Genomic DNA, 110,802 nt, shown 5'->3' with positions numbered 1-110,802 from the left:
GGTCATCATGCAGCAGACGGCCGCGTACTTCGGGCTGGGTGTGGACGACCTCTGCGGCTCCTCGCGCAGCCGGGTGCTGGTGACGGCCCGCCAGATCGCCATGTACCTGTGCCGGGAGCTGACCGACCTGTCGCTGCCGAAGATCGGCGCCCAGTTCGGCGGCCGCGACCACACCACCGTGATGCACGCCGACCGGAAGATCCGCTCGCTGATGGCCGAGCGGCGCTCGATCTACAACCAGGTCACCGAGCTGACCAATCGCATCAAGAGCTGAAGCGCCCCGCACGCGCGGGTCGAAGCGGGGTGAAGGGGAGTCAGGGCAGCCGCCCTGGGCTCCCCTTCGGCGTTCCTGGCGCCCTCCGAGCCTGTGGGGAGCCTGGGAGCCCCGGACGGGTGCGGGGAGGTGTGGTGGGCCGGAATCCAGGGCAGGAATCGATCCGTAGGCGTCGCGGGCCCGGCCGGCGGTGACGCCGCAGGTGACATCGCGACAGCTCCGAGGCTCCGCCGAACATCTGACCAGCAATTCGAACAGGTCAGGGCCGGATGGCGGTAATCCACAGGATCGGGTGGTTTTTCCCCGTCCACACCCCTGGGGGCTCCGAGTTATCCAGACTTCCTCCACAGGCACGTCGCGGCTACGCTCTTCCGCGCAGGTCAGGCCCCTGTGTACTTGTGCACAACCGTTATCCACAGGCTGTGGACAGTTGGCGGACCGTCAGACGGCCGAATGGGTTATCCACCGGTTGTCCCCAGGGAAGCGGCGGTTATCCCCAGGTTCTCCACAGCACGGTCCACAGTTCGACAACATTGGGGAAGTGTTCACCGCCCGGTGTGAAAGGCGTCACGTGACGTTGACAGCGGCCGGTGGATAACCGGGTCATGATCTGGGGACGGAGCTGGGGATAACCTGTGGATACCCTGAGTGCCCTGTGGGTAACTCAGAGTTCTCCACAGCGGCCCTAGTTTTTCCACACCCCGGGTCCACAGGCCCTGTGGACAGAAAACAGGGTCTGACCTGCGAAAACGGGGTTATCCACGGTATCCACAGGCCCTACTACTACCACTACACCTATAGACACCTGGACTCGGAAAACAGTGGGGTGGGCCGAAATCTGTGGACAACCGGGCCCCGACAACTGTTCGGGTTGCTTCCGCCCGTCTGCCCCGTCTGTCCGTGGAGTAGGTCAGACTGTCCTAGGCACCTGGAGACCTGAGGGCTCAGCCCGGTGGGTCGGGTGCCAGTAGACGATCAAGAGCGATGCGACAGCAGAACCCAGGAGGCGGTTACCGGTGAAGTTCCGGGTGGAGCGTGACGTCCTCGCGGAGGCGGTGGCCTGGGCTGCCCGCAGCCTCCCGGCGCGGCCGCCGGTGCCGGTGCTGGCCGGCCTGCTGCTGACGGCGCAGGAGGGCCGCCTGGCCCTCTCCGGCTTCGACTACGAGGTCTCGGCCCGGGTCGAGCTGGAGGCGGACGTCGAGGAGGCGGGCACGGTGCTGGTCTCCGGCCGCCTGCTGAACGACATCTCGCGGAACCTGCCCAACCGGCCGGTGGAGATCTCCACCGACGGCATGCGGGTCAGCGTGGTCTGCGGCAGCTCGCGATTCACACTCCCGACGCTTCCTGTGGACGAGTACCCGTCGCTGCCGCAGATGCCGACCGCGACGGGCACCGTCTCGGGCGACGTCTTCGCCTCCGCGGTCAGCCAGGCCGCCGTCGCCGCGGGCCGCGACGACACCCTGCCGGTGCTCACCGGTGTGCGGGTCGAGATCGAGGGCGACAAGATCACCCTGGCCGCGACCGACCGGTACCGCTTCGCCGTCCGCGAGCTGCTGTGGAAGCCCGAGCAGGCCGACATCTCGGCCGTCGCGCTCGTCCCGGCCAAGACCCTCCAGGACATCGCGAAGTCGCTCGGCAGCGGCGACAACGTGTCCATCGCGCTCGCCTCGGGCGGTGCGGGCGAGGGCCTGATCGGCTTCGAGGGCGCCGGCCGCCGGACCACCACCCGCCTGCTGGAGGGTGACTTCCCGAAGTTCCGGAATCTCTTCCCGACGGACTTCAACGCGACCGCCGCGATCCAGACGCAGCCCTTCCTGGAGGCGCTCAAGCGCGTCTCGCTGGTCGCCGAGCGCAACACCCCCGTCCGGCTGAGCTTCGAGCAGGGCGTGCTGACCCTGGAGGCCGGCTCGGGCGACGACGCACAGGCTGTGGAGCGGATCGAGGCCGACCTCGAGGGCGACGACATCTCGATCGCCTTCAACCCGGGCTACCTGGAGGAGGGCCTGAAGGCCATCGACGCCGCGTACGCGCAGCTCGCCTTCACCACCTCGACCAAGCCCGCACTGCTCAGCGGCAAGCCGGCCATCGACGCCGAGGCCGACGCGGCGTACCAGTACCTGATCATGCCGGTCCGCCTCTCCGGCTGACCCGGCGGCAGGTCGCCTGACGAGGTCGCCCGCGCCTCGGACGGTTGCCGCGCTGCCCCGGGCTAGGCTCGGGGCAGCGCGGCAACGGCGCCGCAGTCAGGCACGTCACCACAGTGAAGGACTTGTCATGGAGCTCGGCCTCATCGGTCTCGGCAAGATGGGCGGCAACATGCGCGAGCGCATCCGCCGCGCCGGCCACACCGTCATCGGCTACGACCGCAACCCGGAACTCGCCGACGTCGACAGCCTTGAGGAGCTCATCACCAAGCTCCAGACCCCCCGCGCGGTCTGGGTGATGGTCCCCGCCGGTGGCCCGACCCAGGACACCGTGGACCAGCTCGCCGAGCTGCTCTCCCCCGGTGACGTGGTGGTCGACGGCGGCAACTCCCGCTGGACGGACGACATCAAGCACGCCGAGACGCTGGCCGCCAAGGGCATCGGCTTCGTCGACTGCGGTGTCTCGGGTGGCGTCTGGGGCCTGGAGAACGGCTACGCGCTGATGTACGGCGGCGACGCCGAGCACGTCGCGGTCGTCCAGCCGGTCTTCGACGCGCTGAAGCCCGAGGGCGAGTTCGGCGCGGTGCACGCGGGCAAGGTCGGTGCGGGCCACTTCGCGAAGATGGTCCACAACGGCATCGAGTACGCCATGATGCAGGCGTTCGCCGAGGGCTGGGAGCTGCTGGAGGCGGCGCCCGAGGTCACCGACGTCCGCGAGGTCTTCCGCAGCTGGCAGGAGGGCACGGTCATCCGCTCCTGGCTGCTCGACCTGGCCGTCCGCGCGCTGGACGACGACGAGCACCTGGCCAAGCTCAAGGGCTGGGCCGCCGACTCCGGCGAGGGCCGCTGGACGGTCGAGGCCGCCATCGACCACGCCGTCCCGCTGCCCGCGATCACCGCCTCGCTGTTCGCCCGCTTCGCGTCCCGCCAGGACGACTCCCCGCAGATGAAGATGATCGCCGCGCTGCGCAACCAGTTCGGCGGCCACGCGGTCGAGTCGAAGTAACGCGGAGACATCCACAGAAGGCGAGCGCAGTCCACACCCATGCATGTCGCGCATCTGTCGCTCGCCGACTTCCGTTCGTACGTCCGGGCCGAGGTACCGCTCGACCCGGGCGTGACGGCCTTCGTGGGCCCGAACGGGCAGGGCAAGACCAACCTGGTCGAGGCGATCGGCTACATCGCCACCCTCGGCAGCCACCGGGTCGCCACCGACGCCCCGCTGATCCGGCTCGGCGCCGAGCGGGCGGTCGTCCGCACCAGCATCGTGCGTGAGGCTCGGACGACGCTGGTCGAGCTGGAGATCACCCCCGGCAAGGCGAACCGGGCCCGGATCAACCGCTCCGACAACGTCCGCCCGCGCGATGTCCTGGGCCTGCTGCGGACGGTGCTCTTCGCCCCCGAGGACCTCAGCCTGGTCAAGGGCGACCCGGGCGAGCGCCGTCGCTTCCTGGACGAGCTGCTCACCGCCCGCGCCCCCCGGCTGGCGGGCGTGCGGCAGGACTACGAGCGGGTGCTCAAGCAGCGCAACGCCCTGCTGAAGACCGCTGCGGCGGCCCGCCGCTCCGGCGGCGGCCGGGCCTCCGACCTCGCCACCCTGGAGGTCTGGGACGGTCATCTGGCACGCTCCGGCGCCGAGTTGACGGCCTTTCGGCTCCAGCTCGTGGCGGCGCTCCAGCCGCTGGTCGCCGAGGCGTACGCCCGGCTGGCCCCCGGCGGCGGGGAGACGGTGCTGGAGTACCGCAGCTCCTTCGAGGGCGAGCTGCCCGGCAGCCGCGAGGAGGCCGAGCAGCAGCTGCTCGCCGCCCTGGCCGACGTCCGCGCCCAGGAGCTGGCCAGGGGCCTCACCCTGGTCGGCCCGCACCGCGACGAACTGGGCCTGCGGCTCGGCCCGCTCCCGGCCAAGGGCTACGCGAGCCACGGCGAGTCCTGGTCGTACGCGCTGGCACTGCGGCTGGCCTCGTACGAGCTGCTGCGCTCCGACGGCGGGGAGCCCGTCCTGATCCTCGACGACGTCTTCGCCGAACTCGACGCCCGCCGGCGCGACCAGCTCGCGGAGCTGGTGGCGCCGGCGGAGCAGGTGCTCGTCACGGCCGCCGTCCCGGAGGACGTGCCGAAGGCTCTTGCCGGTGCCCGGTACGCCGTCGCCGGGGGCGAGGTGACCCGCGTAACCGGCTGACCTCAGGGGGCGCGGGGAACTGCGCGACCAGGGCTCTACGAAGGTGCACGGTTGATCGCGCAGTTCCCCGCGCCCCTTTGTGGTTGCCCTGAGTTGTCACAGTTCCGACCACTGCAAAATTCGGCCGTATCCTGGACTGTCCACAGCCTGGGGAAAGGAGATCGCGATGAGCGATCCAGAGCTGTCGGGTGTCGATCTGGCCCGGGTGGCGCTGCGGGCGGCCAAGGAGCAGGCCCGGCAGCGGGGCGATCAGGTGCGGGAGAAGCGCGAGGCGAAGCGGCACGGGCTGCGGAGCGGGGCGCGGGCGGACGGGCGTGACCCGGTGCCGTTGGGGGCGGCGCTGAACCGGTTGATCACCGAGCGGGGCTGGGAGGCCCCGGCCGCGGTGGGCGGGGTGATGGGGCGTTGGCCGCAGATCGTCGGGCCGGACATCTCCGCGCACTGCGTGCCGAAGCACTACTCGGAGGCCGAGGCGGTGCTGACGGTGCAGTGCGACTCGACCGCCTGGGCGACTCAACTACGGCTGCTGGCACGACAGTTGGTGGCCCGTCTGAACCACGAGCTGGGCCACGGCACGGTCCGGGTGATCAAGGTCCAGGGGCCGGACGCACCGGCCCGGGGGTACGGGCGGCTGCGGGCTCCGGGGAGCAAGGGGCCCGGCGACACCTGGGGGTAGCGGGGGCTCGGGGGTCGGCGCCCTCGGAACCAGAGAGTCCGGAACCGCTGACGGCCCTTTTGAGGCCGCTCAGCCCCCCTGGCGAGTATCGGGACATGTGTAGAGGGGATTCAGGGCGGCACATCTGCCCTCAGGGGCTGCCAAACGCCCATCTATGTCAGTCCTACCGGTAGACTAGAAGCCAAACGCTGTTGCTCGCAGCAACCGAGTCGAAACGCCGTGGTCGCAGCCCTCCCGGAAACCGGGCGGGGTTGCGGCCGCGAGCTGTGCCAGAGAGGGCGCTTCGTGGCCGATTCCGGCAACTCCAGCCAGAACCCAGACCCCACCGACCAGGTGACCAACACCTACGACGCCAGCGCCATCCAGGTGCTGGAAGGCCTCGACGCCGTCCGCAAGCGCCCCGGCATGTACATCGGCTCGACGGGTGAGCGCGGCCTGCACCACCTGGTCCAGGAGATCGTCGACAACTCCGTCGACGAGGCGATGGCGGGGTTCGCCGACACCATCGACGTCACCATCCTGGCCGACGGCGCCGTCCGGGTCGTCGACAACGGCCGAGGCATCCCGGTCGGCATCATGCCGGGCCAGGACAAGCCCGCCGTCGAGGTCGTGCTCACCGTGCTGCACGCGGGCGGCAAGTTCGGCGGCACGGGCTACGCCGTCTCCGGTGGCCTGCACGGCGTCGGCATCTCGGTGGTGAACGCGCTCTCCCACCGCCTCGCGGTGGAGATCCTCACCGAGGGCGCCCGCTGGACGCAGGAGTACAAGGTCGGCGCGCCCGTCGCGCCGCTGGCCAAGCACGAGGCGGTCGACCGCACCGGCACCACGGTGACCTTCTGGGCCGATCCGGAGATCTTCGAGACCACCGTCTACTCCTTCGAGACGCTGTCGCGACGCTTCCAGGAGATGGCCTTCCTCAACAAGGGCCTGAGCATCTCGCTCACCGACGAGCGCCCCGAGCACGCGGAGGAGGACGGCTCGCCGCTCTCCGTCACGTACAAGTACGACGGCGGCATCGCCGACTTCGTCACGCACCTGAACTCCCGCAAGGGCGAGCCGGTCCACCCCTCGGTGATCGACTTCGAGGCGGAGGACAAGGAGCGCAAGCTCTCCGTCGAGATCGCGATGCAGTGGAACGGCTCGTACACCGAGGGCGTCTACAGCTTCGCCAACACGATCCACACGCACGGCGGCGGCACCCACGAAGAGGGCTTCCGCGCGGCGCTGACCGGCCTGGTCAACCGCTACGCGCGGGACAAGAAGCTGCTCCGGGAGAAGGACGACAACCTCTCCGGCGAGGACATCCGCGAGGGCCTGACGGCGATCATCTCGATCAAGCTGGGCGAGCCGCAGTTCGAGGGCCAGACGAAGGACAAGCTCGGCAACACCGAGGCGAAGACCTTCGTGCAGAAGGTCGTCCACGAGCAGCTCAACGACTGGCTGGACCGCAACCCCACCGAGGCCTCGGACATCATCCGCAAGTCGATCCAGGCGGCCACCGCCCGGGTCGCGGCCCGCAAGGCGCGTGACCTCACCCGCCGCAAGGGCCTGCTGGAGTCGGCCTCGCTGCCGGGCAAGCTGAGCGACTGCCAGTCCAAGGACCCGGCCGAGTGCGAGATCTTCATCGTCGAGGGCGACTCCGCCGGCGGCTCGGCCAAGCAGGGCCGTGACCCGCGCATCCAGGCGATCCTCCCGATCCGCGGCAAGATCCTGAACGTCGAGAAGGCCCGGATCGACAAGGTCCTCCAGAACACCGAGGTCCAGGCGCTGATCTCGGCGTTCGGCTGCGGCATCCAGGAGGACTACGACGAGTCCAAGCTGCGCTATCACAAGATCGTCCTGATGGCGGACGCCGACGTCGACGGGCAGCACATCCGCACCCTGCTGCTGACGCTGCTGTTCCGCTTCATGCGGCCGCTGGTGGAGTCCGGGTACGTCTACCTCGCGATGCCGCCGCTGTACAAGATCAAGTGGGGCAAGGACGACTTCGAGTACGTCTACTCCGACCGCGAGAAGGACGCCGTGATCGCCGCCGGTGCGGCCGCCGGGCGCCGGCTGCCCAAGGACGACGCGATCCAGCGCTTCAAGGGTCTCGGCGAGATGAACGCCGAGGAGCTCCGGATCACCACGATGGACCAGGCGCACCGCCTGCTCCAGCAGATCACCCTGGAGGACGCGGCCCGTGCCGACGACCTCTTCTCCGTCCTGATGGGCGAGGACGTCGAGGCCCGGCGGTCCTTCATCCAGCGCAATGCCAAGGACGTCCGCTTCCTGGACGTGTGACGCACTCCCCCGCACACACCTCCAGTCCGCGTGAAAGGAAACTGACCACCAGTGGTCGACGAGAACCGTCCTGACGGCGAGCAGCCGGACAGCAGCACCGACACCTTCGTGTCCCGGGTCGAGCCCATCGAGCTCGAGACCGAGATGCAGCGCTCCTACCTCGACTACGCGATGAGCGTGATCGTCAGCCGCGCGCTGCCCGAGGTCCGCGACGGCCTCAAGCCGGTGCACCGCCGGGTGCTGTACGCGATGTACGACGGCGGGTACCGGCCCGAGAAGGGCTACTACAAGTGCGCCCGCGTCGTCGGCGACGTGATGGGCAACTACCACCCGCACGGCGACACCTCGATCTACGACACCGTGGTGCGGCTGGCCCAGCCGTGGTCGCTGCGGATGCCGCTGGTGGACGGCAACGGCAACTTCGGCTCGCCGGGCAACGACCCGGCGGCGGCCATGCGCTACACCGAGTGCAAGCTGATGCCGCTGGCCATGGAGATGATGCGGGACATCGACGAGGAGACCGTCGACTTCGCCGCGAACTACGACGGTCGCTCGCAGGAGCCGACCGTCCTCCCGGCCCGCATCCCCAACCTGCTGGTCAACGGTGCCACCGGCATCGCGGTCGGCATGGCGACCAACATCCCGCCGCACAACCTGCGTGAGGTCGCCTCCGGTGCGCTCTGGGCGCTGGAGCACCCCGAGGCCTCCAACGAGGAGCTGCTCGAGGCGCTGATCGAGCGGATCAAGGCGCCGGACTTCCCGACCGGTGCGCTGATCGTCGGCCGCCGCGGCATCGAGGACGCGTACCGGACGGGCCGTGGCTCGATCACGATGCGCGCGGTGGTGGAGGTCGAGGAGATCCAGGGCCGCCAGTGCCTGGTGATCACCGAGCTGCCGTACCAGGTCAACCCGGACAACCTCGCGCTGAAGATCGCCGACCTGGTCAAGGACGGCAAGGTCGCGGGCATCGCGGACGTCCGGGACGAGTCCTCGTCGCGGACGGGTCAGCGGCTGGTCGTCGTGCTCAAGCGCGACGCCGTCGCCAAGGTCGTGCTGAACAACCTCTACAAGCACACCGACCTGCAGACCAACTTCGGTGCCAACATGCTGGCGCTGGTCGACGGGGTGCCGCGCACGCTGTCGATCGACGCGTTCATCCGGCACTGGGTGAGCCACCAGGTCGAGGTCATCGTCCGCCGGACGACCTTCCGGCTGCGCAAGGCCGAGGAGCGGGCGCACATCCTGCGCGCGCTGCTCAAGGCGCTGGACCAGATCGACGCGGTGATCGCGCTGATCCGGGCCTCCGACAGCGCGGACGCGGCCCGTACCGGCCTGATGAGCCTGCTCCGGATCGACGAGATCCAGGCGAACGCGATCCTGGAGATGCAGCTGCGCAGGCTGGCCGCGCTGGAGAGCGCGCGCATCCAGAGCGAGCACGACGAGCTCCAGTCCAAGATCAACGAGTACAACGCGATCCTGGCCTCGCCGCCGCGCCAGCGCGAGATCATCTCCGAGGAGCTGACCGCGATCGTCGAGAAGTACGGCGACGAGCGGCGCTCCACGCTGATCCCGTTCGACGGCGACATGTCGGTCGAGGACCTCATCGCCGAAGAGGACATCGTCGTCACGATCACCCGTGGCGGCTACGTCAAGCGGACGCGGTCCGACCTCTACCGCTCGCAGAAGCGCGGCGGCAAGGGTGTGCGCGGTGCGCAGCTGAAGCAGGACGACCTGGTCGACCACTTCTTCGTGACGACCACGCACAACTGGATCCTGTTCTTCACCAACAAGGGCCGGGTTTACCGCGCCAAGGGCTACGAGCTGCCGGACGCGGGCCGGGACGCCCGTGGCCAGCACGTCGCCAACCTGCTGGCCTTCCAGCCGGAGGAGCACATCACCCAGGTGATGGCGGTGCGCACCTACGAGGACAAGCCGTACCTGGTGCTCGCCACCCGGGCCGGCCTGGTGAAGAAGTCCCACCTGAAGGACTACGACTCCCCGCGCTCCGGCGGCCTGATCGCGATCAACCTGCGACAGGACGAGGAGGGCAAGGACGACGAGCTGATCGGGGCAGAGCTGGTCTCCGCCGAGGACGACCTGCTGCTGGTGTCGCGCAAGGCGCAGTCGATCCGGTTCACCGCGACGGACGACGCGCTGCGGCCGATGAGCCGGGCGACGTCCGGGGTGAAGGGCATGGCCTTCCGCGAGGACGACGAGCTGCTGTCGATGAACGTCGTCCGGCCGGGCACCTTCGTCTTCACGGCGACGGACGGCGGGTATGCGAAGCGCACTCCGGTGGACGAGTACCGTGTTCAGGGACGCGGTGGTTTCGGCACCAAGGCGGCGAAGATCGTCGAGGGCCGGGGCTCGCTGGTCGGGGCGCTGGTGGTCGAGGAGACCGACGAGATCATGGCCATCACGCTCTCGGGCGGTGTGATCCGTACAAGGGTTTCCGGAGTTCGTGAAACCGGACGTGACACGATGGGCGTCCAACTGATCAACCTCGGAAAGAAGGACGCGGTGGTGGGCATGGCCCGCAACGCGGAGGCCGAGGACGAGGAGCTGGGCGAGGACGAGGGCACTGTGCCCGAGTTCCCGGCCGGTGAGACCGTCGGTGAGGCCGTCGTCGAGACGGCCCCCGAGGCGGTCGAGGAGACCACGGCGGACGGCACGGCCGAAGAGGCCTGACCGCGAGCCAGGTGGCCGGTGCGCGCCCTCAGGGGCGGGCACCGGCCACCGACCGGTCCCGGGCAAGCCGCCCGGTACCGGTCGACGAGCTGGAACACCAGGGCGGACGGCCGCTCTGGACGACTGCGGGAGGACCAGGGTGAGTGGAGCGACGGGTGCTGCGGGAGGTGCCGCGGGCGGCCTGCCGGGCGCACAGGGCGGAATGCCGTACGGCAACGTGCCGCAGCCGCCGGCCGAGCACCCTGCCTCGTCCACCTCGCTGATGCCGCCGGTGGCCTCGGCGAGCCAGGGCGGCGGGTACGGCGGGATGCCGCAGCCGCCGTCCCAGCCACCGGCCCAGCCGCCGGCGGCCGGGTTCTCGCAGCCGACGACGTACAACAAGGGCCAGCCGACGCCCGCGCGCGGCACCCGGGTGAACTCGGGCGCCCCGGGCGCCCCGGCGACCCGGCGGGCCGGCAACGCCCCGGCGGCTCCGGCCGGGGGCCAGGGCGGCGCGCTGGCCGGCCGGGTCCGCAAGGCGCGGCTGCGCGTCACCAAGGCCGACCCGTGGTCGGTCATGAAGGTGGCGTTCCTGCTCTCGCTGGCGGTCGGCGTGATCATCATCGTCGCGGCGGCGGTGCTGTGGATGACGCTCGACGGGCTGGGCGTCTTCGACTCGCTGAACAGCACGCTCAAGGAGGTCACCGGCTCCGACACCTCCGCGGGCGTCAACCTGATGGACTACATCGGGTTCGGCCAGGTCATGATCTTCACCACCCTGATCGCGGTGGTCGACGTCGTCCTGATGACCGCCCTGGCGACCCTCTCGGCGTTCATCTACAACACCGCCGCCGGCTTCACCGGCGGTATCGAGCTGACCCTCGCCGAAGAGGACTGACCGCCTCCGCTTCTCCCTCGCGGTGCCCGGACCTGACACAGCCTCCGGTGCACTGCCCCGTGTCGGAATCCCCGGGCCCCGAAGGCCGTTCCAGCCTTCGGGGCCCGCTGGCGTTCGGGTGACAGCAGCCGTGTCCCGGCGTGCCGACCGGCACCGCCGTGGACGCCGTCGGATTAGCTGTCCGCGATGTCGGTGTGGGGCCCGGTGACGGGTGGGAACTGTTGGTGGGAGGCACACCATGGCAAAGGTCGCAACGCAACTTGTCGGGGCACTGGAAGAGCTGCTGGGCGCGCGTATCCCGCTCCGGGTGCGCGCCTGGGACGGCAGCGAGGCAGGGGCCGCCGGGGCGCCCCTGGTGGTGCTCCGCAACCGCCGTGCCGTACGGCACCTGATCTGGCAGCCCGGCGAGCTCGGCCTCGCGCGGGCGTACGTGTCCGGCGACCTCGACCTCGCGCCGGAGGCGGACCTCTACGAGGTGCTGTCCGCCGTCGCCGAGTTCACCGAGCGGCGTGAGGAACTCGGGCAGAGCATCGGGCTGAAGGACGCGGTCGGGCCCGAGGGCCGCCGGCTGCTCGCCACCGCGCTGCGGACGGGCACGCTCGGCCTCCAGCCGACGCCCCCGCCGGAGGAGGCCCGGCAGCAGGGCCGCGTGCACAGCCGCAGCCGCGACCGCGCGGCGATCAGCCACCACTACGACGTCGGCAACGAGTTCTACCGGCTGGTGCTCGGCTCCTCGATGGTCTACTCCTGCGCGTACTGGGAGCCCTCCGCCAAGAGCCTGGAGGACGCCCAGGCGGCCAAGCTCGACCTGATCTGCCGCAAGCTCGGCCTGCGGCCCGGGATGCGGCTGCTGGACGTCGGCTGCGGCTGGGGCTCGCTCGTCCTGCACGCGGCCCGGCACTACGGCGTCCAGGCCGTCGGGGTCTCCATCTCGGCCGAGCAGGTCGCCCTCGCCCGCGAGCGGGTCGCCGAGGCCGGTCTCACCGACCGGATCGAGATCCGCCTCCAGGACTACCGCGAGATCCCCGACGGGCCCTTCGACGCGATCTCCAGCGTCGGCATGGCCGAGCACGTCGGCAGCGCCGAGTACCTCACGTACGCGGGCGGCCTGCACACCCTCCTCGCCCCCGGCGGGCGCCTGCTCAACCACCAGATCTCCCGCCGCCCCAGCCGGCCCGGCCAGCCGCACGTGCCCAGCCCCTTCATCGACCGGTACGTCTTCCCCGACGGCGAGCTCTCCCCCGTCGGCACCACCGTCTCCCTCCTGGAGGAGGCCGGCTTCGAGGTGCGGGACGTCGAGTCGCTGCGCGAGCACTACGCCCTGACCCTGCGCGAGTGGGTCGCCAACCTGGAGGCCAACTGGACCGACGCCGTCCGCCTCGTCGGCCGCGGCCGGGCCCGGGTCTGGCGCCTCTACATGGCCGCCAGCGCCCTCGCCTTCGAGGAGAACCGCATCGGCATCAACCAGGTCCTCGCCGTCCGCACCCCCACCACCGGCCGCAGCGGCCTCCCCGCCACCCGCTCCGAGTGGCTCGCCCCCCACCCCGACAACCCTGAGCTGGACGTCCACGACTCGGCCACCGGGACCGCCGCCTGAATGGATTTGGGAGATCAGCCCTCGGTCCGCTAATCTTTCAGTGCGGCAAGGGCCTATAGCTCAGACGGTTAGAGCGCTTCCCTGATAAGGAAGAGGCCACAGGTTCAAGTCCTGTTAGGCCCACGCGAAGAAGTACCAGGTAGAAGCCCTGTTCCTCCACTCGGAGGGGCAGGGCTTCTACTGCTTCTACGGTCGCCCATCCAAAATTCCTCCGAAACCCGTGGTGAGCCGTCTCGCCGTTGGCGTACAGGGCTTACGGGGTTGGCGTACTTGGGCCTGCCCGCCGATTGGGGGGCTGTGCGCCGTGTTCTACGGGTGGTAGAAACGGCAGAGCCCGCCGAGTTGGACGTGTCCACCCCGGCGGGCTACGGCGGGCCCTACGCCCTCCTCCAAGGTCGATGCGGCCCTCCTCCAAGGTTCTGCATCGCGAGGGGTCCGCCGAAGGCCGCTCCTCCCGTCGGTCGCGGGAGGAGCGGCCAGCTCCTGAGGACGAGAATCTCCGGGGGCCGGGCAGGCGGGAATCAGCCAAACTTCGAGCCCGGAGATCGGCGTCAGTTCCAGCCGGTGTCAGCGGCGGTCACCGTGGGGCTACTGGTCGGGGTGGGAGCCGGAGCGTTCCATCCCGTGTCGCCCTGCGCCGTCGGGGCCACGAAGTTCCATCCGGTGTCGGCCGAGGCCGAGGCTGACGGCGCCGCAGCGCCGAGAGCCAGCGCGGCGCCAGCAACTGCCAGTGCAGCTGCCGCTATGGCAGTGACCCGCCTCATGGTGCCTCCTCTGGCCCGGTGTTGTGCGACGGGGCCTGGTGGTGGGAATCACAGTGGCGCGATTGCCAGTGACGCGAACTAGTGTTCTTGTTCGACATGCCGCGATCAAGGGGCCTAGGGTGCGGGTTCCCGCAATGCGGAAATCTCGAAGGCGGTACTAGGTGATTTCGGGCAAACCGGTCCGAGTGTTCGATAGCGCGCACCTCAGCACGGAGGCGCGCGAGCTCTACCTCGCCATCCTCCACGGCGCCGAGGCGCCCCAGAGCGCCCCTCTCGGTGAGCTCCTTGAGTTCGGCCTCGTGGTCCCCTGCCCCAACGGGTCGGCGAACGCCTACATAGCCCTGAGCCCACGAGAAGCAGCCAACACCCGCCGCGAGAGAATCCTCCAGCAGACCGCCGGCGCGATGGCCGAGGCGGCCGCGATCCCGGAGCGTTTCCGCGACCTGGAGATCGCCTACCAGATCACCGGACCCGACCAGTCGGACGTCATCCGGGGCGCGGTGGAGTACATCGAGGGCGTCGAACCGATCAACGCCCGGATCTCCCAGATCGTGGCAGGGTGCACGCAGGAGGTGCTCACCGCGCAGCCCGACGGCCCCCGGCCAGCAGCGACGCTCGCGATGTCGAGGCACCGAGACATCCGGGCTCTACGGGACGGCTTGGCGTTCCGGACGCTCTATCACGCGTCGGTCCGATCTGACTCGCCCACGGCCGGTTGGACCGCCGAGATGACCAGTGAGGGCGCCCAGATCCGCACTCTCGACGAGCGGTTCATGCGGGCGCTCATCTTCGACCGCCGCAAGGCCGTGCTCCAGGACTACACCCCGTGGACGGGGCCCGGCGCAGAGCCGCGCCGGGCAATGATCATCCACGACGAGGGCCTGGTCCACTACGTCGCGGCGATGTTCGACCGTGACTGGTCCAGGGCGTCGGTCTGGACTGGGCTGGAGCTCCCCAGTGACAGCACGCTGACGGAGCTACAGGTCTCGATCATGCGTCACCTCGCCACCGGGGCTGGTCAGGCAACAGTCGCCAACGAACTCAGCATCTCGGAGCGGAGCGTTCAGGCTGAGCTCGGCAAGATGCGGCGGGCTCTCGGGGCCGTCTCCACGGTGCAGATGGCGTACGAGCTGGGCAGGCAGGCAGGGATTAGCCAGCAGTCGGCGGGGATGTAGGAGCGGCCTGGCCTCGCTCTCGGCAGGCTTTGCCGTGCCGGTAGATGCGTTCGGAGATCCGTGCCACGGTTGTGCGCGCTGCGGTGATCGCGTCCTGGCGTTCTGGTGATCCGTCGTCGTCCTTGATGAGCTGATCAAGTGCCCGGATCGAGACGAGCAGGTCGGCAGTCGCCATAGTCAGCTTGAAGGGGTGGGCGAGGCTCCGGCCGGGGTGTGGCGGGGTGGTGTTCAGGGCGTGCTCCGGATCTTGGCCCCCCGGCCCGTTGTGCGGTGGTGTGGGTGGATTGTACCGAACTTTGTTCGATTAAGTGGCGGCATTCACGTACAGACTGGTGATCATCAGTCGGTCAGCGTCGGAGGGTGTCCGCACCTCCGCCACCTACCCCCGACTGGCTCCTCGCCGAGCGCGCCGCCGTCGGCCGCCGGCTCCGCGCCGCGCGCGCCGCCCAGCACCTCTCCCAAGAGACCCTCGGTGAGCAGGCCGGACTGGACCGCCGCACCATCGGCCGCTTCGAGAACGCGTCGTCGGCGCCGGACCTAGACCAGTTGCTCAGGATCGCGCACGCGCTGGACATGCCGCTCTGGCGCATCCTCTGGGGCGACTGAGCTTCACCCGAGGCAGCTGTACCATGACGGTCCGCGCCACCGTCACACCTTGGTGGGGCGGAGAGTTAGAAACGAGGCTGCCCCGCTTCCACGCCACGAGGGCACAGAAACGGGGCAGCCACTGGCGTCGCTAGTGCTTCTGGTCGTACCGGCTGCCGAGTCGGGTGCCCCGTTCCGCGAAGATGTCGGTAACGGCTGCCCAGCAGACGGTGCACGTGTCCTTCTTGTTGGGGTCCTCGGACCACCGGTGTTCCCCGTCTTCGCACACGGGTACGGGCCTGCCCACGGTCGCACGGTGGCATGCCGTGCAGTACCACAGGGCGTCGCGTCGAGCCCATGCGTGCGGAGTGGAGCCCACCGGGTTGTGCAGAGCGGTGTGCGAGCACGGGGCCCAGGGCTTGCCGGTTACCGTGCGGCCATCCTCGGAGCTCCACTGGACGACCCCGTCGATCACGTGGCCGCCCCAACCGTCCCTACGCTCCATGCCCGTCTCCCTACTTACTCAGCAGCCAATCGGCCATTGCGCGGGTGATCGGTGCCCCCGTGCTGTCCTCTTGAAAGCCGAACTCGCCCATCGGGTTGCACTCCAGGAACCACGGTACGCCGTCAGCATCCTCGGCGAAGTCGAACGCCCCGTAGGCGAGCCCCATCTCCGCAAGGTACAGCGGAAGCACCTTCGCCACATCGGGGTCAAGCCGGATCGGGACGAACTCCGCACGGTCGGTGATGACTCTCCAGTCCAGCTCACCCGACAGGACACGGCAGGCGAATACCTCTTCGCCGACTACGGTCACCCTCAGATCAGCTGTCTTGGTGACCCGACGCTGAAAGGCGCACGGCTCCGGGCCCAGTCCGTCGAGAGAGTCACTGGCAGTGATCTCCCAGACTGGGCAGAAGTCCGTGTAGCGCTGGGTGAACGGCTTGACGACCGTGGGCCCCGCAGCGATGAACTGCGCAGCTTCCTCGGCGTCCGTGGTCACTAGCGTTTCAGGGATCAAGAGCCCCAGACCCCGTGCAACAGTGAGCTGGGGAATCTTGGGGCTCGCCCGAGCTGCCGCATGCGGGTCATTGAGCCAGCGGGTAGCTCCGCAAGCTCGGAGTGCACCGTGAACCATCTCGGTGGCTTCGTAGGCGGCCCATGCGGCATCCCCTTGCAGCTCCCGCCCGGGAGTGGGCTTGCGCCAGAAGACGGCCGTCTCCGGTCCCACGGGTTCGCCGATCAACCATGAGTCGTGGTTGGGGTCTTCGCCGACTGCCGCACGAATGTGCGTGCTGGCGCGCATGCGGCCAGGGTCGAGGCGGGTAAAGGTGGTGCGCCCCCTGTTGAGGTGACGCACTACCTTGTCCGCCGCATAGTCGTCGTCTGCTGCGACGATAACCACACGGGTGTCGGTCACTGCTCGTCGCGCCGGGCCGAGTCGCTGGTACCGGGGTAGCTGGTGGGGCTGAGCATGAGCGTTTTCACGCTGTCGACCAGCGCGGTTCCGGTGCTCGCCAGGACGTTGTACCCGAGATCCGGGTTGTAGACGTGGGTGGGCAGGGGCGGCGGGAAGATCAGGGTCACCCGCTCGCGATCACGAAGTGCGAAGCCTGACATATTGAACTCTCTTTCCAAACAGTGGAGTTGGTTGATCTCACTGCACCCGCATCGCTAGTGTCCGGCACGACACCGGAAGCGGGAGTCTTGGGGGCCTAGGCGCTGACGCGCTCGCCGTGCAGCAGGACGGGCAGCCTGTCGCCACGTCCGATCGCTGCCACGGCTTCGCGGACGCGCCGGGCCTGGTAGGGCAGCGCGTACTTGTCGAGATCCGCGACGGGCACCCATACGAGCGCCAGCAGCTCACCTTCGGCGCTCTCGGGCAGCGCGACGGCTGCCGTTTCTTCCTCGGTCAGCGTCCCGCCGTCGAGTACCACGTTGAGCCCTTCGGCGGAACCGGTCTCCGGGTCGGCGGGGACCTGGTCGAGCGTGACCAGGTGCGTCAACTCGCGGACAAGGCCGGTCTCCTCATGGAGTTCGCGGGCGGCAGCGTCGGCGATCGTCTCACCGTCGCGGGCGGCGCCCCCGGGGAGGATCAGACCGGGCCGGTACGCCGGGTCGACCATGAGTACGCGGCCCTTGGGGTCGCGAAGCACGATGACGCAGCCGAGGCGTCGGCGTGAATGGGCTGTGGGGTCAATCTCGCTATGTGCCATGAGGGGTGTCCTCTCATCGTGGGGATTCAGCGCTTCCCGGTGCCGCGTCGGCGGCCTGTGGCACTGGCAGGGATCATCTTGGATGCGACGTGCCAGTGAGGGCACTTGTCGCATCGGAATGCCCGGTTCGGCAGGAGCTGCTTCAGGGGGTCCTGTGGGCCGTCCTTGCCGACGTTCGTGAGGAAACGGCTGGCGTCGTCTTTGGTGGCGAACGACCGCTTCTCGTAGGCCGGGCAGCGCGGCAGATACTGACGGGTCACCGCGCTGCCGCCGCGCGTCCGGCGCGAGCACCGCGCAAGAACTCGGCTATACGGGCGGCCGGTTGAGGTTCTGGCATGAATCTCCTTAGGCGGCGTGCCGGACACGGAGCGCCGGGCGTTGTCCGATGGTGAACACCTGCTCCTCGCCGGGGTGTCTACGCACGTAGTCGTCCGGCAGCCAGATCCCGAAGGTGCGGCAGGCCGGGCAATCCCAACTCGCCATGACGTCGGGCTGGTCGTCGTCGGCCCACTCCGTCGGCGCCTCGCAGGTGGGGCAGTTGGGCGCGTCGATCATCTGTCGGCGCCCCGTTCGGTGAGTCGGGAGAGGACGGCGCCGGACGCGACGACGGTGATCATGGCGGCGACGGCAGCGACCAGGAGGGCCCAGAAGATCCGTTCGCGGCCTGGCCCGCCAAGCAGCAGGGCGACGGTTCCGCCAGCGCTGGCAGCGAGGGCGAAGACGGCGCCGGTGGCGGCCAGCACGTCACGGTCGGCTCGGGTCATCTCGGGTTCGCTCCCATCACGGCGGGGCCGGAGCAGGTGACTGCCCAGCGCCTCCTGTCGTTCTCGTAGAGGACGTACGTTCGGGTCATCACGTTGGTGACGGAGTCTCGGGCCTGACGGAACCGAATCGGTCGGCCCCACCGTCCGGCGGGGTCTTCGGCCGGTCGCCCTAGCTCCGGCATGCCGTCGGGGATGACTCACAGCTCAGGTCCCTGTGGGCAACAGCATTTGCTGTCAGGGGTGTTGCGGCCCACGCAGCTTGCCCGGCGCCGGTAGCACGTTCTCGGGCTTGCAGCGCATCTCGACGCCACCGCGCGCCGGCCGGAGGTATACCCGGCCGCACCACGTTTCCATGTAGACGCCAGTCGCGCCCGTCACCTTGTCCTTGATCAACTCGCCCGGCATGGGCGCGTATTGGGGGGTCCGCATCGGCCACCACCTTCCGTCGCGTTCTGCTACTTAGCATCGGCGGTGGGTAGTAACTTGGCGAGACTGACTGGGAGACAGCGAGTCCTGTCCTGAATGGAGTTGCGCTATGGCTGGTCGGCGCGCTATGGAGCGGCGACACTTAACCCCTGAGTCCTTCGCATGGCTACTGCGTGATCTACGCGAACGGGCCGGGTACGACACGGTCGCGTCGCTTGCCGTCGAGTTGAGCGTTACCGCCTCGCATGTGGTCAAGATCGAAGCATTGGAGCGTGTCCCGTCCCGGGATCTCGCCCGGGAAATCGACCAAGTCCTCAGGACTCACGGTCAGTTGGTCCGCGCATGGGATGACGTTGCCTGGCACGCCGAAGTCGAACACCCGGACTGGTTCAGGCGCTTCGCGGAGATCGAAGCCCAGGCCGATGCAATCCGCGACTACCAGGTATCGCGAGTCTCGGGCCTCTTGCAGACGCCGGATTATGCCCGCGCATTGTTCGCCCAGCACGCCGCTGGAGACGAAGACCTGATCCGCGAACGCGTAGCGGCACGTATGAGCCGACAGCGGCGGTTTCTTGAGCCTGACGGCCCCCTCTTGATCGTGGTGCTTGATGAGGCGGTGATCCGGCGGATAGTTGGCGGACGGCAGGTCATGTACGGCCAGCTTCGCCACCTGATCGAGGCGGGAAAGCTACCTAACGTCGTCGTGCAGGTCTCCCCGTTCGAGCTTGGCGAGCGATCAACAGCGGGCACGTCGCACGTGCTGGCGAGTCTTCCGGACGGACCGGAGTGGCTTTACTCGGAGAGCCTTGGGCGAGGCCACTTGGTCAACGACCCGGAGAGACTCAGAGAGCGCTCGCGCGCCTATGATCGTCTCCGAGCCGACGCACTGTCAGCGCCCGACTCTGCCCGCCTGATCCGCAGTGCCATGGAAGGACTAGTGAACGTGAAAACCTCCGGCAACTTGACTTGGCGCAAGTCGACGTACAGCGACGGCGATGGTGGCAACTGCGTCGAGATCAGTGAGGATCTGCTCTCCACTGGCATCGTGCCTGTTCGGGACAGCAAGAACCCCGAGGGCCCACAACTGCACTTCTCGAAGGAGGCTTGGGCAGCCTTCGCGAAGGCTGCCGCTTCCGGTGCCTTCGGCACAGTCTGAGTACTCCCAGTGGGCCACTGATCGGCCGGGTGAGCACGACGAAGCCGCCCCACCTCCCGTAGGAGGTGGGGCGGCTCGTCTACTTCTCGGCGGTCGGGCTGATGCCTGCCTCGATGCGGTTGACCGCGTCCCGCAGGCTCGCGCCGGAGTTGGGGTGGAGCTCGTGCTCGATCGCGCTGAGCCTGGCCATCACCCCCGGGTGGCCGGGGACGCCCGGCCGAGGTGGTGTTCCCTGCCAGTCGTCCCAGAACTGGTCGGCGCGGTGCAAGATTCGGCGCAGTCCTCGGGTGCCGCGCCAGAGCAGCCCGAGGCCACCGGCCAGGGCGACGAGGGCCCCGGCCCACACCACTGCGGCGTCCAGCCCGGCCAGGCCGGTAGACCCGTCAGGCACCAGCACCCCCGTCCAGGGAGGCCGGGGCCGGGACGTCGGCGGCCGGGGCCGGCGGGGTGAGTGGCGGCAGCTCGGCCTTCGCCGGAGCAGTCCGCAGCCAGCCCGGCAGCAGCTGGTCGACCAGCGGCAGCGCCATCAGCCGCGTCGCGGCCGCAGCGACGGCCAGGACGGTGCCGACACCCGGCAGGGTCTCAGGGAGCCCGGCGGTGTGGACGAGCAGGGGCAGGCCGGCGGCGAGCGCGAGGACGGTCGCCAGGACGGTGCGGGCGGTACGGCGGGAAGCATCGGACATGGTGGTCTCTCCGATCAGGCGGTGTGGGCAGGGGCGTTGACGTCGACCTGGACGTGAACGGTGCCGTCGCGCAGCGCTGCGGCGACGGCGTCCTTGAGCTGCTGGAGGGTGGAGGCGGGGAGCTGGGCGAGGGCGGCGTGGACCTGGGGGACGAGATTGGCCCAGGGCTGCTGTGCGGCGGCGGGCGGGACGGTGCCGGTGAGCATGTTGAGCAGCCAGTAGTGGACGGCGTAGGCGTTGGCGTCGCGGACGGTGACGCCGCTGGCCTCCTCGCGGATGAAGCGGCGGATGTCGGCCTCGGTGAATGCGGCCATGGGGTCCTCCTCGATGACGGGCGGTGCGGGGGTTGTGGGGGTGCCGACTTCGGCGGCGGGCGTACCGCCCAGAGCCGGGTCGGCGGAGATGGTGCCCTCGGGCCAGGCGGGAACGCCGTAGCCGTACGGGCTGCCGGGGCCACGGCGGGGTCGCTGGCGCAGATAGACGCCGTCGCCGTTCGCCGAGCCGTTGTTGTTCGTGTTGCCCTCGACGGTGTAGATCGTGTCCCCGTCGTAGGCGTAGACGGTCCCGGTGTGGGTGCCACCGCCGGGGCCGAGGTAGAACGGGCCGCCGAGTACCGGGTAGTGGCTCCAACGGCCGTGGCGCTGCCACCAGTCGACGGCGTCGCGGCACCCGGCGGTCATCGGCCAAAGGCTGTCGATGCCGCGCTGGTGGGCAGCCCATGCCTGGAACGTGGCACACCACGGCTCGCCGTCGGACCACTCCAGGCCCGGGGTCTGCTCGCTGAACTTCTGCACGTTGTTCCAGGTGCCGTCGTGGTCCTGGCCCTCGTGGTAGTCGACCTGCTCACGGAGCAGGGCGACGAACTCATCGCGCATCCGTCACCTCCTTCTGCGTATGGGAAAGCCCCGGGCCAGGCGGCGCCGGGGCAGTGTGTGATGGTCATGTGTCGGTTGTTGCGAGTACCGTCTGCGGGTACACCAACGAGCCGAGGGGGAACGGATGTTGAAGAGGCAGACGCTGGCGGTGATCGCCACAGTGGTGGTCATCGCGGGGGGAAGCACCGCCGTTGCGATAGCCAGCAGGTCAGGGGACAGTCCGAAGCCGGCCCAGCAGCAGGTGCTCCAGGTCGCCGATTTGGTCACCAGCTCGCCGACGCCTTCGCCATCGCCCTCGGCGAGCACCTCGCCCACGGCCGTCGTGCCAGCCCAGGCGGAAAGCACGAAGCCTGCCACCGCCACGGCGCGAAGCAGCAGTCCCCGCAGTCAGCAGAAGAGCGCCGCACCCGCGCAGGCCCCGACCCAAAAGGACGCACCCGTGACCACGCCCACCGACCCGCCCCCCGTGACGACGGCGCCGAGCCCGACGCCCCAGCAGACGACCATCTCGGTCGACCAGGGCCCGTACCCGACGCAGGGGCCGCCGGACACCAACGCGCCGACCGGTGACCCAGTCCACCGCTGAGGCACGGTCAGGACTGCACGCCGTACGTGGACAGTCCCTTGACACCGATGGTGCCGGTGCTGCCAGGCACCACCCTGGCCTGCCACCGCAGGTAGGTCTGCGACTCATGGGCCCCGGCGATCGGCCCGGTGATGCTGCCGTAGAAGAACGATCCGGCGCTGACCGGGATCACCGAGCTGATCGGCGTCCCGGCGTCGTCGGTGAGCTGGATCTCCCCGGAGGTCGTGCTGTCGGAGCACCGGACCAGGAAGAACGCCTGCACCTTGGGGTGCTGCTTGTACCAGGGGGACAGCGTCACCGTGGCAAACGAGGTGTTCGAGGTGACGAACGCGGGCTGCTCGACGGCGCCGAACCAACCGCTCGCCTCAAGGTACGGCCGGGCGAGGCCAGCGGCGGTGGTGTCGTCGGCGAGGAGGGTGTTTCCTGCGCGGTCGTATATGGCGAGAGCCTGCGGGTTGGCGTTGAAGCTGACGAGCGAGAGCGCGATCGAGCCGTCCTCCCGCCAGGCGACGACTCCGCGCTGGGGGCTGCCGTCCGGGTGAGCTGGGGAGATACCGCCGACATAGAACTGCGGACTGCCGTCGGCGTCGTTGACCTCGAACGTACCGCCCTCGCCCACGACCACGCTGCCGCTGAGGATCTGGTTCATGGCCGGCCTGATATTCACCCGGCCCGACAGCTGCCGGACCTGGTCCTCCAGGGCTCTGATCCGGTCGAGGAGGTCCAGGGGGATGGTCGCCATCAGGGTGCCTCCAGGTACAGCTCGGTCGTGCCGGGCCGGCCGCGCTCCGCAGGTTGCACCCGCAGGCCGACGATTCGGTACCGGGCGTTGAGCCCGTCGTAATACCAATCGTCGACGATCCGCAGCCGCGCGTGGGAGCCGAGCAGTGGCTGGTCGATGCTGCCGGTGAGGTAGGAGACGGACGGGATGACGGTCGGCCGGACCGCGCGGGTGAGGTCGGCGGCGGCGTGCTGGTCGAGGATGGTCTGGGTGTCCACAGAGGGGTAGTCACTGGTGCCGTCAAGCCGTGGCCATCCGGTGGCGTAGTCGGCGGGGGTGGTCCGGAGCGTGGACATGAGCGGGACCGACTGAGCGGCCTGGTTCTGGTTGGTCGAGGAGCCACGGGACTGCCAGGCGTTGGCCATCCCCGTCGCGTCCTCCGGCAGCGAGTACGCGCTGACCGGGCCGGGGCTGGACAGCATCAGGTCGGTCGTGCCGACGTTCAGCGTGGGGTAGCCCAGCCGCAGGGCCCGGTGCCGGGCGCCCGCGCTGTCCCGGTAGACCTGGATGCGCCACTCGAACCCGGACTGCGTCGCAGCGAGTTGGTCGAGCAACCCGCCGATCGACGGCAGGTCGTACCGCGAGTAGGTGCGGTCCCGCAGTACCCCGGACGCCTGCGAGTAGTCGATCTCCACCCCGAGGTTGCCGCCGGCCTGCGCGGCGGCGTAGGCGATGAGCTGGCGGGCGATGTCCAGCTGGTCGACTCCGGCGGCGGTGAGCGTGTCGAAGAGCAGCCGGTGCGAGCGGTAGTAGCCCTCCAGAGCTCCCGCCTGGATGGGGCAGGTGAGGTAGCCACGGGCGTCCCGGGTGGGGGTGCGGGTCCACAGGGCGCCGCTCCACACCAGCTGGGTGCCGTGCTCCAGGTGGAGCATGGTGCGGCCGGGGATCACGCTGTCGCGCACCCGGCGGGCCATCTGCCGGTCGGGGACCGGGATGGTGCCGGAGAAAGTGCCGGTCTTGCCGATGTAGTCGTCGTATGAGACGCCCTGGACGGGGAGGATGTCGAGGGTCTGGTCGGTGCGCAGGTCGCATACCCGCAGCTGGTAGCCCTGGCTGGCCGTCACTGGACCCGGGTGACGCGAATCCACGACCCGACGCGCATAGAGGTGGTCGTCGCGGACGGATTGTTCTGGGCCCACCTGAACTGGCATACGCCGCCGCTGCCGGAAGTGGCGACGCGGCCGGAGAACCTGGCCGTGACGATGGTCCCGGAGCCGAAGGTGCCGAGGACGCGCACCGTCGCGTGGTCGGTCTGGACGGTGTCGACCTGCGCGGTGGTGTTGGACGGGTACCCGCCACGCTGCCACGCGAAGTCCGCTCCGGACGGGATGGTCCAGTCTGCCCTCAGATCGGCAGGTCCAATTGCGAACGTCTCGCCGGAGTACGAGAGATGACCGTCGAAGATGTACTTCGCGTTCGGCTGGACGTTGAAGTACAGATCGACGTCGTTGACCATCGACGTGTTGGTCGTCTGGGTCTGGGTGGACCACTTGTAGATGTTCTGGACACCGCCGACACCGGCGACGGTGAGACCGCCCGCGAGAGTGAGGCTGCCGTCCGCGCTCAGCGAGAACCGGTCGGAGCCGCCGACGCGCAGGACGGCCAGGCGTGAGTTCTGCCCGGCTGGGGCGTCGCCCACGAGCACGTTCTGGTTGACGTCGCTGGTGGTGATCCACAGGACGGCGCCGAGGTTGAGCCGGTCGGGGATGGTCAGCGTGTTCGGGGCGGAGCGGTAGAGCTCGGTGTCGGCGCCGAGCAGTATCCGGTCTTCCCACGCGCTGCCCGACCAGCGTTGCAGGCCGGCGCCGGTGTCGCGGTACTGGCCCGGGTAGGCGCCGGGGGTGGTGTCGGAGCCGTAGCCGATGCCGCCGAGCGAGGTGGTGTAGGTCCGCCGGTCGGTCAGCGCGGAGGCCCAGTTGATCGGCGCTCCGGCGGATGCCCCGGCCGGCACGGCGATGTCCCAGAGCCTGAGGTAGGCGGTGGAGCCCGGGACGGTGGTGGGTGCGGTCGGTGAGCTGGCGGCGGTTCCCTGGACGTAGGCGATCGCGGCGGCGGTCTGGCCGGAGGTGTCGTACAGCTGGTCGTAGACCGTGAGGAACACGGAGTCGATCCGGGCCAGCGACGCATGGCCGTTGGCGACGGTGAACGGCTCGGGGGAGGTGACGGCCACCGGGTAGGCGCCCTGCCCGGTGCTGCCCTGGACGGTGGCTCGGCCGGTGCTGAGGGTGCCGGTCATGCCGGTGCCGGTCAGCAGCAGCGGGGCGCCGCCCGGGATGACGCCCGCCTTGGTGGTCATCGCGTCGGCGGGGGTCATGGTGCCGAGCGGCGCGGCGCGGGTGTCGGCGCGGGTCTGGCCGGGGTTGAGGAGCCAGGCGGGGCGCACGGTCATCTCGGGGGTCTCCTCACCAGTAGGCGGAGCGCCAGCGCACGGTGCAGCTGGCAGCGGGGTTGGGGACGGCGTCGGAGGAGCGGAACGACACCGTCGACGTCGCGAGTTTGGGGAGGCTGAAGGTGCCTTCGGGCTGGGATCTGTTGGTGGCGTACCCGAGGCGGGACTGGCCGCCGAGGAGCACCGTCCCGGCGAGGGTGTCGATCACGAGGACGTCGGACGCGGCGAGGGTGAGGTCGTACTCCAGCACCACCCCGGAGGCGGGCAGTGTCACCGACGGCGTGGTGGCCGGGCCCCGGATCTCGATCACCGGGAACGTCGCGGCGCTGCCCGCGTTGGTGCACGTCATGTCGCCTGTCGACCCGGGCGTCCCCCACGTGAGGCCGCTCTCCGTGGGCGAGCCCCATGGCAGACCGGGCCCCGGGTCGGGGATGTACAGGCGGGTCTGGCCGACTGGCACGGTGGCTGGGGACGGGACGGCGGTCCACATCATGATCGGCCGCGCGTATGCCGTCCCGGCCGGGGCGGTGCCGACGACCAGGCCGGGGGCGGTCTCGCCCGACTGGCTCAGGTAGGCGCCCGCGCCGGACACCCAGTGCACGGCCAGGGCCGCGCCCGGCGGGAGCGCGTCGGCGACGAACCGCACCGCCTGGCCGACGGTGACGGGCCAGCCGAGCGTCGCGGGTGCGGCGGTCCCGGACCATCCGACCATCGCCGGAGTGCCGGCCGAAGCCGCGGTGACCGTCACCGTGACGGCCGGCCCGGCCGAGCCGACGGTCAGGCCCTGCGCGGCCCACCATCCGGACGTCGGTGTCTGCCCGGCCTGCTGGGCGGGTATCAGGACCTGTCCGGTGGTGACGGACCAGTCGAGGCCCGACTCGGACCGGGGCAGCCCTGCGGAGGCGGTCTGCTCGGTGAGGTCGTACCGGCGTGGGTCGGTCGCCTCCCACTGCACGGCGCCGCCGCCGGAGTACCCGAGCGCCCACGAGCCGTCAGGCGCAAGGGCCCGGCGGGTCAGGCGGGCCCGGATCATCATCGGGCCCCGGTCGTCGAGCCAGACGACGAGCGGCTGCTCGTCCTGCTCGATGCCGGTAGCGGCCTCCAGGGCGCGGACGGCCGCGCCGATCTGCCCGGCCGGGGCCCGCACGGTGAGGCCCTCCAGGGTGACGGTTCGGGTCTGCGCGAGCAGGCGACCCGCGTAGGAGCCGTGCTGCTGGGCCCTGGGTGCGTTGCCGGAGTCCAGGCCGGGGGTCTCGGCCCAGCCGGAGAGTTTCTGCCACCGGTAGGGGGTGACGGTTGCTCCGGCCTGCCAGCGGCCGAGCAGCAGGGTGCCCCACTGGATGAGGCCGGGGCCGGTCACGAGCTCACCCGCCACAGGTCACCCCCTGCCCTTGTACAGCCAGTTGAGGTCCTCGGCGGTCGAGCGGGCGGACCCGGACTCGGACTCGTGGTAGTGCTCGATGTGCAGTCCGCTCGCGCCCGCTCCGGCGCCGGCCATCGCGAACGGGGAGCCCGCGAAGGCCGGTTGGCGGCCGAGGGGGCCGTGGGCGGTGCCCATCAGCTGGGCGGTCGCGTCCTGCACCCGGCCTTGGCCGGAGAGGATGCCCTCGGCGAGGGCGGTGGAGATCGCCCGGCCGGAGTGCAGCGACCACCCGGACCCACTGAATGGGCCCTTGCGGGCTGGGGAGAACGGGAGCAGGTCGCGGGCGTCCTTCAGCACGCCGCCGAGCGTGCTGGTGACGGAGCCCGCCTTGGAGCGGATGCCGTCGACGAGCGCCCCGATGATCCGGCCGCCCGCCTTGTACAGCTCGCCAGCCAGGTCGTCGAACACGCCGACGATCTGCGCGGGCATCAGGACGAACTCGCGGACGATCAGATCCTTGATCCCCCGGATCACCTCCCGCGCCGACTCGGCGGCCCCGGTGAAGTCGCCGCCCAGGACCTGCGAGAACATCCGCAGCGCCGGAACGACGATCCCGGTCAGCGCCTGCGCCAGGTTCCCGGCCAGGATCGCCGCGAACTTCCCCACCGCAGCGATGATCGGGATCAGCAGCGGCAGCAGCACCTGGAGCTGCTGCCCCAGGAGCACCGCGAGCTGCTGGAGCACCGGTGCCAGCGCCACCATGACCTGACCGAACGCCTGCGCGATCATGCCGAGCGATGGGGACAGGGCCACGACCAGCTGCGTCAGCACTGGCAGCAGAGCGCCCGTCAGAGCGGTCAGCAACGTCACCAACGGCCTTATGATCACCGGGAGTTGGGCGAACACCGGGGCCAGCGCGCCGCCGATGGCCTGCGCGAGAGCGGCGACCAGCGGAGCCAGCTGCGAGGCGATCTGTGCGACCCCGTCCAACAGCGGTGCCAGGACCGGGAGCAGCGCGCCGACCAGCGTGCCGATCAGCGTCAGCACCGGGGCGAACGCGACCGCCACGGCGGACACGGCCCGCCCCAGCGACGTCAGGACCGGACCGAGCGCCCGGACCACGACCGACAGAGCCGGGCCGAGCGCCTGGATCAACGCCTGGGCCCCGGGCGCGAGCGCGACCAGGATCGGCCCGAGCGCGCGAAGGGCCTGCCCCAGAAGGGGGCCGGCGGTCCGCGCGAGCAGACCCATCGTCTGGTACAGCGCCGTCAGCCCGGCCTGCACCTCCGGCGAGCGGAACGCCGCCGCCATCGCGCCCGTGATGACGACCAGCGTCTGGACGAACGAGCCGCCGCTCGCATTGGCCGCCCCGAACAGCGCGCCGACGATCGACCCGACGTTGCCCAGCACGGTGCCGAGCTGGCCGACCAGCGTGATCGCCAGGTCGATGCCGCGCTGCATCCCCCCGGAGGAGAACGCCGCAGCGATCCGGTCGGAGACCCGAGTGGCCATCCCGGAGGCGCCCGCCGTGACCCGTTCGAACGCGGGCCCGGCGGCGGTGCCGATCTTCACCAGGCCGGTGACGACCTGACCAGGAAGCCCGGCAAGGTTGCCGAGCCCCTTGTTGGCGAAGGCGAGCGCCCGGCCAAGGACCCCGGACTGGCCGAGTTCGGTCCCTGCCTCGATGGTGCCCTTCGCCATCGTGTTGAGGTGGACGGCGGTGTCGTCCAGGCTCGCGTGCAGGACGGGCAGGATCGTTTCTGCTGCCGTGCGGAACTCGCCGCTGAGGCCCTGGAACAGGCGCTGCTGGACGTCGAGTTTCAGATCGTGCAGCGCCGGCTTGAGGCGGATGATCTCCTCGACGAACGCGCGGGCGTTCGGGGAAAGCTTCGCGAGCGCGGCGGCCAGCGGATCAACGCCGCCGCCGGCCGCCGACTTCGCGGCCTGCTGAAGCGCCTGCTGAGCCTTTGTGACCTGTTCGGCGCCCTGGTACGCGGTCCGCGCCTGCGCGGCCTGGGCGTCCTGGACGTTGCGGACCTGATCGCCGACCTTGCGCAGTGCCGCCGCGACCTGCGCCTGCGCTTGTACCTGGGCATCGGTCAGCGCCTGGGTCTGGTCGCCGACCGTCCGCTGGGCGGAGGCGACCTTCGCCTGTGCGGAGACGACCAGCGCGCTGCCGTCGACCCCGGCCCGGCTGGCGTCCGCCTGCTTGGCCTTGAGCCGGTCGAGCGCGAGGCCCTGCTCCTGGAGCCGCTGGACGGCCTGATCGTAGGTGAGCTGTGCCTGCTCGCGAGCAGCCCGGTTGGCGCCCGGGTTGGCGAGTGTCGCGTCGAGCGCGAGCTTGGCCTGCTGGACGGCGAGGACGTCCCCACGCTGGGAGAGCGCCGCGTCCGCGACCTGGTTGGACAGGTCCTCCAGGTCCATCCGGGCCTGGTGCCGGGCGGCGTTGAGGTCGAGCTGGGCCTGCTGGGCGGCCTTCTGGGCGTCGGCGAGGGTCCGCTCGGCCATGGCGACCTGACGGGCCGCCTGCACCTGCGCGGCCGACGCCGCCTGGACGTCGTCCGCGAGGGTCCGTTGGGAGTCACCGACCTGCCGGGCGGCCAGGACGTTCGCGTCGGCGGTCTGCTGGACCGTGTCGCGCAGTGCCAGTTGGGCGCTCGCGATCTGCTGGGCCGTGTTGACCGCCCCGGACGAGCCGCCCGCCGGAGGAGCGAACGCAGCCTTGAGCGCCGCGCCGATCCCGCTGGTGCCGACCTTGATCGCGGCGACGGCCGAGCCGAGCATCAGGACCCCGGTCGCCGCGACCCCGGCCGCCGGTGCGATCGCCAGCAGCGCCGCCGACAGTCCGGCGGCCACCGGGAGGGCCGCGCCGAGCAACCCGAGGACCATCCCGATCCGGCCCGCCATGCCGCCGGCCGCACTGCCCGTCGAGGTCAGGGTGCCGGTCAGCCGGGAGAAGTCCCGGGCGGCCCGGTCGGCTTCGCCGGCCTCGTCGACGTGGACCTCGATGTGCGGGTCCAGGTCGCCGACACGGCGGGCCTCCTCCGCGATCGCGGCGAGCTCGGCCTCGGCCTGCTCGGCCGCGACGTGCACGACGACCGCATGGTCCTCCCGGGCCAGCTCGCCGAGCCGGAGGACCAGGTCGGAGACAGCGGCGTGCGCCAGGCCGGTCTGCACCCGGACGGCCGGCTCCGGGTGGGCTCCGCCGATGGCCTCCAGCTCTGCCCAGAGGCCGTCGAGGCGACGCTGGGCCTCCTCGGCGTCGATGGTGACGCCGACCCGCTCCCGGGCCAGATCCTGGAGTTGGTGCCGGACGGCCAGGAGCCGCTCGTCCAACGGGCCGCTGTCCGCCGTGATCTGGACGGTGGGCAGGCGCCGGAGGGCACCCTCCATGTCGCGGCGGATGCTCGCCGCCGTGGCATTGGTGTCCCGCGCCAGCCCGCGTAGAGCGAGCTCCTGGCGGGCGATGCCCTCCTCGGCGCCCGTGGCGTCGATGTCGTAGGTGGCCGTCAGCTCGCCGACGTTCACAGGCCACCCCCGTACCGCTATTCAGTTGTGCCGGGCTCACCCAGATAGGTGCCGAAAACGCCTGCGATGGCCTCGGGGGTGGCGGCCTCGACCGGTGTCTGCCGGAACACGGGCAGCCAGCGGGAGTTGTCGGACAGGCCACTGATGCAGACCAGGAACTCCCGGGTGGACAGCTGGGCGAGCTCGGCGGCGGTGATGCCGTACTCGCGCCGCAGGTCCGCCTCTACGAGCGTCCAGTGCGCGAGGACCGCCCGCCAGAAGCGGCGCGCCTCACCGCCCGGTTGGGCAGTGCTTTTCCCCGGGCCTCCTGCTCGGCGTACCGGCGAGCGCAGTCCGCCAGGCTCGCGGAGCCGGGCTTGTCCATGTTCTGCGCGGCCCACATCAGGATGATCGCGAGCTGTCGCGCGTCCATGCCCTGCTCGATCCAGTGGTCCAGGGCGTCGGCGCCGAACACCGGCGTCAGGACCGTACGGAAGGAGTCGAGGGTCTCGTCGGTGGCGTGCCGCTCCGCGAGCAGACTGAAGGACAGCGGGGTGCGGGTCGGCAGGACGTACTCGCGCTTGTAGAGCGTGAGGCCGGCCGGGCGGGAGCTGAGCACCTCGGCGGCGAAGAACGCGTCCGCGTCGGTGGTGTCGAGCGGCTCCGGGCCCTCGTCGTCCTCATAGAAGTCGTCCAGGCCGTCGTCGTCGAGGTCGTCCTCGAACTCATCGACCAGCGGGACGGGTTCGGGCACGGTCGGGCGCTGCACGGCGCGCGCGGGCTTGCGGCGGGTCACGGGGCGGCCGTCAGGGTCTCGGCGCCGGTGCGGGTCAGCTCGATGCCCCACTTGGACATGTCGTTCGTCGCGCCGCCCTGCTCGGACGCCTTAGCGGTGACGGGCCAGTTCCGCCACTGCGTCTCGGTGCGGAACCGGAAGCGGATCTGCCCGACCGAGCTGTCGGCGAGGCCCTGCGCGAGGATGTCGAGGGCGGCCTGGCCGGGGTCGGCGATGCCGGTCGCGGGGTCGAGGCGGCGCCGGGCTTCCAACTTGAGGGAGCCGCCGCGCTGGAGCACGATCTGCTCGAACTGGCCGCCGCTGTCGAAATCGGTCGTCTCGGTCTCCTGGACCTTGTCGCCGGGGTTCCACGAGAACGTGGTCAGCCCGGCGATCGGCGTCCAGGTGGGGGTGGCACCGACGGCGACCTGGAACAGCCACCCCCGGGCCTCGATCTTCTTCGTGGCCATCCGGCCACCTCCTTAGCTGCGGTGAGCGGTCGGATTGCTGATGTTCATGCGGTAGTTGGTGACGTGCTCGTGGCGGCCGACGTCGTCGATGCCGAGTGACGCCGGGGTCTGCACAGCAACGCTGAGGATCAGCCATGTGCCATCCGGCAGTGCGATCCCGGCGAGGCCGTGCAGGGCGGAGTAGATCCGGCCGGACAGCTGCCGGGAGACGCGGGGATCGGCGCCGCCGCGCACCCGCACCTGGAGGCCGACCTCGTCGTCGTCGTTCACCGGGTCGGGCTCGCCGAGCCCGTACGGGGTGAGGGCGACAGCCAGGTCGGGTACAGCAGGCATGAGTTCGGCGAAGGTGTCGCCGTTGGTGCCGTCCGGGTCGTAGGTGAGCAGGCCCAGACCGGTGAGGTACCGGGCGATGCCCTCGACGAGGTCAGCCAACGCGGCCGCCGAGGAAGGAGTCGCGGCGGATCGTCGCGGCAGTGATGGCCAGCACCTGCTCGCGGTTCTGGTTCATGGGCTGTTCGAGGTACTTCGCCTGGCGGCCGGGCAGATGCTTGTAGGAGAGGTCTTCGTGCTGCCGGACCGCGTACGGGGTGTCGAACGTGATCGTCCCGTTGAGGGTGGCCTGGTCGACGGTGACCTTGCCGGAGCGTTCCAGGGGGCCCTCGTCCAGCGGCACGATCTTCTTCGCCTCGGCGAGGACGTGCTCCAAGCCGAGCTCCACCCCGCGAGCGGCGGCCTGCCGGGTCCGGGCGAGCCACGCCCGACCTTCCCAACGGAACGACGACGACTGGGCCATAGGTCCTCCTACTCCAAGTTGATCTCCAGGTGATCCGGGGTGGGAAGGCCCGCGCCGTCGTGCCGGTGGGCGTTGATGACGCGCGTCTGACGGCCGTCAGCGAGCGTCACCCGCGACAGCGGCGGCATTGTCGGCCCGAGCTGGCAGTACACGGTCGCGCCGGAGACGACCTGCTGCCCGGTCGAGCTGCGGACCTCGCGGGTCTGCTCGTCGACGAACGCCCGGACCGTCACCGGCGGCCCGAACTTCGGGCCGTTGGCAGACTGGCCGAGGTACGGCTCCACCGTCACGAGGTGCCGCAGCAGCACTGCGGGCAGCCTCACCAGGGACCGCCCTGCCACAGCGGACCGGACCGGAAGTGCCCGACGAGATCCATCGACCCGAGGGCGTCCTGTACGGCCGGGGCGAGCTGACGGGCCGTCGACTGAGCGCCCGAGTTCGCCGGCCCCTGGAGATGCACAGAGCCGATCCGCAGGGTCTGCCACTGCCCGGCGACTCCGAGCGGATCACCGGTCTCCCCCCACCACTCCGCCTGGGCGCACACGGCGTCGCGGATCGCGGCCTGCACGGCCGGATGGGTGGGCAGGCTGGTCGTGGGGTCGACGTCGTACACGGCCAGCCGCAGCACCTGCGACTCGACGAAGGCGGATGCCTGGGCGAGGAGCCGGTCGATACCCGGCGGGGCGCCCTGCCGGGTGTAGGCGGTGTAGTCCGCCACGGTGGCGTAGACGCGGGCCATCGAGCACCACCTCCTACGCGCTGGAGCCGATCACGATGACGTCGTACTGCACGCTGGTGCCTGCGCCGCCGTTGGTGACCCGCAGCAGGTCCGCCGTGCCGCTCGTCACCGGGTACGCGGTCGCGTCCGGGGCGAACAGCGCGAACACGCCGCCCGGCCGGACGACCACCTTGTCCGTCGCTGAACCGGCCCAGGTGAAGAAGCCGTTCGCCGCGGCGGCCCCCACCACGACCGAGTTGGTGTTGGCGGCGGCCGCGACGACGATGATCCCCTTGACCCGGGCGAGGTTGATCACCGCCCCGAACGCGTCGACCAGGGTGCCGGCGAGGTCGAGGTCCTCGTTCGCCGACGGTGCCAGCGTCCGGGCGCCGGATGCCCAGAGCTTGTCGGCCTGTCCCGCGCCGGTACCGGAGCCGAGACCGAGCTGCTGCTGGTAGCTGACGGGCAGCTGCGGCGTCGCCCCAGCAATCGGCGGCGCGGCCGTCAGCAGCGTTGCGAGGCTGACGGCGATCTGGGTGTTCTGGAGAGCCATCGACTACCCCTCTCTCAGTTGACGACGACGAGCGGAACCTGGCGGCGCCAGGCCGGGGCGGCGATCGTCGCCGGGGCCACGCCGGCCAGGCCGGAGCCGGACGTCTGGGCGAGGTTGATCTCCCCGGTGAGGACCGGCCGGGCGGCCTGCGTGCCGACCAGGGTCGGCACGGTGGCGGCCGTGACGTTGATCCCGACCCAGTACATGCCGGGCTTGGTGGCCCGATACGGGGTAGCGAGGGCGAAGCTGACGGCGGTGTCTGCCGCCCACGCCGCGTTGGTCTTGTCGGCGGACTGGGCGAGCAACGCGCCCGCAGGCGAGTAGAGCGCCGTCCACTGGTTGGCGGGGGTCACCACTGCCGTGCTGCCGGAGATGAAGGTCAGGTTCGTGACCAGGTCGCCCTCGTAGAGGTAGACCGGTACCAGGGTCATCACGCCGGACGTGAGCGCGGGGACGTCGTCCAGCGGCAGCCTGGGGAGGTTCGCCCGGTAGAACGTCTGCGTGGGGTCGGGCCGCCCGGCCGAGTTGAGCCAGGACAGGTCGTCGCGGACGTTGCCACGGAAAGCTCCGAGAACAACCATCAGAGGCCCTCGCCTTCGGTCAGGGTGGTGAGGTCGGGATCGGCCTCGGGGGTGTCGGTGAAGGTGTGGACCGGATCGATCTCGGGGGTGAGCGCGGCCGCCGGGGCCTGCTCCGGCTCCTGGCCGTCCGGCTCGGCGTGCTCGATGGGGGTGAGGGCGTAGTCGGCCCGCTGGAAGTACGCGTACGCGGCCTGCCCGCCGTCCGCGTCGGTGTCAACGGTGCCGGTGCCGCCGGCGAAAGGGACGCCCACGACGTCGCCGGTGAAGCCCACGTGCGGGCTGGTGACGGTGTAGCGCATCGTCAGCCCACCTTCAGGTTGCGAAGGACGCCGGCCGACCGCGTGTTCCGGAGGACCACCGCAATCGGTCCCATTTCGACTTCGCCGGTCTTCACAGCGCCGGGGAGCTCGAAGTTCGGCATGTAGCTCGTGACGAGCGGCTGGCCTGCGGCCGAGGCGCCGTGTAGGGCGTCCAGGCCGAAGCTCACGGCGTACAGGTCGGTCAGGCCGCTGATGATGCCCCCGGCCCCCGCGCCGTCGGGGTCGCGGGACTGGATCGGCACGATCGGCCCGGCCCCGGTGCTCTTGTCGCCGAGGTCGACGAGGACCCACTGCCCGTACATCTCGATCTTCCGGCCGAGGTCGTCCTGGGTGGCGGTGTACATCGCGGCCCAGCGGGCGAGCGCCCGAACCCGGGTGATGCTCTGGGTGTTGCCGCAGATCGCCTTGACACCGGGTGGGAGAGCACCGGGGGCGCCTGCATCGCCACCGCCGGTGTGCGACGGGACGATGGTGGACAGCCACGAGTCGAGGATGTCCAGCTGGGCCATCGCCAGCGCCTGCGAGCTGATCGTTCCCGGGGTCCAGTCGAGGTAGCCGGTGGAGACGCCGTTGTTGATCGGCAGGTACTCGGTCGACTGCCCCGTCAGCATCTTGTCGAGGCCGTCACAGCCGTCGTCCACCGAGCTGTCACCGGAGATGACCTGCTCCTGGAAGCGGGTGCGGACCGAGGTGAGGAGCTGCTGGGTCTGAAAGGCGATCTCGTTGCTCGCGGCGGCGCCGAGGCGGGCCAGGCTCCTGTCGATGTTGAAGCTGCCACCGAGGGGCTTGAGGTCAACGGTGAACCGCTGGCGCTGGGCAGCGGCAGCCGGGTACTCCTCGTTGAACTTGCGGAACTGAGCTGGGCGGGCCTGGGTGAGGCGGGTGTAGCCGTAGGTGAGGGTGCCGCCGCCGACGCCCGGGGTGACCGAGTCGTCGAAGACCATCTGGTCGAGGAGCCAGCTGTATCGGCGCAGGTTGTCGATGACGGCGAAGTCGATGTCCGGCAGGGTGTTGACCGCTGCCTGGGCGAGGGTCTGGGGCACAAGGGCCTCCTTGTTCTACTGCTGGTAGGCCGCGCTGATCGCGGCTCCGAGGGATGTGGGTCGGGCCTTGCCGCGCTCGCCGGTCCCGCCGGTGAGATCGGGGCCGGAGCGGCCAGCCGGGGGCGCGACGCGGTACGCGGTGGGGTTGTCCGTGACGGCCTGCTTGATCGCTGCGTCGAGCTGGGCAGTGAAGTCCTTTGCGGCCGGGTCGAGTTCGCCGATCGCCTTGACGAAGGCCCGGGAGTCGAGCAGCGCGCCGACCTTCGCGCCGTGCTTCTCCGCCAGGGAGTGCACTGCGAGCTCGGTATCCCGCGCGCGGGCAGCAGCCTCCAGCTCACTGATCCGCGCCGTCTGGCTGGTGATCTGCTCGGCGAGCTTCGCCGGGTCCGGCGGAGTGTCGTCCTGGACCAGGCCGAGCGCCTTGCCGATCTGCTGCGCGAGCTCGGTCCGAGCCTCCGCTGCGGCGGATGCCTTCGCGCTGACCCGGGTGGACGCCGCTTCCTTGCGGGCGGCGGCGAGGTCCTTCTCCAGCCGGGCGACGGTGGCGGCGTGGTCGGCGGTGCCGTCCTTCGCGCCGTCGCCCTGGCCGTTGCCACCCTGGGCACCGCCCTGGGCGCCCGGCTGCCCGGTGTCCTGGCTGGCCTGCTGCTGGCCGGTGCCGCCGGTCTGGCCAGCGCCCTGCTGGCCGCTGTCACCGCCGTTGGCGCCGGTACCTTCGCCCTCGCCGTTGCCGCCCGCGATGGAGCGGATCGGGCGGCCGTCGGCCCGGTAGCCGAGGATCGCGTTCGGGGCGTGGCTGGCGAGGGGGTGGATGTGGGCATGCATGATCGGCCCTCCTGGGGACGGTCGTGGGAGATGCCCGCACCTGGCGGGCATGACAAAGGGCCCGAACTCCTCTACGGAGTCGGGCCCTTCAGATCAGATGCGCCGGAAGGCTAGTCCTCGGCCGGCGGCGGTGCGGCCTGCGCGTAGCCACGTACCCACGCTGTTCGGAGCAGGCTCCCGCGCGGGTGCGGGCAGGCAGTGACGGACTGGCCGACACGGGCGGCGCGCAGGCCGTCCTGGAGAGCACGGACGGCGTCCTCGCGGAACCCCATCGTCGCCTCCTCAGAACCTGTTGCCTGCATCGCCCTTGGCCTTCCGCGCAGTGTCAGCGGCGGCCGACCGGACCCCGGTCAACTGCTCACTGTACTCGGCGAATGTGAGCCTCGGGGTGACTTCCGCCCAGTACCGTTTCAGCTCCTCCGACGCTCTCGCGTACGCCACGTGGGACGGCCCGGAGAACAGCGCGCGCGGGTCGACACCGTCCCGCTCGGCCCGCTTGGTCAGCAGGTAGCCACGGCACCAGCCCTCGGCGTCCAGCCACTGGCCGTAGACGTGTTCGGCGTAGAGCTCGCGGACCTGCTCGCGGGTGAAGGCGCCACGGTTGGCGAGCTCGGCGGCCTCCCGGTCGGCGAGCCACCGCGCAGCGGCGTCCAAGTCCTCGTGCGGGTCCTCGGCGCCGAGGTGCGACCACTCGTCGACCGGAGCTAGGGGATGCAGCGCAGCGTCGAGGGCAGCCCGGTCGGCGAGCTGCCCGGCCACCGTGGCGGAGCCATGTGCGGCAGGCTCGGCGACCGGGTACCGGCGGTCGAGCTCGGCGGCGATCCGCTGGGCGTCGTCCGGGCCTGCGTAGCGGACGGCCCACCCGAGGGTGTCGTCGCTGACGCCCGTCAGATCGGTCGTCAGGCGCTCGTCAGGGAAGGTCTCGGCGAGGAGCTGACGTCGGTCCGCCTCGGCGGCGAGCGCGGTGAGCTCCTGGCCGTCGGAGTGGCGGGCGCGTTCGCCGAGCTGCTGGTCGGACAGACCGATCAGGTCGCGGCGGGCACCGGGCATGCCGGCGTCGACGTCGCGCCGGTCCAGCTCCGCAGCGACCCGCAGCGCCTGCTCGGGGGTGAGATGCGGCAGGGCCTGGCCGAGCTGGTCGTCGCTGAACCCGGTGAGGTTGGCCGCGAGCTGCCCGCCGGGCCGGACCTGCTCCAGGAGGTGGTCGACGTCGCGCCGGTCCGCCTCGGCCTGGACCGTGGCGAGGTCGGCGGCGTCGAGGTGCCCTGAGCTGATCGCGGCGCCGAGCTCCTCGTCGCTCATGCGGCGGATCGTCTCGTCGCCAACCCGGACGCGGGCGGCGTCCAGCGGCACGGCAGCCTTCACGCTGCCGGTGGTGATGCGCTCGCGCTCGGGCTTGCGCCGCAAGTCCTTCTCGGCGACCAGCTCGCGGGTCAGTTTCTGGTAGTCGCGAACACGGGAGTTCGCGCGGGTCTTCGCGTCGTCGTCGAGCGCGGCGGCGGCGCGCCGCTTCCATGCCCGGATCTGCCGCTCGTAGTACCGCTGACGCTGGGTGTCTTCGTAGGTGGCGCCGCCGGGGTGCGGCGGGCTGGTGGGCCGGGTGGTGACGCCCGGCAGGTAGAGCGAGAGGGAATGGCGGCAATTGCAGTGGAACAGCCCGGCGGCGCGAGCCTCGGGCAGGCTCCCGGCGACGTGCACGACGACGGCCTGACCGTCGATGGTGGCGTGCTGCAACCGGAGGGCATGGGAACCGGTCTGGCCGTTGATGGCGAGTACCTCGCCCTCCCACGGCGCGCACAGCGGGCACTCCAACGGAGCGTCGCTGACGATGACGAGCTGCTGGCCGATCTCCTCCAGCCGGTCGACATGCCCCTGCACGGCGGCACGGCCGGCGACCGAGCGGACGGCCATCTCGGCGTACGCGGCCATCTCCCAGCTCCGGCCCGCCTTGTCGACGAAGCCGGTGATCCCGGCCGAGGCGAACTGGTCGAGGGCCCGCTGAGTCGCGGCCCGGCGGGTCTGGCCGCCGAGAAGCACCGAGCCGGAGACGCGCTGCACGATGCTGCGGTACGCGTCCGGCACCGCGCGCAGGATGCGCCGGTAGATCGGGCGGGTGTTGTCGAGCGCCTCGTTGGCGAGCCGGTCGACGGCCCGTGCGTTCGGCAGTGACCGCTCAGCTGCGGCGCGGACGCCTTCGCCCAGCAGGCCGAGCTCGGCGACGGCGGCCTGGCCACCCCGGGCGTATGCCTCGTGGACCACCCGGCCGATCGCGCCGTCGGCGTCGTGCTGGAGCGCGGTGGTGAGTTCCTCGACGGCGGTCCTCAGGTTGCCGATCGAGCGGAGTTTCAGCTCGGCCCAGCGCGGTGACTCGATGCCCTCCGCCAGCGCGCGGGCGAGGGTCTCCAGCAGCGCGGCCTCGGCGTCCTGGTAGATCACCCCGACCGAACGGGCGAGATCCTCGGCATCAGCAGGGGACGCGGGCACCGGCACCTCCCCCTGCTGACGGGCGTCAGGCTGCTACCGGCGGCCCGTCAGGACCCGTCAGGCCAGCGCCTCCGGCGCCGAGCTCCGCCGGATCGGCGAGCGGGCCCCGGCCGGATTCGGCGTGGATCGCGTCGACCTCCATGCGGACCCGCCGGTCGTCCCAGTCCGGGTGGACCAGCCGCACGAGCGTCTCGGTCGACGCGGCCTCGGCAGTCCGCAGGGCGGCGGCGGTCTGCGCGAGATCGAGCGGCGACTCCGAGATGGAGTCCTGCCACTCGACCACTGGCCGCTCCACCGCCGTACCGGAGCGGAACAACGGCCCGGCCTCGACAGCGAGGAGAGCCTGAAGGATGTCCGCCAGGCCCGGCGTCCAGTACTCGACCTTGCGGCCCCGGGTGGACAAGGTGCGGGCCCGCCGGGCTCGCACCTCGGTCGCGGTCATCGCCCCACCATCGGGCTCGCCGAACGTCGCCGTGGAGTAGCCGGCCAGCCGGACGGCCTGCTCGATCAGGTCCTGCGCGGTCGCCTGGTGCTCGGCGTAGCGGATGGCGAACTGGTTGAGCACGATGCCCTGGTCAGCGGTCGGCGGGATGTTCAGGGCGGCGTAGACCTCGCGGTCGGCGATGAACTCCGCGCCCTGGCCGGGGCCGCCGGACTGGAGGTACTGCGCGCTCGCCAGGATGCGGCCCTTGCCGAGGCGGATGTCCCGCATCCACGACGAGTACGTCTCGTCGAGCGCGTCGAACACTCCCTCGACGCCCTGGAAGTCGCTCGCGCCCCAGTAGGCGGCCGAGGGGATGTCGAGCCAGGCCCTGGCCGGGCGCATGTTGGGGATGTAGGCGGCGGTGAGGCAGTCCGGAGCGCCGGTGACGATCGTACTCGCGGCGTCGACCTGGTCGGCGAAAGCGGCCGTGGCCGGATACTCCGCGAGGGGCACCGGCCGGCCGAGATTGTCGGTGGTGCCCTCGTAGACGCCATGCAGGATGGCGCCGCGCTCGTGGCGCTCCAGGTGCCGCACAACGCGCTGCCCGTCGGAGGTGATGACGGTCCAGAACGTGACGGCGACGAGAATGCCGTACCGGAACTCGGGTACGGCGGCGTCGGCGTGCACCGTGGTGATCCACGGCCGGGGCCGCAGCTCGGTGTCCCACACCACCCGCAGGTAGGTGCCGCCGAGCGCGGCGCCGACCTCGGCGCCCTCCAGCAGGGTGGCGCGGAGCCCTCCGCTGACGAGCTCGTCGAGCCGGGCCTGCACCGCACGGTCCGTCGCGATCAGCTTGGGCGGCTCGGAGAACAGCATGTCCGCCGAGGCGCGGGCGATGTCGGCGGCCAGCGGGATGTGCAGCTTGGTGCGGCGCTCGCCGAGCGGTGTCGGCTCGCCCCACCACCAGCGCGCGATCCGGCCCACGACGCCGTTCCGCAGCTGGCTCGGGTGCGCGGCAGGGGTACGGATACCCCGGGTGAGGTACTGGTACGAGAGTTTGTCCGGGTCGCCGGAGTACCACGCGGACCAGTCCGCGAGCGAAGTGCGGACGGCCGGGTCGAACGGCGGCCACGCGGTCCCGTCGGCGGGGAGCGGCATCGGGTACCTCCTCGCTGGTCGGGTAGGGGCTGACGGCCGTCAGCGGGCCGTCAGGCGGCCTCGGTGAGGTCGGCTCGCAGGAGGTGGCGCCACCCGTGGACGGTGGAGTGCAGCGCGTAGCGGAGGGCGTCCACGGAGTGGTCGTTGACCTTGATCGGCTTGTCCTCGCCCTTGGCGGCCGCGGCGTCGTCCCAGGCGTAGCCCGGGAGTTCGTCGAGCAGGCCGGAGCAGGAGCGGTGGACGAAGAGGAGCCCGGAGCCGATCGCCATGGAGACTGACCGGATGCCGTCGAGCACCGCGTTGTCGGCCTTGGCGACGTTGGTGAGGCCGTCTGCCCAGAGCTGGGTCATGAAGGACGCGGCCGAGGGGTCGATGAACAGCCACTCGGGCTGCTGGCCGGTCAGCCAGGATCGGACGGCCTTGGAGTACTGGGCGTCGGTCAGCTGCCGGTTGGCCGCGCGGGAGTCGTGCCGGTACTCGCTCGTCACGTACAGGCGGCCGTCGATGCCGAGGCCGAGCAGAAGCCCGGCGAACGGGTTGACGGTGCCGTAGTCGATGCCGCTGGACAGCAGGCGCTGCATCGGCGGGAGCTTGTCGACGACGTGCTCGTCCGGGTTCCACATGTCGTAGATGGAGCCCTCGGCCTGTACCCACTCGCCGAGGATGTTGCGGCGGTAGAAGAGGCCGGTGTACGTCGACTTGAGGGCGGCGGCGTACTCGGGGTCGAGGCTCGGATTGTCGTCGAGGGTGAAGTGCCAGGACCGGAGCCGTGTCGCGGCTGGCCGGAGCAGGTACTTCTTCCGGAACCAGTGCGCAGGGTTGTCCGGGTTGGTCGTCGCAAAGATCTTCGCGCCCGGCACGCTGCACCGCGCCACCAGCTGGTCGAAGAACTTCTCCGGCAGGGTGGTTACCTCATCGGCGTACGCGCCCGCGCACGTCATGCCGCGCACCTTGGGCTCGGCCTGGGCGTCGTTGGCGCCGAGAACGTGCACGGTCTGGCCCATGATCTGCGCGGTGGGCGCGCCGTTGGTGTAGTGCACCTGCCGGGCCAACGGGCCGAGGAGGTCAGGGTTCTGGAGAGGCCCGAAGATGTTCCGGTTGATCGAGTCACGGGTGCGGCCGACCATGACCAGCTCGCCGCCCCGGGGCGCGTCAGCTACGTAGCCGAGCCACCGCAGCAGCGACGCGACCGTCTTGCCCGAACGGACCGACCCTTCCCAGCAGTTGATCCGGTGCTGAGCCTCGACGATCGACGCGATCTGCTTGCGGGAGAGCGGGAGCTGGACATTACGGAGCATCACCCGCCCCCTCGGCATCGGCGGCCTCGGCCTGCTGCTGCCGGTACACCTCCCCGAGGCCGGTCATCAGCTGGCCGATCATCGAGCGAGCAGCGTCGGCGCCGGAGTCGTCCCGGACCGGCTCCAGCTTGAGGGACCGGTCGATGGCGATACCGACGGTCGACATGAGCGCTCGCTTGTCGGCGGCCGGGGGCTCCGGGAGTTCTTCGGACTCGAAGGTGTTGTCCTTCCCGCCGAAGGCGTAGACGACGGCCGGCTGCCAGAGCTGCTGGCGGAGTTGCTCGGCGTCAGCCTGGAGCTGCTCGGCGAGCAGCAGCCGGCGGGCTGCGAGGTCCTGACGCCGGATCTCGGTCGCCTCGGCGATCTGTCCGGCGCGGGCGAAGGACAGGCCCATCTCGGCGGCGAGCCTGCTGACGACGTTCGCCGAGCGGCCCGTCTCCCGCATGATCTCGTTGCGGCCCAGGCCCTGGGCGTGCAACTCCCGGATCTGGTCGTAGTCGTCCTGGGTGACCGGACGCGGCTTCTCGGGCACGGTCACCTCCGGATCAGTTGTAGTTGCGCAGGGCCTCGCCGATGGTCAGCACCTTTGCGCCGGAGGCGGCGACCTTGGCGGCGATGCTGGTGAAGTCGCTGACCTTGATCTGGCCGGTGCTCGTGAGCGTCGTGGCGTCGGGGACGACGTTGTGGAAGACGAGGATCAGCCAGGTCGCCTCGGCGACGGCCCGGTCGATGTCGCCGGTGCTGGCCGTAGTGAGCAGGGTGGGCGCGTAGCCGCCGGTGAACGTGGAGATGGCGGACACCGCGCGCAGCCGGTAGGGGTCGGCCGGCGGCCAGGTTTCTTTCGTCTTGCTGTGGGTGGTGCGCGCCCAGTCGTAGTAGTCATCGAAGACCGAGCCGGTGGGCTGGCCGTCGCTGGTGAGCCCGTACTGGCCGAGCGGGTAGGCGAAGCCGGACGCGCCCCGGAGACCGTTCGCGTGGCTCCATCCGACCATGGCCGTCAGGTCGGCGCGCAGCTGGGCGGCGGTCATGCCGGTGTCGGTGAGGGAGTGGTCGGCGTCCGTCCCGGCGTGCCCGCCGACGTCCCAGCCGAAAGCATCCTGGAGGGTGCGGAGCTGGGCCATCGTCATGTGCCCGGGGGTGCCGATCAGGTCTGCGATGGGGAACGCGGACGCGGGGAAGCCGTACTGGGCGAGCACCGCGTTGGCGGTGGTGGCCTGGTTGTCGATGCCGTCGTCGAAGCAGAACGAGACGAGCCCGTTGGGGAAGGTGGTGGCGCCGCCGGGGACGAGCTCGACGGACTGGACGTGCAGCTCGACTTTCGCGCTGCCGCCGATGTCGATGAGCTGGAACCGCAGGTCGGTCAGGGCGTTGCGGGCCGGCGTTCCGGTGGTGACGGCGTCGTGCCAGTTCAGCGTCAGCGTCTGCCAACTGGACTCACCCGTGAAGAAGTTGCTGCCGGCAACGGCTCCGGCGACGGACCACTTGTAGTTGTTCGCGAGCGCGCTGCTGCCGGCGTAGACGTTGAAGGTGCTGATGTTCGCCGGGTTGACGATCTTCAGCCGGATGCGGAGTACCTTGCCGGTGGCGTCGAACAGGGACAGCCCGGTGCGGGTGAGGTAGGTCGTCGCGCCGGTGCCCGAGCTGGTGACCTTCGCGGCCTGGGTGCCGAGGATGAAGTCGGAGGTGTCGTTGAGCACCGCGACGGCGCCTGAAGGGCCGCCCGCGTCCATCGTCCAGCCGTGCCCGGGTGCCATCGTCGCCAGGACTGACGTCGGGGGCCGCCACTGGGGCCAGCGGCGGCTCGGCCGGTAGGCGGTCGACGGGGTCGGGAGGTCCGCCATCGCCACCGCGCCGATTCCGGCGGGCGTGATCAGGTCGGTGCCGCCGGGCAGGTGCGAGGCAGCGTGCGGCAGCGGGGTGCGCGCGTTGACGGTGCTCGGGTCGTTGGAGACCAGCGCGACGGCGGCGCCTGCTCCGGCGGCGCCGAGCGGCGGTTGCGGACCCTGCGGGCCGGTCGCTCCGGTCAGTCCCTGCGGGCCCGTTGCGCCGGTCAGCCCGGTCAGCCCGGTCGTTCCCTGTGGTCCCGTTGCTCCGGTAGCGCCCGGGTCACCCTTCGGCCCGGCTGGGCCCACGGGGCCGGTGACGACGACGTAGGTGCCGGCGGCGGGCGCGGTCGGGGCGATCGCGGCGAGCTGCACGGTGGGCGCTGCGGCGGGGAGGGAGATCGGGTAGGGGCGGGTGCCGGAGGCGAGGTTCTCCAGGACTCGGTATGTCCAGCCGGTCGGCGTGACGCCGACGGCGTCGGTGGCGAGGACGGTGATGGTGAAGGTGCCGTCCGGGCGGAGGGTGGCGGTGGCGGTGCCGTCGATGATGGCGCCGGTGCTCGCGGAGGTCAGGTTGTCCGGCTCGGGTGTGAGCTGGATCGTGCCGGTGTCGGGGGTGCCGTCGGGGAGGTAGCGGCTGCCGGTCACGGTGACGGTCTGGAGGCCAGCGGGCAGGGGCATCGGGGCCTCCTCCGTGCTCGGGTCAGGTTCGGGGAGGCCAGGACCAGTGGCCCGGCTTGGGGGTGCTGGAGTACGGGAGCGGTTCGGTGAAGAACATGCCGGTGGGGTTGAGCACGGCAAGGCTGGCGATCCACATCGGCTGGTCGTTGTGGTCGAGCTTGCCGTTGGGGCAGCCGTCGTAGGGCTCGGCGGTGAGGTGGGCCGGTACGGCGGTGATGATCGCGGCGCGAGGATCGGGCAGGTACTCGCCGCCGGGGGTGCCGTAGGACTGGTAGTGGACGATCCGGCCGATGCTTGGTTGCATGGCGTGCTCCTGGACTGGGTGGCGGCGTGTGCTGAAGGTGCCCGGGAACGCCGAAGGCCCCGCAGCTGCTGCTCTGCTGCGGGGCCTTCGGGTGGATTTTGTGTCCGGGCACGCCGGACTTGGGTTCAGGATGGATCACGGGCTGGCGATCCGTCAAGCACTCTTTCTCAGGGGGCCGCGCGGAGCTGGGCGGCCTCGGCGGGGAGCATAGCCAGGCTCGGCTCGTGCTGCTCGACCTCGGCGCGGATGGTGCCTCGGATGGTGCCGTCGGAGAGCGGGCGGCCGTCGGGACCGAGGTAGCCGGCGCCGGTGAGGGCATCACGCATCGTGCGGGTACCCGGACGGATGCCGGTGTTGTAGAGCGGCCGGATCACGGAACAGCGCGGGTCGGCGTACGCGATGGGCAGCAGCACGGGGGGCTGCTGCGGCATCGGCGGGAGCACGGTGACGGGCGTCAGCTCGGCGTCAGTCCGCTTGATGACTGGGGTCCGCCGGGGAGTCGGCCCGGCGGGGAGCTCACGGGCGAGTGCCCGGTGTAGCTGGCGCATGAGCGCGGTGAACGCCAGCAGGGCGGCGACCGGTGGGACGGCGGCGACGATCTGGGTGACGAGGTCGACCCGGGCGCCGACGGAGACGACGTTGAGTGCGATCGACCCGAAGCTGCCTACTCCCGTGAGGGTCAGGGCGAACCAGTCGACGCGGCGCATCAACGAAGCGCGGAGGACGAGGAGTTCGCCGACGACGACGAAGGCGTCGAGGGTGGCCGGCCATGCCCAGGCTCGGGAGCCTGTGAGGTGGTGGCCGGTGGCGAGGTCGTGGAGTGCCTCGTACGAGAGCCAGAAGGCGACGCCGGTGAGGGCGATGGTGACGAGCGTGGCGCCGATGGCGAGGCCGAAGGCGGCTCGGGATCGATCGGGCGCGGTGGCCGTAGGGTGTGCGGTAGCCAAGGGAGTCGTGTCTCCTGCGGTCAGGGCCTGCCGGGAGAGTTCCAGTCTCACGGTGGGCCCGCTTTGTTGGTGGCGTCAGCCTACCGGTGACGGGCGTCAACGCGCCTTGCTGGCCGACACGTTGGTCAGCTGGCCAGCTCACCGTCAGGCGTCCGCCCGGCCCAGTTGCGGTACGAGGCGGCAGTGATGCGGATGGCATCGCGTAGCCCGGCTAGATGGCCCAGGAGAACGCCCATCTCAGCTGGGGTGGTGCTGCCGACGTTCAGTATGGCCCTAGTGAGCTTGGCCTGGACGGTCTCGTAGGTCTCGATGATCCGGCGCTTCGCCGCGACCTCGTCCAGAATGCGTTCGGGGTGGAATCGCCCGATGTGGTCGGCGTAGCCCAAAAACGGGACGGTGAATGAGGAGCCGCCAGCGCCGTCGTGGACCTCCTTGGGCGCGCCAGGCGGGCTCCACCAGGCGAAACCGCCAGCGGCATTCGCGATGCGCTCGTCTTCGTCGAGCCAGCTTCGGAGCTTCGGGATGATGAGTTCCAGGTCGTCGATCATTCGTTCATCCTCTCGCAGAACGCCCGCCCCGGGGAGTGTCCGGGGCGGGCGGGGTTGAGCGTTCAGGCGTCGGCGTAGCGTGCCCGGATGGTGTCGGCGGCGGGGCCGCGCACGATGGTGCGGGCCCTGCTCGGTGCGACGAGGTGCACGGTCTGCGCGGGGCCGGTGTTGCGGCAGAGGTCGCTGACGTGTCCGGCGATGTCGCGGACGGTTGTGCCGAGTTCGGTGGCGAGGTCGGCAATGCTGATGTCGGGAGCGGGCATGGTTGCCTCCGGGGGCGGGCCGGGCCGCGAGATGGTCGCGGCCCGGCGGCGGCGGTGGTCAGTCGGTCTTCGGGCTTCCGGTGGCGAGCAGCAGGTCGAGGGTGCGGAAGGCGTCGCTGAGGTCGTCGACGGCGTCGGCGTACGCGTCCTCGCTGGGGGCCCCGTCCATCCGGTCCAGGGCGGCGCGGCCCCGGTTGATGGTGCTGGCGAGCGGGTTGGTGCAGCGGTGCACCTTGGCGAGGTGGCGTGCCTCGGGCTGCCCGCCGCCGAGCAGGTTGATCGGGTCGGACTGCCAGCCGCACGTGCATGCGAGGCAGTGCAGGCGGGGCCTGTTCGGGGCGGGCTTGGTGGTGATGTTGTCCGGCCAGATGTTGGCGGCGGGCGGCTCGGCGGCGGTGCGGGCGAGACGGGCGGTGAGCTCCTTGTCGCCCCTGCTCTCGTACATGTGGCGGGCGACGAGGCGGCGCAGCGCGGCTAGTTCGCCGACAACGGCCTGGTGCTCGGTGTGGTCGATGCCCTTCTCGGCGAGGGTGGCGTGGATCTGCGCCTCGGCGAGGACCCGGTCGGCCTCGCAGTGGCCCTCGTCGTTGGGGCGCACGATATTGGCGGACACGGCGATCAGTCGCAGCGCTTCGGCGCGGTGGTCGGTGCTGGTCACGGTGGTCTCCAAGGTGGTGAGCGGGCGGGCAGCAGGTCAGGTGGTGGCAGGGTGGGCGCGGGTCGTGTGGCGATAGAGGTCCTCCTGGGCGGACCCGTCGACGGTCGACCAGTGCCTGCTCCAGCCGCAGCGGGGTATCGGGCAGACGACCGTGACCCCGGACTGGGCCCGCCGCGCCTCGCTACCGCCCCCTCCGGCCACGCCGAGCAGGTGGTTACGCATGGTGCAGTCGTCGGCTTCGCACTCGTGCGGGTCGGCGTCCGGCTCGTCGCAGCGGCAGACAGGAACAGGGGTCCGGCCTGCGCGGCGGGCTTTCATCCGCGCGAGGATCTGCGCGCTGGTCGGGCTGGCCCACTGGTGCCAGCTGACCGCATTGGTCCACTGCTGGTAGTGCTCGCGGCGCGGGATGCCGCAGTGCGCGCAGGCGGACGGCTCGGCGACGGCGCGGGGCACGGTCACGCGTCTGCCTTCGCGACGAACTCCAGGCCCCGGTTGGCCGCCCACGTACGGGCCGCTCGCTCGCGGGCCGCAGCCCAGTGCGCGTCGAAGTCGGTATAGCCGTAGGCGTGGTACGAGACCGGCCCGAACGTGATCTCCGCCGACAGGTTCCCCTCGGGGTCCGCGACGGTCTCCAGGTCGAACCGGTCGGCGAACTCCTGGACGGCGGGGTTGGTGCTCAGGGCGAGCAGGATGCGTTGCCCACTGGGGATCGGGTACTGGGTGTTGGCGTCGAGCCAGTCGGCGAACTGGCGCAGGCCGGTGGTGAACTCGGCGCGGTCGGTGTCGGTCATCGGGTCCTCCGAGGTGGGCGTGTGGTCGGCTGATTGCCTCGTGGGGTGCACGTGCGGGACGCGCACCCGGGCGGCCATCAGGCGGGCACGAGCCAGTGCTTGGTTGCGGTGCCGCCGAGGATCACCTCGGTGCCATCGGCCGCGACGCCGGACCAGCTCTGGCCGGAGGTGGTGACGGTGACCTCGTACGGGTCGCCGATGGGCCGCCGGGCGTCGTGGACGGGGCCGAGGACGGGCACGGAGCTCCACGAGACGGTGCGTGGGACGAGCCAGATGGTGATCGTGGTGCCGGACTTGATGCCCTTGAGGGTGCGGCGTACGGGTGCGGGGCGCGGGTGCGTGTCCGGGCGGAGGTTGCCTGTTGTGGCGTGCGCGATCGCGTGGGCGGCCTGGTCGAGGGTGTGGGTGCCCTCGGAGAGGTCGAGGTGATCCTCGACCGCTTCCTTCGGCGCCGACTGGTGCTCCGGGTCGGTGCATGCGCGGGCGGTGGGGCACGACCAGGTGGCGACGGTCCACAGCCCGCCCTCGAAGTCGGCGACGAGGGTGTGGTGCTGGCTGGTGTCGAGCCGGGTGACTCCGTCGTTGATGTGCTCAACGTGCGCGGAGCCGTCGATCAGGGGGGCTGCCAGGCGGGCCGCGTCGTCCATGCTGAAGCCCGTCAGGACAGCGGCCAGGGCCTGCTGTTCCTCGGTGGTGCACTCGGGGCAGCTCTTGGCGCGTTCGCCCTCGTGGTCGGGGCAGATGCGCTCCCAGACGGCCACCGGTTCGGCTTGGGGGGCGTTGGCGGCCTCGTTCTCCCGGGCGGCTTCGTTGGCTACCAGGACGGCGCAGTCGTCGGTGTAGAAGCAGCCGGAGCCGCTGAACGCGCCGAACTCGGTGGTGAGGTCCTTGGAGGTGCAGGCGGAGACGGGGGCACCGGTGGCGCCGGGGAGCGGGGTGTTGCCGTGGCGGCAAGGGTTCTGGGCGGCGAGGGCGCGCACGAGGTAGCTCATGTAGTTGACGGCGGGGGCGGCGGTTCGTGCGGCAGCGGCTTCGTCGGCGCGGAGCTGTGCGGCGGCCTGGTGCCTCTCGGCGGCGGCGAGGTGCTGAGTGCAGCTGCCGCAGAAGGTCACCTGGTAGGGGAGTTGGGCGATGTCGGCTTGGGTGCGGAGTGCGTAGTCGGGGTGGATGGGGCGGATGTCGTTCCGGCAGATGGCTCGGGTGTCGCGGAACGCGTGGTGGTTGGCGTGGTTGGTCCGGGTGGGGCCCCAGACCGGTGAGGTGGTCTCGGCTTGGAGCAGCCACAGCGTCCGGGCGGCGAACGGGCGGCGGAACGTGCCGTCGTGCCCGGCGCCGAGGGGCACGTACTGCTTGCGCGGGAGTTCGTCGATCGCCTGGACGGTGTACCAGTCGTTGTGCGGGAGGGTTCCGGCGCGGCTTTTGAGCTTGACGGTCATGCCGGGCTTGAGCTGGTCGGTGCGCAGTTCCTGCATGGGTGCGGTCTCCTCGTCGGTGGGGTGGGCCGGGGCCGGTGGTGGGTCAGGCGGCGAGCGCGAGCTTGGCGGCGACGGTCTTGTACTCGGCCTTGCGCGGCCGGTATGTGGCGGCGAGCTGGGCGACCTGCGCGGGGGTGTAGTGGCGGGCGTTGCGCATCTGGCGCCCGGCGTGGACGCGGACCGCAGATCCGGTGATCGCGAGCTTTGCTGCGGCCTTGCGGAGGCTCCCGGCGACGCTGCGGGCGTCGCGGGTGGTGAGTCCCTGGGCGACGGCGTGGGTGGTGAGGGTGCCAGTGCCACGGCGGGTGATGCGGGCGGCGGCGCGCTGGGTGCGGGTGCGGTCCCGGAGGATCTGGCGGGCGGTGCGGGCGCTGGCGTTCATGAGGTCCCCCGAGACATTGAGCGCTTCTTTTCAGCGCTTCTTTGTATCTCTAGCTTAGGGGAATGAGTCGCTGAGCGCCAGTATTTATCGCTAAAAATCTGCGATCCTTTCGAGCGCTCCCCGTCAGCGCTACCCTGTCCCCATGACCGAGCAGCCCACGCACCCACGCATCAAGGCCATCGAGGCGGCAACCAAGGAGTTCGACAAGGCGCGCAAAGCCGTCGAACAGGCCATCCGTGACGCCTACCTGGACGACAGCGTCAAGCGCGGCGAGATCGCCGACGCGTCCCCCTGGACCGCCGCCCACGTCCGCAAGCTCGTCCGAGACGCTGGCATCGGCCCCGATCCCGCCTATGCCCAGCGAACCGAGACCGCCCGCAAGCGCGCCGCCGAGCAGGTGCCGGCCGCCGAGTAGGCGCCGGCCGTCGCCCGTCAGGCGCCGTCTCGAATATGTGTTCGAGTAGAGTGGCGGCCGACCAACCGGGTGGCTCTGGATGCGCACGCGGAGTGCCGTGGCCACCGCCCGACCCTCGCGCAGTAGGGATTGACCATGAGCGACGACGACCTGCCTGACGAGCTGCTCGACCTGGAGCGCGGCCGCGTAGCAGCGCGGCGAGTTCTGGACGAGTTCGTGTGCGGGGTCGAGGTCGAGCGGCGCGCGGAGTTCCCCGCCGAGGAACAGATTCTCGAACGGCGTACCTGGACTCAGGACGCTGAGGACCGGCTCGCCGTGCTCCGGGCCGATACGCAGGCGCGGCGGCTGCGGTGCGGGCCCACCAGCTCATGGTCGAGGCGGACGCGGAGCGGCGCCTGTGGGTCCTGGAGCAGCGGTTGCGCAAGACGGTGCCGCAGGTGCTGGTCGTGGTCCGGCGCGGCAGTGACGGGGCTGAGCGGGTGGTGACGCTGCTCGGTGGCGTCGAGGCGGAGCCGCAGGCCGCGTAGCCGGAGCAGTGGCCCGTCAGCGAGTGGCTGACGGGCCGCTGACGGGCGTCACGCTGCGGTGATGCCACCGATGAGCGCGCTTCCGTCCCACGACGTTCCGCAGCCCGCGCACCGGATCACGAAGTCGCCGATGCCGGTCCGCACTTCGAGGTGGCCGCCGCACTCGCACACCTGCGACAGCACGACCGGGCTGTCGTCGTCGCCGGTCTCGCCGAGGGTGCGGTCGAGGCGCCGCCGGGCTACGGCCGCAGTCGAGGCGATGCGCTGCTGCTGGTCGTCGTTGAGCGCGCGGAACGGTCCGGCCGGGCCGTCGAGGCGCGCGGCGAGCCAGGCTGCGGCGATCGCGCCGTCCCGGTGCGCGAGGTTGAACCGCCACCGGGCCGGGTTCTGGGCGTCCTTCAGGCCGATCAGGGCGACGGAGCGGGCCACTTCGTCGAGCGGGGACGCGGCGCGGACGGTGAAGGCCGGCCGCTGCACCGAGCTGGCGATCTCGTCGGCGAGGGCGAGGAGTTCGTCCTCGATGGCGGTGATGGTGTCGAGCACTGCGACGCGCAGCGGTGCGGGGCGGACGCCGGGGGCGAGGGCGGTGCGCTCGGCTCGCTCGATGGCGGCCTGGGCGTCGAGCTCGGCCTGCTCGTCGTCGTCGAGGTGGTGGTGGAGGCCCATGGCGGGTGGCCACGTGCGGGGGGTGGTGGTCTGGAGCTGCTCGCGGAGGGTGGCCCAGTTGTCGGCGATGTGCTGGAGGTCGGCGCGGGCGGTGCTGGTCACGTTCGGTCTCCTGTGCGGGTGTGCGGGGTAGTGTGATCGGCACCGTGTGGGGCGTCCCGTGTGCTGGCTGGCCGGGGGCGCCCTTCGCTGTTGACGGGCGTCAGCTGGCGGCTGACGGGGCGTCGAGGGACCACTCGGGGTAGCTGGTGAGCGAGCCGCTGAGGGCTGCGTGGACCGCCTCCTGCCAGCCGGGCCGGTCGCCATGGAACGTGAGTACCTCGTGAGCGCGGTTGAGCCGGGGCTGAAGGTCGAGGAGGAGCTCGGCTGTGGCGAGCCGCTGCTCCGGTGTGGCCCGGTTCCACTGCCAGATCCACTGAGCGGCCGTGGGGATCAGGCGTTCGTCGTTGTATGGCTCCTCGCCCTCGTGGAAGGTGGCGAGCCGGGTCTCTGTGGCCCGGAGTTGAGCCCGGAGCTGGTGTGCCTGGTTCTGGAGTCCGCCGGCGGTACGGCGCTCCTGGGCGCGGTCGTTGTGGTCGTGTTCGAGCAGCCGGAGCAGTCGGTTGCCTTCGACGGGGTTGAGGGCGCGGGCGCCTCGGCGGGTGAGGTCGTCGAGGGCCTGGCGTTCGCTGCGGCTGAGCGGCGGCGGTGTGCGCTTCACGGCTGTTCTCCGGTGGGGGTGTTGGGTGGGTGGCGTTCGCGCCAGGCGCTGACGGCGGTTGTGGTGCCGAGGACGAGTAGCGGCAGTATGAGGAGCGCGAGCAGGACCCAGGGGTCGGGCCAGAGGCCAGGGGTCATCGGTGGTCTCGCTTCGGCGGGGTGGGCATCTGGCGGCCGGCGGCTCGGGCGAGACCGGTGACGAGCAGCAGCACGGGCAGGGTGATGGCGAGCAGCAGCCAGATCACGACGTGCCGTCTTCGAGGTTGTGCACGTCCTCGACGGCGTCGACGGCGGGCAGCCGGGTGTCGAGGTGGGTGGCGATGGTCTCGGCGGTGGTTTGGTCGGGCACGGGTTCTCCTGGGGTTCGGGCGGGTCGGGGCGGCTGCCGTAGGAGTGCGGTGGGCGGGTACGGTTTTGCGGATGCGGATCTTGATGAGTCGGGCGCTGAGCGCGGTAGTACGGGCGGTGTTCACGGACGACGCTGGTTGGCTGGTGACTGCCGGGGTGGGGATCGGGCTGCTCGTGGTCGTGCTGGCGGTCCGCTACCGACGGCACGTCAGGCGGCAGTGAGGAACGGCCGAGGCCGGCCGGTGCTGGCGGGCCGCTGGCTCCTTCGGGTCAGGTGGTCGACGTGGTGCGGTCGGCGAGTCCGCGTACCGTGCGGGCGGCCTCGCGGACCATGTCGGCGGAGCCGGGGCCGATCCCGGAGGTCGGCCCGTAGTACTCGGCGACCTTGGCCTCGGTCTCGTTCGCGATGCGTTCCAGCGTCTCGGCGGCTTCGGTGAGCACCTGCTCGCGGGGCTCGGCGAGTTCGGCGCGGGCCCGGTCCAACTCGGCCTGGAGACGGTCCAGCTTGGGCTGCACCACGGCGAGGACAGCGTCGGCCACGTCGTACTCGGTGCGGCCCATCCTGCCGATCGGCTGAGCGCCCGGGTACAGCACCAACCCAGGGATTCCCTTCCTGAGGTCGGTGCGGATCGCGTCGGCGAGGCGGTCGCGCAGCTGCTGCTGGTCGGTCAGCGGGGTGACGGGCTCGGTCACGGTGAGGACTCCTGGGCGCTCGGGGCGGGGTGGACGGTGTAGCGGCCTCGGGCGTCGCGGCGGATCAGCTGCCCGAAGCGCACCCACACCCGGGGGCCGTGCGGCCAGATGGTGAGGCCGTCGACCTCGACCGGGTCGCCGAAGCCGCCCCCGTAGTGGGGCTTGGACGTCGCGATCAGCTCGAACAGGTCCCACAGGGTGCCGGGGGTGAGCAGCCACTCCCCAGCGCCCTTCTGCGGCACCGCGTCGTGCCCGCCGGCCGGGAGCTCGGCGTGGGTCCAGCGGTCCAGGGCCGCCGGGAAGGTGATCTGCTGCTCGCAGCTGGCACAGAGGACGGGCGTCAGCTCGGCCGCCATCACGCCACCACCGCGACGGGCCGGGCCGTGATCGACCAGCCGCCGCCGAATGGCACGACGTCCGCCTCGGCGAGAACCGGCGCGCACGGCCAGCGGACCGCGCTGCCGGTCTCGCGGGTGCAGTCCCGGCAGAAGGTGCCGTCCCAGGCGCACTGTCCGGCCACGGGGCTGTGCGCGGCCATGAGCGCGCCGAGGTGCGGGAGTTCGGCCGGGGCCGGGGCCGGGCCGGTGCAGGCCGGGCAGAAGTCGCCGGCGTCCGTGCAGGACCAGCCGATGGTGCGGACGTACGCTCGCGCCAGATCCAGCCGTACCGGCGGGGCGATCAGGTCGGAGACGACGAAGTCGCCCCGGAAGGTGGCCGGGCAGCGGTCGCAGGTCATGCCGAGCTCGGCCGGGTACAGCTGCTCGGCTGCTCGGGGACGGTGGGGGTGTCGCTGGGCGGGGTGTCGAGGGTGAGGTGCTGCTCGGTCACGGGGGTCTCCAGGGCGGGGTGTTGGGGTCGGGCGCGCGGGGCCGAAGGGGTCCGGTCCCCCGGGCCCGTCAGGGTTCGTCTCGGGTGGGTTGGCAGAGGAGGTGGGTGTCGTAGCCGCGTGATGCCCAGTCGGGGTCGAGGGGGGTGTCGCAGAGGGTGCAGATGGGGGTGTTGGGTCGGGGCTGCCCGCCCACCTGACCCGACCTAAGGGTCGGGTTCAGTGGGTCAGGTCCGGAGGCTGCCTGACCCAACCTGACCTCGGGGGTGTTGGGTCGGGTCTGACCTGGGGTTTTGTCGTTTCCTGACCCAGGGGTTGGGTCAGGTTGCTGAAAAGTGCCTTGGGTCAGGTTTTGGGTCAGGTGGTTCGGATGGGTTTGTCCGGTTCGGGCTTTGCGGATCTGGGCGACCTTGGTGAGCACGTCGGTGCGTGCCGGGATGCCCCTCGTGGCGCACTCGGCGCGGAGCTTCTCCCGGCCGTGGGTGTTCGGCACGTTGGCCTTGTCGAGGGCGGCCATGACGAACTCGACGGTGCCGGGGACGGGCGGGAAGGCGGAGCTGTCGATGGGGAGGAGGACGACGGAGGTGAGCGGGGAGCCGTCGGGCTTCGCCTCTCCCGCGATGTCGACGATGCGCAGTCCGAAGTCGAGGTCGGCGCCCTGTTCGTCGTCCTTCTGCTTGCCGGTCTTGATGGTGACGATGGTGTTGCTGGCGCGGTCGCCCTTCTTGGAGACGTGGAGTTCGCTCTGGAGTGCGCCCTTGGCGGAGCTGGAGCCGCGGCCGTGGTCGCCGATGTGTCCGGTGTGGTGGATGACGAGGACGCAGGCGCCGGTGGCGGCCCGGAGTTGCTCCATGCGGTCGATGACGAGGCCCATCTCCTTCGCGGAGTTCTCCTCGATGCCGACGCTGACTCGGGCCTGGGTGTCGACGATGATGAAGACGGGGCCGAGGCGCTTGCACGCTTCGATGAGGGTGAGCCACTCGGGGTCCATGGCTTGGACGGGGCGGGGCAGGAAGAGGACGTTCTCCATGCGCAGGCCGTGGTGTTGCTCCCAAGCGCGGACGCGCTTGCGGATTCCTCGGGCGCCTTCTGCGACGAGGTAGACGACGGTGCCCTGGTGGACGTGGTTGCCGTGCCAGGGCTTGCCGGTGCCGACGTGACCGGCGAAGTCGATGGTGACGAAGGACTTCATGTGGCCGGACGGGCCGATGACTCGGGCGAGGGTGTCGAGGTGGAGGAGGTCGCCGACGAGGGGTTCGAGGGCGGGCATGTCGTCGAGGGCGTTGGTGTCGAGCATCTCGGCGAGGAGGGCGTCGACGGTGCTGGTGCGGCCCCCTCGGGCTCGCTGCTGTTCGTCTTCGAGGTGGTCCTGGAGGAGCTTGTCGAGGTGCCCGGGGGCGGTGCCGCGCTGGACTTCGACGTTGAGGCGGACGGCGAGCTCGGCCTTGCGCCGGAGGACGGCCTTCTCCTGGACGATGCCGGCGAAGTACTCGGCGCTGACGGATGGGGCTTGGCTGATGGTGTGGAGGTAGTCGCCACCGTTGACGGTCCGGAGCTGGCCGAGCTTGGTGATCTCGTTGTGGATGGCGATGGGGCCGGTGGGGTCGCCGTTGCGGTGCTGCTGCTGGAGGACGTCCCAGACGAGTTGGTGCGCGCCCTTGTAGAAGTCGCTGCGGTCGAGGAAGGAGACTCGTTCGACGTTGGCGGTGTCGTACATGCATGCGCTGAGCACCGCCTGTTCGGCGGCCAGGTCGGCGGGGACGGGGCGGTCGATGTATCCGCCGTCGTCCTCGTCGATGGCCGCTGGGAAGGGCCGGACGTTGCTCACGCTGAGGTGCTCCTGGGTCAGGGGTGCGGCTCGGGGTCGAGGTACCGGCCGTCGGGGGCCTGGAGGGTGGTGGCCCCGCACCCCGGGCAGTTCGCCGGCGGGGTGCGGGGCCCGCTCATCAGGCCCTCGCGGGGCTGCCGTTCATCACCGGCGTGGTGACGGCATCGGTGACCTCCTGGAGGACGTCGTCGAACGCTGTCTGCCGGACGTCCTCGGGGCGTTCCAGCTTGTAGCCGAGCTGGAGGGTGCCGCCGCCGAGGCGGTACCGGAACCGGGCGGTGAGGGTGAAGCCGTCCGAGCCCTCGAACGGCTTGAGGCCGACGGTGAACGTCTCGGGGATGGTGAGCTCGCCCCGGCTTCCGGCCTTGGCGGTGGTGTCCTCGGCGAACGCGAACTTCCGCTCGCCGGAGTGGAGTCGGGTGCTGGACTGGAACGTCGCGCTGGTCGTGGCCTGGATGGATTGGGCGATCTCCAGCATCGTCGCGGCGTCCGGGGCGACGAGCTCGGGGAGGTGGTCCTCCAGGAAGTTCGCGAACGCGTCCTGGTCCATGAGCCTGCCGCTGGAGGCGTTCCACTCCTCCCATGCCCTGGTGGTGCGGAGGGAGAGGACGGCCCGGTGGCGGCCGAAGCGCGGGCGGTCGGGGCCGTGGGCGTCGAGGACGGCGGTGATGGTGAGGGTCTCGGCGTCGGCGTAGACCTCGGTGTTTTCGTCGGCGTGCTTGCCGTAGTAGGCGAGGAAGCTGAAGGTGTCGCGGAGGGTGACGTTGCCGGTCTTGCGGGCGGGGGCGGCGCGGTGCTCGTCACCGCTGAGGTCGATCTGCTGGACGCGGCCGTCGGCGGTGAGCCAGCCGTAGATCTTGCCGGGCTCGAGCTCGGACGGGCTGACGGCGCGGGTGGCGGTGTTGATGACGGCCTGGAGGTTGTCGGTGGTGGTCATGGGTCAGACGCTCCGGAACTCGGTGGTGGCGGGGACGGTGCGGAAGTCGATGGCGATCTGGCGGGGGTCGTTGCGGGTGGCGTTGCCGTCAGCGTCGACGAAGTAGATGGACGGCGGGGCGGACGCCTTGGGGGCCTTGAGGGTGCTGTCGATGGCGATGGCGAGGGGCCCACCGTCGATGTGGCCCTGCGGTGGGGCGACGGTGACGACGATGGAGAGGGAGCCCTTCTTGCCGTGTTCGGTGACGGCGGCGATGAGCTGGTGGAGCTCGGCGCTGACCTCTTCGTGGGCCCGGCCGCCGAGGTGGTTCACGAGGAACGCGGCGAACTCGGCTGCTTGCTCGGGCTGGGCGATGGTCACGGAGCGGAACCTTTCTGCTGAGCTGATCGGCACGGGTGGTCAGGCTGCGATGGCGAGCCGGGAGGTTCCGTTGCGAGCACGCCGTTCGCGGTCCTTCTGGCGGACGTAGTCCGTGTTGGCCTGGCGGCACTCGTCGCAGTGCTCGCCACGCTTGAGGTGGCGCTTGTAGGTGGACGGGGTGCCGCACTCGCCGGGGCGTCGGCCGCCGCCGTAGTTGCTGCGTCGGGGCTGGTGCTGCTGACGCTGGTCCTCGTCTTCGCCGCCCCACATGCCGAGGGAGTAGGTTTCGCGGCCGAGTTGGCGGCACTCGGCCGCGATGGGGCAGCGTGCGCACAGGGCGCGGGCGGCCTCTGCTCGGGCTTGGACAGCCGGGCCGCGCTCTCCGTCGGCGGTGAAGAACAGCTCGGCGTGGCCGACGCAGGGCAGCGGCACGGTGGTGGAAAACTTCACTGGTCGGTCCTCTCGGGCCAGTTGACGCCTTGGAGGGCGCGGGTGTGGGTGTCGGGGAGGTCGGCCTGGGGGTGGCCGAGGTGGTGGAGTCCCATGGCCATGAGCACGTAGGCGTCGGCTTCGTCGTACCGCCACCGGCCTTCGCACTCCACGCCGTACTGGGTGGCGACGGCGGCCCGGACGAGGCCCTTGACCTGGACCGGGGTGAACTTCCGCTTCGTCTCCTGGTCACGCCATCGGGCCTTACCTGTGGCGTAGATGGTGCGGCTGTCCGGGTTGACGACGGCGTACGGGATGCCGGCCTTCCACAGGGCGCGGCGAACCATCCACCGCATCGCGGCGAGGGCGTCAGCGCCCTGGTTGTTCTTGGAGAACGCCGGGCCCTCCACGACGACGAAGTCGGCGTTCCGGATGTACGACTTGACCTCGGTGAGCTGGTGCTCCATCCGCTCGTGCAGGCTCGCCTGGTTGGCGTGGATATGTGCGGTCCAGCCGAGTCCGGCGACGCCGGTGGTGCCGATGGCGACGTCGAGGCCGATGACGACCGGCGCCGGGCCGGTGACGGTCGGGGTGGGGGCCTCCCCGGCCGGGACCGGGGAGGCGGGGAGGAGAGCAAGTTGGGTCACCGGTTGGCTCCGTGCTTGCGGGTGCGGCCGTTGATGCGGTCGCGCTGGTCGGCGGTGTTCGCTGCGGTGCAGAGCTCGCAGCGGCAACCGGCCCGGTAGCCGGAGGCGTTGTGCACCTCGTCGCGGGTCTTCGGGCTGGTGAGGGGGCCGAGGATGATGTCGTGGAGCAGGTCGGCGTCGGCCTGGTCGCGGGCGTTGTCCTGGATCAGCTGGGCGACGGTCGCGGTGTCCGTCTCGGGGGCGTCGCGAACCGGGCTATGGAGGGCGAGCCGGTCGTCGCCGTAGGGGTCGCTCACTTGGCCACCTGCTGACGAGGGATCAGCGGCCAGTCCGTTCGGACGCTCTCTGCGTCCGAGACGCGCCCGTCGCGCCGGAAGTACTCGGCCAGGCCCTCCGCCTGCCGTGCGGCCCACTTCTCCTGGCAGCCGTGCAGAGTCGCGAGTTCCAGCTTTCCGATCCGGGCGTGCTGCTGGCCGATCGCCACCGCGATGCGGGCCGCGCCGAGGGCGTCGGCCGCTGCCTCGTGGGCGCCGTCGAGCCGCACGCCGTAGTGCGTGCACAGGTCGCTGAGGGTGCGCGGGCCCTTGCGGTACCGGTCGACCTCCTTGTCCAGGACGCGGGGGTCGATGACGTGCAAGGCCCGGCGGGACTGCTTGGCCAGGGCTGGCGTTCCGTGCCGGATCAGCTCGCGGTCCAGCAGGGTGAGGTCGTACGGGGCGTTCATGACGACGATCGGCGTGCCGGCCCGGATGTGCTCAGCGAGGGCTGCCGCGATGCCCTTGACGACGGTGGCGGCCGGGCGCCCTTCGGCCTGGGCGCGAGCGGTGGTGATGCCGTGCAACGCGCTCGCCTCGGCGGGAATCTCCACTCCGGGGTCGGCGATCCAGCTGAGGCGGTCGATGGAGAGCCAGCGGCCGGGGTCGTCGGCCGGGTCGTCGCCGCGCTGGGCTCGGATGCCGAGGACGCTGGCGGTGACGATGCGGTCGGTTTCGACGTCGACGCCGGTTGTCTCCAGGTCGAACGCGGCGAGGGGGCCGAGGTGCCAGGTCACTGGACACCCCCGGCAGCGCGCTCCTTGCCGACCCGGTCGATGATCTTGCCGACCTCTTCGGTCTCGCCAGTTTCGTTCTGCACGCGCATCATCAGGCGCTGCTGTTGGCCGAGCTCGTAGCGGATCTGGCGGAGCCGCCCGGTGCTGCTGGCCGGATTGAAAATCTCGTCGAGGTACTCCCGGATCGACCGGGTCGGTGCCTCACCACGCTCGACGTTCTGTGAGTCCGGGTCCGCGTCGCCGGTCGGAACGAGGCCGCCGAGCAGCAACAGCGAACGGAGGCTGGTGGACAGGGCCTTCGCGGTGCCCTTGTCCGCCGAGTCCATCGACTCGCCGACGGACTGGACCTCGATGTGGTCTCCGGCGGGGCCGATGATGCGGTACGTCACGGTGACGGTGCACTCGCGGCTGTTCTTGCCGGTGCTGGTCTTGACATCCCGATATCCGGCTTCGGTGCGGACGGGCAGCACGAGGACGCCATGGAGGCGGCAGGCGGGGCCGAAAGCGTTGAGGGCGGCGTCGATGCCTCGGAAGCGGTAGCTCCCGGTGGCGCCGGGGTTTCCGTACTGGCCGCTCTTGGCGATGCCGGTGACGGTGCCCATGACGTTCGACCAGGCGATGTACACGGGGACGGTGGGGGGCCCGTCGGGGCCGGGCTCGGGGATGCCGAGGTCTGCCAGCGGCTCGGGCCGGTAGGTGGGTGCGGCGGCTTCCGGTTCGGCGCCCGGGGCGGTTGCGCGGGCCACCTTCGCGGCGGCGCGCTCGGCCAGCGTCGGGGTTGTCATCGGGCGTGCTCCTTGCGGACGTTGTCGGGGATGCTGAGCCGGTCGTGGGCCTTGTCGGTGACGCAGTCCTCGTACGCCTTGGGCCACCGCTCCCGGAGCCGCTTCAGGTCCGGTGTCTCCTTGTTGGACTGCTCGATGGAGTACGCGGGCTTGTCGCCCATCACGGCCATCTCGGCGTTGCCGAGGGCAGCGAGCATCTGGGCGTATGCGGCGGCCTTGCGCTTCTTGGCCGCGCTCTCGTCCCTGCCAGCGGCCAGGTAGTCGGAGAGGGCGTCCTGGGCGTCGCCGTCGCGGTCGATCCGGATGACACCGGACCGCTCCGGGTGCAGGCGCTTGTACAGGTCCAGCAGCGGACCCGGGTCCGCCTCGGGGCCCATCACCGGCGGGCGGCGCGTCTCGACGCGGGCCCACAGATCCCCGGCGGCGGCCCGCAGGTCCAGAACCAGCTGCGCGTGCTCGGCGACCCGCACGGTGAACTGCCGGTAGTCGTTGCCGCCGATGAGCACCGCGACGTGCATGTGGTCGAACCCGCACACGTCCGCCTGGTGGAGGGTCTGCGCGAGGACATCGTCCGGGCAGCCCTTGCGCCACATCGGCGCCTTCATCTGGTGACGGCACTTGATCTCAAGGGCGCACGAGTCGCCCTCGTTGATCGGGCACCGGAGGACGCGCCGGTCGAGGGTGCACATCTGCCACGGCCGGGCGTCGTTGGCGACCAGGCCGACGCGGCGGCCGAAGGTGCGGTTACGGCGGGCCCACTCGCGGGCGACGTTCTCCTCCAGCGAGCGGCCCCACAGGGCGGGCTCGGAGTCGTCGCTCTCCAGGGGCAGTTCGCCGGTCTTGTCGTAGTAGACCGACAACTCGTTGCCGTAGGAGCTGAGGCCGAGGATGGCGGCGAGGTCGGAGGAGCCGATGCCGTTGCGGCGGGCGGTGAGCCACTGCTCGCGGTCGGCGCTGGCGGGGAGGATGAGGCGGCCGGTGGGGGTGATGCGCCGCCCGGCGGCCGGGGACGCGGTGGTCCCCGGCAGCTCGGTGATCGTCATCTTCAGACCTGCGCCTTCGCCGCAGCGACGACCTCGGCCACGGCCTGCTCGGCCGTCTCCCGCACAACCAGGGTGACCGTCTCGGCGACAGCCCGCTGCACCTCCGTGCGGATCGCCTTGTCCAGGAGCGTGCCCGCGTCCGAGCGGTGCCTGTCGGCGGGCGCGCTCAGCCACTTCTGCGCGTCGGCGACGATCAGCTCCGACAGAGTGGTCTCGGGGCCGACCGGCTCACCGTACGAGTTGGTCTTGCGAAGCGGTCGGGTGAGGGCCGCATCGACCAGCGGGGTGACGCGCTCGCGGATCACCTCGGCGCGGATCTGCATGACCTGCTCCCGCAGGCTCGGCCAGCTGGAGTCCTTGACGAGGCGCTCGACGAGCTGCTCGGCGACCAGGTGGCCGACGGTCTTCTCGCCGGTCTCGTAGGCGTCGCCGTCCTCGTCGAAGGCGACGGTCTTCGCGACGAGGGTGTCCAGGGTGATTTCGTCGACGTGGATGGTGATGTTCACGGGTCAGTCCTTCAGCAGGAAGTCGAGGGAGAGGGGGCAGAGCAGCCAGCCGGGGCCGTCGCCGACGGCGAGCTCCAGGGCGGGCCACGGCCACTCACAACGGCGCAGGCGCAGGGCGAGCAGGTAGCGGAGATGGGCCATCAGAAGTCGCCCCTCTCCAGCACCTGGGCGGCGGCGCGCACGAGGTCGCGGGCGCTGTCGGCGAGCTGCTTCAAGGTGTCGAGCTGCTGGTTCGCGGCAGCGAGTTCCTCGGCCGTGGTGTCGAGCTGGTCCTGGAGGCTGTCGCGCTCGGCCTCCAACTGCTCGACCTGGGACTGCAAGGCGTCGAGGTCAGCCATCAGCTGGCCTGCCGCTTGGTGTGCTCCGGGAAGACGGGGCCGGCCAGCGCGGTGATCCGCTCTGCCAGCCGCTTCGCGGCGGTCGCGCCGAGCGCCTGAGTCGTCCCGCCGAGCGAGTCGAGGAGGGTCTCGATGAGCGCGTCGCGCTCCGGCCCGGATGCGGCCGTGATGGCCTCCGCCTCCGCGAGGACTCCGCTCGGGTCCTCGGCGAGGCTGGTGACGTACTGGATGAGGAGGGCGCTCATCAGCGAGTGGTGGTCGAGTTCGACGCCGAGGCCGGTACGCCGCAGACTGATCGGGTACGGGCCGCCGACGCGCTCGGTCGGCCGGGCGAGCATCCCCGCACGGTCGAGGGCCTCGACCACGGCGGCGGCGGTGTGCTCGCCGAGGTGGCTGGTGATGAGGATCGTCGCCCGGCGGGCGACGGGGTTGGACGTGCTCATCGGGTGATCTCCTTGCGTGCTCGGCGGATGTGGTGGGTGCGCCAGGCATCCGCGATCTCGTCGCGGGCGGCGAGGATGAAGAGGACGGCCCAGATGACGGCCATGTAGAGGACCCAGATCACGCGGCCACCGCCTGCGGCGCGGCCAGCTCGGGGTAGGCGCTCGCGTCCGACGTCGCGATGATCGTGACCCGGATGTCCTGCCAGACGGCGTGAACGGTCTCGCCCACCCGGGCGGCGCCCCTGAACGTGTAGCGGAGGAGCGGGTCGGCATCCCCGCCGAGGACGGCGGTGTACATGGCCAGCACGGGCCGGGAGTTGGAGCCGGTGATGTCGCCGCGCAGGGTGCCGTGGTCGGTGATGGACCAGGTGATGGGCGGCAGCTGGTGCTCGGTGAGAAGTGCGGTGAGCGCGAGCACGGGCCCGAGCTGGGGGTTGATCAAGCGGGTAGGCTGCATAGCGGCCTGCCTCCTTCATCTGTAGAGGGTGTTGCTCGGTGGGCCGGGGTCGTCCCTGGGGTCGCATCTAGGGGCGGCCCGACCCATGTCTGGGGTCGATCAGGCAGCGCGAACGGTGGCTGCTGCCTTGAGCTCGGAGAGCACCTGGAGCCGGTCGAACCGGCGGGACCGGCCGACGTAGATCGGCTCAATCCGGCGCTCCCGGATCTCGATGTCGAGCCAGTTCGCGCTCTTGCGCAGGTATCGGAGGAGCTCCTGAGCCGTCATGAGCGGCTCAGGTCCGGTGGTGGGCGGCGTAGCCTGCATCTCGTCTCTCGATGTAGATGTAGAGTCTGCGACCACGGAGAGACCACCGAGGAACAGCTCATCGATCGGTACGTCGAGGGCAAGCGAGATCAGCTCTGCCGTACGGTCGCTGCACTCGTTGCGCCCGCTCTTGCCGGTGCTGACCAGGAAGCCGATCAAACTCGGCGATATGCCGACGCCGAGCGGATCGGCGTTGCGCGTGGCCTCGGCCAGGCGAGGGATCGTCAGGCCGACTGCCCGCATGGCGGATCGGAGCTGTTCTCCGTTGTTCCGTCGTCGCATTGGGCGTCCTTCTGTGGCTGGTTCCGGCCCCCTGGGTGGGGTGCCTTCGTCATGTCTCTGTTCTACATGTAGATGTAGAGATGCGTCAAGAGTGCCTGTCGGTGCCGGAGGGGGTCGCACGGTGGGCGGCCTGCTTCCTTAACGGCACCTAAAGCTCTGTGGTGCTTGTCGGCCACGGTGCTGGGACCGGCTTGCACATGTATGCAGGGCCGGGCGATGCTTCTACACGTGACAGCAGACGTGACTGGCGACGACGCTCCCGGCGAGGATCTCGCAGCGCTGATCACGCGCGCCCTCGCAGATCTCGGTCGTAGCCAGACCTGGCTCGCGAAGGAGACGGGTATCCCGCTGCCGACCCTCAATGCATGGGTCCGACGGACACGGGGTGGCGACGGCCGTATCGACCCGGAGCGGCTTCGGGGTCTCGCCGCGGTGCTTCCGGTGACGGTGGCTGAGGTGTTCACGGCAGCGGGTCGGCGGGCGCCGGCGGAGCTTGACGAGGAGCGGGAGAAGAAGCTCCTCAAGCTCTACCGAGGGTTGCCAGTGTCGTCGCAGCGTGCGCTCATCCAGCAGGCCGAGGCTCTTGCGCGGGTCACTCGCGCATCATGAGGGTTGGCGGCCCAGGTGGTCGTGTCTCGAACTTGTGTTGATCATTCACCTTTCCACTAACGCACTGTGCATATGCCATGTCGCGCGGTACGGTCGTTGGCGAGTCGCAGTCCTCCTCCTCCAGCTGCGGCACACGAGAGATCCCTGTCGTTGTGCTGATCCTTGGGGGGAAGTCTGTGTGCATTCGTGTGGTGCAAGCCGACCTTGCGTTCGAACTGGTGTACTACGACGCGGACGGCGTCTCGATCATCGTTCGCAAGGACGCGGAGCCTGGCGTCGCGATGGCCGAAATCAGTGCGATCCTCTCTGACCTCGATGCCGAGCCCGTCTCCGACGGTGCACTCTGCTTCTGCGGGGACACCATCACCCTGCCGCCCGCACTGATTGCAGCCCAGCATGCCGGGCGACGCGACGACCACCGGCAGGTGCTCCGTGGGGCGTAAATCCACCAACAACCCGAGGCAACTCCCGAGCATGAAGTGCGGGTGCGCACGGTGCCGCGAGAAGTTCGGCACGAAGATTCGCGCCCGTAAGGACTGCATCGGCACCTGGCAGCTCCGCTACACCAGCCCTGGTGGCGAGCCCCTGTCTAAGACCTTCCAGACCGAAGATGAGGCCATCGCCGAGCTCGAGAAGATCCGCACCGAGATCCGTGAGCGCCGCTGGCTCGACCCTCGCCGCGGCGAGATCACCCTGGTGAAGTGGTTCGAGACCTGGTGGGGTCTCCAGAAGGGGGAGGACTCCACCAAGGACCGCGACGAGCGGATGTGGCGGAACTGGGTGAAGCCGAGGTTCGGCACCTGGAAGCTCTGCGATATCGGCTGGGTCGATATCCAGACCTGGGTCAACGAGATTGACGGGCCGCTCGCCCCAGCATCCGTGATCAAGGCGTTCCAGGTGCTCGACAAGATGATGGACATCGCCGTCCTCGACAAGCGGATCACCACCAACCCGGCGCACCAGGTGAAGCTGCCACGGATCAAGAAGGAACACCCGGAGGACCGCCGGCCTCCGTCCTACGAGCAACTGCGGAGGGTCCGTAGGCAGCTTCCGCGCTACCACGCCGCCATGCAGATCGTGGCGCAGGAAACCGGCCTCCGATGGGGCGAACTGGTTGGGCTGAGGGCATGCTGGGTCGACCTCGATGGTGCGCGCATCCAGGTGCGGGAGGTGCTCACTGAAGTTCGCGGGACGCTGCGGCGCAAGGTCTACCCGAAGAGCGACGCGGGCATGCGAACGGTGCCCCTCACACCCCTGGCAGTTCGGGTCCTGCGAGCGCACATGGCGGCCGAGCAGCCGTCGACCCGGCTGAGCGACCCGGAGGCAGATGGCATGTGCCCGGAGGAGCTCGTGTTCCACGGGCGGAACCGGAAGAACCGGAAGACCGGCGCGACGGGGTGGGCCCCGCTCCGTCGGTCCGCCTTCCGCCGGAACTGGATCGACGCAATCGAGCAGGCCGGCGTGATGCGGAAGACGGTGAGAAAGCTTCCCGACGGCAAGACCCGCACCGACTACTGGCCCGACTTCCATGACCAGCGGCACGCCTTTGCCTCGCGGTTGGCCGCGCTCGGCGTCCCTGAGGTGATCGTCCAGGAGGTGCTCGGCCACGAGCGGGCGGGGGCGGTCACATGGCTCTACACCCATGCTGCGGCTGATGTGGCCGGCCAGGTACTCGCGGCTCTGCGGGGAGATGTGGTGCATCGGCCCAGGCTGCGAGCGGTGGCGTAGCTCTGCCGCTCATCCAAAATCCATCCAAAATCAGCACCGTGATCGGTGATGGCGGGCGGGGTTGAGCGGGGTTGAGCGGGGTCGGCTGGGGTAGAAGCCTCTTGAGCTGGCGAGTTGGGGAGGCACTGTGACCTGCGTTTTTGCCCGTCCCTGATAAGGAAGAGGCCACAGGTTCAAGTCCTGTTAGGCCCACCTGCGGAAACGCCCCGGATGGAACTCCATCCGGGGCGTTTCGTTTTGCCCGGCGGCGGAGCTCCGTGCGTGAGCTGGATCACCCGGATGCGTAACCGTCGGCGGGGTTCGGTCGTTGGGGTTGGTGCGCAGAGGCATCTTGGGGTGGACGACTCGAAACTGCTGTGAATCTTGGGGATGGCCGGGCGACAGTACCGGTCATTGGATCTGTGGACGTAGCGCGACCTCTGCTCCTGCTGGCGGATGTTCCAGCCCCGCGCGCCCTGGGTGATCGGGCGGTCCACAGTCCACTCCGATCGCGGAGGCGTACCCCCATGTCGATGGAAGCTGTCATCTTCGAGTCCCCGACCTACCGTCAGCGGCTGATCGAGCGCACGGACGTGCTCGACAAGGTCAAGGTGCTGGCGATGCTGCCGGACCAGGTCTACGCCACCACGCGGATGGTGGCGGACTTCTTCGAGGTCCCGGCCGGCACGCTGTACGCCCTGGTGGTCGACCACCGGGCGGAGCTGGCCGGGAACGGGTACCGGGTGCTGACGGGCGAGCCACTGACTTGCTTCAAGCAAGTCAGTGGCATGCGCGGGCGGCACCGCTCGCTCGCGCTGTTCTCCCGGCGGGCGGTGCTCAACGTGGCGATGCTGCTGCAGACCAGTGAGGTGGCCCGGCAGGTGCGGCGGTACCTGCTCGATGTGGAGGGCTCCGGTGGGGCGTAGCTGGAGCTCGATGTCGAGCGGTTGGTGGCCGAGGTGGAGCGGCGGGTGCTCGCGGGGGAGGTCGGGCGGCGGCTTGGGCCGTGCGAGGGGATGTTGGTGGCCGACCGGATGCTGGTGGGGGCGATGAGCGTGCGGCTGTGCGAGTTGGGGGAGGACGTGCGGCGGGGCAGGCGGTGGCGTTGGCACCGTTGACGGGGGTGCCCGGGTTCGTAGGGTGGGGGCATGGCGTTGTTCTGGGCGATGAGCCTTCCGGGTCTGGTCTGTGCGCTGGTGGCGCTCGCCGTGGTCGATCAGCTCGTGTTGCGGGCCGGTCGGGCGCGGTGGGTGCCGTGGCGGGGGACGGGACGGGAGGGGCAGCTGTCGGCGACCGGGTTCGAGCAGTTGCAGGCGCAGTTCGCCCCGGGGAAGCAGCACGAGTTGGACGAGCGGCAGACGACGCTGATGCTGCGGGACGAGGAGGGGGACGGTGCCCCGCCGCGGACGGTGGTCGACCTGGCCGGTGGGAGGGCGACGGTGCGGCTGCCGCGCGGGTGAGGCAGGCGGCGTGGCGTCAATCCTGTGTGCCGATCGGGCGGTTGGTGGTGGCGGCGGCCGCCCGGTGAGCGGACACCGGTGTGTATCATCGGCCGCAAGGCGGTCTGCCACCCGGGCCGCTGGTTCGTGCTCGTACACCCGAGGACTCGCGAGGTGGTCTCTGCCTACCCGGCAAGAGCCCCGCTGAGTCCGCTCCACGCAAGCAAGAAGGACGAGGTCCCGCGGTGAAGAAGCTTCTCCTGGTCGCCCTGGTCGCCCTCGGCGGCTTCTTTGTCTACCGTCAGGTCCAGGCCGACCGTGCCGAGCAGGACCTGTGGACCGAGGCGACCGACCCGGTCCCCGCTGCCCGCTGAGGCATCGGACGATCTTTCGGGCGCCGTACGCGGCGGCCCGCCGGGTCTGCTCCGGCCAGTCGGCCGGGGCAGGCCCTTCCGCAGACGCGTAATGCGGCGCTGCGGAGCTGCGGAGCGAAACCTGCTCACGGAATGTGCGTGGGAGCAGGTACGCTTGTGCGCAGCAAACCGCACGGGGCTTTAGCTCAGTTGGTAGAGCGCTGCCTTTGCAAGGCAGATGTCAGGAGTTCGAGTCTCCTAAGCTCCACGTGCACGAACGCCCCGGGCCGATCACGGCCCGGGGCGTTCGTCGTGTTGTTGATGGTGTCGTCAGTGCGGCTTGCGGGGGTCGTGCGGCTTGGGGCGCTCGGGCTTCGGGTCCGGCTGCGGGGTGGTGGCGGTGGTCGGTGCGACCGAGCCGTTCATGGTGGCCTCCGGGGTGCTGTGGCCTGCGGTGGAGCCGACGGTGGCCGGGGGTTCGACCAGCCACTCGGGGCTGCTCTGGTGGCGCCACCACTGCCAGGCGAGCAGCCCGGCGCCGATGGCCATGGTGCCGGCCACGGCGAGGCCGGTGACGACGCCGCTGCGGTGGTCCTTGCGGGCGTTCTTCGCGGCCAGCTCGCTGATCTCGGCGGCGCTGACGTTGCCGTGCAGGGCGGTGATCGCGGCGCTGCCGCGCTGGTGCGCCTGCTGGGCCACGGGGGTGATCGCGGCGCGGGCCCCGCTGACGGCCTCGGTGACCTTGGGGACGACGGTGACCTTGGCCTGGTCGGCGGCCCGGCCGGCCGAGATCTTGGCGGCGAGCGCGGCCTCCTGGGCCCGGTGGACGGCCTTGAGGGTGTTCTGCTGGGTGTGCGGCGGGAGGCTGGCGAAGGCGTGCTCCAGCTGCGGGGCCAGGTGCTTGGTGTACTGGAGGCGGGCGGTCTGGGCGGCCCCGGCGGCGCCGCTGCGGGCCTTCGGGCCGAGAGCCTCGACGGCCGGGGTCAGCCGCTGCCGGGCCTCGTGCGCGAGTTGCGCGGCGGTGTCCTTGGCGCTGGCGGCGTAGGGGGCGAGGGTCTCCCTCGTCCGGTCGGCCGTCTCACGAGCTGAGTCCAAACGGGTCACGAGCTTCTCCTCCTCGGTGGCGCCCTGTCTGCACGGCATCCTTTATGCACCTTTCCACCTGTTTGGAGATCATGCATGCCTATCTGTTCGTCGGCGCGTCGGGTTGGGCCGTACGCGGGTGGTGCGGCTGGTGGTGCGGCTGGGGTACGGGGGCGCCGGGCGGATCATGGGATGATCGACGGCGTCCGTGACACCGGTAGCAAGGAATGACGGGAAGGCACACCGTGGCCCAGAAGCTGTACGCCACCCTGAAGACCAATCGCGGCGACATCGTCGTCGAGCTCTTCCCGAACCACGCGCCGAAGACGGTCCGGAACTTCGTCGAGCTGGCGGAGGGGGCCCGTGAGTGGGTCGACCCGAACACCGGGGAGAAGAGCAGCGGGCGCCTGTACGACGGCACCGTGTTCCACCGGGTGATCAAGGACTTCATGATCCAGGGCGGTGACCCGCTGGGCAACGGCACCGGTGGCCCGGGGTACGAGTTCGCGGACGAGTTCCACCCCGACCTGGCGTTCAACCGGCCGTACCTGCTGGCGATGGCCAACTCCGGGCCCGGCACCAACGGGTCGCAGTTCTTCGTGACGGTCGCGGCGACGCCCTGGCTGACCCGCAAGCACACCATCTTCGGCGAGGTCAGCGGTCTGGCGAGCCAGCAGGTCGTGGCGGACATCGTGGGCAGCGAGACGGACGGCCGGGACCGGCCGACGGCCGCGGTCGTGATCGAGTCGGTGGAGATCTCCCGCAGCTGACCGCACGGGAGTGACTCGGCGGTAGCCTTGGCGGTCCCGGCCGTGCCCCGGAGACGGTGGCGCCGCCGGGACGAGTCATGAGGCGGGACGAGTTCATGAGGAGGGACCCTCGGATGCTTCCGGACGAGCCGACCGCCCCGAAGGCCGAGGGGGCGCCCGCGCTGCCCGGCTGCTACCGGCACCCGGAGCGGGAGACGGGAATCGGCTGTGCCCGCTGCGGGCGGCCGATCTGCCCGGACTGCATGGTCAGCGCCTCGGTGGGCTTCCAGTGCCCGGAGTGCGTGCAGGGCGGTCACCAGCAGAGCCGGCCGGCCCTGACGCGGTTCGGCGGGCAGCCCACGGGTGACCCGGCGCTGGCCACCAAGATCCTGATCGGGATCAACCTGGTGGTCTTCGTGCTGACCCAGTACGTCCGGCCGGAGTGGCAGCAACTGCTGGGGATGTACAGCATCCCGGGGCGGTTCGGCTTCCCGGCGCAGGGCGTCGCGGCCGGGCCGCAGGAGTGGTACCGGCTGGTGTCGGCGGTCTTCGTGCACGGCGGCCTGCTGCACGTGGGGATGAACATGGTGTCGCTGTGGGTGCTGGGCCCGCAGCTGGAGCGGGTGCTCGGTCGATTGCGGTACCTGGCGCTGTACGTCGTCTCCGGGGTGGCGGGCAACGCGCTCGCCTATCTCGTCACCGGCGGCTTCCTGTACTCGGTCGGCGCCTCGGGGGCGATCTTCGGGCTGCTGGGGGCGACGGCGGTGCTGTTCCGGGTGACCCGGACGCCGCTCGGGCCGGTGATCGCGCTGCTGGTCTTCAACATGGTGATCACCTTCTCGGTGCCGCTGATCGACTGGCGTGCGCACCTGGGCGGGCTGGTGGCGGGCACTGTCACCGCGGTGGGGCTGATGTACGCCCCTCGGGCGCGCCGGAACCTCGTACAGGGGTTGACGGTGGCCGCGGTGCTGGGCGTCGCGGTGCTGTTGATGGTGACGGAGACCGCCCGGCTCGGCTAGTTGCGCCCGGGGGTGCCCGGGGGTGCCCGGGGGTTGTCCACAGTGTGCACAGGGGTGTGCGCGGGCCGGTTCGCGACCCCCTGGGGAGAAGTTGCGCTACGCGCGTCCAGCTCGGGTTTTCTGCTGTCCGAGGGCTTCGGCACCGCCGTTCGGCGGAAAAGTTATCCACAGGCTCGGGGGACTTTTCCCCACTGTGGATAACCGTGTGGATAAACACATGAGACGCGCGGCACCGCAGGCGAGCCCGGACAGGCCGAAGCACCGCCCCTCGCTACCGGGGGGCGGTGCCGGGGTACGTCAGGAGGCGCTTACTTCCACTGGGTGGAGACGCCGAAGCCCGCCGCGATGAAGCCGAAGCCGGCCAGGATGTTCCAGTTGCCCCAGCTCTGGATGGGCCAGGTGCCGCTGGTCACGTAATAGGTGACGATCCACACCAGGCCGACCAGGAACAGCGCCAGCATCAGCGGGGCGACCCAGCTGCGGCCGGAGCTGATCTTCACCGCGGTCGTCGTCGAGGCGGTGGGCGGTGTGTAGTCGGACTTCTTGCGGAGTCGAGACTTCGGCACGAGGGGTTCTCCTGTCGATGCGCTGTGACCGCGCAGGGTGCAGCGGGCCGGGCGGCTGTGGGGGCCGGTTCAGAGTCGGGGGCGACCGACCCGAGGACCCAGGCGGACCTGGGGACTTCGAGCAGGGCGCTCCGCACATGCCACCGGCGTCCGTTAGCGTAGTGGCTCGCCGGGTCTGAAGGAGATAAGGGTACGGTGCCTAATTTCATGATTCCTCCGAACCCCGGCCCCGGGCGCCGCTTCGGCACCCGAATTGTCGGACGTGCCCTGACCTGCACCGTCTTCGCGCTCGCCGGTCTGCTCTTCTACATCAGCGCGCAGACCGCCAAGGGCACCGATCTGCGCACCGACAACACCCTGCTTCACCTCAGTGACGTGATACGCCAGCGCAGCGCCCAGAACCAGCAGGACCAGGCGCAGCTGGCCGATCTGCAGGACCGCGCGGACAGCCTCGCCAAACAGCAGGGCCAGAGCCCCGCCGACACCGCCCAGCTCGGCGCCCTCCAGCAGGCCGCCGGGTTGCAGGCGCTCCAGGGCCCCGGGCTGACCGTCACGCTCGACGACGCCCCCACCGGTGCCACCGCCCGCATCCCGGGGGTGCCCGAGCCGGGCGTCAACGACCTGGTCATCCACCAGCAGGACATCCAGGCCGTGGTCAACGCGCTCTGGCGTGGCGGGGCCGAGGGCATCCAGGTGATGGACCAGCGGCTGATCTCCACCAGCGCCGTGCGCTGCGTCGGCAACACGCTGCTGCTCCAGGGCCGGGTCTACTCACCGCCGTACGTCATCAAGGCGGTCGGGAAGACGGTGGGGCTGCGCTCGGCCGTCGACAACGACCCGACGATCCGCAACTACCTGCAGTACGTCGCGGCGTACGGGCTCGGCTGGAAGGTGCAGGAGAGCACCGACCTGACCGTACCGGGCTACTCGGGCACCACGGACCTGCACGCGGCAACCGGTGGTTGATAGCGGCGATACCCGCCTGCCGGGAGGGGGCGGCGGTCTAGTCTTGACCCCGACCTGAACCCCTAGGAGCACCATGTACGGCTGGATCTGGCGGCACCTGCCGGGGAACACCCTCGTCCGGTCGATCCTCGCGCTGGTGCTCGCTGCCGGGGCGGTCTACGTCCTGTTCACGTACGTCTTCCCGTGGGCGGAGCCGCTGCTGCCCTTCGGTGACGTCACGGTGGACCAGGGCGGCGCCGGATGACCGGGCCCCGTACTCCAGGAAGTAGCACGCGAATGACCTCCGTCGACAGCTCGCCCCGCATCCTCGTGGTCGACAACTACGACAGCTTCGTCTTCAACCTCGTCCAGTACCTCTACCAGCTGGGCGCCACCTGCGAGGTGGTGCGCAACGACGAGGTGACGGTCGAGCACGCCGTGCGGCGGACGGCCGAGGGCGGCTTCGACGGGGTGCTGCTCTCGCCCGGCCCCGGGGCGCCCGAGGAGGCCGGGGTCTGCATCGAGATGGTGCACCACTGCGCGGCGCTCGGCCTGCCGGTGTTCGGCGTCTGCCTGGGGCTGCAGTCGATCGCGGTGGCGTACGGCGCGGTGGTCGGCCGCGCGCCCGAGCTGTTGCACGGCAAGACCTCCGAGGTCACGCACGAGGACGGCGGGGTCTTCGAGGGCCTGCCCTCGCCGCTGATCGCCACCCGCTACCACTCGCTGGCCGTCGACCCGGCCACCGTGCCCGCCGAGCTGGTGGTGACGGCCCGGACGGAGAGCGGGGTCGTGATGGGGCTGCGGCACCGCGAGCTGCCCGTCGAGGGCGTCCAGTTCCACCCCGAGTCGGTGCTCACCGAGGGCGGGCACCGGATGCTCGCCAACTGGCTGGCGGAGTGCGGCCACCCGGGGGCCGTCGCCCGGTCGGCCGGGCTCGCACCGGTGATCGGCCGGGGCTGAGCAGGTGACGGCGGTACGCCCGGAGGGGGGCGCGCAGGCCGAGCCGGGCGCTTGGGGGGTGTACGAGCAGGCCCCCGCAGCTCCCGAGGCCGCTGAGCAGACGATGCAGCTGCGGGTCGTACCGCCCGTCGTGGCCGCTGCCTCCGGCGGGCGGCGTCGGCAGCAGCGGGGCCGGGTCGCGCTGCGGCCCGGCAGCGGGCGGCGCCGGGCGGCAGGCCGGGCGGGTGGGCGCGGGTCGAGGCCGCGCGCCAAGGAGGCGCCGCGGGTGGTGGCGGCCCGGCTCGCCGGGGAGCTGCTGATCACGCTCGGCGTGGTGATGCTGCTCTTCGTCTCGTACCAGCTCTGGTGGACCAACGTGCAGGCGGACGCCTCCGCCGACGGCACCCGCAGCAGGCTGGAGCAGCAGTGGAGCCTGCCCGCGCCGGTGGGGCCCTCGACCGCGCCCAGTACGGCCCCGAAGCCTGCGGCCTTCGAGCCCGGCCAGGGCTTCGCCATCCTGCACATCCCCAAGCTGGGGCTGACCTACCCGATCGCCGAGGGCACCCAGAAGCAGCAGGTGCTCGACAAGGGCCTGGTCGGCCACTACACCGGCACGGCGATGCCCGCGGATGCGGCGGGCAACTTCGCGATCGCGGCGCACCGCACGACGCACGGTCAGCCTTTCCGCAAGATCGGGCAGTTGGTGCCGGGGGACCGGATCGTGGTGGAGACGGCGACCGCGTACTACACGTACGAGGTCGCGGGCGGCATCCCGGAGACGCCTCCCTCGAACGTGTCGGTGATCCTCGCGGTGCCCAAGGGGTCGCCGTTCAGCGGGCCCGGCCGGTACATCACGCTCACGACATGCACGCCGGAGTTCAGTGCCCGGGGCAGACTGATCGTCTTCGGCAAGATGGTCGAGGAGCGGCCGAGGAGCCAGGGGCAGCCGGCCGCGCTGACCCAGTAGCGAGCGGGGGCGGATGGTGGAGGTCGTGCGGAGCACTCCCCCGGTTGGGCGCGGTCGGTCGGCGGTGCTGCTCGGGGTGGTCGGCGAGCTGCTGATCACGGCCGGGCTGGTGCTGGCCCTCTTCGTGGCGTACTCGCTCTGGTGGACGGACGTGCTCGCGGACAGCCGCTCGGGCCGGGCCGGGGAGACGCTGCGGCACAGCTGGGCGGCGCCGGCGGCGTCGGCCGCCCCCGGTGGGCCCGGGGCGGCCCGCCCGGCGCCCGGCCCGCCGGTGTACGCGGCCGGGGACGGTCTCGGCTTCCTGCACGTGCCCGCGCTCGGGCGGGGCAACCAGACGCTGATCCGGCTGGGCACCGGCCCGGACGTGCTGAACGAGGGCGTGGCCGGTGTCTACCAGGACCCGTACCCGGCGGCGATGCCCTGGGACGGGAGCGGCAACTTCACCCTCGCCGCGCACCGGGACGGGCACGGCGCGAAGTTCCACGACCTGGACCGGGTCGCCAAGGGCGACGCGATCGTGGTCGAGACCCGGGACAGCTGGTACGTCTACCGGGTCGACGCGACGCTGCCGCAGACCTCCAAGTACGACACCGGCATCATCGCGCCCGTCCCCGCCGGCTCCGGGTACCGGGAGCCGGGCCGGTACATCACCCTGACGACCTGTACGCCGGTGTACACCTCGCGCTACCGGATGGCGGTGTGGGGCAGCCTGGTCCGGGTCGACCCGGTGGACGCGGCCCGGACACCCCCGCCCGAGCTGCGCTAGGCCCGTGCGCGGTAGGTGCGGCGGTAGGCGGAGGGGGAGACGCCGAGGGCCGTGGTGACGTGCTGGCGGAGGGTGGAGCCGCTACCGAAGCCGGCCCGGTCGGCGACGGTGTCGATCGGGAGGTCGGTGGACTCCAGGAGGCCGCGGGCCAGCTCGACGCGCTGGGAGGTGAGCCACTGGCCGGGGGTGCGGCCGGTCTCGGCGAGGAAGCGGCGGCTGAAGGTGCGGATGCTCATGCCCGCGTGGGTCGCGAGCTCGGCGAGCGGCAGCGGGCGGTGCAGCTGGTCGAGGGCCCACGCGCGGGTGGCAGCGGTGTCCGGCCCGGCGGCGGCGGGCACCGGGCGGTCGACGTACTGGGCCTGGCCGCCTTCGCGCCAGGGCGGCACCACGCAGCGGCGGGCCACGCCGTTGGCCGTCTCGCTGCCGTGGTCGCGGCGGACGAGGTGCAGGCAGAGGTCGATCCCGGCGGCGGCTCCGGCGGAGGTGAGGATGTCGCCGTCGTCGACGAAGAGCACGTCGGAGTCGAGCCGGACGTCGGGGAAGAGCCGGGCGAACCGCGGTGAGTGGTACCAGTGCGTGGTCGCGGTGCGGCCGTGCAGCAGCCCGGCGGCGGCCAGCGCGAAGGACGCGGTGCAGATCGACACCAGGCGGCTGCCCGGACGGCGGGTGGCCAGTGCCTCGGCCAGCTCGGCGGGGATGCGGCCGGAGGTGAGCACCGGGTCGTCGTAGCCGGTCGGCGGGACGACCAGGGTGTCGGCGGTGGCGATCGCGCGGGAGTCCTGCTCGACGGCGACGGTGAAGTCGGCCTGGGTGCGGACGGGCCGGCCGTCGAGACTGCAGGTGGTGATCTCGTACAGCGGGCGCCCGGTGGGGCTGTAGGCGCTGCCGAAGATCCGGGCCGGGATGCCGAGTTCGAAGGGTATGACGCCCGGGAGGGCGAGGACCACGACGCGGTGGGGCGGGTCCGTGGGGGCCTCGGAGTGCATGACCGGATCCTCTCATCCGTTGGCCGTCGGGCCCCTCGTCCGGGCCCTTCGGGGCGGCGAGGCTGGTGGGGCAGGCACGGAACGAGGAGAGTGACGATGACAGGTGGCGGGGCGACGATGCGCGCGATCGGCCAGGACGAGTTCGGCGGGCCAGAGGTGCTCCGGCCGGTGGAGTTGGCCCGGCCGGTGCCGGGCCCGACCGAGATCCTGGTCCGGGTGCACGCGGCCGGGGTCAACCCGGTGGACTGGAAGACCCGGTTGTGGGGCGGGTTGGGCAGCACGCCGCCGTTCGTGCTCGGGTACGACGTCTCGGGGGTGGTCGAGGCGGTCGGCATGGGTGTCCGGCTCTTCGCCCCGGGGGACGAGGTCTACGGCATGCCCGGCTTCCCGCGGCTGCCGGGCGGTTATGCGGAGTACGTCGCCGCGCCCGCACGGCAGTTCGCGCCCAAGCCGGCCGGGCTCGACCACGCCGAGGCGGCGGCCCTGCCGCTGGCCGCACTGACGGCCTGGCAGGCGCTGGTCGACCTGGCGGGGCTGCGCCCCGGGCAGCGGGTGCTGGTGCACGCGGCGGCGGGCGGGGTCGGGCACCTGGCGGTGCAGATCGCCAAGGCGCTCGGAGCGTACGTGATCGGGACGGCGAGCGCGGGCAAGCACGACTTCGTCCGGGGTCTCGGGGCGGACGAGGTGGTCGACTACACGGCGGTGGACTTCGAGACGGTCGTCGCCGAGGTGGACGTGGTGCTCGACCCGGTCGGTGGGGGCTACGGCGAGCGCTCGCTCAAAGTCCTGCGGGACGGCGGCACCCTGGTCAGCCTGACCCATCCGGACGAGGACGCGCTCGCGGCGGTGGCCGCCGGACGCGGCATCCGGGCCGGGTTCATGCTGGTCGAGCCGGACCGCCGGGCGCTGCTCGCCGTCACCGAGCTGGTCGAGACCGGCCGGCTGCGCCCGACGCTGGCCGCCGTCCTCCCGCTGGAGGACGCGGCGAAGGCCCACGAGCTGGGTGAAACCGGGCGCACGGTGGGGAAGTTGGTGCTCCGGGTGGCCGACTGAGACTGGTTGAGGCCGGGCCTGTGGATAACTCCGGGTGGGGGTGGGCCGGGCCGGGGGTAGATCCGCTGGTCGGAGCCGTGGCCGGGCGCGTTTGCCCGGAGTTGACGGGCTGGGGACAAGCCTGTGCACAACCGTGCTGGAGGCGAACGCCGGAGGGGGCCGCCCCCGCACAGGTGTGCGGTGGCGGCCCCCTCCGGGGTGTCAGGTCTCAGTTCCCCGCAGGTGGGGACGCGGGCCCGGACGGGGTGTTCCCGCCCCCTTTGTTGCTGGGGGCCTGGGTGATCAGGGTGACGCTGCTGCCCGGCGGCACCTGGGAGCCGGGGCCGGGGGTGCTGTACATGATCGTCGCGTTCGGGTCCTGCGAGCCGAGCGGGGCGACCGTGTAGTGCAGGCCGAGGCCCTCCAGCTGCTTGGCGGCCTCCTTGAGGGTCACGCCCTGGAGCGGCGGGACGGTCACGTTCTGGGCCATCTTGCCGACGGTCAGGGTGACGTTGCCGCCCTTCTTGACCGAGCCGTTCTTCGGCGTCTGGTCGACGACCACGCCGTCCTTGCTCTGGTCGGTGACGCTGACGGTCTTGATCACCGGGTTGAGGCCGAGGTCGGTGATCGCCTGGGACGCGGCGTCCTGCGGCTGGCCGATCAGGCTGGTCACGGTGACCTTGCCCTGGCCGGACGAGAGCACCAGGTTGACCTGTGAGTTCGGCGCGGCGTTGCCGCTCGGGTCCTGCGAGATGACCGAGTCCTGCGCCACGTTGTCGCTGGCCTGGTAGGTGGTCGTCCCGAGGACGAACCCGGCCTTGGTGAGGGCTGCGGTCGCCTCGTCCTTGGTCTTGTTCGTCACGTCCGGGACGGCCGTGGTGACCGGGCCGGTGGAGAGGTGCACGGTGATGGTGGCGTCACCGGCGATCTGCACGTTCGCCTTCGGTTCCTGGGTGCAGACCTGGTCCTTCTTGATGGCCGCGTCCGCGCACTGGGCCGGGTCGCCCTGGACGACCTTGAGCTTGGCGCTCTGGTTGGTCGCGGTGGTCTGCGCATCGGCGAGGGTCCGGCCGACCAGCGAGGGCGCGGACACCTTGCCGCCACCGCCGCCACCGGGCTTGGTGATCGCCTGGACGACGAAGTACGCGCCGACCAGCACCAGCACCGCCGCGACGGCCAGGATGATCCAGGAGGTGTTGTTCTTCTTCGGCGGCTCCTGGCGGCGCCCGCCGCGGTCGTAGCCGTCGTCGTAGCCGCCGCCGTTGTCGCCGTAGCCGGGCTCCTGGTAGCCGTAGCCGGGCTGCTGGCCGCCGACGGTCGGGAGCATCGTGGTCGGCCCGGCCATGCCCTGTTGCGGGAGCAGGTTGGTCTGGCCGTACGGGTCGTGCTGGGCGGGGTAGCCCTGCTGGTCGTAGCCGTAGCCCTGGGCGCCCATGCCGTACGCGGCCGCCTGCTGGGCGGCGGCGACGGGCAGGCCGTCGAGGAAGCGCTCGATGTCGTCGCGCATCTCGTCGGCGCTCTGGTACCGGTAGTCGCGGTCCTTGGTGAGCGCCTTGAGCACGATCGCGTCGATCTCGGGCCGCAGCTCGGGGTCGTAGGTGGACGGCGGCAGGGCGTCCTCGCGGACGTGCTGGTACGCCACCGCGACCGGGGAGTCGCCGACGAACGGCGGCCGGACGGCCAGCAGCTCGTACAGCAGGCAGCCGGTGGAGTAGATGTCGGAGCGCGCGTCGACCTGCTCGCCCTTGGCCTGCTCGGGGGAGAGGTACTGGGCGGTGCCGATGACGGCGGAGGTCTGCGTCATCGTCATGCCGGCGTCGCCCATCGCGCGGGCGATGCCGAAGTCCATGACCTTGACGTTGCCCTGGCGGGTGAGCATCACGTTCGCGGGCTTGATGTCGCGGTGCACGATGCCGGCCCGGTGCGAGTACTCCAGGGCCTGGAGGATGCCGATGGTCATCTCGAGCGCGCGCTCGGGCAGCAGGCGCCGCCCGGAGTGCAGCAGCTCGCGCAGCGTCGAGCCCTCGACGTACTCCATCACGATGTACGGGATGGAGATGTTGTCGATGTAGTCCTCGCCGGTGTCGTACACGGCGACGATCGCGGGGTGGTTCAGGGACGCCGCCGACTGTGCCTCACGGCGGAAGCGGGCCTGGAACGACGGGTCACGGGCCATGTCGGCCCGTAGCGTCTTCACTGCGACGGAACGGCCGAGCCGGGTGTCATGGGCGAGGTAGACCTCGGCCATGCCGCCGCGTCCGAGGACGCCGCCGAGCTCGTACCTGCCGCCGAGGCGACGAGGCTCTTCCATAGTTCCGACCCTCTCCCCCACCGTCAGGTGAGGATGTGACGTAGGTGTCCCCGCACGCTCTGTTGGACGCTGCCGGCGCCACGCTGGTTCGTGTGACGTCGGCCCCACGGCCGGGGCCGTGGGCAGCGGCGGGCACACCCGCTGCTTGCGGATACGCTACCGGTCCAACCTGGGCCGACCGGGCCGGGCCGCCAGCTGAGACCAGACCGGTATCGACCGCGAAGCTCCCATTGTGACAAGAGAGCGCGGCGAACCGGGCCCGCGGGAGCACTTTCTACTTGAGCACGGACTCCATCACGGCCTTGGCGATCGGCGCGGCGATGCCACCGCCGCTGATCTCGTTGCTCTCCGCCGCGCCGTCCTCGACCACCACGGCGACGGCCACCGAGCGGTTGTCCGGGCCCTTGGCGTAGGAGGTGAACCAGGCGAACGGGAGCCCGCTGTTGTCCTGGCCGTGCTGGGCGGTGCCGGTCTTGCCGCCGACCGTCAGCCCGTCGATCTGGGCCTTCGTGCCGGTGCCGCTCTGCACCACGCTCTCCATCAGCTGCTGGAGCTTCTGCGCGGTGGCGGGGCTGACGGCCTGGCTGAGCTGGTGGGCGGAGTGCTTGGAGATGGTGGTGAGATTCGCCGCACGCTCTTCGTCGACCAGGTACGGCTGCATCAGGCTGCCGTTGTTGGCGATCGCCGCGGCGACCATGGCCATCTGGAGCGGGGTGGCCCGGGTGTCGTGCTGGCCGATGGCGTCCATCGCGGTGCCGTCGGGGGCGGAGTTCGGCGGGAAGTAGCTCGGGGTGGCCCGGATCGGCACGTCCAGCTGCTGGTTGTTGAAGCCGAACTTCTCGGCCTGGGCCCGCAGCTTGTCCTTCCCGAGGTCGGCGCCGATCTTGCCGAAGACGGTGTTGCAGGAGTAGTCCATGCCGGTCTTCAGGGTGGCGCCCGCGCAGGGCTCGTCCTTGCTGGAGTTCCTCAGCTCGGTGCTGGTGCCCGGCAGGGTGTAGTGCTCCGGGGTGTCGGTGGCGTCGTCGATGCTCTGGAACCGGCCGTTCTCGAACGCCGCCGCCGCCGTGACCAGCTTGAACGTCGAGCCGGGCGGGTACGTCTCGCGCAGCGCGCGGTTGAGCATCGGCTTGTTCGGGTCGGCGTCCAGCGCCGCCTTGGCCTTGGCGTCGTCGGCCGAGCCGCCTGCGAAGGTGGACGGGTCGTACGACGGGGTGGAGACCAGCGCCAGGATCGCGCCCGTCGCCGGGTCGATCGCGACGGCCGCGCCCTTCTTGTCACCCAGACCCTCGAAGGCCGCCTTCTGCGCCTTGGGGTTGATCGTGGTGACGACGTCGCCGCCCTGCTTCTGCTTGCCGGTCAGCATGTCCAGGGTGTTGCGGAAGAACAACCGGGAGTCGGTGCCGGCCAGGATGCCGTCCTCCAGCTTCTCCAGCTGACTGGTGTCGTACGCCTGCGAGGAGAAGCCCGTCACCGGGGCGTACATCGGGCCGTCGATCCAGGCGCGCTTGTACTTGTAGCGCAGGCCGTTGACGAAGTCGGACCGGGTGACGGGGTTGCCCGCCACGATGATGTTGCCGCGCGGGTAGGCGTAGCGGTCGTACTTGTTCCGGTCGTTGTGGCTGTTGCTCGCCCAGGCGTCGGCCTGCACGCCCTGGACCCAGTTGGTGCGGACCATCAGGGCCAGGATGAGGACCAGGCAGAAGATCGAGACCCGGCGGATCGGCTTGTTCACGAGTCTGGTCCCCCGGAGGTGGTGGCGAGCGTGGGCGCGGGCGCGGGGTCGGCGGCCGGGCGGCGGGCGCTGTCGCTGATCTTCAGCAGGATGGCGATCAGCGCCCAGTTGGCGACCACCGAGGAGCCGCCCTGGGCCAGGAAGGGCATCGTCATGCCGGTCAGCGGGATGAGACCGGTGACGCCGCCCGCGACCACGAAGACCTGGAGCGCGAAGGCGGAGGAGAGGCCGACGGCGAGCAGCTTGCCGAACGGGTCGCGGGCCGCGACGGCGGTGCGCAGGCCGCGCTGCACGATCAGGCCGTAGAGCAGGCAGAGCGCCATCATGCCGGTCAGGCCGAGCTCCTCGCCGAAGGAGCCGAGGATGAAGTCGCTCTTCGCGGCGAACTGGATCAGCCAGGAGCGGCCCTGGCCGAGGCCGGAGCCGGTGACCCCGCCGGAGCCGAAGGCCATCAGGGTCTGGCCGATCTGCTCGGTGGAGCCGGCCGGCGGGTGCGGGGCGAAGGCGGCCATCGGGTCGAGCCAGGCGTCGATCCGGGTCTTCACGTGCGCCTCGGAGGTGGCGACCACGGCGGCGCCGCCGACCGACATCAGCAGGCCGAAGACGATCCAGCTGGTGCGCTCGGTGGCGACGTAGAGCATCACCACGAAGAGCCCGAAGAAGAGGAAGGAGCTGCCGAGGTCGGTCTCGAAGACGAGGATCAGGATGGAGAGCAGCCAGACCACGATGATCGGCCCGAGGTCGCGGCCGCGCGGCAGGTAGAGGCCCAGCACCCGGCGGCTGGCGAGGGCGAGGGCGTCCCGCTTGACCATCAGGTAGCCGGCGAAGAAGACCGTCAGGATGATCTTGGCGAACTCACCGGGCTGGAACGAGAAGCTGCCCAGGTGGATCCAGATCTTCGCCCCGTAGTCCTCCTTGCGGGACGGGAAGAACGCGGGCGCGGCCAGCAGCACGAGGGCGACGGCCATCGAGATGTACGTGTACCGCTGGAGGATGCGGTGGTCCTTCAGCAGCACGATCACGCCGATGAACAGCGCGATCCCGATGCCGGACCACATCAGCTGGTTGGCGGCGGCGGGGAAGTTGCTCCGCAGCAGTGCCCCGGCTTTGTCGAGCCGCCAGATCATCACCAGCCCGAGCCCGTTGAGCAGGGTGGCGAGCGGCAGCAGCAGCGGGTCGGCGTACGGCGCGAAGCGGCGCATAACCAGATGCGCGACGAGCGCGAGCGCCCCCATGCCGAGGCCGTACTCCAGCATCCCGGCGGGCAGCTTCTTGTCCATCGCGAGCCCGACGTTCGCGTACGCGAGAACGGGCAGCACGACGGCGAAGGCGAGCAGCGCGAGCTCGGTGTTGCGGCGGTTCGGCGCGCTCTGCGGCGTGATCGTGGTGGTCTCGCGCCGGCGGCGCGAGGCGCCGCCGGTCGCATCGAAAGTACTCAAAAGGCTGCGTCGCTCACTTGGCCGGGCAGTTCGCGGCCAGTGCCTGCTCCTGCGTGCTCAGCGGCGGTGCGCTGGCGGGGCCGGGGCTCTGGGCCGGAACGGACGGGCTCGGGCTCGGTTCGGGGCTCGGCGCGGTGGCGGGCGTGCCCCCGGCGAGCTTCTTGCAGACGGCGGCCTGGGCGCCCAGGTGCGTCACCTGGTCACGGGCGTCGTCCAGGCTCTTGGCCTGGATGGTGTTGCTGACCTGCGTGCGCTGGTAGGCGGGCAGGTACTTGAGCTCGACGTCGCCGTACTGCTGGTAGACCGAGGAGAGGCTCAGCCCGGCCAGGTTCTGGTTGACGCCCCGGTAGACGGCGACGACGTCGCCGTCCGCGCCGACGTAGTACTGGTCCTGCGTCCAGCGCCAGCCGAAGTACCCGGCCCCGCCGACCAGGCCGAGCGTGACGGCGACCGCCAGCGAGACCTTGAGCCAGCGGCGGCCCTTGCGGTGCGAACGCGCCGGCTGGTGGTCGTCCTCGTACGCCTGCGGGCCGTCCTGGCCGTCGCCGTACGCGTCCTGGCCGTAGGAGTCCGGACCGTGGCCGTCCTGGCCGTACGCCTCCTGCTGGTAGCCCTCGGCCGGGCCGAAGCCGGGCGTCGCGCCGTCGTAGCCGCTGGCCGGGCCGAAGGCGCCCTGCGGGGCCTGCGGGCGGCGGCCGAGGCCGGCCGCGCGGCCGGCCGGGGTGTTCGGCACCAGGTGGTCCTGCGCGCCCGCCGGAGGGGTGTCCGCGACGGCGCCGACCACCACCGGGGTGTCGGTCAGGCGGCCGCTCAGGGTGTCGGTGGCGCCGACGTCGATGACGTCCGCGACGATGCAGGTGATGTTGTCGGGGCCGCCGCCGCGCAGGGCGAGCTGGATCAGCTCCTGGCAGGTCTGCTCGGGGGAGTAGAAGCTCCCGAGCGTCTCCTCCAGGGTCTGGTGGCTGACCGGGCCGGAGAGCCCGTCGGAGCAGATCAGGTAGCGGTCGCCGGCCCGGACCTCGCGGATCGACAGGTCGGGCTCGACCTGGCCGCGGCCGTCCAGGGCGCGCATCAGCAGCGAGCGCTGCGGGTGGGTCTCGGCCTCCTCGGGCGTGATCCGGCCCTCGTCGACCAGCCGCTGCACCCAGGTGTGGTCCTGGGTGATCTGGTCGAGCCGGCCGTCGCGCAGCAGGTAGGCCCGGGAGTCGCCGATGTGCACCAGGCCCATCCGCTGGCCCGTCCAGAGCAGCGCGGTGAGGGTGCAGCCCATGCCTTCGAGCTGTGGGTCGTCCTCGACCATCTGCCGCAGGCGCTCGTTGGCGCCCTGCACGGAGTCGTGCAGCAGGGTGAGCAGGTCGGCGCCGGGCACGTCCTCGTCCAGCCGGACGATCGAGCCGAGCACCTCGGAGGAGGCGACCTCACCGGCCGCCGCCCCGCCCATGCCGTCGGCGACGGCGAGCAGCCGGGGCCCGGCGTAGCCGGAGTCCTCGTTCCCCTCCCGGATCAGACCCTTGTGGGAACCGGCGGCGAAGCGCAGCACGAGACTCATACGGACCGGGTCTCCCTCTGGTTCCCACCCTGGGCAGGAGTGCGCACGGAAGCGGCCCCGGGGTGGCGGCTGTACAGATACGGGGTGCTTGCCCTCATGCGCTACTACTTCCGCAGTTCGATGACGGTCCTGCCGATACGGATCGGCATGCCCGGCTGGAGCGGGGTCGGCGCCGTGAGGCGCTGCCGGTCCAGATAGGTGCCGTTGGTGGAGCCTAGATCCTCGACCGTCCACTGCCCAGTCTGATCCGGGTAGATCCTGGCATGCCGGGAGGAGGCGTAGTCGTCGTCGAGCACGATGGTGGAGTCGTGGGCCCGGCCGAGCGTGATCGTCTGGCCCTGGAGCGCGACGGTGGTGCCGGCCAGCGAGCCCTGCACGACGACCAGCTGCGACGGGGCTCCCCGGCGCTGCCTGGGCTGGGCCTGGGTGGCGGCGGTCTGCTGCTGCGGCGGCTGCTGCGCGGGCCGCCCCTGGGCCGGGGCGGGCGCGGTGGCGGCGGCCCGGCGGGAGCTGCGCGGGTTCACCTTGGTGCCGAACAGGTCACTGCGGATCACCTGCACCGCGACGATGACGAACAGCCACAGCACGGCCAGGAAGCCGAGCCGCATGACCGTCAGGGTCAGTTCTGACATAGGTGCGCGCTCTACCCTTCGACCTGTCGGTAGACGATGGTGGTGCTCCCCAGGACGATCCTGGAGCCGTCGCGGAGCGTAGCGCGCTGGGTGTGCTGTCCGTCCACCACGATGCCATTGGTCGAGCCGAGGTCGAGCACCATCGCGGGTGTGCCGGGGCGGATCTCGGCGTGCTTGCGGGAGACGCCGGGGTCGTCGATCCGGACGTCCGCCTCGGTCGAGCGGCCCAGTACGCAGGCGTTGCCGGTGATCTGGTGGCGGGCGCCGTTGACCTCGATCCAGCGCCGGGTGGCCGCCGCGGTGTGGCCCGCGCCGGGGAACGGGCGGACGTTGCCGCCGCTCGGCACCTGCTGGGCGGGCGGCGTGGCCGGGGGCATCGACGGGGGTGCGACGGGGGGCGGCGGCGCGCCGTACGGGGCCGCGCCCTGCTGCTGCCACGGTGCGCCGGGGGCGGGCGGCGTCGGCGGGCGCCCGTAGCCGGGCTGGGCCTGCGGCGGTGCGGCGGGCGGCGGCTCCTCGGCGGCCAGGGTGCGGCTGCGCACCCGGTACAGGCCGGTGTCGAGGTCGTCGGCGCGCTCCAGGCTGACCTGGAGCGGGCCCATGAAGCTGTAGCGCTGCGCCTCGGCGTACTCGCGGACCATGCCGGCCAGCTCGGTGCCGAGCTGCCCGGAGTACGGGCTGAGCCGCTCGTGGTCGTGGGCGCTGAGCTCGACGATGAAGTCGTTGGGGACGACGGTGCGGTCCCGGTTCCAGATGGTGGCGTTGTTGTCGCACTCGCGCTGCAGCGCTCCGGCGATCTCCACGGGCTGGACCTCGGACTTGAAGACCTTCGCGAAGGTGCCGTTGACGAGACCCTCAAGTCGCTGCTCGAACTTCTTCAGGACTCCCATGGGGCACCCCCTTCCAAGGGCTTCGGTCGGGCTCTCGTGCGGGCCCTACTAGCGGTACTTCCGTACTGATCGTATCCACGCCCGAGCCATCCGTACGGTTCCCCGCGCGGGCGGTACCCGGGGGTGAGCCCCGGCACACGCCTCCGTGCGGGGCATGCCAGGGCTACCCGGGGAGGGGCCCGCTCACCCCTCGGTCACCCGTTCGCCTGCACCCGGTTGCCCCTGGCGTGGGAAGGGATTCGTAGGTGACCCGGCGAGCGTGCTAATGTTTTCCATGTCGGAAGGGGCGCCCGCAAGGGAGCCGGACGGAAGACCAGCCGAGAACCGCAGGGTTCGGAGCGGGTCGGAGGTCAGGGTAGTATCCAGAACGACATCACTCATGCGCGAGTGGCGGAATGGCAGACGCGCTGGATTCAGGTTCCAGTGCCCGAAAGGGCGTGGGGGTTCAACTCCCCCCTCGCGCACAGCGAAACCCCGCAGATCTTCGGATCTGCGGGGTTTTTTGTCTGCCCGGCCACCTGCCGTCCACCCAGGTCTCCGATTGGCAAAGCCTGGTGCCCTGGTGGCTGAGCTGTCCGTCCAGGCTGATAAAAAGCTCATCAGGAATTCCGCTGGCAGGTCCAGAGAGAGATGTCCGGATTTAGCGCTAATAGCGTCAATTCGCCTCTCTCCCCCAGTGGTTGATTCGTGGGGGCTGAGCAACGTTCTTCAGTCGTACATGGGGTCGAGCTGTCCCGGAATTCCGCCTGTTCCCGCCACAGCCATCCCAAGGAGAACGCGGATGACCGATCCGTCGGGTCCTCACCGGACGCCACGCATACGAGGCTCACTGGGCCGCGCGACCACCCTCGCCGTCGTGACGGCCGCCCTCGTCACCGGGGCCGGTCTGCCGACCGCCATGGCCGCCCCGGCCGACGCGCTCGCCCCGCAGCGGGTCGGCGGGCAGCCAGCCCAGCTGCCCAGTGGCGCGGTCAAGATCGCCGACCCGGCGGGCGACACCGCCCTCGACGTCTCGGTCAGTCTCGCGATGCGTGACGAGGCCGGCGCGAAGGCGCTCGCCACGGCGGTCACCGATCCCAACGCGGCCGAGTACCACCACTACCTGGCCACCGGTGAGTTCGGGAAGCGCTTCGGCGCCGACCCGGCGACCGTCGCCAAGGTCACCCAGTCGCTCAAGGACCAGGGTCTCAACCCCGGCCCCGTGGGGTCCGACGGGCTGACCATCCCGGTGCACACCACGGTCGAGGCCGCCAAGAAGGCGTTCAACGTCGACATGGCGGGCTACAAGCTCTCCGACGGCACGACCGGCTACCGCAACACCGTCGCCCCGCAGATGCGCGGCGATGTGGCGGGTGCCGTCAAGGCCGTCGTCGGCCTGGACAACGTCGCCGTGCCGACGGCCCACAACCGTGGTACCCAGCGCGTCAAGACATCGGCATCGGCGGCCACGGGCGGTCTGAACGCCGCTGCGGTGTCCTCGTACCCGCAGCTCTGCCAGTCGGTCAAGACCGGCCTGGGCAACGGCAACAAGTACGACGGCCAGAACTACTACAGCCCTGCCTCGCTCGCCCAGGTCTACGGCCTGGACAGCCTGAATGACGGCGGCGCCGGCTCGACCGTGGCGATCTTCTCGCTGGAGTCGTACTCGGCCGAGGGCTTCCAGAACTTCCAGAACTGCTACGGCACCAACACGTCGATCGAGACCGTCTCGGTCGGCGGCGGCACCCGCCTGCCGGCGGACGACACCTCGGTAGGCTTCGAGGCGGCCCTCGACATCGACACCGTCGTCGGTCTGGCGCCCAAGGCCAACGTGCTCTTCTACCAGGGCCCGGACCACGCGCGTCTCCCCGATGCGGTCGCCACCTACCGGCAGATCGTCGCCGACAACCGCGCCGACGTCATCTCCTCCAGCTGGGGCATCTGCGACTACGTGGTGTCGGACTCCATCCGGAGCGCCGAGAACGACGCCTTCCTGCAGGCCGCGCTGCAGGGTCAGACCGTGGTCATCGCTTCCGGTGACAACGGGTCGAGCTCCTGCGCGAACCTCAACACCACCGACCAGAGCGTCCTGTACCACCAGAGCGCGGACGACCCGTCCGGGCAGCCGTACGTCACCGGCGTCGGCGGCACCACGCTGTCCGGCAGCCTGAGCAGCCCCTCCGAGGTGGTCTGGAACCACGACGGTGGCGCCTCCGGCGGTGGCATCACCTACAACGCGATGTCGAGCGCCACCAACTTCCAGGCGGGCTTCACCGGCCCCGGCTTCAACAACAGCTTCTGCGAGGGCCCGAGCGGGACGACCTGCCGACAGTCCCCCGACGTGGCCGCGCTCGCCGACCCGGCTGCCGGGTACCTGCTCTCCAACGGCGGCTACTGGTACACGATCGGTGGCACCAGTGGCGCAGCCCCGCTGTGGGCAGCGGTCGCCGCGCACGTTAACGCCTCGCACAAGTGCTCCGGCCGGGTCGGTCTGCTGAACCAGCCGCTGTACCAGGCGGCCCGCTTCGGCAAGAGCCCGCTGAGGGACGTCACCTCCGGCAACAACGACATCGGTGCCCAGGGCGGGCGCTTCGCCGCCGCTGCGGGCTACGACATGGCGACCGGCCTCGGCACTCCGAAGGCCGCTCAGCTGATCGACACCGTCTGCGCCCCGGCCGCCACCTACGTGCCGGTCGCGCCGACCCGTCTGCTGGACACCCGTAACGGCTCGGGCCACGGCACCGTCGCCGCCCAGGGCGTCTACGAGCTGGAGGTCGGCGGTCGCGGTGGCGTCCCGGCGACCGGCGTCTCCGCCGTCGTCATCAACACCACGGTGGCCGACACCGCGGGCGGCGGCTTCCTCACCGCCTTCCCGACCGGCACCCCGCGTCCGCTCTCGTCCAACCTGAACTGGACCGCCGGTCAGACCGTGCCGAACCTGGTGACCGTCCCGGTCAGCGCCGACGGCAAGGTCAGCCTCTTCAACGGCAGCTGGGGTGCGTCGGACTTCGTCGCCGACATCGCCGGCTACTACACCACCTCGGGCTCGGGCGCCCAGCTGAAGCCGATCGCCCCGACCCGTCTGATGGACACCCGCAACGGCTCGGGCCACGGCACCGTCGGCGGCAAGTCCGAGATCCAGCTCCAGGTCGGCGGCAAGGCCGGCGTCCCGGCCGACGCCACCGCTGCGGTGCTGAACGTGACCGTCACGGACACCGCCTACGGCGGCTACCTGACGGCCTACCCGAACGGCGGCACCCGTCCGCTGGCCTCGAACCTGAACTGGACCGGCGGCCAGACCGTCCCGAACGCCGTGATCGTGCCGATCGGCGCCGACGGCAAGGTCACCCTGTTCAACGGCAGCCCGCTCGCCACCGACATCGTGGTGGACATCGCGGGGGCCTTCTCCCCCACGGCGACCGGCGGCAAGTTCCACGCCGTCAACCCGACCCGCGTCGAGGACACCCGGTACTCCACCGGCCCCCTCAGCAACGGCCAGGTGCACCCGATCCAGCTGACCGACTCCAACAAGCGCGTGCCGTGGGAGGCGACCTCGGTCGTCCTCAACGTCACCGTCACCGGCACCACCGGTCCGGGCTACCTGACCGCGTGGGCGGACGGCTCCACCCGTCCGCTGGCGTCCAACCTGAACTGGTCGCAGGGCAACACGATCGCCAACCTGGTGACCGTCCCCGCGTACCACGGCAAGGTCGACGTCGCGGCCTTCGGCTGGGGCACCACCCAGGTCGTCGCCGACATCTTCGGCTACTACAGCAACTGATCGATCACTGAGCAGTAGCTGACCTTCAGCTGACGCGGTGCCCTTCCCTCCGGGGGAGGGCACCGTTCTGTTTGGCCGGCCGCCTACTCGCCGACTGCCTACTCGCCGCCCGCCGGGAGCTCGGCCCGGACCACGAAGCCGCCGTCCGGGGTCGGCACGGCGGTGAACGTGCCGCCGAGCAGCTGGGCCCGCTCGCGCAGGCCGACCAGGCCGTGGCCGCCGCCGGGGAGCTCGGGTGCGGGCGCCGGGCCCGCCGGGCGCGGCGGCGGCCCGTTGCGGACCTCGACCAGCAGGCGGCTGCCCCGGGCGGCGATCCGGACGTCGACGGCGGAGCCGCGGGCGTGCTTGCCGATGTTGGTGAGCGCCTCCTGCACCGTCCGGTACGCGGCCCGCTCCACGCTCTCCGGCCAGGGGCGGTCACCGGGGGAGAGCTCGGCGCGGACGGTCAGGCCGCTGTCCTCGACCAGCCGTGGCAGATCGGCCAGGCGCGGCTGCGGCGCCAGCGGCACGCCGGGCCGCAGGCCCGCCGCGCGCAGCACCCCGACCATCTGCCGCAGCTCCTCCAGGGTGCGAACGGAGAGCTCGCGGATCGTCCGGGCGGTGTCCTTGGCCGTCGGGTCCGGGGTGCTGACCTGGAGCGCACCGGCCTGCACGCTGATCAGGCTGACCTGGTGCGAGACGACGTCGTGCATCTCGCGGGCCAGCCGGGCCCGCTCGGTGGCGAGCACCTGCTCGGTGAGCAGCCGGTTCTCGCGCTGCCGGCCCCGGGTCAGCTCGTCCAGCCGGGAGGCGAGCTCGTGCCGGGTGCGGGAGAGCAGCCCGAGGGCGGCCGGCCCGGCGCCGAGCATCACGGACTGGATCGCGTCGAGCGCGGTGTCCCGGTCGAGGGCGAGCGGGTGGTCGGAGAGCGGCCAGTGCAGGAACTCGGCCAGCGCGAAGGCGGTGGCGCAGAGCACCGTGACGCGGGACTGCGCCCGGTGGGCGGCCACCGAGTAGACCGCGACGATCGGGGCGATCCAGATGTACGTGAAGAAGGTGCCGGGCAGCACCAGCAGCAGGACCAGCACGGGTCTGCGGCGGCGCAGCGGCAGCGCGAGCGCGGCGAGGGCGGAGAGCGCGAGCTGCCACCAGGCGGCGCCCTTGGCGACCAGCGCCGCGTCGACGGCGGAGAGCAGGACGGGCAGGGCCAGCATCAGCCAGGGCGTGGTCGTCCAGGCCGGGCGGCGCGACGGCCCGGCGTCGCTCATGCCTCGGGCTGCTGGGGGTTGCGGACCAGCCCGGCGCGGTTGGCGACGACGGCGGCCTGCACCCGGTTGGCGGCGCCGAGCTTGCCCAGGATGGCGCTGATGTGGTCCTTGACGGTGCCGGTGCCGAGGAACAGCCGGTCGGCTATCTCGGCGTTGGAGAGGCCCTCGCCGAGCAGCGCGAGCACGTCGAGCTCGCGGCCGGTCAGGCTGCGGGTGAGCGCCGTCGCGTCGGTGTCCGGGCCGCCGCCCTCGACGTAGCCGCCGATGACGGTGCGGGTGACGGTGGGGGAGAGCATGCTGCCGCCCGCGGCGAGCACCCGGACGGCGTGCACCAGCTGCTCGGGGGCGGTGTCCTTGAGCAGGAACCCGGCGGCGCCGGAGCGCAGCGCGGTGCCGATGTACTCGTCGGTGTCGAAGGTGGTGAGCATCGCGACGGCGGGCGGATCCGGCAGCGCGCGCAGGCGGCGGAGGGCGGAGATGCCGTCCAGGTCGGGCATCCGGATGTCGAGCAGCACGACGTGCGGGCGCAGTTCCGCGGCCTTCGCCTCGGCCTGGCCGCCGGAGCAGTCGCCGACCACCTCCAGGTCGGGGGCGGAGCCGACGATGAGTCCGAGTCCGGAACGGACCAGGACCTCGTCGTCCACGATGAGGACGCGGATCGGGGTCATGGTTCTCTCCTGGGGGTACGGGCTGCTCGGATGTACTGAGCCTAAGACCTGCCGGGTGCGGGGGTACCGACCCCGCCGATCGGCGGGGGTTGAATCCGCAGTCGGGTTCACACAATTCTCATCGGTGGTGAGCAACCATGGAAACTGCACCCCAGTGCGGATGCGCTCCCCCAACTGATCGTTTGGAATTGACCTGTGTCCTCCACCGTGAAGCCGGAGCCGTCCGCCGTTCCCGACCCGAGCCCCGGCGCCGCCGCGCGGGCACTGGCCCGCTGGCGCCCGCGGGCCGCCGCAATGACGGTCTGGTACCTGCGCCTGCTGGCGCTGCTGAACCTGGTCGCGGTGCTCGCGGTGCCCTTCCGCACCCAGGTGCGGCACCACAACGAGGGTGAGTTCTTCCTCCCGTACCTGCTGACCGCCGGTCTGACCTCGGTGGTGCTGTCGCTCTTCCTCGCGGTGGCGATGCGGCGGCGCAAGCGGGCAGCGTGGATCTTCAACGTGGCGCTGTCCGGGTTGTTCTTCCTGCTCTACCTGGTGGCGATGATCTGGCCGGAGGAGGGGCTGAAGTTCAGCACGCACCCGCTGAACTACGTCTCGACCGTGCTGACCGGCCTGTTCTTCCTGGCCTGCCTGGTCGGCCGGGCGGAGTTCACCTCCAAGGGGGACCGCTCGAACCCGAAGATCGGGGTGGCGACCTTCTTCGGCGGGCTGGTGTTCGGCGGCGGGCTGGGCGCGCTGCTGGTCGGGGCGACCAACACTCTCTCGGGCTCGACCTTCGGTGACCGCTTCGGGTACTCGGTGGCCCGGATGATCACCCTTCAGCCGTCCGAGCACTCGATCGACGTGATCAACGCCCCGACCTGGGTGAACGCCTTCATCAACGCGATGGGCGCGGTGCTCTTCCTGCTGGTGCTGTACGTGGTGTTCCGCAGCCCGCGTGGGCAGGAGCTGCTGACGCCGGAGGACGAGGCCCGGCTGCGGGAGCTGCTGGACCGGCAGGGCGGGCGGGATTCGCTCGGGTACTTCGCGCTGCGCCGGGACAAGGCGGTGGTCTTCTCGCCGAGCGGCAAGGCGGCGGTCACCTACCGGGTGGTCGGCGGGGTCTCACTGGCCTCGGGCGACCCGATCGGTGACCCGGAGGCCTGGCCCGGGGCGATCGAGTGCTGGCTCGCGGAGGCCCGCGAGCACGCCTGGGCGCCCGCCGTGATGGGGGCCTCCGAGGAGGCCGGGGTGATCTACGCCCGGCACGGGCTGGACGCGCTGGAGCTGGGTGACGAGGCGATCGTCGAGCTGGACGAGTTCTCGCTGGAGGGCCGCGCGATGCGGGTCGTCCGGCAGGCGTACAACCGGGTGAAGCGGGCCGGGTACACGGTGCGGGTCCGGCGGCACGAGGACATCCCCGAGGCGGAGATGGCCGAGCTGGTGGAGAAGGCGGACCACTGGCGGGACGGCGCCACCGAGCGCGGCTTCTCGATGGCGCTGGGACGCCTCGGCGACCCGGACGACGGCCGCTGCGTGATGCTCGAATGCCACGACGGCGCAGGTGAGCTGCAGGCTCTGCTGAGTTTCGTGCCCTGGGGCGACAAGGGCCTCTCGCTCGATCTGATGCGCCGTGCGAGGGACACCGAGAACGGCCTGATGGAATTCATGGTGATCGAACTCCTCCAGGGATCCAAGGACGTCGAACTGGAACGCGTATCGCTCAACTTCGCGATGTTCCGCTCCGTCTTCGAGCGCGGATCGAAGCTCGGGGCCGGCCCGGTGCTCCGGCTCTGGCGCTCCGTGCTGGGCTTCTTCTCCCGCTGGTGGCAGATCGAGTCGCTCTACCGGGCGAATGCGAAGTACCGGCCGATCTGGGAACCGCGCTATCTGCTGTTCGAGAAGAGCAGCGAGATCCCCCGGATCGGCATCGCCAGCGCCCGTGCGGAGGGCTTCATCACCGTACCGAGCCTCCCCGCCCTGTTCCGTCGTCGACATGTCCGGGCGGCCGCTTCGGCGGACTCCGCCGGGCTGCCGGTGGCGGAGCGCGGTGGGAAGGGGTAGTCCCTCCGCCGGGGGGCGGAGGGCGGCCGACAGGTGCACCGGAATTACCGGCTGACCTGCTCGGACACCCCGCACATACCTGGAGGACGACATCTCAGGTCGTACCCCGTCAGGGTCGGCACCTGCCGACGGGGGGTTGTCCTCAGGGTTTTCTCACTCTTCAGGATGAGCCGCGATTCCCCTTTCAAGCTGAGGCATTCCGTATAGCGGGTCCTTAGTGTGGATGTAGTGGTCTGCGGCAGCATCCGGGGTGGATGGTTCCGCGCACGAAACGTGTTGGACCGAGAGGGATCGAACGGGAGCAGCAGCTGTGAACCAGAACACCCACGCGGGGGGCGTGCGAAAGGGGCCGCTGGCGTATGCCAGACGGGCCGCTGTCGCCGAGTGGGGGGCGCTCTTCGCCGCCGTCCGGGAGCAGCTGGTGCGCAAGCGCTTCGCCGCGATCCCGCTGGCGACGGCGGCGACGCTCCTGATCCTGCTGTTCAGCATCGTCCAGCACCTGCCCGGCGGGGAGCGGCTGGTCACCCAGCTCGGCGTGGTCAAGGCCTCGCTGCCGCTCGACGTCTCGCTGCTGCGCACCCCTCTCTCGCTGTACGTGCCCGCGCTGGACCTGCCGGTCTGGGGTGCGCTGGCCCAGGTGCTGGTGGTCTTCGGCGTCGCCGAGATCGTGCTCGGCCGGCGGATGACGCTGGTCGTGGCGTACCTCTGCACCCTCGCCGGGACGCTGTTCGCCCGGGTGGGCGTCGACCTCGGCCCGGATCACCTCTTCGGCTTCCCCAAGTGGGTCGGCTACGTCCGGGACACCGGCCCGTCGGCCGCCGTGGTGGCGCTCGCGGTGTGCATCGCCTTCCGCTGCCGCGCCTGGTGGACGGGCGGCACGGTGATCGCCGTGATGGTCAGCGAGGCCGTGGTGCTGCCGAACCTGGCCGGTCTGGAGCACGTCGTCGCGCTGATCGCCGCCGTCCTGATCGCCGTCTCCGTCGAGGTCTTCGGGGACTTCTGGCCGCGCGTCCTGGCCGGCGTCGGCGCGGCGACGTTCATCGCCACGGAGGCCCGGCGGCGGCGGGCCGTGACCGCCGCGCGCTGAGCCCCCGGGGGGCCGGCCGGTCGGGATCAGCCCCGGGGGAGGGCCATCTCGAACCAGACGACCTTTCCGACGGCCTTGCGGGCGGTGCCCCAGCGTTCGGCGAGTTTGCTGACCAGGTTGAGGCCGCGGCCGTCCTCGTCGAGCTCTTCGGAGGGCTCCAGCGAGGGCAGGTTGTGGTTGTCGTCGCTGACCTCGACCAGCAGTTTGTCGACCCGGATCAGCTGGAGCTGGACGTGGTCGCGGGCGACCCGGACGGCGTTCGTGACCAACTCGCTGACCAGCAGTTCGACGGTGTCGGTGAGGGCGCTGAGGTGCCAGGCGGCGAGCTGCTCGCGGACCAGGGCGCGGGCGTGGCGGACCTCCTCGGTGTTCACCGCCAGCTCCCACGTCGCCACCTCGGTCGGGGCGACGCCGTCGAAGCGAGCCACCAGCAGGGCGATGTCGTCCTGCCGATCCTCCGAGTGCAGCCGCTCCAGCACGACGTCGCAGGCCTCCTCGGGGCTCTGCTTCGGGTCGATCAGGTTGCCGCAGAGCGCGGCCAGCCCGGCTCCTATGTCACCGCCCCGGACCTCGACCAGGCCGTCGGTGCACATCACCAGCATCGAGCCGTCCACCACGTCGATCTTCTTCGCGACGAACGGCACCCCGCCGACCCCGATCGGCGCGCCCGCCGGGATCTCCAGCAGCTCGCCGCTGCCGTCGGGGTGCACCAGCACCGGCGGGACGTGCCCGGCGCTGGCCAGCTCGCAGGTGCGGTTGATCGGGTCGTAGACCGCGTACAGGCAGGTCGCCAGGTGGTCGTCGCCCAGCTTGTGGGCGAGGTTGTCCAGGTGGCGCAGCAGCTGGCCCGGCGGCAGGTCGAGCGCGGCCAGGGTCTGCATCGCGGTGCGGAAGCGGCCCATCGCGGCGGCCGAGTGCAGGCCGTGGCCCATCACGTCGCCGACCACCAGGGCGACCCGGCTGCCGGGCAGCTGGATCGCGTCGAACCAGTCGCCGCCGACCTCCGCGCGGCGGTCGCCCGGCATGTAGCGGTGGGCGATCTGCACGCCCGGGATCTTCGGCGGCCGGGTCGGGATCATGCTCCGCTGGAGCGTGGTGGCGACCTTGGACTCGGCCCGGTGCAGCCGGGCGTTGTCCAACGAGAGGGCGGCGCGGGCGGCCAGCTCGCGCAGCGTCGCAGCGTCGCTCTTGTCGAACGGCGCGCGGTCGGGCAGCCGGAGCAGTTTGAGGATGCCCAGCACGGTGCCCCGGGCGGAGAGCGGCAGCACCAGCATCGAGCGGCCGACCACTATCGGGGCGAGGTTCTGGCTGCCGAGCGAGACGGCGTACTCGACGGCGACGTCCGCGCTGATCACCGGCACCAGCACCGGCTGGTTCTCCTGGAGGGCCAGGCCCGGCGGGGTGGAGCGCGGCATGGCCAGCAGCGCGCCCTCCTCCAGTACGTGCTCCCAGTGGCCGGAGGCGGCGTTGAAGGAGCGGGCCACCCGGCGCAGCGAGGTCGCGTCGTCCGGGCGGCCGAGCGGCAGCTCGGAGTCGGAGATCAGGTCGTCCAGCAGGTCGACGCAGGCGAAGTCGGCGACCCGGGGGACGAGCACGTCGCACAGCTCGCGGGCGGTGGTGTCCAGATCGAGGGTGGTGCCGACGCTGGCGCCGACCTCGCTCAGCAGGGCCAGCTGCTCCCCCGCCTGATGGGTGGTCAGCACCTCCACTGTCGGGGAGGGCTGGGCGGGCAGCTGCGCGGCGCGGGCCGGGGCGTGGCCGTTGACGGAAGGTTCGATGGTGGGGCCTCCCGGAGTCGGGACGGTGGACGAGCCGTTGGCCCGTCCGGCGGGGGCGAGCACCGGGCGGCGAGCCTGGCCGGGGACACCGCTATCGGCGGTCGGCAGCACCTGGAGGCCGATCGCGGCCTGGCCGGGGCCGGGCCGGGCGGGCTCCGGCGGGCGCCGGGCGGCCCGGGGCAGCACGGCACGCTGCTGGGCGGTCGGGTAGCGGCGGCCCAGCCCGGCCGCCACCCGGGCCACCCCGGCACCGGCCGGTTCGTACGGCAGCACCGGCAGCCGGGTCGCCGAGTCGACCAGGAGGGCCGGGGCGTCCGCCGTCAGCAGACCGAGCAGCCGCCTCCGGCGCTCCCCCGGACCGCGCGGCAGTAAGCCCTCGACGGCGGCGGCACCGCCCGCCCCGGCGGAGGTGAAGGCGGCGGTGACCCGGTGGAACCCGCCGAGCGAGCCCGGCGCCGCCGCGTACGGCAGCAGTCGTTCGCCGAGCGCGATCCGTGGGCCGGCGGAGCGCAGCGGGCGGGCGTCGGCGGCCAGCACCAGCAGGCTGCGCCCGGCCGGGTCGGCCAGCGGGTAGGCCCACCAGAGCATGTCGCGCAGCCGCTCCTCGCGGTCGAACGCGGCCATCGCCCCAGCCCAGGGGGTGTCGTCGGGCCGGGTCAGCGCGTCCAGGGTGTCGAAGGCGTCGCAGCGGCGCCCGGTGCCGGCCGGGCCGGGGCCCGCCGCCCCCGGCCGGGGTTCGAGGGCGGGCAGCAAGCCGGAGGCCATCCGCCCGCGTGTGACCTCGGCACGGTGGCCGAAGAGCTCCTCGGCGGCGCGGTTCCACCCGTCGATCCTGCCCTCCGGATCGACCAGCACCGAGGCGACCCGGAGCAGGGCGACCACCCCGGCAGGGCGGCCGCTGCCCGGGGGCGCGCCCGACGGCCCGCCCGGGGCGCCGTTCGGCATGCTCGGTGTGGAATTGGGCTCGTCCGCCATGGATCCGGTCTGCTCCCGCCTGGCCGCTGCGCCTTCCTCGGTGTACCTGTGCGGCGCGGTCTCCGTCGCAGTGTGCCCACTGGCACCCTGCCTGCCCGCGCGTGCGCCTTCCAGCGAAGCACGGAGAGGCCCGGGACTGATAGCTAATCGGGGAGATTCGTAAGTATCAGTTGCGTGTCACCCTCCGTACGCCCTGTTTCACATCGGGTTCATCCGATCGGAGCAGCCCACCGGCCGGTGGGCGCCCGGGTAGGGTGGCAGCCCGTACCGCAGGTACCTGAGCTGAAGGCGAGCAGGTGAGCGCTGAGATCCCCGTCCAGTGGACCGACCCCGAGCGGCAGCAGCTGGAGGAGCGGGTCGCCGCGACCGAGCTGGCCTGGCTGACGCTGGAGGTCGACGTCGAGACCCTCAGGGTCGAGATCGACAACTTCGCGCTGATCCACCACGAGCTGCTCGGCCCGCTCTACGCCCGGCTCGACGAGCTGGACGCGCTCGTCGCCGAGGCCGTCGCCGCGCGGACGGGTGACCCGGAGGACCTCCGGCGGGCCGCCGAGGCGCGCCGCCGGGTCGACGAGCTGCCCGATCTGGACGCGCTGCTCGACAGCATGCCGGAGCCCGGCCCCCGGGAGGCGGAGCAGCCCGAGCCGCCCAGGCGGGTGCGCCCCGACAAGGAGGCGCAGCGGGTCTACCGGGAGCTGGCCCGCCGGGCCCACCCCGACCTGACCACCGACCCGGCCGAGCAGCAGCGCCGCTCGGTCTTCATCACCCGGGTCAACGAGGCGTACGCGCTCGGCGACAGCAGGGCGCTGGGCGAGCTGGCCGAGGAGTGGCGGACGGCCCCCGAGGCGGCGCCCGCGCCCGACGCCCCGGACCGGCTCGGCTGGCTGAACGAGCGGCTGGAGTGGCTCACCGGCAAGATCGGCAAGCTGGCCACCGAGCAGGTGCGGCTGGAGCAGACGCCGATGGGCGAGCTGCTGCGGCTGGCCCCGCAGGACCCGGTCCGGCTGCTGGAGGAGCTCGCCGAGCAGCTGCTCGGCCGGGCCGCCGGGCGGCAGGACGAGCTGACCCGGCTGCTCTCGGAGCTGGAGGCCGCCGCCGCCGGCCACGGTGCGGGCCACAATGACAGTGCGGGCCACAATGGTGGACACCACCACGGAACTCAGGAGAACCCGACGATGTTCAGCCAGCTGCCCAGCACCGACGCCGCCTCGGTGCCCGCCGACGCCCAGCTGCTCGACGTCCGCGAGCAGGACGAGTGGGACGCCGGGCACGTGGACGGCGCCCTGCACGTCCCGATCGGCGAGGTCATCGCCCGGCTCGACGAGCTGCCGGAGGGCAAGCTGTACGTGATGTGCCGGGTCGGCGGCCGCTCCGCCCAGGTCGTCCAGTACCTGGTCGGTCTCGGCCGCGAGGCGGTCAACGTCGACGGCGGCATGTTCGCCTGGGAGGCCGCGGGCCGCCCGATGGTGAGCGGGCAGGGCCAGGCGGCCTTCGTCCTCTGATCGTCCGATCGTCCGGGGCTCGTCCAGGGTCTGGGCCCGTGCGGGGGCAGGCCCTACGATGACGGGCGTGCCCCGCACCTGGTCCGCCCCCGCGAAGGTGGTGCTCGGTGTCGCCGGGGCCGGGATGGTCGGCGCGACGGCGGTCTTCCTGGCCGCGCTGGTGCTGCACGTCGCCCCCGCCAACGCCCTGTCAGAGCGCTACCAGGGCCAGGTCGACCGCGTCGTCTACCCCGAGTTCGAGCAGAACTGGCGGCTCTTCGCGCCCAACCCGCTGCAGCAGAACCTCGGCCTCGACGCCCGGGTGCAGACCATCTCCGCCGAGCAGCGGATACGCACCGGTGACTGGGTCGACCTGACGGGCCGGGATCTCGCGGCGATCCGGCACAGCCCCGTCCCCGGTCACCTCGCGCAGAACCAGCTGCGCCGGGCCTGGGAGTTCTACGACTCCACCCACCCCGCCGACGGCACCGGCCAGGCCGACGAGCGGGGCCGGCTCGCCGAGGAGTACCTCAAGCGGGTCGCCCTCCAGCGGATCGGGCCGGCGCCCGGGGGCGAGCGGGTGCTCCAGGTCCAGGTCCGGCTGCGGACCGCCCCGATAGCCCCGCCGCAGTGGAGCAGCGCCGCGCCGGAGCCGGACGTGCCCGACCGGGTGCTGCCGTGGTGGCCGGTGGACGAGACCGACCGTCAGGGGCTCGGGTGAACCCCCGGCACGCGGTGGCGCAGTTCACCGGACGGGCCGTCGGGCCGTACCAGGCGGCCGTGGTGCGGATCGGCTTCGGGCTGGCCTGGGCGGCGTACCTGCTGCGGGAGTGGCCCGAGCGGCGGGTGCTGTACGGCGACCGGGCGCCCTGGTCCGACGAGCTGGCCGCCCGGCTGCTGGCCGGGACGCACGCGTTCACCGTGCTCGGCTGGCAGCACGGCAGGCTCTGGTCCGAGCTGGTCTACCACCTGGCGATCGCCGCCGCCGTGCTGTTCGCACTGGGTTGGCACACCCGGGCGAGCGGGGTGCTGTTCGCCGTGACGGTGCTGTCGCTGCAGAACCGCGACGTGCTGGTCGGCGACGGCGGCGACAACGTCGTGCACCTGATGGCCCTCTACCTGGTGCTCGTTCGCTCGGCGCAGGTCTGGTCGCTGGACGCCCGGCGGCGGCCGGCCGGCCGTGGCGGCTGGGCTAGCTGGGGCGGGGTGGTGCTGTGGGTGGTGCTGGGTGCCGCGCTGGCCGCGACCGCCCCCGGCTGGACGCCCTGGCTGTGGGGGCTGTGGGCGGTCGCCGGGGTCTGGTGGGGCGTCGACCGGTGGCGGCCCGGGGGCGAGCTGCGGGCGGTGCTCGACGCGCTGGCCACCATGCTGCACAACTGCGGGATGCTGGTGATCGCCGTGCAGACCGCACTGATCTACTCCACCGCCGGGTGGTACAAGGTGCAGGGCTCGCGCTGGCAGGACGGCACTGCCCTCTACTACCCGCTGCACCTGGGCCTGTTCACGCCTTGGCCCGGCCTCTCGGCGCTGCTCGGCTCCAGCCTGCTGCTGGTCTTCCTGCTGAGCTACGGCACGGTCGTGCTTCAGGTCGGCTTCCCCTTCCTGGTGTTCAACCGGCGGCTGAAGAACGTGCTGCTGGTGGTGATGATGCTGGAGCACGCGGGGATCGCGGTGCTGCTGGGCCTGCCGTTCTTCTCGCTGGCGATGCTGGCGGCCGACGCGGTGTTCCTGCCGACGGCCTGGCTGCGGCGGGGCCCCACCTCTGAGGGCCTGTCGGCTGCGTGAGGTTCTAGACTGCCCCGTATGTCCTGGTCTGCGGCTCTGCGTGACACCGTGCGGGCCGGGCTGCGGCTGGACCGGACGTTGAGCAGCCCCCGGCGGGCGGTGCGGGGGGCGCTGGCGGTCGCGTTGGTGGTCTTCCCGACGCTCGCGCTGGCCGGGCCCGCGTTGGCGACCTCGGCCGCGATGGGGGCGTTCATCTCGGGCACCGCCACCTTCCAGCGCAGCTTCCGGCCCAGGGTCTCGCTCGCCGTCGCGGCCGGGATCGGACTGGGCGTCAGCACCTTCTTCGGCTACCTCGCGGTGGGGGTGCCCGGGGCCTTCCCGGTGCTGCTCGCGATGTGGGCGTTCGGGGCCGGGCTGGCCTGGTCGATCGGGCCGAGCGGCGGGGTTGTCGCCTCGACCACGCTCTCCGTGATGCTGGTCGTCGTCCAACTGCCCGTCAGCGTGCCGACCGCGCTCGGGCACGGCCTGCTCTGCGCGCTCGGCGGCGCCGTCCAGGGCCTGGTCGTGACGGTCTGGCCGATCGACAGCTGGCGCGCCCAGCGCGACGCCCTCGCCGACACGTACGCCTCGCTGGCCGACTACGCCCGCCGACTGCGGCAGGACCCGACCGCGCACGTCGACCCCGCGCCGTTCATCGTCGCCCGGCAGGCCGCCACCCTGACGCCCTGGCAGGCCCGGCACCGGCCGCCCGAGCTGAGCGGCCTGCGCGGCATCGCCGAACGCATCCGCCCGGCGCTCGCCGCCCTCGCCGACCCCAAGGTGGGCGCCCCCGCCGAGGGCCCGCAGCGCGACCGGGCCCGGGAGATCCTGGCCGCCGCCGCCGAGGCGATGGACGCCCTGGCCCGCGCCGTCCGGGCCGGCGAACCGCTGCGGGCCGTCCGCTCGGCACCGGTCCTCAGTCTGGTGCCCGCCGCCGACACCGACCCGGCCCGGCTCACCGGCCCCGCCCGGCGCTCCGCCCGCCGCCTGATCACCCTGCTGGGCCGGGCCGCCGACACCCTCGACGGACAGGACCAGGACACCGTCAGCAGCCCCGCGCTCGGCCCTGGCCTGCACCGCCCCTCGCTGTTCCGGCTGCTGCCCGTCGCCTGGCAGGCCGTCCACCGCCAGCTCCAGCCGCGCTCGGCGGTCTTCCAGCACGCCGTCCGGCTGGCGGGCGTCGTCACCGTCTCCTACCTGGCCGCCAAGCTGCTCGGCCTGCACCACGGCTACTGGGCGCCGATGACCGCCGTCATGGTGATGCGCCCCGACTTCGCCCAGACCTACAGCCGGGGCGTCGCCCGGCTCGCCGGGACGGTCGTCGGAGTCGCCGTCAGCACCGCCGTCGTGCAGACCCTGCACCCCGGGCAGTGGCTGGCCGCCGCGCTCGCCGTGGTCTGCATCGGCGGCGCCTACCTGACCCTGAAGACCGGCTACGCGCTGATGACGGCCTGCGTCTCCTCGTACGTGGTCTTCCTGCTCGGGCTCCAGCCCGGCGACCCGGTGCAGACCGCCCTGGAGCGGGTCGGCCTGACACTGCTCGGCGGCACCGTCGCGCTGCTCGCGTACGCGCTCTTCCCCACCTGGCAGACGGCCCGGCTCGCCGAACGGCTGGCGGAGTGGCTGGCCGCCGCCGGGCGGTACGCGGGCACGGTGGTCGGCGTTTTCGGGGAGCCCGCCAAGCGCGGCACGGGCGAGGTGCGCAAGGCCCTGCTGGACTCCCGGGAGGCCCGATCGGAGCTGCTCCAGGCGCTGGAGCGGGCCGACGCGGAGCCCGTCCGGCACTCCTCGCACCTGCCCGAGCTCTCCCGCAAGCAGCTCGACCGGGCGCGGGCGGCGATCGGGCTGCTCGGGCGCAGCGCGGTGCTGCTGGAGGCGCACCTGCCGGAGCGCGGCGCCGAGCCGGTGCCCGGGGCCGCCGCCTTCGGCGAGGAGCTGCGCTACGCCACGGCGATCGGCGGGGCCGCGCTGCTGGTCGGTCAGCTGCCGGACTTCGCCGACCTGCGGGCCGCGCACGAGAAGTGGGACGCGGAGCTGGCGGAGCTGCCCCGGGACGACGGGGTGGAGGTGGCGCGGGCCGGGACGAGGCTGGTGATGCAGGCGCTGGCCGACCTCGACAAGGCCGTCCGTCCACGGCGCCCCGTACCCTCGGGGGCGTGAGCAGCAACGGTGTGCCCCAGCTGGGCGAGCAGTACGACGAGGGTTTCGCGGCGGCGGAGGGCGATCGGGAGATCGGGGTCGGGCCGCACCCCGAGCCCTGGCCGGTGGGCCCGCAGTACGACCCGTCGCTGCTGGCCGCCGGGGACCGGCGGAACGTCGTGGACGCGTACCGGTACTGGCGGCACGAGGCGATCGTCGCCGACCTGGACACCCGGCGGCACGGCTTCCACGTCGCGGTGGAGAACTGGCAGCACGACTTCAACATCGGGTCGGTGGTGCGGACGGCGAACGCCTTCCTCGCCGAGGAGGTGCACATCGTCGGGCGCCGCCGGTGGAACCGGCGCGGCGCGATGGTGACGGACCGGTACCAGCACGTGCGGCACCACGAGAGCGTCGCCTCGCTGGCCGCGTACGCGGCGGAGGCCGGGCTGCCGGTGATCGGCATCGACAACCTGCCCGGGGCGGTGCCGATCGAGACCTTCGAGCTGCCGGAGCGGTGCGTGCTGCTCTTCGGCCAGGAGGGGCCGGGGCTGACGGAGGCCGCCTGGGAGCACTCGACGGCGGTGTGCTCGATCGCGCAGTACGGGTCGACGCGGTCGATCAACGCGGGGGCGGCGGCGGCGATCGCGATGCATGCGTGGGTGCGGGCACACGGGGTGTGAGCCTTACCGAGGTCGCGTGACTTGCACTACCCAGGGGCGCGAGGAACTGCGCGATGCGGAGGCACTGGACCGTTGCTTCCGATTTCGCGCAGTTCCCCGCGCCCCTATGGGTTGGCCATCAGTTATCTGAAGAGCTGGGCCCAGGTGTCGGGGCCGGGGTAGCCGTCGGCCTCGGGGCCGCGCCAGCCTTGGGACTGTTGGAAGTCGGCGACGTTGAGGCGGTCGGTCTCGGACCAGGTGGGGCCGGGGCCCTCGGTGTAGTGGCGGCCGTAGCCTTTGCGGACGAGCTGTTCGCCGAGGAGGCGGACGGAGTCGTTGCTGCGGCCGGGGCCGAAGGCGTCGGTGCCGGGGAAGGGCGGGGGTGTGGTGGCCGGCGGGGGCGGCGGGGAGGGGACGGCGGGGGTGGCGGGGATGTCCTTGCCCTTGGTGTTGACCAGGTAGTCCCAGGTGTCCTTGCCGGGCAGGCCGTCGGCTTCGCCGCCCTGCCAGCCCTGGGCGAGCTGGAAGGCCTCCGTCGCCCGCCGGTCGGCCTCGCCCCAGGAGGGGTCGGGCCCTTCGGCGTAGAAGCGGCCGCCGCCGCGCCGGACCAGCATGTCGCCGAGCCGCGTCACGTAGTCGTTGCGGGCGCCGGGCCCGAAGGCGTCGTTGCCGGGGAAGGCGTCGGCGGTGCCGGCCGACAGGCCCCGGTAGCGGTAGGGGACGTACGCGTCGGCGTGGCTCCAGTACGCGTACGGGGTGGCCCGCTTGCGGGTGTTCGGGCGGGTCTGCTCGTAGGCGAGGTACTGGGTGTGGGCTGCGTCCTGCCAGCCGCCGAAGAGCACGGTGTGCGATCCGCCCTGGGGGCTGTCCGGGTTGTTGTAGACGAGGATGTCGCCCGGTTGGAGCTCGCTGCGGGCTATTCGGTCGGCGTAGTCGGGCAGCGTCCAGGTCGTCTGGCTGCTGCCGAGGCCCCAGGCCATCGAGATGAAGCCGGAGCAGTCCTGGCGGTAGCCGTCCGACCAGTAGCTGCTCATGCTGTACGGCACCTGCTGGTCGACCCAGCGCTGGGCGCGGGCCAGGATCTCGGCGCGGGTGGTCGCGGCGGCGCCGGTGCGCAGGTGCGGGGTGACGGACTGTCGGCCGTGCAGGCTGCTGACCTCCCCCTGCGGGGTGTCGTCGGCGGTGCTGGTGTCGCCCGCGCGGGCTGCGGCGGCGGAGGCCGTGACGGTGGCGGCGCTGCCGAGCACCGTGCCGGCGGCCGCCATCAGGACGGCCGCGCGGCGGGCCCGCCGGGGGGCGGTGGCTGCTCGCCGGTGCACTCTGCGCAGGTCTGCGCAGTTGGCGCAGGCACAGGTGTCGTCCGGCTCTATCTCGGTGAACTCCATCAGCACGGCTCGGCCTCTCCTCGGTTTCAGGGGAGATGTGTTCCACGGCCGGGTGATGGCAAATCAGGACAAAGGTCACATCCTGGCCAAGTTTTGGTCAGCGGACCTTCTCGGTCTCAGTAGTAGCCCTGCATCAGGTCGTCGGCCCAGGCGGGCTGCCGGGTCTCGCCGATCGGGCCGAACTCGCGCAGGTAGGGCTTGATGTCGACGACCGGCGTGCCCTCGACCGCGTCCAGGCCGAGGACGTGGATCTCCAGGCCGTCGGTCTTCACCAGGCGGCAGCGGGAGACGCCGATCCGGTTGGGCCGGTTCTTGCCGCGCTGGGCGAAGATGCCGGTCAGCGGGAGCGCCGGGTTGTTGCGGGGGTGGCGGTGGCCGGTCTCGATCTTCTCGACCGGGACCTGGTCGAAGTGGAAGACCACCTCCAGGTGCGAGAAGGCCTCCAGGCCGGAGATCGCGTCCGGGGTGAACTGCGCGCCGTCCAGCCGGATGACCGCCGCGACCTCACCCCACTCGAAGCGGTCGTCGACCTCGGTGCGGTCGCTGGTGCTGACGTGCCCGATCGGGCGCAGGACGATGTCGTTCACGTTCGGTGACCCCCGTGCTGGTTGGTGACCCCTCGGTTCCGGACTCAGTATCGGACGAGCGGGGGGTTCGCGGGGGAGAATTCCGGCTCCGTCCAGGTGAGGGCGGTGGCGTGGGCGATCTCGACCACCCGTTCGACGCTGAACTCGACGGCGCGGCCGCCCTCCGGCGAGGCCCAGTCGACCTCGGCGCGGCCCGAGACGAGCAGGGCCGAGCCGGTCTCCCAGTCCGGCAGCAGCAGGGCTGCGGCCGGATTGACCGTCAGGTTGCCGAGGCTCATGAACATGCTGTTGCCCGGGTAGTCGGCCCAGCGGAGCCGGTCGGGGGCGGGGGCGGAGAGGAAGCCGGGGTTGCCGCCCCGGTGCGAGGCGTCGACCTTGCCGTCCGGGTCGGCCGTGGCGAAGAAGAAGGTGTCGGCGGTGGCTGCGGTGAGGCGCTGGCCGAGCGAGAGCCCGGTGCCGCTGCTGACGACCCGGGCGTCGGCCGGGGGCGTGTCGAGTGGGCTGCGGCGCTGGATGTACTTCGGGCAGTTGGCGTACACCTCGTCGGCGGCCACGGTCAGGCCGCCGTGGCCGTCCGGGGTGGCGACGCCGTTCAGTCGCATCCGGCGGCGCCCCGCCGGGTCGAGGGCGATGGTGCCGACCTCGGCCGTCCCGGTCAGGGCGTCGGCCAGCGGGTCACCGGCGGCGGGCCGGGATGCGACGGCGAGGGTGTGCGGGTCGGCGGCGTGCAGGAAGCCGGCCGGGCCGGTGAGCTGGGTAGCCCAGAGCCGGCCCGACCGGTCGGCGGCGGCGACCACCAGCATCCGGCGCTCGGCGAGGAAGCGGGCGGCGACCGGCGGGATCGTCCGGCCGATGGCTCGGGCGGCGTGGTCGGCTCGGGCCTGCTGGCCCGTCCGGAGCTGAACGGCGCGTTCGCCGTGGTGGTAGGGCATGGCCGCCTCGGAGTGCGATCGGTGAGGGGTGTGACCGGGTGGGGGCTTAGAAGAAGCCGCAGGTGGGCGCGGTGCCGTGCGGGGCCGGGGCGTCGGAGTGCGCCGCGCCGGTGTAGATCTCCAGCCGGATGCCGTCGGGGTCGCTGAAGAAGATGCCACCGGAGGCGGTGCCCTCGCCGTGCGGGACGACGCCCTCGTGGCTGAACTGGGCGCCCAGGGCGCGCAGGGTGGCCTCGGCGGCCTCCACCTCGGCGAGCGTGTCGACCTGGAAGGAGAGGTGGTGCAGCCCGGCTGAGCCGGGGGCGTAGCTGCCGCTCGCCTGCGGCCAGAGCGTGAGCAGGAGGGTGCCCTCGCGGCCGAGGAAGGCGTAGGCGTGCTCGGGGTCGGTGCCCTTGGCGACCACCTCCAGCCCGAGGACCTGCTGGTAGAAGGCGGTGGAGCGGTCGAGGTCGGTGACGCCGAGGCCGATGTGGCCGGTCTTGAGGGTGCTGGACATGTGTGACGGCTCCAGGGTCGGTGAGGCCCGGTTCGACTAACCGGTACTGATGACAGTAGTGGTTAGTCGCCCGAAGGGTCAACCGTTCTGAAGTTGTGAAGGGGTTAGAAGTCTTTCAGGGGCTCGGAAGGTGAGAGCTCACTCCCACTCCCAGCGGACGCCGGTCTGGCCGGGCGGCTGGTCCGGGGCGAGCACGTGGGCGCTGGCCGAGGCGCCTATCCAGAGCTGATCGCGGCGGCGGTCGGTCTCCTCGCCCGGGTCGCGGGCGTACTGCTCGCAGTGCACGGGGACGGCCGCCGGGTCGAAGTGCACCTGGAGCACGTACTCCCGGACGGGCATCGCGAAGTACCGGGCGTACGTGGTGGTCGGCAGGCCCGGCGGCATCGCCAGCTCGTACTCGAAGACCGTGCTGTCGCCCGCCGCGAGCGGGCGGTCGAGCAGCAGCTCGGCGACCAGCAGGCCGATCTCGGGGCGGCGGCGAACCCGGCCGAGCCTGGCGTGCCGGACGGAGTTGATCTCCGGGCAGCCCGTCGCCTCCTCGTCCGCCTTGTGCACGACCAGGCAGCGCGAGACCCCGCCGACCGTCGCCCGGACGACCTGGCGCATCCGCAGCAGGTGGCCGCGGCGCTCGGCGTCGACGTAGTAGGCGTCGTGCACGCTGAGCCGCTCCAGCTCACCGGCCGGGGGCGCGTCGAGCTCGGCGAAGACCTCGTACATCTCGTTCTCGCCGGGCCAGATCTCCTCGACCGGGCGGCACTCGGTGACCGCGGGGGTGACCCAGCGGCCCCGGGGGCGGGGCGGGCCGAGGAGGGTGGAGAGGGTGGTGTGCGGGAGGCCGAGCAGCTCCTCCAGGAGGTGGACGGCGCGCAGCGAGGTGGCGCGCTCCGGCTGGCTGCGACCCCGACGCCAGTAACTCAGCGTGGTCACGCTGACTCTGACGCCCTGTTGGGCGAGATTGGATCTGATCCGGTCCAGACTGAGCCCGCTCGCCTCGATCGCGGCGTGCAGGGTCTCCGCGAAGTTCCCCGTCGGGCGCGGCGCCGTGGCGCCCGCCGGGAGGGGGGAGACGAGCGGAGCCTGGGCTGCCGCCGGGGGGGCGGCCAGGACGTCCGGTCCGCCGTGCCGTCGACCCACGAGTCGAAGCCGACCGGTCTGTTGCGCGTGCTGTGAGGCCATGCAAAACCCTCCCCACCAGGCGAATTCGGTGGGATAAGTCCGACGCGAATGCGTCAGGGACCTGGCCACCGAGTTGTCGGAACCCTACGCACGGTCGAGAGGCTACGTCATCAACCTGCACATATGACAGTGGTCACGACAAGAAATCCGCCTGCCTGCGGAGATCGAAACATCACGGAAACACTGATGCCGGTACGGGCGGTCGGCCCGTACCGGCATCAGTTGGTGCTACTGCGTCAGGAGACGTTCAGCGCCGTGTCGTCGATCACGAAGCTGGTCTGGAGCGAGGAGTCCTCGACACCGTTGAACTTCACGGTGACGCTCTGGCCGGCGTAGGCCGAGAGGTCGAAGGACTTCTGGACGAAGCCGGTGGCCGCGTTCACGTTGGAGTACGTGGCGAGCGCGGTGCCGTTGGCCGTGACGGTGAGCTTGTCGTAGGCCGTGGTGCCGGTCTCGGCGGTGTCGACGTGCAGCCAGAAGCTGAACGTCGCCTTGCAGCCGGCCGGGACGGTGACGGTCTGCGACACCGAGTCGGTGTGCGCGGAGCCGTAGCCGTTCATCCACGCCTTCCAGGAGCCCGAGTGGGCGGCCTGCGAGGCGCTGTTGTCGACCACACCGGAGGTGGTGGTCCACGGGGCGGCGGAGCCGGTCTCGAAGCCCGCGTTGCCGAGCAGCTGCGCCGGGGTGCAGCCGGTCGAGCCGCCGGTGACCGTCCAGGTGAAGGAGGTCGAGCCGGTGGCGTTGGTGGTGTCCGTGGCGGTGACGGTCACCGTGCCGGTCGAGGCCGCCGACGGGGTGCCGGTGATCTTGCCGGTGGAGGAGATCGACAGGCCGGCCGGGAGACCGGTGGCCGAGTAGGTCAGGGTCTGGCCCGAGGCGCTGTCGGTGCCGCTCAGCTGGAGGCTGACGGCGGTGCCGACGGTGCCGTTCTGGGTGCCCGGGTTGGTCACCGTGACGGTGTTGCCGGTCGGGTTGCCGCCGCTGTTCAGCAGGGCGGTGGCCAGCGAGTCGGCGACGGGGGTGCCCCAGCCGGTGACCTGGTCGTAGCCGGTCTTCGTCGGGAAGTCCTGGTTGGAGCCCGAGGTGACGTCGTGGAAGGTGCTGCTGTAGCTCGCGCTGTTGGCGATCGAGTAGAGCTTCGGGTTCGCCTCGCCCAGGACGGCCTTGCCGGCGGCGGCGGCCTTCTGGTTGTAGAGCGCGGCGTAGCCGGACCACAGCGGGGCGGCGGCGGAGGTGCCACCGTAGACCTGCCAGCCCGGGGCGGAGGAGCCCTGGGTGTAGATGGCGAAGCCGGACTGCGGGTCGGCGTTGGACGAGACGTCCGGGACGGTGCGCATGGTGCCGGTGACACCGGTACCCGTCTGCCAGCTCGGCTTCGCGAACTGGGTCGAGACGCCGCCGCCCGCGGTGCTCCAGGCGCTCTCCGAGGAGTAGCTGGTGCCCGAGACCTTGAGGTTGGTGCCACCGACGCCGGTGTTGTAAGGGCTGGACGCCGGGAAGTCGACGGCCTTGACGTTCGCACCGCTGGTCGAGCGGGTGCAGTCCCTCGAGCCGTCGTCACCCGAGGCGGAGAAGATGCTGATGCCCTGGGCGGCAGCCTGCTTGAACGAGTTGTTCACGGCCGTCATCGAGGCGGCGGTGGTGTCCGGCTCGCAGGAGCCCCAGGAGATGGAGATGACCGAGACCTGGTTGTCCGCCACGATCTTGGCGGCCATGTCGATCTCGCCCTGGTCGCTGTTCGGGGCCTCGTAGACCAGCTGGGTCGCCTTGGGGGCGACACCGCGGACGATCTCCGAGTCCAGCTCGACCTCGCCCTGGCCCTGGCCGGGGGCGGAGTCGTAGCTCGCGCCGTCGACCGAGACGGTGGTGACCGTCGGGCCGGTCAGGCCGTACTGGGTGTCGTACGTCTTGAGGTTGGTCGACTTGTAGCCGTCGAACTCCCAGAGCGCGACCTTGACGCCGGTGCCGTCGGTGCCGACCTTGTTCAGGTTGTAGGCGCCGTCGTACTGGCTCGGACCGAAGCCGCTCGGGGTCGCGTGGGGGGCGGCCGTGTTCGGCTTGGCTATGTTGCGGGTCGTCCGCACCGTGTAGTCGGTGAGGCCCGAGACGCCGGAGACGACACCGGCCAGCTCGGCCGGGACGGTCGCGGCGGAGTCGTTGGCGAAGAAGGTGCGGTTCTTCTGTGCGTCGAAGTACGCGCTCTCCTGGGTGCCGAACGCCTTGGTGATCTGCGCGGCGGTGCCGTGCGCGTTCACCACCTGGCGGTTGTCGCTGACGGAGGAGACCGTCAGGCCCTGGGCGGCCAGGTACGTACGGACCTGGGCGACGTCGGCCTGGGTCGGCCCGAAGCGCTCGGTGAACTGGGCCGGGGTCAGGTAGTGACCGAACTCGGCGGTGCCACGGGTGCTGACGGCCTTCAGGAAGGCGTCGAGCGCCTCGGTGTTGCGGAGCTTGAGGCTGACGGCCACCGAGAGCTGCTGGGCGGCGGGGAGCCCGGCCTTCTTCTGCGAGTGGGCCACCGCGGGGGTCACGGTGTTGGGGAGCGCCACCCGGGAGGCGGACGCGTTCGGGGACGGCGCAGCAGATGCAGCCGTGACACCCAGGGACACCACGGTCAGTGGCAGGACGGCGAGTGCCGCGGTAAGGGCGAGCGAGCGGGGTCGCACGGGCTCCTCCGGAAGGTGTGGGGCGCTCCGGGGTGGAAGACGCTGGTGCGAACCTCCCAGAAAACTCACAGGAATTGGCCCATGGCCAAGCAATTGGTTCCTAAAGAACAGTCAAGTGTGGAATAGCAATTCATGAACAGAATGCAGATATCTCCATACAGTGAATAAGGCTTCCGGGAGTTCGGAGTTAGACTCGATCGCATGGCAGACCCCCGTGACCCGCGCCCGCTGACCGGCGAACCGCTCTCGCTCGATCTGCTCAACACCCGCTGGCGGGCGGGCGGCGAACACGATCTCCTCACGGATCTCGACGGGTACGAAGTGTGGCTCTCCTCGGCGGGGCTGGCCGATCGCTGCCCCGCCGACGCGGCCGGCCTGGCTGCCGTCCGGGTCGCGCGGGACGCGCTGGAGTCGGTGCTGGCGGGCACCGGTGAGACTGGTGTCCTGAACGCGGTGCTCGGGCACGGGCGGGTGCGGCGCGAACTCTCCGCCGCCGGCCCGCTCGAGACGGTGGAGACCGACGCTCCCGAGTGGCTGGCCGCCTGGCTCGCCGCCGACGACTACCTCGACCTGCTGCGGCAGGGGGAGCACCGGATCAAGCAGTGCTCCGGGCCGACGTGCGTGCTGCGCTTCTTCGACACCTCGCAGAACGGGCGGCGGCGGTGGTGCTCGATGGCCGCCTGCGGCAACCGCGCCAAGGCCGCCCGCCACTACGAGAAGATCACCACCGGCGGCTGAGCGTCCTCGGGCGCCGGTCGGGTCAGGACTCCGGGGTGCCGAGCCAGTGCGCGAGGGCGGCGCGGATCTCGCCCCGGCCGGGGTCGACGGCGGCCCAGGCCGCGTAGCCGTCCGGGCGGACCAGCAGGACGGTGTCGCGGAGCTTGCCGTGCGGATCGGCAGGGGCGGCGGTGGTGAGCCGGCCTTCCCAGGGGTCGGCGACCGAGAGCTCGTCGTTGCTGATCAGGACGGCGCGGCCGGCCCGCAGCGCGGCGTGCAGGCGGTCCGGCCCGCCGGGGGTGTCGGCGGCGAGCCGCAGGTCGGGGACGCGACGGCCGACCAGCGGGTGGGAGTCCTTCGGCGCGGGGTAGGCGATGCCGATGCCCGAGACCTGCCGGGCCGCCAGCGAGCCGACCGGGCCGAGCCGCCCGGCGACGGTGGTGAGGGCCGTCCGCAGCGCCCGGCTGGGCGCGGTGGAGGCGAGCGCCATCCGGGCCAGCGCACCGGAGCTGCGCAGCACGGACCGGCCGACGGGGTGCCGCTCGGTCTGGTACGAGTCCAGCAGGGCGTCAGGTGACCAGCCGCGCAGCACGGCGGCCAGCTTCCAGCTCAGGTTGGCGGCGTCCTGGAGGCCGGTGTT

Annotated in this window: 120 protein-coding genes and 3 tRNA genes (2 of these 123 running past the window's edge); 42 read left to right on the top strand and 81 right to left on the bottom strand. The window is 71.2% G+C overall.

The window, feature by feature from the left end:
• From dnaA to ACR68M_RS16215, 12 genes are all read left to right on the top strand, one after another.
• Positions 1–274, top strand: the final stretch of a protein-coding gene (gene dnaA / locus ACR68M_RS16270) for a chromosomal replication initiator protein DnaA (RefSeq protein ID WP_441251227.1). Its footprint begins 1,694 nt before the window's first position; 274 of the gene's 1,968 nt are visible here — the last part of the coding sequence; its start codon lies beyond the left edge, outside the window; the stop codon is at positions 272–274.
• 1,016 nt (positions 275–1,290) lie between these two features.
• The gene (gene dnaN / locus ACR68M_RS16265) at positions 1,291–2,421 is read left to right on the top strand and encodes a DNA polymerase III subunit beta (RefSeq protein ID WP_441251226.1); all 1,131 of its coding nucleotides are present in this window, start codon (positions 1,291–1,293) and stop codon (positions 2,419–2,421) included.
• 127 nt (positions 2,422–2,548) lie between these two features.
• Positions 2,549–3,424, top strand: a complete 876-nt coding sequence (gnd, locus tag ACR68M_RS16260; protein ID WP_441251225.1) for a phosphogluconate dehydrogenase (NAD(+)-dependent, decarboxylating) — start codon at positions 2,549–2,551, stop codon at positions 3,422–3,424.
• A 39-nt stretch (positions 3,425–3,463) separates the two neighbouring features.
• Complete coding sequence (gene recF / locus ACR68M_RS16255; RefSeq protein ID WP_441251224.1) at positions 3,464–4,597, top strand: DNA replication/repair protein RecF; 1,134 nt, start codon at positions 3,464–3,466, stop codon at positions 4,595–4,597.
• 166 nt (positions 4,598–4,763) lie between these two features.
• Positions 4,764–5,273, top strand: a complete 510-nt coding sequence (locus tag ACR68M_RS16250; RefSeq protein WP_441251223.1) for a DUF721 domain-containing protein — start codon at positions 4,764–4,766, stop codon at positions 5,271–5,273.
• A gap of 285 nt (positions 5,274–5,558) precedes the next feature.
• Positions 5,559–7,556, top strand: a complete 1,998-nt coding sequence (gyrB, locus tag ACR68M_RS16245) for a DNA topoisomerase (ATP-hydrolyzing) subunit B (RefSeq protein WP_441251222.1) — start codon at positions 5,559–5,561, stop codon at positions 7,554–7,556.
• Positions 7,557–7,607: 51 nt separating this feature from the next.
• On the top strand, positions 7,608–10,244 hold the full coding sequence (gene gyrA, locus ACR68M_RS16240; RefSeq protein ID WP_441251221.1) for a DNA gyrase subunit A: 2,637 nt from the start codon (positions 7,608–7,610) through the stop codon (positions 10,242–10,244).
• A gap of 139 nt (positions 10,245–10,383) precedes the next feature.
• Positions 10,384–11,121, top strand: a complete 738-nt coding sequence (locus tag ACR68M_RS16235) for a DUF3566 domain-containing protein (RefSeq protein ID WP_441251220.1) — start codon at positions 10,384–10,386, stop codon at positions 11,119–11,121.
• A 238-nt stretch (positions 11,122–11,359) separates the two neighbouring features.
• Positions 11,360–12,718: a class I SAM-dependent methyltransferase gene (locus tag ACR68M_RS16230; RefSeq protein WP_441251219.1), complete on the top strand. Its 1,359-nt coding sequence runs from the start codon at positions 11,360–11,362 to the stop codon at positions 12,716–12,718.
• Between the two features lie 49 nt (positions 12,719–12,767).
• Positions 12,768–12,841 (top strand) — tRNA-Ile (locus ACR68M_RS16225).
• A gap of 826 nt (positions 12,842–13,667) precedes the next feature.
• Positions 13,668–14,657, top strand: coding sequence for a LuxR C-terminal-related transcriptional regulator (locus tag ACR68M_RS16220; protein ID WP_441251218.1), 990 nt, complete (start codon positions 13,668–13,670; stop codon positions 14,655–14,657).
• A gap of 360 nt (positions 14,658–15,017) precedes the next feature.
• Positions 15,018–15,263, top strand: coding sequence for a helix-turn-helix transcriptional regulator (locus ACR68M_RS16215; RefSeq protein ID WP_441251217.1), 246 nt, complete (start codon positions 15,018–15,020; stop codon positions 15,261–15,263).
• Positions 15,264–15,757: 494 nt separating this feature from the next.
• Here the strand turns inward: ACR68M_RS16215 and ACR68M_RS16210 are convergent, their stop codons facing one another.
• The 6 genes from ACR68M_RS16210 to ACR68M_RS16185 all read right to left on the bottom strand — a co-directional run bounded on the left by ACR68M_RS16210 (position 15,758) and on the right by ACR68M_RS16185 (position 18,649).
• Complete coding sequence (locus ACR68M_RS16210) at positions 15,758–16,660, bottom strand: hypothetical protein (protein WP_441251216.1); 903 nt, start codon at positions 16,658–16,660, stop codon at positions 15,758–15,760.
• Positions 16,657–16,860, bottom strand: coding sequence for a hypothetical protein (locus tag ACR68M_RS16205; protein WP_441251215.1), 204 nt, complete (start codon positions 16,858–16,860; stop codon positions 16,657–16,659). Before ACR68M_RS16205 ends, ACR68M_RS16210 begins: the two co-directional genes overlap by 4 nt.
• 95 nt (positions 16,861–16,955) lie before the next feature.
• The gene (locus ACR68M_RS16200; protein WP_441251214.1) at positions 16,956–17,456 is read right to left on the bottom strand and encodes an NUDIX domain-containing protein; all 501 of its coding nucleotides are present in this window, start codon (positions 17,454–17,456) and stop codon (positions 16,956–16,958) included.
• A 345-nt stretch (positions 17,457–17,801) separates the two neighbouring features.
• On the bottom strand, positions 17,802–18,011 hold the full coding sequence (locus tag ACR68M_RS16195; RefSeq protein WP_441251213.1) for a hypothetical protein: 210 nt from the start codon (positions 18,009–18,011) through the stop codon (positions 17,802–17,804).
• Positions 18,008–18,220, bottom strand: coding sequence for a hypothetical protein (locus ACR68M_RS16190; protein ID WP_441251212.1), 213 nt, complete (start codon positions 18,218–18,220; stop codon positions 18,008–18,010). The genes ACR68M_RS16195 and ACR68M_RS16190 overlap by 4 nt, the downstream gene beginning before the upstream one ends.
• A gap of 234 nt (positions 18,221–18,454) precedes the next feature.
• Positions 18,455–18,649, bottom strand: a complete 195-nt coding sequence (locus ACR68M_RS16185) for a hypothetical protein (RefSeq protein ID WP_441251211.1) — start codon at positions 18,647–18,649, stop codon at positions 18,455–18,457.
• Positions 18,650–18,755: 106 nt separating this feature from the next.
• On the opposite strand from ACR68M_RS16185, the gene ACR68M_RS16180 reads away from it, so the two are divergent.
• Positions 18,756–19,802: a helix-turn-helix domain-containing protein gene (locus ACR68M_RS16180; RefSeq protein ID WP_441251210.1), complete on the top strand. Its 1,047-nt coding sequence runs from the start codon at positions 18,756–18,758 to the stop codon at positions 19,800–19,802.
• Positions 19,803–19,881: 79 nt separating this feature from the next.
• On the opposite strand, the gene ACR68M_RS16175 is transcribed toward ACR68M_RS16180, so the two are convergent.
• The 3 genes from ACR68M_RS16175 to ACR68M_RS16165 are packed head-to-tail and all read right to left on the bottom strand — an operon-like array spanning position 19,882 to position 21,360.
• On the bottom strand, positions 19,882–20,193 hold the full coding sequence (locus tag ACR68M_RS16175) for a hypothetical protein (RefSeq protein ID WP_441251209.1): 312 nt from the start codon (positions 20,191–20,193) through the stop codon (positions 19,882–19,884).
• A complete protein-coding gene (locus ACR68M_RS16170) occupies positions 20,186–20,485 on the bottom strand; it encodes a hypothetical protein (RefSeq protein WP_441251208.1) in 300 nt (99 codons plus the stop codon). Before ACR68M_RS16170 ends, ACR68M_RS16175 begins: the two co-directional genes overlap by 8 nt.
• Before the next feature lie 14 nt (positions 20,486–20,499).
• Complete coding sequence (locus ACR68M_RS16165) at positions 20,500–21,360, bottom strand: hypothetical protein (RefSeq protein ID WP_441251207.1); 861 nt, start codon at positions 21,358–21,360, stop codon at positions 20,500–20,502.
• 439 nt (positions 21,361–21,799) lie between these two features.
• Between ACR68M_RS16165 and ACR68M_RS16160 the strand changes: the two genes are divergently transcribed.
• Entirely contained in the window at positions 21,800–21,946 is a 147-nt protein-coding gene (locus tag ACR68M_RS16160) for a hypothetical protein (protein ID WP_441251206.1), read from the top strand.
• Positions 21,947–21,953: 7 nt separating this feature from the next.
• On the opposite strand, the gene ACR68M_RS16155 is transcribed toward ACR68M_RS16160, so the two are convergent.
• From ACR68M_RS16155 to ACR68M_RS16005, 31 genes are all read right to left on the bottom strand, one after another.
• A complete protein-coding gene (locus tag ACR68M_RS16155; RefSeq protein WP_441251205.1) occupies positions 21,954–22,688 on the bottom strand; it encodes a hypothetical protein in 735 nt (244 codons plus the stop codon).
• Positions 22,688–23,791, bottom strand: coding sequence for a hypothetical protein (locus ACR68M_RS16150; RefSeq protein WP_441251204.1), 1,104 nt, complete (start codon positions 23,789–23,791; stop codon positions 22,688–22,690). Before ACR68M_RS16150 ends, ACR68M_RS16155 begins: the two co-directional genes overlap by 1 nt.
• Positions 23,788–25,116: a hypothetical protein gene (locus ACR68M_RS16145; protein ID WP_441251203.1), complete on the bottom strand. Its 1,329-nt coding sequence runs from the start codon at positions 25,114–25,116 to the stop codon at positions 23,788–23,790. The genes ACR68M_RS16150 and ACR68M_RS16145 overlap by 4 nt, the downstream gene beginning before the upstream one ends.
• A gap of 13 nt (positions 25,117–25,129) precedes the next feature.
• Positions 25,130–26,491 (bottom strand): hypothetical protein, encoded by a 1,362-nt coding sequence (locus ACR68M_RS16140; RefSeq protein ID WP_441251202.1) that lies wholly within the window; start codon positions 26,489–26,491, stop codon positions 25,130–25,132.
• 3 nt (positions 26,492–26,494) lie between these two features.
• Positions 26,495–30,007 carry a phage tail protein gene (locus ACR68M_RS16135; RefSeq protein ID WP_441251201.1) on the bottom strand — a complete coding sequence of 1,171 codons (3,513 nt, stop codon included), beginning with the start codon at positions 30,005–30,007 and terminating at the stop codon, positions 26,495–26,497.
• 223 nt (positions 30,008–30,230) lie between these two features.
• On the bottom strand, positions 30,231–30,782 hold the full coding sequence (locus ACR68M_RS16130; RefSeq protein ID WP_441251200.1) for a hypothetical protein: 552 nt from the start codon (positions 30,780–30,782) through the stop codon (positions 30,231–30,233).
• Positions 30,779–31,231: a phage tail tube protein gene (locus ACR68M_RS16125; protein WP_441251199.1), complete on the bottom strand. Its 453-nt coding sequence runs from the start codon at positions 31,229–31,231 to the stop codon at positions 30,779–30,781. The genes ACR68M_RS16130 and ACR68M_RS16125 overlap by 4 nt, the downstream gene beginning before the upstream one ends.
• A gap of 12 nt (positions 31,232–31,243) precedes the next feature.
• On the bottom strand, positions 31,244–31,663 hold the full coding sequence (locus ACR68M_RS16120; RefSeq protein ID WP_441251198.1) for a minor capsid protein: 420 nt from the start codon (positions 31,661–31,663) through the stop codon (positions 31,244–31,246).
• Positions 31,656–32,024 carry a minor capsid protein gene (locus ACR68M_RS16115; RefSeq protein WP_441251197.1) on the bottom strand — a complete coding sequence of 123 codons (369 nt, stop codon included), beginning with the start codon at positions 32,022–32,024 and terminating at the stop codon, positions 31,656–31,658. The genes ACR68M_RS16120 and ACR68M_RS16115 overlap by 8 nt, the downstream gene beginning before the upstream one ends.
• 8 nt (positions 32,025–32,032) lie before the next feature.
• Complete coding sequence (locus tag ACR68M_RS16110; RefSeq protein ID WP_441251196.1) at positions 32,033–32,347, bottom strand: hypothetical protein; 315 nt, start codon at positions 32,345–32,347, stop codon at positions 32,033–32,035.
• Positions 32,344–32,763 carry a hypothetical protein gene (locus ACR68M_RS16105; protein WP_441251195.1) on the bottom strand — a complete coding sequence of 140 codons (420 nt, stop codon included), beginning with the start codon at positions 32,761–32,763 and terminating at the stop codon, positions 32,344–32,346. Before ACR68M_RS16105 ends, ACR68M_RS16110 begins: the two co-directional genes overlap by 4 nt.
• A 13-nt stretch (positions 32,764–32,776) precedes the next feature.
• Positions 32,777–33,295: a hypothetical protein gene (locus ACR68M_RS16100; protein WP_441251194.1), complete on the bottom strand. Its 519-nt coding sequence runs from the start codon at positions 33,293–33,295 to the stop codon at positions 32,777–32,779.
• 14 nt (positions 33,296–33,309) lie between these two features.
• The gene (locus ACR68M_RS16095) at positions 33,310–33,876 is read right to left on the bottom strand and encodes a hypothetical protein (RefSeq protein ID WP_441251193.1); all 567 of its coding nucleotides are present in this window, start codon (positions 33,874–33,876) and stop codon (positions 33,310–33,312) included.
• Positions 33,876–34,175: a hypothetical protein gene (locus tag ACR68M_RS16090; protein WP_441251192.1), complete on the bottom strand. Its 300-nt coding sequence runs from the start codon at positions 34,173–34,175 to the stop codon at positions 33,876–33,878. Before ACR68M_RS16090 ends, ACR68M_RS16095 begins: the two co-directional genes overlap by 1 nt.
• Before the next feature lie 2 nt (positions 34,176–34,177).
• Positions 34,178–35,239, bottom strand: coding sequence for a major capsid protein (locus ACR68M_RS16085; RefSeq protein ID WP_441251191.1), 1,062 nt, complete (start codon positions 35,237–35,239; stop codon positions 34,178–34,180).
• 15 nt (positions 35,240–35,254) lie between these two features.
• Positions 35,255–36,064, bottom strand: a complete 810-nt coding sequence (locus ACR68M_RS16080) for a hypothetical protein (RefSeq protein WP_441251190.1) — start codon at positions 36,062–36,064, stop codon at positions 35,255–35,257.
• Between the two features lie 110 nt (positions 36,065–36,174).
• Positions 36,175–36,336, bottom strand: a complete 162-nt coding sequence (locus ACR68M_RS16075) for an Rmf/CrpP fold protein (RefSeq protein ID WP_441251189.1) — start codon at positions 36,334–36,336, stop codon at positions 36,175–36,177.
• Between the two features lie 10 nt (positions 36,337–36,346).
• Positions 36,347–38,548, bottom strand: coding sequence for a phage minor capsid protein (locus ACR68M_RS16070; RefSeq protein WP_441251188.1), 2,202 nt, complete (start codon positions 38,546–38,548; stop codon positions 36,347–36,349).
• A gap of 25 nt (positions 38,549–38,573) precedes the next feature.
• Positions 38,574–40,130, bottom strand: coding sequence for a phage portal protein (locus ACR68M_RS16065; protein WP_441251187.1), 1,557 nt, complete (start codon positions 40,128–40,130; stop codon positions 38,574–38,576).
• Positions 40,131–40,180: 50 nt separating this feature from the next.
• Positions 40,181–41,428: a PBSX family phage terminase large subunit gene (locus ACR68M_RS16060; protein WP_441251186.1), complete on the bottom strand. Its 1,248-nt coding sequence runs from the start codon at positions 41,426–41,428 to the stop codon at positions 40,181–40,183.
• A complete protein-coding gene (locus ACR68M_RS16055; protein ID WP_441251185.1) occupies positions 41,418–41,960 on the bottom strand; it encodes a helix-turn-helix domain-containing protein in 543 nt (180 codons plus the stop codon). The genes ACR68M_RS16060 and ACR68M_RS16055 overlap by 11 nt, the downstream gene beginning before the upstream one ends.
• A gap of 13 nt (positions 41,961–41,973) precedes the next feature.
• Positions 41,974–43,932, bottom strand: a complete 1,959-nt coding sequence (locus ACR68M_RS16050; protein ID WP_441251184.1) for a polysaccharide deacetylase family protein — start codon at positions 43,930–43,932, stop codon at positions 41,974–41,976.
• A 22-nt stretch (positions 43,933–43,954) separates the two neighbouring features.
• Positions 43,955–44,236, bottom strand: a complete 282-nt coding sequence (locus ACR68M_RS16045) for a hypothetical protein (protein ID WP_441251183.1) — start codon at positions 44,234–44,236, stop codon at positions 43,955–43,957.
• Positions 44,237–44,403: 167 nt separating this feature from the next.
• Positions 44,404–45,183, bottom strand: a complete 780-nt coding sequence (locus tag ACR68M_RS16040; RefSeq protein WP_441251182.1) for a DUF2637 domain-containing protein — start codon at positions 45,181–45,183, stop codon at positions 44,404–44,406.
• A gap of 125 nt (positions 45,184–45,308) precedes the next feature.
• Positions 45,309–45,731: a DUF6221 family protein gene (locus ACR68M_RS16035; RefSeq protein WP_441251181.1), complete on the bottom strand. Its 423-nt coding sequence runs from the start codon at positions 45,729–45,731 to the stop codon at positions 45,309–45,311.
• Positions 45,732–45,793: 62 nt separating this feature from the next.
• Positions 45,794–45,994, bottom strand: coding sequence for a hypothetical protein (locus ACR68M_RS16030; RefSeq protein ID WP_441251180.1), 201 nt, complete (start codon positions 45,992–45,994; stop codon positions 45,794–45,796).
• Between the two features lie 58 nt (positions 45,995–46,052).
• Entirely contained in the window at positions 46,053–46,652 is a 600-nt protein-coding gene (locus ACR68M_RS16025; protein ID WP_441251179.1) for a hypothetical protein, read from the bottom strand.
• Positions 46,653–46,688: 36 nt separating this feature from the next.
• Positions 46,689–47,111: a hypothetical protein gene (locus tag ACR68M_RS16020; RefSeq protein WP_441251178.1), complete on the bottom strand. Its 423-nt coding sequence runs from the start codon at positions 47,109–47,111 to the stop codon at positions 46,689–46,691.
• Positions 47,108–47,443, bottom strand: a complete 336-nt coding sequence (locus tag ACR68M_RS16015; RefSeq protein ID WP_441251177.1) for a hypothetical protein — start codon at positions 47,441–47,443, stop codon at positions 47,108–47,110. The genes ACR68M_RS16020 and ACR68M_RS16015 overlap by 4 nt, the downstream gene beginning before the upstream one ends.
• 77 nt (positions 47,444–47,520) lie before the next feature.
• Positions 47,521–48,915 carry a hypothetical protein gene (locus ACR68M_RS16010; RefSeq protein ID WP_441251176.1) on the bottom strand — a complete coding sequence of 465 codons (1,395 nt, stop codon included), beginning with the start codon at positions 48,913–48,915 and terminating at the stop codon, positions 47,521–47,523.
• A 46-nt stretch (positions 48,916–48,961) separates the two neighbouring features.
• Positions 48,962–49,300, bottom strand: a complete 339-nt coding sequence (locus tag ACR68M_RS16005) for a hypothetical protein (protein WP_441251175.1) — start codon at positions 49,298–49,300, stop codon at positions 48,962–48,964.
• 142 nt (positions 49,301–49,442) lie between these two features.
• On the opposite strand from ACR68M_RS16005, the gene ACR68M_RS16000 reads away from it, so the two are divergent.
• Both ACR68M_RS16000 and ACR68M_RS15995 read left to right on the top strand, forming a co-directional pair.
• The gene (locus ACR68M_RS16000; protein WP_441251174.1) at positions 49,443–49,715 is read left to right on the top strand and encodes a hypothetical protein; all 273 of its coding nucleotides are present in this window, start codon (positions 49,443–49,445) and stop codon (positions 49,713–49,715) included.
• Between the two features lie 350 nt (positions 49,716–50,065).
• Complete coding sequence (locus tag ACR68M_RS15995; protein ID WP_441251173.1) at positions 50,066–50,242, top strand: hypothetical protein; 177 nt, start codon at positions 50,066–50,068, stop codon at positions 50,240–50,242.
• 48 nt (positions 50,243–50,290) lie between these two features.
• On the opposite strand, the gene ACR68M_RS15990 is transcribed toward ACR68M_RS15995, so the two are convergent.
• The 3 genes from ACR68M_RS15990 to ACR68M_RS15980 form a co-directional block, all read right to left on the bottom strand.
• Positions 50,291–51,010 (bottom strand): hypothetical protein, encoded by a 720-nt coding sequence (locus tag ACR68M_RS15990; RefSeq protein WP_441251172.1) that lies wholly within the window; start codon positions 51,008–51,010, stop codon positions 50,291–50,293.
• A 100-nt stretch (positions 51,011–51,110) separates the two neighbouring features.
• On the bottom strand, positions 51,111–51,608 hold the full coding sequence (locus ACR68M_RS15985; protein ID WP_441251171.1) for a hypothetical protein: 498 nt from the start codon (positions 51,606–51,608) through the stop codon (positions 51,111–51,113).
• Entirely contained in the window at positions 51,605–51,745 is a 141-nt protein-coding gene (locus ACR68M_RS15980; RefSeq protein WP_441251170.1) for a hypothetical protein, read from the bottom strand. Before ACR68M_RS15980 ends, ACR68M_RS15985 begins: the two co-directional genes overlap by 4 nt.
• 282 nt (positions 51,746–52,027) lie before the next feature.
• Between ACR68M_RS15980 and ACR68M_RS15975 the strand changes: the two genes are divergently transcribed.
• The gene (locus ACR68M_RS15975) at positions 52,028–52,177 is read left to right on the top strand and encodes a hypothetical protein (protein WP_441251169.1); all 150 of its coding nucleotides are present in this window, start codon (positions 52,028–52,030) and stop codon (positions 52,175–52,177) included.
• A 48-nt stretch (positions 52,178–52,225) separates the two neighbouring features.
• On the opposite strand, the gene ACR68M_RS15970 is transcribed toward ACR68M_RS15975, so the two are convergent.
• From ACR68M_RS15970 to ACR68M_RS15880, 19 genes are all read right to left on the bottom strand, one after another.
• Complete coding sequence (locus tag ACR68M_RS15970) at positions 52,226–52,648, bottom strand: hypothetical protein (RefSeq protein ID WP_441251168.1); 423 nt, start codon at positions 52,646–52,648, stop codon at positions 52,226–52,228.
• Positions 52,645–53,004 carry a hypothetical protein gene (locus ACR68M_RS15965; protein ID WP_441251167.1) on the bottom strand — a complete coding sequence of 120 codons (360 nt, stop codon included), beginning with the start codon at positions 53,002–53,004 and terminating at the stop codon, positions 52,645–52,647. The genes ACR68M_RS15970 and ACR68M_RS15965 overlap by 4 nt, the downstream gene beginning before the upstream one ends.
• Entirely contained in the window at positions 53,004–53,384 is a 381-nt protein-coding gene (locus ACR68M_RS15960; protein WP_441251166.1) for a hypothetical protein, read from the bottom strand. The genes ACR68M_RS15965 and ACR68M_RS15960 overlap by 1 nt, the downstream gene beginning before the upstream one ends.
• 160 nt (positions 53,385–53,544) lie before the next feature.
• Positions 53,545–55,302, bottom strand: coding sequence for an AAA family ATPase (locus tag ACR68M_RS15955; protein ID WP_441251165.1), 1,758 nt, complete (start codon positions 55,300–55,302; stop codon positions 53,545–53,547).
• Positions 55,303–55,420: 118 nt separating this feature from the next.
• A complete protein-coding gene (locus tag ACR68M_RS15950) occupies positions 55,421–56,239 on the bottom strand; it encodes a DUF2303 family protein (RefSeq protein WP_441251164.1) in 819 nt (272 codons plus the stop codon).
• A 3-nt stretch (positions 56,240–56,242) separates the two neighbouring features.
• Positions 56,243–56,599 (bottom strand): hypothetical protein, encoded by a 357-nt coding sequence (locus tag ACR68M_RS15945; protein WP_441251163.1) that lies wholly within the window; start codon positions 56,597–56,599, stop codon positions 56,243–56,245.
• Positions 56,600–56,638: 39 nt separating this feature from the next.
• On the bottom strand, positions 56,639–57,049 hold the full coding sequence (locus ACR68M_RS15940; RefSeq protein WP_441251162.1) for a WhiB family transcriptional regulator: 411 nt from the start codon (positions 57,047–57,049) through the stop codon (positions 56,639–56,641).
• A complete protein-coding gene (locus tag ACR68M_RS15935) occupies positions 57,046–57,675 on the bottom strand; it encodes a hypothetical protein (protein ID WP_441251161.1) in 630 nt (209 codons plus the stop codon). Before ACR68M_RS15935 ends, ACR68M_RS15940 begins: the two co-directional genes overlap by 4 nt.
• Complete coding sequence (locus ACR68M_RS15930; RefSeq protein ID WP_441251160.1) at positions 57,672–57,971, bottom strand: hypothetical protein; 300 nt, start codon at positions 57,969–57,971, stop codon at positions 57,672–57,674. The genes ACR68M_RS15935 and ACR68M_RS15930 overlap by 4 nt, the downstream gene beginning before the upstream one ends.
• Positions 57,968–58,726: an exonuclease domain-containing protein gene (locus ACR68M_RS15925; protein WP_441251159.1), complete on the bottom strand. Its 759-nt coding sequence runs from the start codon at positions 58,724–58,726 to the stop codon at positions 57,968–57,970. Before ACR68M_RS15925 ends, ACR68M_RS15930 begins: the two co-directional genes overlap by 4 nt.
• Entirely contained in the window at positions 58,723–59,511 is a 789-nt protein-coding gene (locus ACR68M_RS15920) for an ERF family protein (RefSeq protein WP_441251158.1), read from the bottom strand. Before ACR68M_RS15920 ends, ACR68M_RS15925 begins: the two co-directional genes overlap by 4 nt.
• On the bottom strand, positions 59,508–60,554 hold the full coding sequence (locus tag ACR68M_RS15915) for a YqaJ viral recombinase family protein (protein WP_441251157.1): 1,047 nt from the start codon (positions 60,552–60,554) through the stop codon (positions 59,508–59,510). The genes ACR68M_RS15920 and ACR68M_RS15915 overlap by 4 nt, the downstream gene beginning before the upstream one ends.
• Positions 60,555–60,556: 2 nt before the next feature.
• Entirely contained in the window at positions 60,557–61,060 is a 504-nt protein-coding gene (locus ACR68M_RS15910; protein ID WP_441251156.1) for a hypothetical protein, read from the bottom strand.
• A gap of 3 nt (positions 61,061–61,063) precedes the next feature.
• Entirely contained in the window at positions 61,064–61,201 is a 138-nt protein-coding gene (locus ACR68M_RS15905) for a hypothetical protein (RefSeq protein ID WP_441251155.1), read from the bottom strand.
• Positions 61,201–61,398, bottom strand: coding sequence for a hypothetical protein (locus ACR68M_RS15900; protein ID WP_441251154.1), 198 nt, complete (start codon positions 61,396–61,398; stop codon positions 61,201–61,203). The genes ACR68M_RS15905 and ACR68M_RS15900 overlap by 1 nt, the downstream gene beginning before the upstream one ends.
• Positions 61,398–61,841, bottom strand: coding sequence for a hypothetical protein (locus tag ACR68M_RS15895; RefSeq protein ID WP_441251153.1), 444 nt, complete (start codon positions 61,839–61,841; stop codon positions 61,398–61,400). Before ACR68M_RS15895 ends, ACR68M_RS15900 begins: the two co-directional genes overlap by 1 nt.
• Positions 61,838–61,963, bottom strand: a complete 126-nt coding sequence (locus ACR68M_RS15890) for a hypothetical protein (protein WP_441251152.1) — start codon at positions 61,961–61,963, stop codon at positions 61,838–61,840. The genes ACR68M_RS15895 and ACR68M_RS15890 overlap by 4 nt, the downstream gene beginning before the upstream one ends.
• Positions 61,960–62,298: a hypothetical protein gene (locus ACR68M_RS15885; RefSeq protein ID WP_441251151.1), complete on the bottom strand. Its 339-nt coding sequence runs from the start codon at positions 62,296–62,298 to the stop codon at positions 61,960–61,962. The genes ACR68M_RS15890 and ACR68M_RS15885 overlap by 4 nt, the downstream gene beginning before the upstream one ends.
• 99 nt (positions 62,299–62,397) lie before the next feature.
• Positions 62,398–62,886, bottom strand: coding sequence for a helix-turn-helix domain-containing protein (locus tag ACR68M_RS15880; RefSeq protein ID WP_441251150.1), 489 nt, complete (start codon positions 62,884–62,886; stop codon positions 62,398–62,400).
• Positions 62,887–63,114: 228 nt separating this feature from the next.
• Here ACR68M_RS15880 and ACR68M_RS15875 point away from each other — a divergent pair, with 228 nt between their 5' ends.
• The 7 genes from ACR68M_RS15875 (at position 63,115) to ACR68M_RS15845 (ending at position 67,262) form a co-directional block, all read left to right on the top strand.
• Complete coding sequence (locus ACR68M_RS15875) at positions 63,115–63,495, top strand: helix-turn-helix domain-containing protein (RefSeq protein ID WP_441251149.1); 381 nt, start codon at positions 63,115–63,117, stop codon at positions 63,493–63,495.
• 191 nt (positions 63,496–63,686) lie between these two features.
• Positions 63,687–63,938, top strand: a complete 252-nt coding sequence (locus ACR68M_RS15870) for a hypothetical protein (RefSeq protein ID WP_441251148.1) — start codon at positions 63,687–63,689, stop codon at positions 63,936–63,938.
• Complete coding sequence (locus ACR68M_RS15865; RefSeq protein WP_441251147.1) at positions 63,928–65,223, top strand: tyrosine-type recombinase/integrase; 1,296 nt, start codon at positions 63,928–63,930, stop codon at positions 65,221–65,223. The genes ACR68M_RS15870 and ACR68M_RS15865 overlap by 11 nt, the downstream gene beginning before the upstream one ends.
• A gap of 512 nt (positions 65,224–65,735) precedes the next feature.
• On the top strand, positions 65,736–66,128 hold the full coding sequence (locus tag ACR68M_RS15860) for a hypothetical protein (RefSeq protein ID WP_441251146.1): 393 nt from the start codon (positions 65,736–65,738) through the stop codon (positions 66,126–66,128).
• A gap of 222 nt (positions 66,129–66,350) precedes the next feature.
• Positions 66,351–66,662, top strand: coding sequence for a DUF6191 domain-containing protein (locus ACR68M_RS15855; protein WP_441251145.1), 312 nt, complete (start codon positions 66,351–66,353; stop codon positions 66,660–66,662).
• Between the two features lie 224 nt (positions 66,663–66,886).
• On the top strand, positions 66,887–67,015 hold the full coding sequence (locus ACR68M_RS15850) for a DLW-39 family protein (protein WP_441251144.1): 129 nt from the start codon (positions 66,887–66,889) through the stop codon (positions 67,013–67,015).
• 174 nt (positions 67,016–67,189) lie between these two features.
• Positions 67,190–67,262: transfer RNA gene (locus ACR68M_RS15845), tRNA-Ala, on the top strand.
• 62 nt (positions 67,263–67,324) lie between these two features.
• Here ACR68M_RS15845 and ACR68M_RS15840 read toward each other — a convergent pair.
• Positions 67,325–68,098 (bottom strand): DUF5324 family protein, encoded by a 774-nt coding sequence (locus ACR68M_RS15840; protein ID WP_441251143.1) that lies wholly within the window; start codon positions 68,096–68,098, stop codon positions 67,325–67,327.
• 224 nt (positions 68,099–68,322) lie between these two features.
• Between ACR68M_RS15840 and ACR68M_RS15835 the strand changes: the two genes are divergently transcribed.
• Both ACR68M_RS15835 and ACR68M_RS15830 read left to right on the top strand, forming a co-directional pair.
• Positions 68,323–68,847: a peptidylprolyl isomerase gene (locus ACR68M_RS15835; protein ID WP_441251142.1), complete on the top strand. Its 525-nt coding sequence runs from the start codon at positions 68,323–68,325 to the stop codon at positions 68,845–68,847.
• Between the two features lie 113 nt (positions 68,848–68,960).
• A complete protein-coding gene (locus ACR68M_RS15830) occupies positions 68,961–69,845 on the top strand; it encodes a rhomboid family intramembrane serine protease (protein WP_441251141.1) in 885 nt (294 codons plus the stop codon).
• Between the two features lie 308 nt (positions 69,846–70,153).
• On the opposite strand, the gene crgA is transcribed toward ACR68M_RS15830, so the two are convergent.
• The gene (gene crgA / locus ACR68M_RS15825) at positions 70,154–70,411 is read right to left on the bottom strand and encodes a cell division protein CrgA (RefSeq protein WP_441251140.1); all 258 of its coding nucleotides are present in this window, start codon (positions 70,409–70,411) and stop codon (positions 70,154–70,156) included.
• A 207-nt stretch (positions 70,412–70,618) separates the two neighbouring features.
• On the opposite strand from crgA, the gene ACR68M_RS15820 reads away from it, so the two are divergent.
• From ACR68M_RS15820 to ACR68M_RS15800, 5 genes are all read left to right on the top strand, one after another.
• Positions 70,619–71,377, top strand: a complete 759-nt coding sequence (locus tag ACR68M_RS15820) for a DUF881 domain-containing protein (protein WP_441251139.1) — start codon at positions 70,619–70,621, stop codon at positions 71,375–71,377.
• Between the two features lie 73 nt (positions 71,378–71,450).
• A complete protein-coding gene (locus ACR68M_RS15815; RefSeq protein ID WP_441251138.1) occupies positions 71,451–71,621 on the top strand; it encodes a hypothetical protein in 171 nt (56 codons plus the stop codon).
• Between the two features lie 32 nt (positions 71,622–71,653).
• A complete protein-coding gene (locus ACR68M_RS15810; protein WP_441251137.1) occupies positions 71,654–72,316 on the top strand; it encodes an aminodeoxychorismate/anthranilate synthase component II in 663 nt (220 codons plus the stop codon).
• 4 nt (positions 72,317–72,320) lie between these two features.
• The gene (locus ACR68M_RS15805) at positions 72,321–73,262 is read left to right on the top strand and encodes a class E sortase (RefSeq protein WP_441251136.1); all 942 of its coding nucleotides are present in this window, start codon (positions 72,321–72,323) and stop codon (positions 73,260–73,262) included.
• Positions 73,263–73,287: 25 nt separating this feature from the next.
• Positions 73,288–74,028, top strand: a complete 741-nt coding sequence (locus ACR68M_RS15800; RefSeq protein ID WP_441251135.1) for a class E sortase — start codon at positions 73,288–73,290, stop codon at positions 74,026–74,028.
• Here ACR68M_RS15800 and ACR68M_RS15795 read toward each other — a convergent pair.
• Complete coding sequence (locus ACR68M_RS15795) at positions 74,025–75,014, bottom strand: GlxA family transcriptional regulator (RefSeq protein ID WP_441251134.1); 990 nt, start codon at positions 75,012–75,014, stop codon at positions 74,025–74,027. The two genes, ACR68M_RS15800 and ACR68M_RS15795, sit on opposite strands and share 4 nt — an antisense overlap.
• 96 nt (positions 75,015–75,110) lie before the next feature.
• Between ACR68M_RS15795 and ACR68M_RS15790 the strand changes: the two genes are divergently transcribed.
• Positions 75,111–76,067, top strand: coding sequence for an NADP-dependent oxidoreductase (locus ACR68M_RS15790; protein WP_441251133.1), 957 nt, complete (start codon positions 75,111–75,113; stop codon positions 76,065–76,067).
• Positions 76,068–76,275: 208 nt separating this feature from the next.
• On the opposite strand, the gene pknB is transcribed toward ACR68M_RS15790, so the two are convergent.
• From pknB to ACR68M_RS15760, 6 genes are all read right to left on the bottom strand, one after another.
• Complete coding sequence (pknB, locus tag ACR68M_RS15785; RefSeq protein ID WP_441251132.1) at positions 76,276–78,357, bottom strand: Stk1 family PASTA domain-containing Ser/Thr kinase; 2,082 nt, start codon at positions 78,355–78,357, stop codon at positions 76,276–76,278.
• 274 nt (positions 78,358–78,631) lie between these two features.
• On the bottom strand, positions 78,632–80,089 hold the full coding sequence (locus tag ACR68M_RS15780; protein WP_441251131.1) for a peptidoglycan D,D-transpeptidase FtsI family protein: 1,458 nt from the start codon (positions 80,087–80,089) through the stop codon (positions 78,632–78,634).
• The gene (locus ACR68M_RS15775; protein ID WP_441251130.1) at positions 80,086–81,528 is read right to left on the bottom strand and encodes an FtsW/RodA/SpoVE family cell cycle protein; all 1,443 of its coding nucleotides are present in this window, start codon (positions 81,526–81,528) and stop codon (positions 80,086–80,088) included. The genes ACR68M_RS15780 and ACR68M_RS15775 overlap by 4 nt, the downstream gene beginning before the upstream one ends.
• A gap of 13 nt (positions 81,529–81,541) precedes the next feature.
• The gene (locus tag ACR68M_RS15770; protein ID WP_441251129.1) at positions 81,542–83,077 is read right to left on the bottom strand and encodes a PP2C family protein-serine/threonine phosphatase; all 1,536 of its coding nucleotides are present in this window, start codon (positions 83,075–83,077) and stop codon (positions 81,542–81,544) included.
• Between the two features lie 104 nt (positions 83,078–83,181).
• Positions 83,182–83,709 (bottom strand): FHA domain-containing protein FhaB/FipA, encoded by a 528-nt coding sequence (locus ACR68M_RS15765; RefSeq protein WP_441251128.1) that lies wholly within the window; start codon positions 83,707–83,709, stop codon positions 83,182–83,184.
• Between the two features lie 11 nt (positions 83,710–83,720).
• The gene (locus ACR68M_RS15760) at positions 83,721–84,599 is read right to left on the bottom strand and encodes an FhaA domain-containing protein (protein WP_441251127.1); all 879 of its coding nucleotides are present in this window, start codon (positions 84,597–84,599) and stop codon (positions 83,721–83,723) included.
• A gap of 381 nt (positions 84,600–84,980) precedes the next feature.
• Between ACR68M_RS15760 and ACR68M_RS15755 the strand changes: the two genes are divergently transcribed.
• Together ACR68M_RS15755 and ACR68M_RS15750 are read left to right on the top strand one after the other, a co-directional pair.
• A tRNA-Leu gene (locus ACR68M_RS15755) sits at positions 84,981–85,063 on the top strand.
• Positions 85,064–85,380: 317 nt separating this feature from the next.
• Positions 85,381–88,359 carry a S53 family peptidase gene (locus ACR68M_RS15750; RefSeq protein WP_441251126.1) on the top strand — a complete coding sequence of 993 codons (2,979 nt, stop codon included), beginning with the start codon at positions 85,381–85,383 and terminating at the stop codon, positions 88,357–88,359.
• Positions 88,360–88,457: 98 nt separating this feature from the next.
• On the opposite strand, the gene ACR68M_RS15745 is transcribed toward ACR68M_RS15750, so the two are convergent.
• Both ACR68M_RS15745 and ACR68M_RS15740 read right to left on the bottom strand, forming a co-directional pair.
• Complete coding sequence (locus ACR68M_RS15745) at positions 88,458–89,606, bottom strand: sensor histidine kinase (RefSeq protein WP_441251125.1); 1,149 nt, start codon at positions 89,604–89,606, stop codon at positions 88,458–88,460.
• On the bottom strand, positions 89,603–90,274 hold the full coding sequence (locus ACR68M_RS15740; RefSeq protein WP_441251124.1) for a response regulator: 672 nt from the start codon (positions 90,272–90,274) through the stop codon (positions 89,603–89,605). Before ACR68M_RS15740 ends, ACR68M_RS15745 begins: the two co-directional genes overlap by 4 nt.
• Before the next feature lie 294 nt (positions 90,275–90,568).
• Between ACR68M_RS15740 and ACR68M_RS15735 the strand changes: the two genes are divergently transcribed.
• Positions 90,569–92,317 (top strand): phosphatidylglycerol lysyltransferase domain-containing protein, encoded by a 1,749-nt coding sequence (locus ACR68M_RS15735; RefSeq protein ID WP_441251626.1) that lies wholly within the window; start codon positions 90,569–90,571, stop codon positions 92,315–92,317.
• Between the two features lie 310 nt (positions 92,318–92,627).
• Positions 92,628–93,404 (top strand): hypothetical protein, encoded by a 777-nt coding sequence (locus ACR68M_RS15730; RefSeq protein WP_441251123.1) that lies wholly within the window; start codon positions 92,628–92,630, stop codon positions 93,402–93,404.
• Between the two features lie 26 nt (positions 93,405–93,430).
• Here ACR68M_RS15730 and ACR68M_RS15725 read toward each other — a convergent pair whose 3' ends face one another.
• Positions 93,431–96,157 carry a SpoIIE family protein phosphatase gene (locus ACR68M_RS15725; RefSeq protein WP_441251122.1) on the bottom strand — a complete coding sequence of 909 codons (2,727 nt, stop codon included), beginning with the start codon at positions 96,155–96,157 and terminating at the stop codon, positions 93,431–93,433.
• A gap of 296 nt (positions 96,158–96,453) precedes the next feature.
• Between ACR68M_RS15725 and ACR68M_RS15720 the strand changes: the two genes are divergently transcribed.
• From ACR68M_RS15720 to ACR68M_RS15700, 5 genes are all read left to right on the top strand, one after another.
• Positions 96,454–97,659 (top strand): rhodanese-like domain-containing protein, encoded by a 1,206-nt coding sequence (locus ACR68M_RS15720; protein ID WP_441251121.1) that lies wholly within the window; start codon positions 96,454–96,456, stop codon positions 97,657–97,659.
• 67 nt (positions 97,660–97,726) lie between these two features.
• A complete protein-coding gene (locus ACR68M_RS15715) occupies positions 97,727–98,359 on the top strand; it encodes a DUF5819 family protein (protein ID WP_441251120.1) in 633 nt (210 codons plus the stop codon).
• Positions 98,356–99,423, top strand: a complete 1,068-nt coding sequence (locus tag ACR68M_RS15710; RefSeq protein WP_441251119.1) for an HTTM domain-containing protein — start codon at positions 98,356–98,358, stop codon at positions 99,421–99,423. Before ACR68M_RS15715 ends, ACR68M_RS15710 begins: the two co-directional genes overlap by 4 nt.
• Before the next feature lie 18 nt (positions 99,424–99,441).
• Positions 99,442–101,562, top strand: a complete 2,121-nt coding sequence (locus ACR68M_RS15705; protein WP_441251118.1) for an FUSC family protein — start codon at positions 99,442–99,444, stop codon at positions 101,560–101,562.
• Entirely contained in the window at positions 101,559–102,224 is a 666-nt protein-coding gene (locus ACR68M_RS15700; protein ID WP_441251117.1) for a TrmH family RNA methyltransferase, read from the top strand. Before ACR68M_RS15705 ends, ACR68M_RS15700 begins: the two co-directional genes overlap by 4 nt.
• 122 nt (positions 102,225–102,346) lie before the next feature.
• Here the strand turns inward: ACR68M_RS15700 and ACR68M_RS15695 are convergent, their stop codons facing one another.
• From ACR68M_RS15695 to ACR68M_RS15670, 6 genes are all read right to left on the bottom strand, one after another.
• Positions 102,347–103,588 (bottom strand): peptidoglycan-binding protein, encoded by a 1,242-nt coding sequence (locus ACR68M_RS15695; protein ID WP_441251625.1) that lies wholly within the window; start codon positions 103,586–103,588, stop codon positions 102,347–102,349.
• Positions 103,589–103,704: 116 nt separating this feature from the next.
• Positions 103,705–104,166 carry an SAM-dependent methyltransferase gene (locus ACR68M_RS15690; protein WP_441251624.1) on the bottom strand — a complete coding sequence of 154 codons (462 nt, stop codon included), beginning with the start codon at positions 104,164–104,166 and terminating at the stop codon, positions 103,705–103,707.
• 53 nt (positions 104,167–104,219) lie between these two features.
• A complete protein-coding gene (locus ACR68M_RS15685; protein WP_441251116.1) occupies positions 104,220–105,107 on the bottom strand; it encodes a pyridoxamine 5'-phosphate oxidase family protein in 888 nt (295 codons plus the stop codon).
• A gap of 46 nt (positions 105,108–105,153) precedes the next feature.
• Entirely contained in the window at positions 105,154–105,603 is a 450-nt protein-coding gene (locus ACR68M_RS15680) for a VOC family protein (RefSeq protein WP_441251115.1), read from the bottom strand.
• Positions 105,604–105,741: 138 nt separating this feature from the next.
• Entirely contained in the window at positions 105,742–106,779 is a 1,038-nt protein-coding gene (locus tag ACR68M_RS15675; protein WP_441251114.1) for a hypothetical protein, read from the bottom strand.
• A gap of 236 nt (positions 106,780–107,015) precedes the next feature.
• Complete coding sequence (locus tag ACR68M_RS15670; RefSeq protein WP_441251113.1) at positions 107,016–109,445, bottom strand: protease pro-enzyme activation domain-containing protein; 2,430 nt, start codon at positions 109,443–109,445, stop codon at positions 107,016–107,018.
• Positions 109,446–109,646: 201 nt separating this feature from the next.
• Here ACR68M_RS15670 and ACR68M_RS15665 point away from each other — a divergent pair, with 201 nt between their 5' ends.
• Positions 109,647–110,183, top strand: a complete 537-nt coding sequence (locus ACR68M_RS15665) for a CGNR zinc finger domain-containing protein (RefSeq protein ID WP_441251112.1) — start codon at positions 109,647–109,649, stop codon at positions 110,181–110,183.
• Between the two features lie 22 nt (positions 110,184–110,205).
• Here ACR68M_RS15665 and ACR68M_RS15660 read toward each other — a convergent pair whose 3' ends face one another.
• On the bottom strand, positions 110,206–110,802 hold the end of the coding sequence (locus tag ACR68M_RS15660; protein ID WP_441251111.1) for an FAD-dependent oxidoreductase. It continues 891 nt past the right edge of the window; 597 of the gene's 1,488 nt are visible here — the last part of the coding sequence; its start codon lies off the right edge, out of view; it ends in the stop codon at positions 110,206–110,208.

Origin of the sequence: Kitasatospora sp. McL0602 (assembly GCF_052076145.1) — a bacterium.
GTDB lineage: Bacteria > Actinomycetota > Actinomycetes > Streptomycetales > Streptomycetaceae > Kitasatospora.
The sequence above is the reverse complement of the archived record's forward strand: the minus strand, read 5'-3'. Positions and strand labels throughout refer to the sequence as shown.

Bases quoted from the DNA above. Each gene is read 5' to 3' on its own strand.
- ACR68M_RS15975 (WP_441251169.1), top strand. From the start codon at position 52,028: ATGCGGATCTTGATGAGTCGGGCGCTGAGCGCGGTAGTACGGGCGGTG.
- ACR68M_RS16065 (WP_441251187.1), bottom strand. From the start codon at position 40,130: ATGCCGCTCCCCGCCGACGGGACCGCGTGGCCGCCGTTCGACCCGGCC.
- ACR68M_RS16035 (WP_441251181.1), bottom strand. From the start codon at position 45,731: ATGATCGACGACCTGGAACTCATCATCCCGAAGCTCCGAAGCTGGCTC.
- recF (WP_441251224.1), top strand. From the start codon at position 3,464: ATGCATGTCGCGCATCTGTCGCTCGCCGACTTCCGTTCGTACGTCCGG.
- ACR68M_RS15685 (WP_441251116.1), bottom strand. From the start codon at position 105,107: ATGCCCTACCACCACGGCGAACGCGCCGTTCAGCTCCGGACGGGCCAG.
- ACR68M_RS15795 (WP_441251134.1), bottom strand. From the start codon at position 75,014: ATGCACTCCGAGGCCCCCACGGACCCGCCCCACCGCGTCGTGGTCCTC.
- ACR68M_RS15900 (WP_441251154.1), bottom strand. From the start codon at position 61,398: ATGGCTGACCTCGACGCCTTGCAGTCCCAGGTCGAGCAGTTGGAGGCC.
- ACR68M_RS15665 (WP_441251112.1), top strand. From the start codon at position 109,647: ATGGCAGACCCCCGTGACCCGCGCCCGCTGACCGGCGAACCGCTCTCG.
- ACR68M_RS16205 (WP_441251215.1), bottom strand. From the start codon at position 16,860: ATGTCAGGCTTCGCACTTCGTGATCGCGAGCGGGTGACCCTGATCTTC.
- ACR68M_RS15830 (WP_441251141.1), top strand. From the start codon at position 68,961: ATGCTTCCGGACGAGCCGACCGCCCCGAAGGCCGAGGGGGCGCCCGCG.
- ACR68M_RS16080 (WP_441251190.1), bottom strand. From the start codon at position 36,064: ATGCATGCCCACATCCACCCCCTCGCCAGCCACGCCCCGAACGCGATC.
- ACR68M_RS15695 (WP_441251625.1), bottom strand. From the start codon at position 103,588: ATGGAGTTCACCGAGATAGAGCCGGACGACACCTGTGCCTGCGCCAAC.
- ACR68M_RS16125 (WP_441251199.1), bottom strand. From the start codon at position 31,231: ATGGCCACGAAGAAGATCGAGGCCCGGGGGTGGCTGTTCCAGGTCGCC.
- ACR68M_RS15880 (WP_441251150.1), bottom strand. From the start codon at position 62,886: ATGCGACGACGGAACAACGGAGAACAGCTCCGATCCGCCATGCGGGCA.
- ACR68M_RS16115 (WP_441251197.1), bottom strand. From the start codon at position 32,024: ATGGCCCAGTCGTCGTCGTTCCGTTGGGAAGGTCGGGCGTGGCTCGCC.
- ACR68M_RS16060 (WP_441251186.1), bottom strand. From the start codon at position 41,428: ATGCTCCGTAATGTCCAGCTCCCGCTCTCCCGCAAGCAGATCGCGTCG.
- ACR68M_RS16010 (WP_441251176.1), bottom strand. From the start codon at position 48,915: ATGCAGGAACTGCGCACCGACCAGCTCAAGCCCGGCATGACCGTCAAG.
- ACR68M_RS16075 (WP_441251189.1), bottom strand. From the start codon at position 36,336: ATGGGGTTCCGCGAGGACGCCGTCCGTGCTCTCCAGGACGGCCTGCGC.
- ACR68M_RS16100 (WP_441251194.1), bottom strand. From the start codon at position 33,295: ATGGCTCTCCAGAACACCCAGATCGCCGTCAGCCTCGCAACGCTGCTG.
- ACR68M_RS15725 (WP_441251122.1), bottom strand. From the start codon at position 96,157: ATGGCGGACGAGCCCAATTCCACACCGAGCATGCCGAACGGCGCCCCG.
- ACR68M_RS15960 (WP_441251166.1), bottom strand. From the start codon at position 53,384: ATGACCTGCGACCGCTGCCCGGCCACCTTCCGGGGCGACTTCGTCGTC.
- ACR68M_RS15680 (WP_441251115.1), bottom strand. From the start codon at position 105,603: ATGTCCAGCACCCTCAAGACCGGCCACATCGGCCTCGGCGTCACCGAC.
- ACR68M_RS16230 (WP_441251219.1), top strand. From the start codon at position 11,360: ATGGCAAAGGTCGCAACGCAACTTGTCGGGGCACTGGAAGAGCTGCTG.
- ACR68M_RS15815 (WP_441251138.1), top strand. From the start codon at position 71,451: ATGTACGGCTGGATCTGGCGGCACCTGCCGGGGAACACCCTCGTCCGG.
- ACR68M_RS16015 (WP_441251177.1), bottom strand. From the start codon at position 47,443: ATGACCGACACCGACCGCGCCGAGTTCACCACCGGCCTGCGCCAGTTC.
- ACR68M_RS16185 (WP_441251211.1), bottom strand. From the start codon at position 18,649: ATGCGGACCCCCCAATACGCGCCCATGCCGGGCGAGTTGATCAAGGAC.
- ACR68M_RS16195 (WP_441251213.1), bottom strand. From the start codon at position 18,011: ATGATCGACGCGCCCAACTGCCCCACCTGCGAGGCGCCGACGGAGTGG.
- ACR68M_RS15765 (WP_441251128.1), bottom strand. From the start codon at position 83,709: ATGTCAGAACTGACCCTGACGGTCATGCGGCTCGGCTTCCTGGCCGTG.
- ACR68M_RS15735 (WP_441251626.1), top strand. From the start codon at position 90,569: ATGACGGTCTGGTACCTGCGCCTGCTGGCGCTGCTGAACCTGGTCGCG.
- ACR68M_RS16050 (WP_441251184.1), bottom strand. From the start codon at position 43,932: ATGCCCCTGCCCGCTGGCCTCCAGACCGTCACCGTGACCGGCAGCCGC.
- ACR68M_RS16145 (WP_441251203.1), bottom strand. From the start codon at position 25,116: ATGACCGTGCGCCCCGCCTGGCTCCTCAACCCCGGCCAGACCCGCGCC.
- ACR68M_RS16200 (WP_441251214.1), bottom strand. From the start codon at position 17,456: ATGGCACATAGCGAGATTGACCCCACAGCCCATTCACGCCGACGCCTC.
- ACR68M_RS16090 (WP_441251192.1), bottom strand. From the start codon at position 34,175: ATGCGCTACACCGTCACCAGCCCGCACGTGGGCTTCACCGGCGACGTC.
- ACR68M_RS15915 (WP_441251157.1), bottom strand. From the start codon at position 60,554: ATGACGATCACCGAGCTGCCGGGGACCACCGCGTCCCCGGCCGCCGGG.
- ACR68M_RS16045 (WP_441251183.1), bottom strand. From the start codon at position 44,236: ATGCAACCAAGCATCGGCCGGATCGTCCACTACCAGTCCTACGGCACC.
- ACR68M_RS15745 (WP_441251125.1), bottom strand. From the start codon at position 89,606: ATGAGCGACGCCGGGCCGTCGCGCCGCCCGGCCTGGACGACCACGCCC.
- ACR68M_RS16000 (WP_441251174.1), top strand. From the start codon at position 49,443: ATGACCGAGCAGCCCACGCACCCACGCATCAAGGCCATCGAGGCGGCA.
- ACR68M_RS15675 (WP_441251114.1), bottom strand. From the start codon at position 106,779: ATGGCCTCACAGCACGCGCAACAGACCGGTCGGCTTCGACTCGTGGGT.
- ACR68M_RS15770 (WP_441251129.1), bottom strand. From the start codon at position 83,077: ATGAGTCTCGTGCTGCGCTTCGCCGCCGGTTCCCACAAGGGTCTGATC.
- gnd (WP_441251225.1), top strand. From the start codon at position 2,549: ATGGAGCTCGGCCTCATCGGTCTCGGCAAGATGGGCGGCAACATGCGC.
- ACR68M_RS15750 (WP_441251126.1), top strand. From the start codon at position 85,381: ATGACCGATCCGTCGGGTCCTCACCGGACGCCACGCATACGAGGCTCA.
- ACR68M_RS16170 (WP_441251208.1), bottom strand. From the start codon at position 20,485: ATGTCCGATGCTTCCCGCCGTACCGCCCGCACCGTCCTGGCGACCGTC.
- ACR68M_RS16250 (WP_441251223.1), top strand. From the start codon at position 4,764: ATGAGCGATCCAGAGCTGTCGGGTGTCGATCTGGCCCGGGTGGCGCTG.
- ACR68M_RS16105 (WP_441251195.1), bottom strand. From the start codon at position 32,763: ATGGCCCGCGTCTACGCCACCGTGGCGGACTACACCGCCTACACCCGG.
- ACR68M_RS15905 (WP_441251155.1), bottom strand. From the start codon at position 61,201: ATGGCCCATCTCCGCTACCTGCTCGCCCTGCGCCTGCGCCGTTGTGAG.
- ACR68M_RS15855 (WP_441251145.1), top strand. From the start codon at position 66,351: ATGGCGTTGTTCTGGGCGATGAGCCTTCCGGGTCTGGTCTGTGCGCTG.
- ACR68M_RS15920 (WP_441251158.1), bottom strand. From the start codon at position 59,511: ATGACAACCCCGACGCTGGCCGAGCGCGCCGCCGCGAAGGTGGCCCGC.
- ACR68M_RS15820 (WP_441251139.1), top strand. From the start codon at position 70,619: ATGATTCCTCCGAACCCCGGCCCCGGGCGCCGCTTCGGCACCCGAATT.
- ACR68M_RS15790 (WP_441251133.1), top strand. From the start codon at position 75,111: ATGACAGGTGGCGGGGCGACGATGCGCGCGATCGGCCAGGACGAGTTC.
- ACR68M_RS16165 (WP_441251207.1), bottom strand. From the start codon at position 21,360: ATGCGCGATGAGTTCGTCGCCCTGCTCCGTGAGCAGGTCGACTACCAC.
- ACR68M_RS16095 (WP_441251193.1), bottom strand. From the start codon at position 33,876: ATGGTTGTTCTCGGAGCTTTCCGTGGCAACGTCCGCGACGACCTGTCC.
- ACR68M_RS15950 (WP_441251164.1), bottom strand. From the start codon at position 56,239: ATGACCACCACCGACAACCTCCAGGCCGTCATCAACACCGCCACCCGC.
- ACR68M_RS16155 (WP_441251205.1), bottom strand. From the start codon at position 22,688: ATGGCGACCATCCCCCTGGACCTCCTCGACCGGATCAGAGCCCTGGAG.
- ACR68M_RS16030 (WP_441251180.1), bottom strand. From the start codon at position 45,994: ATGCCCGCTCCCGACATCAGCATTGCCGACCTCGCCACCGAACTCGGC.
- ACR68M_RS15895 (WP_441251153.1), bottom strand. From the start codon at position 61,841: ATGAGCACGTCCAACCCCGTCGCCCGCCGGGCGACGATCCTCATCACC.
- ACR68M_RS15760 (WP_441251127.1), bottom strand. From the start codon at position 84,599: ATGGGAGTCCTGAAGAAGTTCGAGCAGCGACTTGAGGGTCTCGTCAAC.
- ACR68M_RS15705 (WP_441251118.1), top strand. From the start codon at position 99,442: ATGTCCTGGTCTGCGGCTCTGCGTGACACCGTGCGGGCCGGGCTGCGG.
- ACR68M_RS15740 (WP_441251124.1), bottom strand. From the start codon at position 90,274: ATGACCCCGATCCGCGTCCTCATCGTGGACGACGAGGTCCTGGTCCGT.
- ACR68M_RS15965 (WP_441251167.1), bottom strand. From the start codon at position 53,004: ATGGCGGCCGAGCTGACGCCCGTCCTCTGTGCCAGCTGCGAGCAGCAG.
- ACR68M_RS15980 (WP_441251170.1), bottom strand. From the start codon at position 51,745: ATGACCCCTGGCCTCTGGCCCGACCCCTGGGTCCTGCTCGCGCTCCTC.
- ACR68M_RS15810 (WP_441251137.1), top strand. From the start codon at position 71,654: ATGACCTCCGTCGACAGCTCGCCCCGCATCCTCGTGGTCGACAACTAC.
- ACR68M_RS16180 (WP_441251210.1), top strand. From the start codon at position 18,756: ATGGCTGGTCGGCGCGCTATGGAGCGGCGACACTTAACCCCTGAGTCC.
- ACR68M_RS16005 (WP_441251175.1), bottom strand. From the start codon at position 49,300: ATGAACGCCAGCGCCCGCACCGCCCGCCAGATCCTCCGGGACCGCACC.
- ACR68M_RS15885 (WP_441251151.1), bottom strand. From the start codon at position 62,298: ATGCAGCCTACCCGCTTGATCAACCCCCAGCTCGGGCCCGTGCTCGCG.
- ACR68M_RS15860 (WP_441251146.1), top strand. From the start codon at position 65,736: ATGGAAGCTGTCATCTTCGAGTCCCCGACCTACCGTCAGCGGCTGATC.
- ACR68M_RS16190 (WP_441251212.1), bottom strand. From the start codon at position 18,220: ATGACCCGAGCCGACCGTGACGTGCTGGCCGCCACCGGCGCCGTCTTC.
- pknB (WP_441251132.1), bottom strand. From the start codon at position 78,357: ATGGAAGAGCCTCGTCGCCTCGGCGGCAGGTACGAGCTCGGCGGCGTC.